The sequence below is a fragment of the Paenibacillus sp. EB106-06-01-XG199 genome (assembly GCF_058791575.1).
This window is the reverse complement of sequence record NZ_JBYTDQ010000011.1, coordinates 1-115,343: the sequence shown is the minus strand read 5'-3', so window position 1 is coordinate 115,343 and position 115,343 is coordinate 1. Positions and strand designations below refer to the sequence as shown.

At 50.4% G+C, this 115,343-nt stretch carries 102 protein-coding genes, 4 pseudogenes, 1 riboswitch and 1 other annotated feature (1 of these 108 running past the window's edge); of the genes and pseudogenes, 78 read left to right on the top strand and 28 right to left on the bottom strand.

From position 1 onward, the window contains the following. Window positions 1-545: the 5' portion of an LLM class flavin-dependent oxidoreductase gene (locus AC3WT9_RS29260; protein ID WP_341096506.1), read on the bottom strand. Its footprint begins 517 nt before the window's first position; only the first 545 of its 1,062 coding nucleotides appear in the window; its start codon is at window positions 543-545; the stop codon falls past the left edge of the window. Between the two features lie 239 nt (window positions 546-784). Then, the gene (locus AC3WT9_RS29255) at window positions 785-937 is read right to left on the bottom strand and encodes a hypothetical protein (protein ID WP_341096505.1); all 153 of its coding nucleotides are present in this window, start codon (window positions 935-937) and stop codon (window positions 785-787) included. Between the two features lie 178 nt (window positions 938-1,115). Between AC3WT9_RS29255 and AC3WT9_RS29250 the strand changes: the two genes are divergently transcribed. Beyond that, on the top strand, window positions 1,116-2,228 hold the full coding sequence (locus AC3WT9_RS29250) for a WG repeat-containing protein (RefSeq protein ID WP_341379869.1): 1,113 nt from the start codon (window positions 1,116-1,118) through the stop codon (window positions 2,226-2,228). Between the two features lie 65 nt (window positions 2,229-2,293). Here AC3WT9_RS29250 and AC3WT9_RS29245 read toward each other — a convergent pair whose 3' ends face one another. Continuing rightward, window positions 2,294-3,493, bottom strand: coding sequence for an oxalate decarboxylase family bicupin (locus AC3WT9_RS29245; protein WP_341379867.1), 1,200 nt, complete (start codon window positions 3,491-3,493; stop codon window positions 2,294-2,296). 157 nt (window positions 3,494-3,650) lie between these two features. Here AC3WT9_RS29245 and AC3WT9_RS29240 point away from each other — a divergent pair, with 157 nt between their 5' ends. The 3 genes from AC3WT9_RS29240 to AC3WT9_RS29230 all read left to right on the top strand — a co-directional run bounded on the left by AC3WT9_RS29240 (window position 3,651) and on the right by AC3WT9_RS29230 (window position 8,988). Next, window positions 3,651-5,207, top strand: coding sequence for an SAM-dependent methyltransferase (locus AC3WT9_RS29240; protein ID WP_341379865.1), 1,557 nt, complete (start codon window positions 3,651-3,653; stop codon window positions 5,205-5,207). Window positions 5,208-5,256: 49 nt separating this feature from the next. After that, window positions 5,257-5,516, top strand: a binding site (T-box leader). A gap of 88 nt (window positions 5,517-5,604) precedes the next feature. Further along, the gene (locus AC3WT9_RS29235; RefSeq protein ID WP_341379864.1) at window positions 5,605-7,308 is read left to right on the top strand and encodes a glutamine--tRNA ligase/YqeY domain fusion protein; all 1,704 of its coding nucleotides are present in this window, start codon (window positions 5,605-5,607) and stop codon (window positions 7,306-7,308) included. A 411-nt stretch (window positions 7,309-7,719) separates the two neighbouring features. Continuing rightward, window positions 7,720-8,988: an Nramp family divalent metal transporter gene (locus AC3WT9_RS29230; protein ID WP_445935399.1), complete on the top strand. Its 1,269-nt coding sequence runs from the start codon at window positions 7,720-7,722 to the stop codon at window positions 8,986-8,988. A gap of 110 nt (window positions 8,989-9,098) precedes the next feature. Here AC3WT9_RS29230 and AC3WT9_RS29225 read toward each other — a convergent pair whose 3' ends face one another. From AC3WT9_RS29225 to AC3WT9_RS29215, 3 genes are all read right to left on the bottom strand, one after another. Further along, the gene (locus AC3WT9_RS29225; RefSeq protein ID WP_341096495.1) at window positions 9,099-10,406 is read right to left on the bottom strand and encodes an ABC transporter substrate-binding protein; all 1,308 of its coding nucleotides are present in this window, start codon (window positions 10,404-10,406) and stop codon (window positions 9,099-9,101) included. A 107-nt stretch (window positions 10,407-10,513) separates the two neighbouring features. After that, window positions 10,514-11,350 (bottom strand): carbohydrate ABC transporter permease, encoded by an 837-nt coding sequence (locus AC3WT9_RS29220; RefSeq protein ID WP_341096492.1) that lies wholly within the window; start codon window positions 11,348-11,350, stop codon window positions 10,514-10,516. Next, on the bottom strand, window positions 11,350-12,240 hold the full coding sequence (locus tag AC3WT9_RS29215; RefSeq protein ID WP_341096491.1) for a carbohydrate ABC transporter permease: 891 nt from the start codon (window positions 12,238-12,240) through the stop codon (window positions 11,350-11,352). Before AC3WT9_RS29215 ends, AC3WT9_RS29220 begins: the two co-directional genes overlap by 1 nt. Window positions 12,241-12,361: 121 nt before the next feature. Between AC3WT9_RS29215 and AC3WT9_RS29210 the strand changes: the two genes are divergently transcribed. The 3 genes from AC3WT9_RS29210 (at window position 12,362) to AC3WT9_RS29200 (ending at window position 16,944) form a co-directional block, all read left to right on the top strand. Beyond that, a complete protein-coding gene (locus tag AC3WT9_RS29210) occupies window positions 12,362-14,191 on the top strand; it encodes a cache domain-containing sensor histidine kinase (RefSeq protein WP_341096489.1) in 1,830 nt (609 codons plus the stop codon). A 35-nt stretch (window positions 14,192-14,226) separates the two neighbouring features. Next, window positions 14,227-15,807: a response regulator gene (locus tag AC3WT9_RS29205; RefSeq protein WP_341096487.1), complete on the top strand. Its 1,581-nt coding sequence runs from the start codon at window positions 14,227-14,229 to the stop codon at window positions 15,805-15,807. Window positions 15,808-15,939: 132 nt separating this feature from the next. Further along, the gene (locus AC3WT9_RS29200) at window positions 15,940-16,944 is read left to right on the top strand and encodes an HD-GYP domain-containing protein (RefSeq protein ID WP_038596726.1); all 1,005 of its coding nucleotides are present in this window, start codon (window positions 15,940-15,942) and stop codon (window positions 16,942-16,944) included. Window positions 16,945-16,955: 11 nt separating this feature from the next. Here AC3WT9_RS29200 and AC3WT9_RS29195 read toward each other — a convergent pair whose 3' ends face one another. Continuing rightward, window positions 16,956-18,086, bottom strand: coding sequence for an N-acetylmuramoyl-L-alanine amidase family protein (locus AC3WT9_RS29195; RefSeq protein ID WP_341379861.1), 1,131 nt, complete (start codon window positions 18,084-18,086; stop codon window positions 16,956-16,958). A gap of 160 nt (window positions 18,087-18,246) precedes the next feature. Between AC3WT9_RS29195 and AC3WT9_RS29190 the strand changes: the two genes are divergently transcribed. Beyond that, a complete protein-coding gene (locus AC3WT9_RS29190; protein ID WP_341379859.1) occupies window positions 18,247-19,248 on the top strand; it encodes a TIR domain-containing protein in 1,002 nt (333 codons plus the stop codon). A gap of 4 nt (window positions 19,249-19,252) precedes the next feature. Continuing rightward, window positions 19,253-19,492 carry a hypothetical protein gene (locus AC3WT9_RS29185; protein WP_038596719.1) on the top strand — a complete coding sequence of 80 codons (240 nt, stop codon included), beginning with the start codon at window positions 19,253-19,255 and terminating at the stop codon, window positions 19,490-19,492. A 73-nt stretch (window positions 19,493-19,565) separates the two neighbouring features. On the opposite strand, the gene AC3WT9_RS29180 is transcribed toward AC3WT9_RS29185, so the two are convergent. Next, a complete protein-coding gene (locus tag AC3WT9_RS29180) occupies window positions 19,566-20,672 on the bottom strand; it encodes an LLM class flavin-dependent oxidoreductase (protein ID WP_341096483.1) in 1,107 nt (368 codons plus the stop codon). Window positions 20,673-21,042: 370 nt separating this feature from the next. Continuing rightward, complete coding sequence (locus tag AC3WT9_RS29175) at window positions 21,043-21,585, bottom strand: glutathione peroxidase (protein ID WP_341096482.1); 543 nt, start codon at window positions 21,583-21,585, stop codon at window positions 21,043-21,045. A gap of 217 nt (window positions 21,586-21,802) precedes the next feature. Here AC3WT9_RS29175 and AC3WT9_RS29170 point away from each other — a divergent pair, with 217 nt between their 5' ends. The 7 genes from AC3WT9_RS29170 to AC3WT9_RS29140 all read left to right on the top strand — a co-directional run bounded on the left by AC3WT9_RS29170 (window position 21,803) and on the right by AC3WT9_RS29140 (window position 30,926). Beyond that, window positions 21,803-22,477, top strand: coding sequence for a Na-translocating system protein MpsC family protein (locus tag AC3WT9_RS29170; RefSeq protein ID WP_341096480.1), 675 nt, complete (start codon window positions 21,803-21,805; stop codon window positions 22,475-22,477). 144 nt (window positions 22,478-22,621) lie between these two features. Beyond that, window positions 22,622-23,011, top strand: a complete 390-nt coding sequence (locus AC3WT9_RS29165) for a response regulator (protein WP_341096479.1) — start codon at window positions 22,622-22,624, stop codon at window positions 23,009-23,011. 216 nt (window positions 23,012-23,227) lie between these two features. After that, the gene (locus tag AC3WT9_RS29160) at window positions 23,228-24,220 is read left to right on the top strand and encodes a phosphotransferase enzyme family protein (protein ID WP_341379858.1); all 993 of its coding nucleotides are present in this window, start codon (window positions 23,228-23,230) and stop codon (window positions 24,218-24,220) included. Between the two features lie 153 nt (window positions 24,221-24,373). Continuing rightward, complete coding sequence (locus AC3WT9_RS29155) at window positions 24,374-26,635, top strand: PAS domain S-box protein (protein WP_341379857.1); 2,262 nt, start codon at window positions 24,374-24,376, stop codon at window positions 26,633-26,635. 491 nt (window positions 26,636-27,126) lie between these two features. Next, on the top strand, window positions 27,127-28,203 hold the full coding sequence (locus AC3WT9_RS29150) for a bifunctional 3-deoxy-7-phosphoheptulonate synthase/chorismate mutase (protein WP_076114024.1): 1,077 nt from the start codon (window positions 27,127-27,129) through the stop codon (window positions 28,201-28,203). Window positions 28,204-28,397: 194 nt separating this feature from the next. Then, window positions 28,398-29,852, top strand: coding sequence for a SulP family inorganic anion transporter (locus AC3WT9_RS29145; RefSeq protein ID WP_341379856.1), 1,455 nt, complete (start codon window positions 28,398-28,400; stop codon window positions 29,850-29,852). A 243-nt stretch (window positions 29,853-30,095) separates the two neighbouring features. After that, on the top strand, window positions 30,096-30,926 hold the full coding sequence (locus tag AC3WT9_RS29140) for a prohibitin family protein (RefSeq protein ID WP_341096471.1): 831 nt from the start codon (window positions 30,096-30,098) through the stop codon (window positions 30,924-30,926). 94 nt (window positions 30,927-31,020) lie between these two features. Here the strand turns inward: AC3WT9_RS29140 and AC3WT9_RS29135 are convergent, their stop codons facing one another. After that, complete coding sequence (locus tag AC3WT9_RS29135; protein WP_038596683.1) at window positions 31,021-32,025, bottom strand: ketoacyl-ACP synthase III; 1,005 nt, start codon at window positions 32,023-32,025, stop codon at window positions 31,021-31,023. A 9-nt stretch (window positions 32,026-32,034) separates the two neighbouring features. Continuing rightward, window positions 32,035-32,376, bottom strand: coding sequence for a hypothetical protein (locus AC3WT9_RS29130; protein WP_038596681.1), 342 nt, complete (start codon window positions 32,374-32,376; stop codon window positions 32,035-32,037). 284 nt (window positions 32,377-32,660) lie between these two features. On the opposite strand from AC3WT9_RS29130, the gene deoC reads away from it, so the two are divergent. Next, on the top strand, window positions 32,661-33,338 hold the full coding sequence (deoC, locus tag AC3WT9_RS29125; RefSeq protein ID WP_340896456.1) for a deoxyribose-phosphate aldolase: 678 nt from the start codon (window positions 32,661-32,663) through the stop codon (window positions 33,336-33,338). A 177-nt stretch (window positions 33,339-33,515) separates the two neighbouring features. On the opposite strand, the pseudogene AC3WT9_RS29120 reads toward deoC, so the two are convergent. Next, window positions 33,516-33,662: pseudogene (locus AC3WT9_RS29120) on the bottom strand (glycoside hydrolase family 125 protein); the annotation flags it as partial. Here AC3WT9_RS29120 and AC3WT9_RS29115 point away from each other — a divergent pair. Then, window positions 33,661-34,309 (top strand): annotated as a pseudogene (locus tag AC3WT9_RS29115) (glycoside hydrolase family 130 protein); the annotation flags it as partial. The pseudogenes AC3WT9_RS29120 and AC3WT9_RS29115 overlap by 2 nt on opposite strands. 199 nt (window positions 34,310-34,508) lie before the next feature. On the opposite strand, the pseudogene AC3WT9_RS29110 reads toward AC3WT9_RS29115, so the two are convergent. Then, window positions 34,509-34,748 (bottom strand): annotated as a pseudogene (locus tag AC3WT9_RS29110) (helix-turn-helix domain-containing protein); the annotation flags it as partial. On the opposite strand from AC3WT9_RS29110, the pseudogene AC3WT9_RS29105 reads away from it, so the two are divergent. From AC3WT9_RS29105 to AC3WT9_RS29055, 11 genes and pseudogenes are all read left to right on the top strand, one after another. After that, a pseudogene (locus tag AC3WT9_RS29105) lies at window positions 34,743-35,039 on the top strand (SelA-like pyridoxal phosphate-dependent enzyme); the annotation flags it as partial. The pseudogenes AC3WT9_RS29110 and AC3WT9_RS29105 overlap by 6 nt on opposite strands. After that, a complete protein-coding gene (gene dagF, locus AC3WT9_RS29100; protein WP_341379854.1) occupies window positions 35,032-35,787 on the top strand; it encodes a 2-dehydro-3-deoxy-phosphogluconate aldolase in 756 nt (251 codons plus the stop codon). The pseudogene AC3WT9_RS29105 and the gene dagF, both read left to right, overlap by 8 nt. Then, window positions 35,780-36,793 carry a sugar kinase gene (locus AC3WT9_RS29095; protein WP_341379852.1) on the top strand — a complete coding sequence of 338 codons (1,014 nt, stop codon included), beginning with the start codon at window positions 35,780-35,782 and terminating at the stop codon, window positions 36,791-36,793. Before dagF ends, AC3WT9_RS29095 begins: the two co-directional genes overlap by 8 nt. Window positions 36,794-36,803: 10 nt before the next feature. Beyond that, on the top strand, window positions 36,804-37,526 hold the full coding sequence (locus AC3WT9_RS29090; protein ID WP_341380422.1) for a GntR family transcriptional regulator: 723 nt from the start codon (window positions 36,804-36,806) through the stop codon (window positions 37,524-37,526). A gap of 181 nt (window positions 37,527-37,707) precedes the next feature. After that, window positions 37,708-38,214, top strand: coding sequence for a GNAT family N-acetyltransferase (locus tag AC3WT9_RS29085; RefSeq protein WP_341380421.1), 507 nt, complete (start codon window positions 37,708-37,710; stop codon window positions 38,212-38,214). 240 nt (window positions 38,215-38,454) lie between these two features. Further along, complete coding sequence (locus AC3WT9_RS29080) at window positions 38,455-39,747, top strand: homocysteine synthase (protein WP_341096463.1); 1,293 nt, start codon at window positions 38,455-38,457, stop codon at window positions 39,745-39,747. Between the two features lie 426 nt (window positions 39,748-40,173). Then, window positions 40,174-41,232 (top strand): hypothetical protein, encoded by a 1,059-nt coding sequence (locus tag AC3WT9_RS29075; protein ID WP_341096461.1) that lies wholly within the window; start codon window positions 40,174-40,176, stop codon window positions 41,230-41,232. A 1,425-nt stretch (window positions 41,233-42,657) separates the two neighbouring features. Continuing rightward, on the top strand, window positions 42,658-44,625 hold the full coding sequence (locus tag AC3WT9_RS29070; protein WP_492408448.1) for a heavy metal translocating P-type ATPase: 1,968 nt from the start codon (window positions 42,658-42,660) through the stop codon (window positions 44,623-44,625). 198 nt (window positions 44,626-44,823) lie between these two features. Then, on the top strand, window positions 44,824-45,765 hold the full coding sequence (trxB, locus tag AC3WT9_RS29065; protein ID WP_341379849.1) for a thioredoxin-disulfide reductase: 942 nt from the start codon (window positions 44,824-44,826) through the stop codon (window positions 45,763-45,765). 90 nt (window positions 45,766-45,855) lie between these two features. Next, window positions 45,856-46,089 (top strand): glutaredoxin family protein, encoded by a 234-nt coding sequence (locus tag AC3WT9_RS29060; RefSeq protein WP_038596638.1) that lies wholly within the window; start codon window positions 45,856-45,858, stop codon window positions 46,087-46,089. 399 nt (window positions 46,090-46,488) lie between these two features. Then, window positions 46,489-46,887 (top strand): GNAT family N-acetyltransferase, encoded by a 399-nt coding sequence (locus AC3WT9_RS29055; protein WP_492408445.1) that lies wholly within the window; start codon window positions 46,489-46,491, stop codon window positions 46,885-46,887. A gap of 98 nt (window positions 46,888-46,985) precedes the next feature. On the opposite strand, the gene AC3WT9_RS29050 is transcribed toward AC3WT9_RS29055, so the two are convergent. Together AC3WT9_RS29050 and AC3WT9_RS29045 are read right to left on the bottom strand one after the other, a co-directional pair. Beyond that, a complete protein-coding gene (locus AC3WT9_RS29050) occupies window positions 46,986-47,186 on the bottom strand; it encodes a hypothetical protein (RefSeq protein ID WP_341096454.1) in 201 nt (66 codons plus the stop codon). Between the two features lie 134 nt (window positions 47,187-47,320). Next, on the bottom strand, window positions 47,321-48,481 hold the full coding sequence (locus AC3WT9_RS29045) for an ROK family transcriptional regulator (RefSeq protein WP_038596631.1): 1,161 nt from the start codon (window positions 48,479-48,481) through the stop codon (window positions 47,321-47,323). 416 nt (window positions 48,482-48,897) lie between these two features. Between AC3WT9_RS29045 and xylA the strand changes: the two genes are divergently transcribed. The 9 genes from xylA to AC3WT9_RS29000 all read left to right on the top strand — a co-directional run bounded on the left by xylA (window position 48,898) and on the right by AC3WT9_RS29000 (window position 63,370). Beyond that, window positions 48,898-50,214, top strand: a complete 1,317-nt coding sequence (gene xylA, locus AC3WT9_RS29040) for a xylose isomerase (RefSeq protein WP_341096452.1) — start codon at window positions 48,898-48,900, stop codon at window positions 50,212-50,214. 205 nt (window positions 50,215-50,419) lie between these two features. After that, on the top strand, window positions 50,420-51,916 hold the full coding sequence (gene xylB / locus AC3WT9_RS29035; RefSeq protein ID WP_341379846.1) for a xylulokinase: 1,497 nt from the start codon (window positions 50,420-50,422) through the stop codon (window positions 51,914-51,916). A 101-nt stretch (window positions 51,917-52,017) separates the two neighbouring features. Beyond that, window positions 52,018-53,559, top strand: coding sequence for a response regulator transcription factor (locus AC3WT9_RS29030; protein WP_341379845.1), 1,542 nt, complete (start codon window positions 52,018-52,020; stop codon window positions 53,557-53,559). Between the two features lie 150 nt (window positions 53,560-53,709). Beyond that, window positions 53,710-55,497, top strand: a complete 1,788-nt coding sequence (locus tag AC3WT9_RS29025) for a sensor histidine kinase (protein WP_341097789.1) — start codon at window positions 53,710-53,712, stop codon at window positions 55,495-55,497. A gap of 103 nt (window positions 55,498-55,600) precedes the next feature. Continuing rightward, window positions 55,601-56,587 (top strand): ABC transporter permease, encoded by a 987-nt coding sequence (locus AC3WT9_RS29020; protein ID WP_341096446.1) that lies wholly within the window; start codon window positions 55,601-55,603, stop codon window positions 56,585-56,587. Between the two features lie 14 nt (window positions 56,588-56,601). Continuing rightward, window positions 56,602-57,501, top strand: a complete 900-nt coding sequence (locus tag AC3WT9_RS29015) for a carbohydrate ABC transporter permease (RefSeq protein WP_341379844.1) — start codon at window positions 56,602-56,604, stop codon at window positions 57,499-57,501. Between the two features lie 206 nt (window positions 57,502-57,707). After that, window positions 57,708-59,453 (top strand): ABC transporter substrate-binding protein, encoded by a 1,746-nt coding sequence (locus tag AC3WT9_RS29010; protein WP_341096443.1) that lies wholly within the window; start codon window positions 57,708-57,710, stop codon window positions 59,451-59,453. 100 nt (window positions 59,454-59,553) lie between these two features. Then, window positions 59,554-61,938 (top strand): glycoside hydrolase family 95 protein, encoded by a 2,385-nt coding sequence (locus AC3WT9_RS29005; RefSeq protein WP_341379843.1) that lies wholly within the window; start codon window positions 59,554-59,556, stop codon window positions 61,936-61,938. Window positions 61,939-62,227: 289 nt separating this feature from the next. Beyond that, complete coding sequence (locus tag AC3WT9_RS29000) at window positions 62,228-63,370, top strand: transglutaminase domain-containing protein (RefSeq protein ID WP_341096441.1); 1,143 nt, start codon at window positions 62,228-62,230, stop codon at window positions 63,368-63,370. A 100-nt stretch (window positions 63,371-63,470) separates the two neighbouring features. On the opposite strand, the gene AC3WT9_RS28995 is transcribed toward AC3WT9_RS29000, so the two are convergent. Further along, window positions 63,471-64,961 carry an amino acid permease gene (locus tag AC3WT9_RS28995; RefSeq protein ID WP_445745000.1) on the bottom strand — a complete coding sequence of 497 codons (1,491 nt, stop codon included), beginning with the start codon at window positions 64,959-64,961 and terminating at the stop codon, window positions 63,471-63,473. A 158-nt stretch (window positions 64,962-65,119) separates the two neighbouring features. Further along, window positions 65,120-65,330, bottom strand: a riboswitch (Lysine riboswitch). 97 nt (window positions 65,331-65,427) lie between these two features. Continuing rightward, the gene (locus AC3WT9_RS28990) at window positions 65,428-66,561 is read right to left on the bottom strand and encodes a virulence factor (protein WP_341379841.1); all 1,134 of its coding nucleotides are present in this window, start codon (window positions 66,559-66,561) and stop codon (window positions 65,428-65,430) included. A gap of 304 nt (window positions 66,562-66,865) precedes the next feature. Between AC3WT9_RS28990 and AC3WT9_RS28985 the strand changes: the two genes are divergently transcribed. Continuing rightward, window positions 66,866-67,861, top strand: a complete 996-nt coding sequence (locus tag AC3WT9_RS28985; RefSeq protein ID WP_341379840.1) for an MBL fold metallo-hydrolase — start codon at window positions 66,866-66,868, stop codon at window positions 67,859-67,861. Window positions 67,862-68,059: 198 nt separating this feature from the next. Continuing rightward, the gene (locus AC3WT9_RS28980) at window positions 68,060-69,685 is read left to right on the top strand and encodes an ABC-F family ATP-binding cassette domain-containing protein (RefSeq protein WP_341096437.1); all 1,626 of its coding nucleotides are present in this window, start codon (window positions 68,060-68,062) and stop codon (window positions 69,683-69,685) included. 124 nt (window positions 69,686-69,809) lie between these two features. Here the strand turns inward: AC3WT9_RS28980 and AC3WT9_RS28975 are convergent, their stop codons facing one another. Next, window positions 69,810-69,995: a hypothetical protein gene (locus AC3WT9_RS28975; RefSeq protein WP_038596607.1), complete on the bottom strand. Its 186-nt coding sequence runs from the start codon at window positions 69,993-69,995 to the stop codon at window positions 69,810-69,812. A gap of 135 nt (window positions 69,996-70,130) precedes the next feature. Between AC3WT9_RS28975 and AC3WT9_RS28970 the strand changes: the two genes are divergently transcribed. Together AC3WT9_RS28970 and AC3WT9_RS28965 are read left to right on the top strand one after the other, a co-directional pair. Then, a complete protein-coding gene (locus tag AC3WT9_RS28970) occupies window positions 70,131-71,000 on the top strand; it encodes a cation diffusion facilitator family transporter (protein WP_341096435.1) in 870 nt (289 codons plus the stop codon). 212 nt (window positions 71,001-71,212) lie between these two features. Then, complete coding sequence (locus AC3WT9_RS28965) at window positions 71,213-72,295, top strand: C40 family peptidase (RefSeq protein WP_341379838.1); 1,083 nt, start codon at window positions 71,213-71,215, stop codon at window positions 72,293-72,295. Window positions 72,296-72,568: 273 nt separating this feature from the next. On the opposite strand, the gene AC3WT9_RS28960 is transcribed toward AC3WT9_RS28965, so the two are convergent. After that, entirely contained in the window at window positions 72,569-72,934 is a 366-nt protein-coding gene (locus AC3WT9_RS28960; RefSeq protein ID WP_341096431.1) for a hypothetical protein, read from the bottom strand. A 340-nt stretch (window positions 72,935-73,274) separates the two neighbouring features. After that, entirely contained in the window at window positions 73,275-73,442 is a 168-nt protein-coding gene (locus tag AC3WT9_RS28955; RefSeq protein WP_038596600.1) for a DUF1328 domain-containing protein, read from the bottom strand. A gap of 183 nt (window positions 73,443-73,625) precedes the next feature. Between AC3WT9_RS28955 and AC3WT9_RS28950 the strand changes: the two genes are divergently transcribed. From AC3WT9_RS28950 to AC3WT9_RS28905, 10 genes are all read left to right on the top strand, one after another. Continuing rightward, window positions 73,626-74,132 carry a DUF948 domain-containing protein gene (locus AC3WT9_RS28950; RefSeq protein ID WP_341096429.1) on the top strand — a complete coding sequence of 169 codons (507 nt, stop codon included), beginning with the start codon at window positions 73,626-73,628 and terminating at the stop codon, window positions 74,130-74,132. Between the two features lie 36 nt (window positions 74,133-74,168). Continuing rightward, window positions 74,169-74,702 carry a hypothetical protein gene (locus AC3WT9_RS28945; RefSeq protein ID WP_341096427.1) on the top strand — a complete coding sequence of 178 codons (534 nt, stop codon included), beginning with the start codon at window positions 74,169-74,171 and terminating at the stop codon, window positions 74,700-74,702. Window positions 74,703-74,793: 91 nt separating this feature from the next. After that, the gene (locus tag AC3WT9_RS28940) at window positions 74,794-75,141 is read left to right on the top strand and encodes a YflT domain-containing protein (protein WP_341096425.1); all 348 of its coding nucleotides are present in this window, start codon (window positions 74,794-74,796) and stop codon (window positions 75,139-75,141) included. A 220-nt stretch (window positions 75,142-75,361) separates the two neighbouring features. Further along, on the top strand, window positions 75,362-76,528 hold the full coding sequence (locus tag AC3WT9_RS28935; protein WP_341379835.1) for a SpoIIE family protein phosphatase: 1,167 nt from the start codon (window positions 75,362-75,364) through the stop codon (window positions 76,526-76,528). Next, entirely contained in the window at window positions 76,525-80,193 is a 3,669-nt protein-coding gene (locus AC3WT9_RS28930) for a response regulator (RefSeq protein WP_341379833.1), read from the top strand. The genes AC3WT9_RS28935 and AC3WT9_RS28930 overlap by 4 nt, the downstream gene beginning before the upstream one ends. 81 nt (window positions 80,194-80,274) lie before the next feature. Beyond that, window positions 80,275-81,144, top strand: a complete 870-nt coding sequence (locus AC3WT9_RS28925) for a CheR family methyltransferase (protein ID WP_038596589.1) — start codon at window positions 80,275-80,277, stop codon at window positions 81,142-81,144. A gap of 17 nt (window positions 81,145-81,161) precedes the next feature. Beyond that, window positions 81,162-82,832 (top strand): response regulator, encoded by a 1,671-nt coding sequence (locus tag AC3WT9_RS28920; protein WP_341096418.1) that lies wholly within the window; start codon window positions 81,162-81,164, stop codon window positions 82,830-82,832. Between the two features lie 97 nt (window positions 82,833-82,929). Continuing rightward, window positions 82,930-83,268, top strand: coding sequence for an STAS domain-containing protein (locus tag AC3WT9_RS28915; RefSeq protein WP_038596585.1), 339 nt, complete (start codon window positions 82,930-82,932; stop codon window positions 83,266-83,268). A gap of 18 nt (window positions 83,269-83,286) precedes the next feature. After that, window positions 83,287-83,739 carry an anti-sigma B factor RsbW gene (gene rsbW, locus AC3WT9_RS28910; protein ID WP_341096416.1) on the top strand — a complete coding sequence of 151 codons (453 nt, stop codon included), beginning with the start codon at window positions 83,287-83,289 and terminating at the stop codon, window positions 83,737-83,739. Beyond that, entirely contained in the window at window positions 83,736-84,506 is a 771-nt protein-coding gene (locus AC3WT9_RS28905) for a sigma-70 family RNA polymerase sigma factor (protein WP_076113333.1), read from the top strand. Before rsbW ends, AC3WT9_RS28905 begins: the two co-directional genes overlap by 4 nt. 270 nt (window positions 84,507-84,776) lie before the next feature. On the opposite strand, the gene AC3WT9_RS28900 is transcribed toward AC3WT9_RS28905, so the two are convergent. Continuing rightward, entirely contained in the window at window positions 84,777-85,109 is a 333-nt protein-coding gene (locus AC3WT9_RS28900) for a DUF5665 domain-containing protein (protein WP_038596579.1), read from the bottom strand. A 145-nt stretch (window positions 85,110-85,254) separates the two neighbouring features. Further along, complete coding sequence (locus tag AC3WT9_RS28895; protein ID WP_341096412.1) at window positions 85,255-85,779, bottom strand: YtxH domain-containing protein; 525 nt, start codon at window positions 85,777-85,779, stop codon at window positions 85,255-85,257. 432 nt (window positions 85,780-86,211) lie between these two features. Between AC3WT9_RS28895 and AC3WT9_RS28890 the strand changes: the two genes are divergently transcribed. Then, window positions 86,212-86,931, top strand: coding sequence for a pirin family protein (locus AC3WT9_RS28890; protein ID WP_341379830.1), 720 nt, complete (start codon window positions 86,212-86,214; stop codon window positions 86,929-86,931). A gap of 179 nt (window positions 86,932-87,110) precedes the next feature. Here AC3WT9_RS28890 and AC3WT9_RS28885 read toward each other — a convergent pair whose 3' ends face one another. Further along, on the bottom strand, window positions 87,111-87,335 hold the full coding sequence (locus AC3WT9_RS28885; RefSeq protein ID WP_341096408.1) for a DUF1128 domain-containing protein: 225 nt from the start codon (window positions 87,333-87,335) through the stop codon (window positions 87,111-87,113). A gap of 356 nt (window positions 87,336-87,691) precedes the next feature. Between AC3WT9_RS28885 and yyaC the strand changes: the two genes are divergently transcribed. Then, a complete protein-coding gene (gene yyaC, locus AC3WT9_RS28880; RefSeq protein ID WP_445935361.1) occupies window positions 87,692-88,216 on the top strand; it encodes a spore protease YyaC in 525 nt (174 codons plus the stop codon). Between the two features lie 125 nt (window positions 88,217-88,341). Next, entirely contained in the window at window positions 88,342-89,127 is a 786-nt protein-coding gene (locus tag AC3WT9_RS28875; RefSeq protein WP_341379829.1) for an alpha/beta fold hydrolase, read from the top strand. Between the two features lie 122 nt (window positions 89,128-89,249). On the opposite strand, the gene AC3WT9_RS28870 is transcribed toward AC3WT9_RS28875, so the two are convergent. Both AC3WT9_RS28870 and AC3WT9_RS28865 read right to left on the bottom strand, forming a co-directional pair. Continuing rightward, entirely contained in the window at window positions 89,250-90,566 is a 1,317-nt protein-coding gene (locus tag AC3WT9_RS28870) for an MFS transporter (protein WP_492408432.1), read from the bottom strand. Beyond that, a complete protein-coding gene (locus tag AC3WT9_RS28865; RefSeq protein ID WP_341096405.1) occupies window positions 90,567-91,157 on the bottom strand; it encodes an ArsR family transcriptional regulator in 591 nt (196 codons plus the stop codon). A gap of 272 nt (window positions 91,158-91,429) precedes the next feature. On the opposite strand from AC3WT9_RS28865, the gene AC3WT9_RS28860 reads away from it, so the two are divergent. The 4 genes from AC3WT9_RS28860 (at window position 91,430) to AC3WT9_RS28845 (ending at window position 97,559) form a co-directional block, all read left to right on the top strand. Further along, window positions 91,430-92,107, top strand: coding sequence for a DUF6483 family protein (locus tag AC3WT9_RS28860; protein WP_341096403.1), 678 nt, complete (start codon window positions 91,430-91,432; stop codon window positions 92,105-92,107). Then, window positions 92,104-92,931, top strand: coding sequence for a PhzF family phenazine biosynthesis protein (locus tag AC3WT9_RS28855; RefSeq protein WP_341096402.1), 828 nt, complete (start codon window positions 92,104-92,106; stop codon window positions 92,929-92,931). Before AC3WT9_RS28860 ends, AC3WT9_RS28855 begins: the two co-directional genes overlap by 4 nt. Before the next feature lie 75 nt (window positions 92,932-93,006). Beyond that, window positions 93,007-94,200: a class I SAM-dependent methyltransferase gene (locus tag AC3WT9_RS28850; protein ID WP_341379822.1), complete on the top strand. Its 1,194-nt coding sequence runs from the start codon at window positions 93,007-93,009 to the stop codon at window positions 94,198-94,200. Between the two features lie 560 nt (window positions 94,201-94,760). Further along, window positions 94,761-97,559, top strand: a complete 2,799-nt coding sequence (locus AC3WT9_RS28845) for an O-antigen ligase family protein (protein WP_341379820.1) — start codon at window positions 94,761-94,763, stop codon at window positions 97,557-97,559. A gap of 87 nt (window positions 97,560-97,646) precedes the next feature. Here the strand turns inward: AC3WT9_RS28845 and AC3WT9_RS28840 are convergent, their stop codons facing one another. Further along, on the bottom strand, window positions 97,647-98,300 hold the full coding sequence (locus tag AC3WT9_RS28840) for an SdpI family protein (protein ID WP_341379819.1): 654 nt from the start codon (window positions 98,298-98,300) through the stop codon (window positions 97,647-97,649). Between the two features lie 2 nt (window positions 98,301-98,302). After that, on the bottom strand, window positions 98,303-98,638 hold the full coding sequence (locus AC3WT9_RS28835) for an autorepressor SdpR family transcription factor (protein ID WP_341379817.1): 336 nt from the start codon (window positions 98,636-98,638) through the stop codon (window positions 98,303-98,305). A gap of 231 nt (window positions 98,639-98,869) precedes the next feature. On the opposite strand from AC3WT9_RS28835, the gene uptA reads away from it, so the two are divergent. The 18 genes from uptA (at window position 98,870) to AC3WT9_RS28745 (ending at window position 113,375) form a co-directional block, all read left to right on the top strand. Beyond that, window positions 98,870-99,484: an undecaprenyl phosphate transporter UptA gene (uptA, locus tag AC3WT9_RS28830; protein WP_076113346.1), complete on the top strand. Its 615-nt coding sequence runs from the start codon at window positions 98,870-98,872 to the stop codon at window positions 99,482-99,484. Then, complete coding sequence (locus AC3WT9_RS28825) at window positions 99,481-100,047, top strand: thioredoxin family protein (RefSeq protein ID WP_341096391.1); 567 nt, start codon at window positions 99,481-99,483, stop codon at window positions 100,045-100,047. The genes uptA and AC3WT9_RS28825 overlap by 4 nt, the downstream gene beginning before the upstream one ends. Further along, window positions 100,048-100,683 (top strand): MBL fold metallo-hydrolase, encoded by a 636-nt coding sequence (locus AC3WT9_RS28820; protein ID WP_341097787.1) that lies wholly within the window; start codon window positions 100,048-100,050, stop codon window positions 100,681-100,683. 183 nt (window positions 100,684-100,866) lie between these two features. Next, window positions 100,867-101,088: a hypothetical protein gene (locus tag AC3WT9_RS28815; RefSeq protein WP_341096389.1), complete on the top strand. Its 222-nt coding sequence runs from the start codon at window positions 100,867-100,869 to the stop codon at window positions 101,086-101,088. A 57-nt stretch (window positions 101,089-101,145) separates the two neighbouring features. Beyond that, the gene (sigY, locus tag AC3WT9_RS28810) at window positions 101,146-101,679 is read left to right on the top strand and encodes an RNA polymerase sigma factor SigY (RefSeq protein ID WP_341096387.1); all 534 of its coding nucleotides are present in this window, start codon (window positions 101,146-101,148) and stop codon (window positions 101,677-101,679) included. Beyond that, window positions 101,669-101,992 (top strand): DUF5345 family protein, encoded by a 324-nt coding sequence (locus tag AC3WT9_RS28805; protein ID WP_341096386.1) that lies wholly within the window; start codon window positions 101,669-101,671, stop codon window positions 101,990-101,992. Before sigY ends, AC3WT9_RS28805 begins: the two co-directional genes overlap by 11 nt. Beyond that, window positions 101,989-102,207, top strand: coding sequence for a hypothetical protein (locus AC3WT9_RS28800; RefSeq protein ID WP_341096385.1), 219 nt, complete (start codon window positions 101,989-101,991; stop codon window positions 102,205-102,207). Before AC3WT9_RS28805 ends, AC3WT9_RS28800 begins: the two co-directional genes overlap by 4 nt. Before the next feature lie 61 nt (window positions 102,208-102,268). After that, entirely contained in the window at window positions 102,269-102,460 is a 192-nt protein-coding gene (locus AC3WT9_RS28795) for a PLD nuclease N-terminal domain-containing protein (RefSeq protein WP_038596544.1), read from the top strand. Further along, window positions 102,460-103,374, top strand: a complete 915-nt coding sequence (locus tag AC3WT9_RS28790) for an ABC transporter ATP-binding protein (protein WP_341096378.1) — start codon at window positions 102,460-102,462, stop codon at window positions 103,372-103,374. Before AC3WT9_RS28795 ends, AC3WT9_RS28790 begins: the two co-directional genes overlap by 1 nt. Then, entirely contained in the window at window positions 103,371-104,141 is a 771-nt protein-coding gene (locus tag AC3WT9_RS28785; RefSeq protein WP_341096377.1) for an ABC transporter permease subunit, read from the top strand. Before AC3WT9_RS28790 ends, AC3WT9_RS28785 begins: the two co-directional genes overlap by 4 nt. Before the next feature lie 159 nt (window positions 104,142-104,300). Further along, entirely contained in the window at window positions 104,301-104,684 is a 384-nt protein-coding gene (locus AC3WT9_RS28780) for a hypothetical protein (protein ID WP_038596538.1), read from the top strand. A gap of 377 nt (window positions 104,685-105,061) precedes the next feature. Continuing rightward, the gene (gene gatC / locus AC3WT9_RS28775) at window positions 105,062-105,349 is read left to right on the top strand and encodes an Asp-tRNA(Asn)/Glu-tRNA(Gln) amidotransferase subunit GatC (RefSeq protein ID WP_038596536.1); all 288 of its coding nucleotides are present in this window, start codon (window positions 105,062-105,064) and stop codon (window positions 105,347-105,349) included. A 24-nt stretch (window positions 105,350-105,373) separates the two neighbouring features. Continuing rightward, on the top strand, window positions 105,374-106,831 hold the full coding sequence (gene gatA, locus AC3WT9_RS28770; RefSeq protein ID WP_341096376.1) for an Asp-tRNA(Asn)/Glu-tRNA(Gln) amidotransferase subunit GatA: 1,458 nt from the start codon (window positions 105,374-105,376) through the stop codon (window positions 106,829-106,831). A gap of 40 nt (window positions 106,832-106,871) precedes the next feature. Then, window positions 106,872-108,317, top strand: a complete 1,446-nt coding sequence (gatB, locus tag AC3WT9_RS28765; RefSeq protein WP_038596532.1) for an Asp-tRNA(Asn)/Glu-tRNA(Gln) amidotransferase subunit GatB — start codon at window positions 106,872-106,874, stop codon at window positions 108,315-108,317. Between the two features lie 94 nt (window positions 108,318-108,411). Further along, entirely contained in the window at window positions 108,412-108,882 is a 471-nt protein-coding gene (locus AC3WT9_RS28760) for a GNAT family N-acetyltransferase (protein ID WP_341096375.1), read from the top strand. Between the two features lie 36 nt (window positions 108,883-108,918). Further along, window positions 108,919-110,841: a DUF4097 family beta strand repeat-containing protein gene (locus AC3WT9_RS28755; protein ID WP_341379812.1), complete on the top strand. Its 1,923-nt coding sequence runs from the start codon at window positions 108,919-108,921 to the stop codon at window positions 110,839-110,841. Window positions 110,842-110,965: 124 nt separating this feature from the next. Beyond that, complete coding sequence (locus tag AC3WT9_RS28750) at window positions 110,966-111,397, top strand: Fur family transcriptional regulator (RefSeq protein ID WP_341379811.1); 432 nt, start codon at window positions 110,966-110,968, stop codon at window positions 111,395-111,397. 256 nt (window positions 111,398-111,653) lie between these two features. Beyond that, window positions 111,654-113,375 carry a glycosyl hydrolase family 18 protein gene (locus AC3WT9_RS28745; RefSeq protein ID WP_341096373.1) on the top strand — a complete coding sequence of 574 codons (1,722 nt, stop codon included), beginning with the start codon at window positions 111,654-111,656 and terminating at the stop codon, window positions 113,373-113,375. A gap of 77 nt (window positions 113,376-113,452) precedes the next feature. On the opposite strand, the gene AC3WT9_RS28740 is transcribed toward AC3WT9_RS28745, so the two are convergent. Continuing rightward, entirely contained in the window at window positions 113,453-113,818 is a 366-nt protein-coding gene (locus tag AC3WT9_RS28740; protein ID WP_038596523.1) for a DUF2614 family zinc ribbon-containing protein, read from the bottom strand. 129 nt (window positions 113,819-113,947) lie between these two features. Between AC3WT9_RS28740 and AC3WT9_RS28735 the strand changes: the two genes are divergently transcribed. Continuing rightward, on the top strand, window positions 113,948-114,823 hold the full coding sequence (locus AC3WT9_RS28735; protein ID WP_341096372.1) for a nucleotidyltransferase-like protein: 876 nt from the start codon (window positions 113,948-113,950) through the stop codon (window positions 114,821-114,823). The last annotated feature ends 520 nt before the right edge of the window (window positions 114,824-115,343 follow it).

The window sequence follows — 115,343 nt, the reverse complement described above, 5'->3', positions numbered from 1 at the left end:
ACCGGCAGCGGATCCTGAACGGAGCGGGGGTATACTGCAAGGTTATCGATGGCCGGACGATGGCCGCCGCGCCAGGTTACCTTCTCTGATGCCCGAATTGCCAGCAGCAGCTCCAGATTCTCTTCAAATAATTCGTCATAATCCTCCAGGCTGTAGCCGAACAAGGGGAAGGATTCAATAAACGACCCCCGGCCTGCCATAATCTCCGCTCTTCCGTTCGAAATGCCATCCAGGGTAGAAAAGGCTTGATATACGCGAACCGGATCATCTGAAGACAGAACGGTGACAGCACTGGTCAATCTGATCTGCTTCGTCATAGCCGCAGCAGCTGCGAGTACAACTGCGGGAGAGCTGCCCGCGTAGTCTGCACGGTGATGCTCGCCTATTCCATATACATCAAGGCCGACCTGATCGGCGAGAACAATTTCTTCGACTGCTTCGCGCAGTCTTTCCGCATGGCTCATCACCTTGCCGGTCACCGGGTCGGGCGTAGTTTCCAAAAAAGTGCTGATTCCTATCTCCATACTATTTTCCATTTGGGCCATTTCACTCCGCCTCCTTTGTCTCTTTATATTACTATACTTTTTAATGTTTCTCAACTTTAGTAAGTAGAAAGGAAAAGATGCGGATTTTTGTGGAAGTGCAGATTAAGCGAATGCGAGCTTGAGCTAACCGCTGTTCGAGAAGCTTGTCCGGTGTCCGGCAGGCATTTTATCAGAAAAAAAGCCTGCTGCCCAGTAATACCCCGGGCAGCAAGCGGATTCAGGAGTGCATTTCTTTAGAATTACCCCTTCTTAACGGCGAGCTTTACGATCATAATGACAAGAACGAGCAGTGCAATGAGCTGATCTGTACTCATGAGTCCGACCTCCATTCCTGTGAAAGAATGGCTCTTCGGACCGGCATCTCCTCTCCAAGATGCTGCTTCGCTCCCCATTATCAGAATATGAGATCCTACACGCTGTTAGTACTTCACAAGATAAATAATTCATACAGCAACTTTTGGCCAACAAACATTAAACGCAACAGAAGCCGCACAACAGTCAACGAAACTTTTTCTATACTCAACACGTCTACATACTAGGTAAAATAAGGAAAAGTGGAGGCTTTCAGACATGTTCAAAAGAATCGGAATGGCATTATTGACTTTGAGTCTTACCACCGCAATTGCGGGAACCGGATCGGCAGCTCCTTCTCCGGCACAGATTGATGTCTCCCAAACGTCGTTTGACTTTGATACCGCCAAGCCAAACAGTGACGCAGAGTTTCATCATGGGCTGCTGCTTGCAGTGCAGGCCGATGGAGATCTTGTTTATTATGACCGGACCGGCAAACAGGCTTTTGTCCTCCCGGAGGGTATAGTGCCTGTAACAGACTTTGCTGAGCAGCGGGCTGTTGTGAAGGATTCAGCAACCGGACGGTATGGCTATATCAACACGAAGGGAATTGTAGCCATTCCCTGCCAATATGCATCGGCCGGAAATCTGTCGGGTGGTGTAGCCCATGTGGTGCTGGCTGAGGGTGCGGGCGAAGCCCTTATTGACCGGGCAGGTAAGGTGGTTACTACACTAACGGAGAAATATAGCTCGGAATTTTATTTTTCGGACGGACTGGCATTAGCTTACGCGCCAAAGGGCGGGAAGATCGGATTTATTAATACTTCCGGCAAGCTGGTTATTCCCTATCAATACACCGAAGCGAGAGGATACTCCCAAGGTTTGGCTCTTGTGAAGAACGGTACGGGGCTGTACGGATATATCAATACGGCGGGAAAAACAGTGCTTCCGTTTAAGTACAAAGAGGGGAGCGACTTCTCAGAAGGACTGGCGTCCGTGAAGAATGCGAAGGGCAAATGGGGATTTATTAACAAGCAGGGCAAGCTCAGCCTTCCTTTTCAATATGAGAATACCGGTGATTTCAGTGAAGGCCTGGCCAGCGTATACAATTCTGCAGGTAAAGTTGGCTTCATTAATAAACAAGGCAAGCTGGTCATCGGCTACCAGAAATACAATAGAGCCTTTTCGTTCAAAGAAGGTATAGCTTTAGTTGGCATCAGCAACCCGGCCGACAATTCCAAAGACAAATATGGTTACATCAACACCAAAGGCGAACTGCTGACCAAGCTTATCTATACGGGAGAATCCTCATCGTTCAGTGGCGGCTATGCCGTGGGGATGACTGCTCAAGGAACAGGATATATTCTGACCAAACGCGGATTGGCCCAATAAAATCATCAATCTGCATAATAAGGAACGGCCTGGACAGCATTGTCCTAACCGTTCCTTATTTGTTGTTACTCCTCGCGTTTCGGGAATCCGTAGCCCGGATATTCCACCACAGGCCATTTCACCTTACGCAATGCATTCAGCAGCTCCGGCCCGGCATTCAGATTACTGCCCACCAGCTGATGGGGAGTCAGGGCCATCCACTGGTTCAAGGAAACGTCGGCGAAGCGGTCGCTTTTGAACATTTCCAGAAACCAGAGCGTGTCTGTGCCGGTATTCTGGATATAATGTCCATAAGCAAAAGGGACATAACCGACGTCTCCGGCTCTATAATTGAAGGTACGGGCTGCGCCGTTTCCCCCGAAGACGGTCATCCGTCCTTGCCCGGCAAGATAATATTGCCACTCATCATTATTCGGGTGCCAGTGCAGTTCCCGCATGGCCCCGGGTTCAATCTCCACCAGTGCCGCGGCAATGGTCCGGGAGATCGGGAAATTGGAGGAGTCGACGATTCTTACACTTCCTCCCGGGGTCTTCAGCGGAGGCTGGGCCAATAATTGATGTTTAAAGCTCAGTGGAATATCCCCATAAGGTGATTGCACCTTTTGACCCTGTATCGTACCAGGCACTTCATCCTGATAGATGTAGACCTGATCGTTCGGTATGCAGTCAAAGGCGGCAGCGGGTACGCCGAAATTCGCCGCCAGGACTTCCTTGGGCGTATGGGCGAACCAGTCGGAGATCGACAGTGTATTCAAATCGGAGAAGCTGCCATCGTCAAAGACTAGCAGGAATTCGCAGCCTTCGGCAAGTCCTTGAATGGAATGCGGAATACCCGGAGGGAAATACCATAGATCTCCGGGGCCGATGTCGGCAATGAAGTTGCGGCCGTTCTGATCCACGGAGGTGATCCGCGCGCTCCCGATCAGCATATAAGACCATTCCGCCTGCTGATGCCAGTGCAGCTCCCGCACTCCGCCGGGCGTCAGGCTCATATTAACTGCTGCCAGAGTCGTGGCGACAGGCAGTTCCCTTACTGTAACTTCCCGTGACCAGCCGCCGCAGTTCAGCTGCATATGGGCATCGGAGAAGGAAAACTTCAGATTCGGAATCAGTCCGTTGTCTGTGGGGGGAGGGACGAACATATCCGGATTCTCGCGGTCCCGCATAATATCGCGCGGCCCGCGGTCGATATTGCCTGCGCCGTCGCTTCTTATCGGCTGGGGAATTTTCATTGTTCCGGCTGAATCCTGTTCAGTGGAATCCATAGATTAAGCTCCTTTCCATATCCGAAAATACATCAATGGGAATATATATGCCGGAAGCCGATTTTTATGAATGGCAGCGGAATGTGGGACACTGGACATGATATTGGATATAATTATTAATATTCAACAAGAATTATAGAGAGCAGGTTTAGAGAACATGACGAATAGCGAACAACAACGTTACCGCTTTAGTGAAGCGCCGATTTGGGAGCTGCAGCGGTCATATTACGAAGAATTGGGCTTGCAAGCCTGGAAAAATGACCAGGTTCCGCAATATATTACGAGCAACCCGATGATCGGGACAGCCTATGCTGAGATGATCTTCGGCTTCCTGCAAGACCGCTATGCACTTGGCCAGACCGATGAGCCAGTTATTATTCTGGAAATGGGTGCGGGTGCAGGCAGACTAGCCTTCCAGGTGCTGCAGAAGCTGAGTGAATTGATCGACTATGCGGGGATTAAGCTGCCTCCATTCCAATATGTAATGAGCGATCTGCCTGTCAAAAATATTGCCGGCTGGCAGCAGCATCCCGGCCTGATCCCTTTTGTTCAGCAGGGAATCCTTGATTTCGCGCGCTTTGACGCGGTCCATGATACCGAGCTGCACCTGACGCACAGCGGCAACGTGATCCATGTGGGCGGACTGAAGCAGCCGCTGCTGGTAATCGCCAACTATTTCTTTGACAGCATTCAGCAAGAACTGCTCTATATCGACGAAGGCAAAATTTATGAATGCGAGGTTTCCCTAAAGTATCCGGAGGAAGCCGAATCGCTGGGAACTTCAGAGGTGCTGAAGGGGATCATTCCGGAATATCATTACAGCCGTGCAGCAGGGTATGAAGAGAAGTCGTATCCGTATCACGTGGTGGCGGACTACTACCGGGAGAAGCTGGAGGATACCCATATTCTGTTCCCGGCTACGGCGCTGGCTTGTATGGAACGGCTGGACAGTTTGTCCCAAGCGGGCTTTCTGCTGTTGACCGCCGACAAGGGCGATCAACGGCTGGAGAACTGGGAGTTTGCAGAGCCCCCTAAGCTGATGCATCACGGAAGTATCTCCTTAACGGCCAATTATCACGCGATGCAGTACTTTTTTGAGCAAAAGGGTGCACTTTCGCTGTTCACCCCGCATCATTATAAGAACCTGAACGTTGGCTGTATTCTGAAGCTTAAAGATCCGGCGAGCCATGTGCATACCCGGCTGGCTTACCGGCGGTTTGTCGACCGGTTCGGACCGGATGACTTCTTCAGCCTGAAGGTATGGGTGGATCAGAACTTCGATAGCATCGGGCTGCAGCAAATTCTCGCTTTCTGGCGTCTCGGCGGATATGATGCTGAGCTGTTCATCCAGAGCGCTGAGCGTATTTCCAGCCTGCTGGAGGATGCGAATGACGAAGAACTGCTGGATCTCCAGCATGGTATACAGCAGATGTGGGCAGGATATTACCCGATGCCCCAGAGGTATGATCTGGCGCTGGATAGCGGACTGCTGCTATTTGAAATGGATATGTACCGCGATGCCCGCATGTTCCTGGAACGCTCGCTTCATGAGAGTGAGGAAGAGCCGGTAATTACAGTGCTCTATTGCCTGGCGATTTGCAGCTATGAGCTGGAGGATCTGGAGGCGGCACTGGAATATACACGCAAAGCACTGGTCCTGGAGCCGGAACATGAGGAAGCCTTGGACCTGCTGGCCGCACTCAGTGAGGGGTAAACCGCCCCTTTACAGGAACAGGGATTGTTTGGTATTCTATACAAAATAATGACACGCGATGATGAGAAGAGTAGATAAATTCATTCCTTCACAGAGAGCCCCGGATGCTGAAAAGGGGTAGGGAATGTTTTGTTGAAACAAGCCTCTGAGCGGCGTATCGGAACCGGCAGCCGGGGATGGTACGACAGGTGCTCCTGTTACAGAGCTAGAGTATAAGCCTTGCCTTTTCAGCAATGCCGTACTTGATGAGTTTAATATGGCGACATATTAATAAACCTGGGGTGGTACCGCGAGAATCTCGTCCCCAAGACGCAAAGTCTTGGAGGTGAGGTTCTTTTTTGTTGCGCAGAATTACTGTTTAGGAGCGGTTATTGCACACACACAGGAGGGTTTAGCTATGAGTAATGTAAATGAGACGCCAGAAGAGAAGAATGAAGAGAACTATATGGAGAAACTGATCAGGGAAGATGTGGAAGGCGGCGTCTACAGCAGAGCGGTCTGCACAAGGTTTCCGCCGGAGCCGAACGGGTATCTTCATATCGGCAGCGCGTTTGCGATTCATACCAACTATGACATGGCCCGCAGATTCAATGGAGTATTTAATCTGCGCTTTGATGATACCAACCCGCTGAAAGAAGATATGGAATATGTGAAGGCCATCATAGAAGATATCGAGTGGCTGGGCTGCAGCCCGGGAGAGCATATTTATTACGGCTCCGACTATTCGGAGCAAATCTACAGCAGTGCGGTGGCCTTGATCCGCAAGGGCAAAGCCTATGTTTGTGATTTGTCTCCTGAGGAGGTCACCGCCTTCAGGGGGACTTTAACCGAACCGGGAACGAACAGCCCTTACCGGGAGCGCACGGTGGAAGAGAATCTGAGCCTGTTCAGCGGAATGAGAAACGGGGAGTATCCTTCCGGGTCCAGGGTGCTGCGGGCCAAAATAGATATGGGATCGCCCAACATCAATCTGAGGGACCCCATACTGTACAGAATCCTTCATGCCGAACATTACCGGACAGGGGAGGCGTGGTGCATTTATCCGCTGTATGATTTTGCCCATCCCATTCAAGACGCCATTGAAGGCGTAACACATTCCTTGTGCTCTCTGGAATTCAAGGATCACCGGCCATTATACGAATGGGTGCTGAATGAGCTGGAGACCGCCGAGGCGCCCAAGCAAAGGGAATTCGGCAGGGTTAACCTGACCGGTGTTGTTACCAGCAAACGTTACCTCCGGCAGCTGGTTGCCGGCAATTATGTGGAAGGCTGGGATGATCCAAGACTGCCCACACTTCGCGGACTGCGGAGAAGAGGGTTTACGCCGGAGAGCATCAAGAGCTTTGTGCTGGGGATTGGCATGGTCAGAAATCAGACAATGGTTGACTTCTCGATGCTGGAGCATAGCCTGAGACAGGACTTGAAAGCCAAAGCGCCTAGTGTAATGGCGGTGCTTGATCCTTTAAAGGTCGTGATCACCAATTATTCCGGGCAAGCCGGAGAGAATTTTGAGCTGCTGGAGATAGATAACAACAGTGAGAATCCAGAGCTAGGCACAAGAAAGGTCCCTTTCTCGGGAGTCGTATATATCGAGCGGGAGGATTTCATGGAAGAACCGTCTCCGGGCTTTCGCCGTCTGACGACGGGTGGAGAGGTGCGGCTGAAGGGGGCTTACATTATCAAATGCAATGAAGTGGTCAAGGACGCGGCAACGGGGGAGATCACTGAGCTGCGCTGTACCTATGACCTTGAAACGAAGAGCGGAAGCGGCTTTAACGGGCGGAAAGTGAAAGGAACGCTCCACTGGGTATCTGCTGGTCACGGCATTCGGGCAGATGTATATCTGTACGAGAAGCTACTCAAAGACAACGAGGGTCCTAAGGGCGATACCGGGACATGGGGAGATGTCATTAACCCGGATTCGGTGAAGCTTCTGAAGAATTGCCTGCTGGAGCCATTTGTGGAAGGGGCATTGCCGGAGGCAAAATTCCAATTTATGCGCCATGGATATTTCTGTGCCGACAGCAAGCGCAGCGGCGAAGACCGGCTGGTATTCAACAGAATTGTTCCACTGAAGGATAGCTGGAAGGGGAAGAAATAGCTCTTTGAGGAAGCGGGCAAGAACAGGGGATTTCATCCTGAATCTTGCCCGTTTTTTTAAAATTCAAGAATTTATATGCTTCACGCTATAAATTATCCGTTTCCACTTGTGGAATCTTATGTTGTGGAAGCTCCGCAAAATACCCAAAATCCGCTTTGCAGTGGAGGCTCACTTACTGGGCTTATGGTACATATGATTAATTATGATTGCCGGACAGTAATTTGAGTTAAGAATAGGTGATAGTTTTATTGGAAAATTCCATGAAAATTACATTTACATTTTTCAATAAGCAGATTATAATAAAAATAAGTTAAATGTTGCATCAGGGAAACTTTCATGTGTGAAGACAACTTTTTCCGGGCAAGAGGAGGGTTTGAAATGATCGAGCAAAACGTGGTGGAAACACCCAAAATGATAAATAATCCTAAGCACAAGAATACAATTTCAGCACAAGCAGTACTTAACGGGGACGTCAAAGGATTGAAGAGACTCCTTCCGTTTCTGGGCCCGGCCTTTATTGCCTCAGTAGCGTATCTGGACCCCGGGAATTTCGCCACGAACATTACGGCCGGATCGAAATACGGTTACCTGTTGTTATGGGTCATTGCCGCATCGAATTTAATGGCCGTGCTGATACAGTCCTTATCCGCCAAGCTTGGCATAGCTACCGGAAAGAATCTGCCGGAAGTGGCGCGCGAACGCTTCCCGAAGGGCGCTTCAATTTTTTTATGGATACAAAGCGAACTGGTCATTATTGCCACAGACCTGGCGGAGTTTATCGGGGCAGCCCTTGGACTATATCTGCTATTCGGGATACCCATGCTGCCTGCCGCAATCATTACCGCTGTCGGTTCATTCGCTATTCTTGAGCTGCAGCGGCGTGGTTACCGGACGCTTGAGGCCGGGATTGCTTCGATGGTGCTGATCGTCGTCTTAGCCTTTGCTTTCCAGGTCATTATGGCTAAGCCGGATGCCGGAGCAGTAATCGCCGGAATATTCACCCCTGCATTTGAGGGTGTGGACAGCATCCTGCTGGCAGCAGGGATTCTCGGGGCAACAGTCATGCCGCATGCGATTTATCTTCATTCTTCACTGACACAGAGCCGTGTGGTCGGGATTGACGAAAAAGAGAAAAAACAGATTTTCAAGCTGGAAATGATCGATATCGTTATTGCGATGGTTATTGCCGGTGCTGTGAATATGGCGATGGTAATCGTTGCCGCTGCCCTTTTCTTTAAGAACGGGCTTGTAGTTGAAGACTTGGATGTGGCCTTCCAGCTGTTCAGTCATTTGGCCGGTCCTGTAACGGCAGTTTCGTTCGGCCTTGGACTCTTGATCGCAGGGCTGTCGAGTTCTTCGGTTGGGACGATGGCCGGTGATGTGGTTATGCAGGGATTCATTAATAAGAGAATCAACCTGTATCTGCGGCGGGCGATTACGATTATTCCTCCGCTGGCGATTATCGCCTTTGGCATCAATCCGACCCGCGCACTGGTAATGAGCCAGGTGGTACTGTCCTTCGGGATAGCCTTTGCTTTGATCCCGCTTGTTATTTTCACCAGCAACCGCCAGATTATGAAGGGGCTGGTCAACCACCGGATTACTACGGTTTTGGGCTGGATCATCTCTGCGCTGGTCGTATCGCTCAACCTGTTCCTGATTGTTGAAATGTTCATCTAAAATGCAGAATCAGACAAAACCCCGCTCCCCCGGCGACTGTCAGGTATAACCTGACAGCACACCGGAAGGCGGGGCTTTTTGTACATAAGGATGTATAAGCTATACGCTGATTATTGCTTCACGATATCCTGTACGGATTTATCCAGCTTTTCCAGGAGCTGATCGTGGTCAATTTGTCCGCCGAGATATTCCTGCATCGCAGCGCCGAAGCCCTGAGTTACACCGTCAGGGAACATATCCCAGTTCCAGCCGAGTGCAGTTGCGGATTTTTCTTGGACAGCAACGGCAACCTGGCCGATATCTTCTGCAGCTGTTTCAATATCAGTCTCAGCCGGAATGAACTTGAATTCCTTCGTCAAATATTGTTTGCCGGTCTCCGAGGATACGAGCCAGTTCAGGAACGCTTTGGCTTCTTCCGGATGTGCGGATTTGCTGTTTACAACATAGTTATTAGGTACTCCTACCAGAATGGTGCCTTCTTCATCACTGATCGGGAGCGGGAGCAGGCCAAGGTTCAGTGCAGGGTCAATCTTGTCGATGTCACCCTGAGTCCAGTTGCCCTGCATCATCATTGCCGCTTTGCCGGAGGCGAAATCAGCAACCTGAGTCGCATAGTCGGTAGTCATTTTGTTATCTTGGGCGTTGTCGAAGATTACATCCACCAGATCAAGCCATTGCTCGAACACGGCATTGCCTTTAAAGGTTTGCGTACCTGCTTTGACATCATCGACAAATTTCTTCGGATCAGGCTGGTGGGCAAGACCAACATTCACAAGGTGCATCCCCATGGACCACCATTCGTTGGTTGCTTCAAATGGAGTGATGCCGGCAGCTTTCAGCTTCGCGGCAGCGTCCTTAAGCTGGGACAGTGTTTTTGGTTCTTCAGTAATACCAGCTTTGGTAAACAGATCCTTGTTATAAATAAGGCCATAGCCCTCGACATTCATCGGCATGCCGTACAGCTTGCCGTCTACAGTAGCAGGAGTTTTGGAGGTAGGGATCAGTTTTGCTGCCCAAGGCTGGTCTGACAAGTCGGTAGCGCGGTCCAAATAAGGAACCAGAGCGGTGTAGCCGCCGTTATTGAAAATTTCCGGTTCCGAGCCTGAAGCGATTTCCGCTTTGAGCAATGCGCCATAATCTTCGCCGCCGCCATGCGTTTCGACTTCAACCTTGACCCCGGTTTCTTTCTCATACAGTTCAGCCAATGTGTTCAGCTGTTCGGCAATTTCGACCTTGAACTGGAACATTTTGATCGTCACATCTTTGGCAGGAGCTTTGGTCGACTCAGTTGCTGCTGACTCTTTCGGGGCGTTGGTAGCGGTTCCATTGTTCCCGGAATTAGTATTGCCGCCATTGCCGCAACCTGCGATAATGAGTGTGCAAACGGTTGCGATAACAAACGTGAACTTTCTTTTCATAGAATAACCTCCCTGGTCTGTGGTTCCTACAACTTGATCGTAATGCATATGACCTTACACTTACACTTAATATTTTGCTCGAAAAAGTGGATATTGTTGCAACCCTTTTATCCCTTGACGGATCCTGAAGTAACTCCTTCAACAATATAACGCTGCAGCGTCAGGAAGAACAGGAGGATCGGTGTAATGGCCATGACCAGTCCCGCGAGCGCAAGATCCCACTTCTTAGTGTACTGCCCGAAGAATTTGGTTACAGCTACCGGCAGTGTAGTCAGATCCTTATTCCCGCCGATGACCAGCACAGGCAGCAGGTAGTCATTCCAGATCCAAAGGGTGTTCAGAATAATTACAGTAACAATAATTGGCATCAGCAGCGGGAAGACAATTTTGAAGAAAACACCGTAAGGATTGGAGCCGTCGACCCGGGCCGCTTCCTCCAGCTCAAAGGGCACAGTTTTGATAAAGCCGTGGAACAGGAAGACTGATAGAGGCATCCCGAACCCCAGATAGCAAGCGACAATACCGTAAAGTTCTCCGCGCAGTTCCAGGATACTGGTTACCCGGACCAATTGCAGCATCAGCGACTGGAAGGGAATAATCATCGCCGAGATGAGCAGCAGGAAAACAAAGGAATTGAAGCGCGACGGCTTTCTAACGATCTGATAAGCGGCCATGGAGCTGAACAGAACAATAAAGATAACGCTCAGGATGGTAATCTGCAGAGAGTTCCAGAAAGCCTGCGGGAATTCTATGGCGTCCCAGACTTTAGAATAATTGCTCCACACAAAAACCTGCGGAAACGATGCAGCATCAGTCAGAATTTCCTTAAGCCCTTTAACAGAGTTGCTAAGCACCAGGTAGAACGGAGACAGGAAGACAAGGGCCAGGAGTATGGCGGCAATTTCCAGAATGAAATTTCCGGGACGGTATCTGCTGCTATTCATTATGCCGACACCTCTTTTCTCTTAGTGATCCATACCTGAGTAACGGTGATCAGTGATACAGCAGCGAAGAAGAGCAGCGCTTTGGCTGTGCCGAGACCGTACCGGTTGTTGATCAGCGCTTCCGCATAAATGTTATAGGCGAGCGACTGGGTGGAGGTTCCCGGTCCGCCCTTAGTCAGCGACAGGTTGAGATCGAACATTTTAAAGGCATTGGATGTGGTAAGGAACAGGCAGATCGTGATGGCCGGCATGATCAAAGGCACATAGACGCTTTTGAACAGCTGTGGGGCTCGGGCGCCATCGATCTTGGCCGCTTCAATCAGATCCTTTGGAATCCCGGCGAGCGAGGCAATATAGATAACCATCATATACCCGGCAGTCTGCCACACAAATACGATGACAAGGCCCCAGAAGCCAGTGCTGGGCGTACCGAGCCAAGGCAGCTGGAAGAAGGAGATTCCGGTGATTTCGCCGATTGTCCCGAAGCCCTTGGTGAAGATAAACTGCCAGATGTATCCTAGCAGAATACCGCCGATTACATTGGGCATAAAGAAGATGGTACGCAGCAATTTCTTGGTCTTCAGTGTTGTCATCAGCAGGAAGGCCAGCAGCAGTGCCAGCACATTCGCGGCAACTACGGACACTATAGTGAAGCGAAGGGTAAAGAGCAGGGATTCCCAGAACTTATCATCATTCAGAAAAATCCGTTTCCAGTTGGCGGCGCCTGTCCAGACTGCTTTGTCCAGATCCAGCCCGTTCCAGTCGGTGGAAGAATAATAAAAGCCGAGAAAGAAGGGTGTGACCACAATGGTCAGGAAGAAGAGCAGGCAGGGTCCGAGGAAAACGATTTGCTGTCCCCAGCCTCTTTGCAAACGCAGAGCTTTTCTCATATGGAATCTCCTTTGTATAGTTTTTCAACGGGTTCATACCCTCATTATAGGAAGAGGCAGGAGTCATCAACACTCAATTTGGTGATTATAAAAGTGGATTATATTGCAGGAGGAAATGAGCATGTTCAGAAACAGTATCCGGACCCGGCTGATGGCGCTTGTGCTGTTGGCCTCGGTGATCCCGTCGGGGATATCCGTAACGTTCTCATATCTCTATACCAAGCAATCGGTAACCGAACAGTCGGTGAAGCAGAATACGAAGCTGCTGACGCTTGGGGAGGCCAATCTCAGCAGTTATTTCAGCGGCATGAATCAGCAGGCGATGTCCCTGTACAGCGGAATCAATGTCCCCAGCTCCTTCTATACTAGCCTGCTTACGGCCAAACATCCGGATAATGCTCCGGAAAACGCTGTGTTGCCGGATAACCGGGCGATCATCTCAACCCAGCTGTACAACCTTTTCCTCTCCGACCGCAACACCTTTCAGATTCACCTGTATGTCCGGGCGGCCAAGCAGTCGAATCTGGTGCTTGGCGGGCTGTTCCGCCGGGAGAACAAAGATGATTACGTCCCGTTGATCCATCCTGAGGAAACGTACCGGCCTTATATTGAGGTTACGCATATGGATCATCAATACGGGATGAAGTCCGGATTCCCCAATTTGAAATCGGGTACTGTGCCGGTTTTTACTGCTCATTTCCCCATTTACCGAACGCCGAGCGATGCTGTTCTGGCCGATCTGTCGATTGATTTCCGCTTGGGGGAGCTGGAGGGAATCGTCAAATCCATGTACAATTCGGATACAGAACGGCTTTATATCTTGAATGAACAGGGGGAGGCCTTGTTTGCATCTGATTCCGATTGGATCGGCAAACCGGTCACCGCGGGCTGGAGCCAGCTGCCGGGGAAGGATGACAATGGCCATTTCACCTGGAAGAAGGATGGTTTCGAGGGTATTGTGATGTATCGCCACATTGAGAATACGTTGTTCAAGGGCAGCATCATCAAGCTGGTTCCCTATGAAGATCTGTATGGCGATGCCAGAACGATCACCCGGTTCAACACCGGAATCGGTGTGCTGTTCCTGATCCTTGGCGGACTCAGCGCGGTATTAATCTCCGTCGGATTCACAAGGCCAATCAAGAAGCTGATCTCCTTCACCCAGAAAGTGCAGATTGGTCAGCTTGATGCGCATATGGATGCCGAACGGGAAGATGAATTCGGCCTCCTGACACGCAAAATCACCGGCATGACCCGGACGATCAACGATCTTATCTTAAAGGAATACAAACTTGAGCTGGCCAACAAGACCAATCAGCTGAAGGCGCTGCAGGCCCAGGTCAATCCTCATTTCCTGTATAATGCCCTGCAGTCCATTGCCAGTCTGTCCTTGCGCTACAATGCACCCAAGGTGTATGATCTCATCTATTCGCTTGGCAGTATGATGCGCTATTCCATGAACACGGAGCGGACGCAGGTCCCGCTTCGTGATGAACTGGAGCATGTGCAGAATTACGTGATCCTGCAGACGGAACGTTTCGGGGAAGAGAACTTAAGGCTGGATATTGATGCAGAGGAAGCTGCTCTGGAGATTGCCGTGCCCAAGATGATTCTGCAGCCCATTGTTGAGAATATATTCAAGCACGGGTTTACGGACGGGATCCGCGAGGCTGTAATCTCCATCACCTGTGCTCTGGATGCCAACGGCAGCCTGCGGCTTGCCGTCAAGGACAACGGCAAAGGAATCACTGCGGAACGGCTGGAGGAAATTACAGCCGGACTTCAGCAGAGCGGCCGGACAGAGCACGAAGAGATTGGGCTGCACAACGTACTGGCGCGTGTGCGGCTGCAGATGAGCAGCGGGGCAGAGCTATTGCTGCAGAGTGTTGAAGGCGGCGGGGTTAAGGTGACACTTATTATTCCGCTGGATAAGATGGACCCAACAAATTAAGGGAGTGCAATGGACCCAAAGGAGCGGCAAGTGAGATGAAGGTGCTGATTGTAGACGATGAGAAGCATGTGCGTGAGGCGATCCGCTATTTTGTACCGTGGGAGAAATATCGGATTTCAGAGATTTTTGAGGCGACCAACGGGCAGGAAGCTACGCTGATTATGCAGGAGCAGCAGCCGGCGATTGTCTTCACGGATATGCGGATGCCGCTGATGGACGGTGCGGAGCTGCTGGAATGGCTGCATCATCATTTCCCGAATACGAAGACAATCGTCATTAGCGGGTATCAGGACTTCAATTATGTAAAGCCGGCAATCGTCTACGGCGGGACAGATTATTTGCTGAAGCCCCTGAACAGCAAACAACTGATTGCCGCAGCTGAGCATGCCTTCAAGCTGTGGTTGGAGGAAGAGGAGGAGCGGCAGCAGAGTCACCGGCAGAATATGCAGCTTAATGTGCTGCGGCCGCTGTACTGGGACAAGATGCTCTCGGATCTGGTCTCCGGTCATGCCTCATTTCAGGAGCTGAAGCCTTCCTTGTGCGAAGAGCTGGGGTTGCCCGGGGATGCGGCAACCTGCAGAGTTGCCGTAATCTCGCTCCAGCGTGCAAACTGCCGCCTGCTGGAGCGGTTTCATGGCGATGTGCCGCTGACCTCCTTCGTGCTGGCGAACGTCTGCAATGAGGTGATCTCCCCCGGGAGAAGCGGCTTTGCCTTTCGCAGCTGGCAGGCCGGCACCGATATTGTCATTCTTTTCTGGACGGCGGCTCTGGATGCGGAAGTGTGGGTGCGGCTTATCAATGAATCGATCAAACAGACCTATGGGGTACAGGTGGATATAGGACTCAGCCGGCCCGTGGCTTTTCCCGAAGGGCTGCAAAACGCCTTCCGTCAGGCGCGTCAAGGCCTTAGTGAGCGCAATCTCCTGCAGCGGGAAGGGCGCATTTATCATTACAGGGAGCTGACGGAGGAGAGTGGGTCTGTGGAAGACCACGTGCTGGAATCGCTGCTGGACAAGCTCAGGGTGGCTGTATTATCGGGGGATCTGCAGAGAATGGAACGGGTGGTTGATGAATGGGCGGATCAGCTTTCAGGGCTGTCGCTGCTCACCGAGAATAACTTTCTGCACCAGCAGGAAGAGATCCGCGCCGTTCTGATGCGCTGGCGGCAGAATGAGGAGATTACCTTTGAGCTGTGTTATGACGAAGAGGGGCTTTTCTCCGTTGAGCACTGGCGGAATCAGTTAAAGACCATGCTGCAGCAATTGTGGAAAGGGAATTCTCAGACACCGGACAGCCGGCTTGTTCAGGAAATCCGGGATTACCTCAATCAGAACTACGCCAAGGACATGACGCTTCAGCATATCGCCGAGCGCTTTTTTATCAGCAGGGAGAATGTGTCACGCAAGTTCAAACAGATCAGCGGGGAGAACCTGTCCGATTATTTAACTGCACTGAGAATAGACAAGGCCAAGACGCTGCTGCAAAATACAAACCTGCGGCTATCGCAGATTTCGGAGCTGGTCGGCTATGAGGATGAGAAGTATTTCAGCCGGGTTTTTAAGAAATCGACCGGGCAGACTCCGCGTGAATACCGCAAGCAGGAGAACTCTCTGTAGCGAAATAACCACTCCACTATGGACAAAAAATGGAGCCGTCCTATAAATTTCAGAATTCCCCATCTTTTACCGATAATAGTCATACGGATATCGCACATCATTTTATCGGTTAAATGGGAGGGTTGGTATGGTATGGATAGTTATTTAGGCAGAATCCTCAAAAATGATCTGATCAATGCGTACGGTGTAACTGTAATACCGGCAAGAAGCGTATTGAACGCAGAGCACTTGGAACTCATCCGCAAGCAAAGAATCAATACATTGGATATCGTATTCACCGATGAACAACCACAGACGCCGGCCTGCCGCGAGATGGTTAACGGTGTGGTGGAAGTGTCGAAGGATTTGTTTAATTCTTTCAGATTAACCCGCAAAGTTCCATTGGCGGATATAAGAAAGGATGTCGTACCGGTTGTTCAGGAGATTTCACTCCTTCCCGATATTTTTGCGCTGTTCGAAGCGATTCAGGGGAAGGACGATTATACATACCAGCACAATATTGGCGTAGGTGTGTTATCCACATTGATTGGCAGATGGATGAATATGGGGCAGGCGGAGCTGTCGGTGCTTTCCCTAGCTGCAACCTTGCATGATATCGGCAAGCTCAAAATTCCTCCTGAGTTGCTGAATAAACCGGGCAAGCTGACTACCGAAGAATTCGCCCTCGTCAGAAAGCACACGATTTTCGGCTATGAGATGTTGAAGGAGACGACGGGGGCTAATTCACATATCACCTTGACCGCGCTCCAGCATCATGAAAGGAATGACGGTAAGGGGTATCCGCTGGGGCTGAAGGAAGAACAGATTGATTCCTACAGCAAAATCGTTGCCGTTGCCGACATCTTTCATGCGATGTCCTCCAAGCGGCCCTATCATGAAGCTATGCCGTTCCATCTCATTGTGGAGCAGATGAGGAGAGGCAGCTTTGGGGCGCTTGACCCGCATGTGGTCTCAGTGTTCCTGGAGAATATTGTGAAACGGACCGTCGGGCGTGATGTGATCTTAACCGACGGCCGTGTCGGTGAAATTGTCTACTTGAATCCCCATAACATCGAAACGCCCTTAATCAAGATAGATGGTGAATATATCGACCTTGGTAAAATGAGGGATCTCAAGATCAAAGAAATCAGTATATAGCCGTTTCGCCATTAACCTTTAAAATAGTCCGCGAGCCCCTCGGCAATTGCCTTGGCGGCTTTTTTCTGATAGGCAGATGTGCGGACGACCGCTTCATCGTTCCGGTTGCTTAGGAACCCGAGCTCCACCAGTGCTGCCGGAAGGTTGTTCTCCCGCAGAATATGGTAGTTGCCGAAGGATACTCCATTGCTCTTCAAGCCGATGCCCTGCCCGAGCCGGTTCTCAATGGAGCGTGCCAGGCGCAGATCATCCGATTCCGAGTAATAAAAAGTCAGCGTGCCGCTTACATTCTTCGGGGAGGAGTTGTAATGGATGCTGACAAAAGCGTCCGCCCCTACAGACTGCCCGATCTGCACCCTTCTGGCGAGGGAAGGGCGCTGGTCTTGAGCGCGTGTCAGCTCCACACGGGCTCCCTTGGCTGTCAGGTAGTCGCGGACATACAATGCTGTCTGCAGATTCAGATCCTTCTCCAACGTGTCAAAGGATGTGCCGAGCATGCCGGGGTCGCTGCCGCCATGACCCGGATCAATGACGATCCGCTTGCCATTGATCCCGCCAGTCTGCCTAAGGCTGCCAGTCGTTCGGCTCCCGCTTCCTGTACTCGCGGAGCTTCCGCTGGTAATATACTGTGCTGCGACCCAGCCGGTCTCCCCGCTGGCGGTGCGGATCCGCACCCAACCGTTCTGCCGCAGCAGAACAGTCACGGAGTCCTCTGCCTTTAACGCTCCGAGTATCTTATAACCGGTTCCCGGACCTCCCCGGATGCGCAGGGAATCGGCTGTAACCATTGCTGTGCTGCCGCCGCTTCCAGAGGCCTTGGCGGGTGTAGATACAGCAACTGCTGCAAGGGATTCACCGCCTGTCCCGTTTACTTTTATAAGATAATACCCCGCAACCCAGCCGGAGATTGAACCGGACCGTACTTTTGCCCAGCCATGCTGCTCATCGGTAACGGTCACCTGTGCGCCGCTCTTTAAGGATCCTGTAACTGCCGCATTGGCTGCCGGCTCGCTGCGTACATTGAGGGAGCTTGCACTCACTTTTGCTGTATAGGCTCCTGCAGCAGAGCTGGTTGCAGGCTGCAGCATGCTTCCTGTGAGCAAGGAGGCTGCCAGCACTGCGGTATGTATATATTTGTTCATAAATTTCCTCTCTTCCCGGATGGATAAATGTCTATTACCCGTTTCATCGGTCAAAGAAAAGGATTTGGTTAAAATTTAATAGAAATTAAACCTCTGTTCCAAAGCGGTAAAGCACTGTATAATTGTTGCATATTGGAAAAGTTTGTAAAGGAGTGCCGTCGTGACCAGACCCAAACTATTCATCGGATCATCCAGGGAATCCATCCGTTACGCCCGGGCGATCCACGAACAGCTAAAGCGAGAAGCCGAGGTTAATCCTTGGTATGCCAATGCCTTCCGTGCGAATGAATATACGATGGAGGCGCTGGAGAGACATCTGGATGAGAGCGATTTTGCCGTATTCATCTTTTCACCTGATGATGTGGCTCAAATCCGCGGCAAATATTATTATGTCACCCGTGATAATACACAGTTCGAAATGGGGCTGTTCTGGGCCAGGCTGCGGCGCAAACGTGTCTTTTGCCTGCTTCCGGACCGGGTAGCCCCGCGTACGGATTTGATTCCCGGCAAGAATATCGAAGAGTATCATCTCTTATCCGATCTGTCCGGACTCACCCCGCTGGAGTATGAATGGCAGCATGATAATCCGGTGGCAGCCGTTGATGTCAGCTGCGGGAAGATCCTGGACAGTATTCAGGAGCAGGGGAGCTACCGCGATCCCCTGAAGGAATTGGAACATTTGGGCTTGGAGCTTAGGCGCAAGGAAAGTATCCTTCATTTCTTCTGGCAATATAATAGTAATGTGGCCGGAGCTCAGGGTGGAGAGAAATACCAGGCGCTCAGCGAGGCTATCCGCAATTCCTTTCTGCTGCCCGGACAATGCCGGGTAATTGGCGCCGCGCTCTGGCGGGAAAGTGAGAAGGAAGGTCTGATCCAGGTAGGGGGAAATGTGGGCCGTGGGCATTGTTACCCTTTCTCATTAAGTGAAGACAAAGGGAAACGGCCCGGTGTTCTCGATGCTTATCTGAGCAAGGAATGGACCTTTTTTCAGCGTACTGAAGTTGCCGAGGTATATATCCTATGCTATCCTTTAGGTGAGCAGCATGTCCTTTCTGTCCATTTTTCGGGAGACGACGGGCTATCTGCGGAGGATCTTACCACAGTGGTTGCTTACAACCGCGATTTGTTCCGTACCGTCAATTATTTAGTGGGAGGGGACTAGGAGTATGAAGAATATGAAGGGTGTAGTCAGTTTGTCCAGTGCGGTCCGCCGATCCGCAGGCGGCAACGGCAGCAGTTCCGGAGGGACACGGCGCTCTAAGGGCAAGGCAAGTGCAGGCCGGGCAGCAAAGCCGGCTTCCTCGGCAGGCCACGTATATATTGCGCCATCGCTGGATGGCGGAGATGAGGAATACAAGAAGCTTATCAGCGGGAAGGTCGACAACAGCAAGCCTTCATTCGCCTAAATAGTTAAGGGGTCCCCGGCATCAGCCGGAGACCTCTTTTTGTAATTATAAGAATTTATTTGCTTTTCGCTTCTTAGATCTCATGGTGCGAAGACCGGCTGCTACGCTTCTTGGCAATTTCCCGCCGCACGACCGGTGCCACCTCCGTTGCGAGCAGCTCAATAGCCGTCGCTACCTTGTTGAAGGGGAGTCCGCCAATGTCCAGCTGGGCCATAAAGCGGTTATGGCCGAACAGCTCATGCTGGTACAGGATTTTCTCTATAATCTGTTGCGGACTGCCAACGGCAAGCGTGTTAACAGGAGAGACGAACCGTCCGAAATCGCTGCGGGATACTCCGTACTCCTGGCCCGGATGCGGGCTGATGGCATTGCGGTAGCTGTAATAGTAAGGGTAGTACTCGTCCAACGCCTGCTGTGACGTCTTCGCAATATATCCGTGGCTGGTGATGGCGATCTTTAAGTCCTCTGGAGCATGACCGGCTTTGGCTCCGCTTCTGCGGTAGGTTTCGGCAAGATTCTGAAAGGGTTCAGGACTGCCGCTGAGAATGGCGATAGCCATCCCAATACCAAGCGTGCCGGCTCTTTCGGCACTTTCGGCCGAACCGCCAATGCCGACCCAGAGCGGGAGCTTCCGCTGCAAAGGCCGCGGGGCGATCTCGGCATTCTTCAGCGGGGAGCGGAAGGTTCCCTTCCAGTTCATGACTTCATGCTGATTGAGCTCCAGCAGCAGATCAAGGTTCTCCGTGAACAGCTTCTTGTAATCTTCCAGCTCATATCCGAACAGGGGGAAGGATTCCAGAAAAGCACCTCGTCCGGAGATGATCTCCGCCCGGCCGTCCGACAGAAGATCAAGTGTGGCGAAGTCTTCGAAGACCCGTACCGGATCTATGGTGCTCAGCACCGTTGTGGCGCTTGTCAGCTTGATCCGTTTCGTGGCCTGCGAAATTGCCGCGAGTACAACCGGCACCGAGGAGATGACAAAATCAAGCCGGTGATGCTCACCGACGCCGAAGACGTCCAGCCCCGCCTCATCGGCCAGCTTGGCCGCTGCGATGACTTCATGGAGACGCTGCCGGGGGCTGATGGTCTGACCTGTATGACAATCGGCTACGATGTCACCGAGTGTGTAAATACCGAATTCAAACTCCGGCACGTTTTCTTGTGGAACGCTGTTATTCATAAATGCTGACCCCTTGTTCAATAGAATGTTAAATATAGTAAATGGTAGCCGGTCCGGTGTGTGAGGAATATTGATGATTATAACATAATAGCTTACAAAATGTAAGTATGTGAACAAATGATAAAGGTCTGTGAACCGCGGAGGTCTTTCAGTCGAGTATCTTCAGAAGAAGCCTATTCAATGCATCCGCTTGAATGAATGTACTTAAGTAAACAGCGTTTTTTCGCTATAAATGAAATGTGATGAAACAAGCCATTCGGTTCTTTTGTAAGCATAAAGAAGGTGTTCCAGAAGCCGTGAATGAATAAGGCTTCCGGGACACCCTCTTGTCGTATCCATGTATTAGCAGGCACTATGCAGCTGGACTGTTTTACAGCAGTTCCTGAATAGCCGGCTCAATGTCCAGCGGATCACTGTAGGATTCAAAACGCTTCACAACTTGGCCATCGCGGTCAATAAGGAACTTGGTGAAATTCCATTTCACTTCGTCGTCAGCCAGTGTTGCAGGCTCACGCTCCTGAAGCATGGCATGCAGCAGCTTCCCGCTGGCATTACTTTCATCGAAGCCTTCAAAGCCCGCCTGACCGGTCAGATAGTGAAACAGGGGATGTTTATTTTCGCCTTTCACATCAACCTTCTCAAATAGGGGGAAGCTAACTCCGTAGTTAATTTGACAGAAGACGTCTACTTCTTCGTTGGTTCCGGGTTCCTCCCCGAACTGATTGCTGGGAAATCCCAGAATTTGAAATCCGTCATCCTGATATTTCTCATAGAGCTTCTGAAGGTCGGAATATTGCGGAGTGAACCCGCATTTGCTGGCGGTATTTACAATCAGCAGGACTTTATCCTTGTATTGTTCAAGACTGGTTTCCTTGCCCCGAATGTTGCGTGCGGTATATTGATATATGCTCATTGCTGAATCATCCTTCCGCAATATGTAATGAAATATTCATATTAATTAAATTGTACACAATATAATTTTGTGTGTCAAATTGTGCAATGTATTTTTTTGTGTGTACGAAGCTGGCAGTTGAGATTATACTAAGGTGTACGAACCGTTCTTCAGCAGGCGGAGAGTCTCCCCATACAGTTAGACACTGACAAAAGAATATAATGCTGGAGGAAATTTGATGAGTACTACAGAACTTACTAGCCAACTTTCCAGCTACACAGGAAGACTGCTGAGAGAGCGCTTCGGGAAAGGGCCCGAATCCATACATGCATCTATCGGAGAGCAATGCATCGCCATGCATATCCGCAATTTTATCGGGCCTGTGGAGAAATTTTTGTTAAACAAGGAAGAGGAGCAAGCGTTCCGCTACACGCGGGAGCTCCTGATGAAATCACTGCTTCCCGAGCTTTCGGCTTACCTGAAGGATCAGATGGCTATTGAGATCAGCGAGATTTTTTATGATTGGGGCATACATAACGCGTCAGGAATGATCGTTGCACTCATCAAGCACAGCGGAGTGGCTGTTGACGATTATGCCGGGCGGGAAGAAGTCCATGCCCAGATTAATGAAGTAAGCAGGAAAGTGCAGAAGGAACCGGAATTTACTGACTCCTGGTGGCTTGGCCCACGCACTCTGATCATCAAGCGTGAGGGAATTCTGATTCCTCTGGAGAAGGAACTGATTGGCCTCGGCTATGAGAATACACTCAAAACAACGAAACGCAAAATGGAAAAACGTTATTTGGAGGATACCACCACAATTGCGCCGATGCTCGGCAAGGAGCTGTCTGACATTTATGTGGATTGGGATTTCGACAAGGATACCAGTGTGATAGCATATACTTTTCATTGAACATCATAAATGAGGTGGGAATGGGTCGGACATGCAAATGAGCCGAACATGAGCCGGAGAAGGGGGAGATGACCCTTTCTTCGGCTTTTTTATTTTTCCCTGACTAGGTATATTGCGCATCAAACATTTAGGGGGATTTGATGAATGGGGGAATACAAGCAGACGGTGCTCTATGTAGAAGATAATGAGCTCAACATGGATTTAATGCATCATATCTTCAAAAGAAATCTGCCCTCCGTATTACTGCTGAAAGCTGATACGGCGAAGCTTGGTCTGCAGATTGCCAGGCAGAAGCTGCCGGATCTGATTATTTTGGATATCGGCTTGCCCGACCTGAGCGGTTATGAGGCATTGGAGTCTTTGAAGTCGAAAGAGGAGACCCGGCATATTCCGGTTTTGGCGATCAGCGCCTTTGCCCAGAGCTTGGATATCGAGCGGGCCAAAGGTGCAGGTTTTGCCGGGTATATTACAAAGCCCTTTCAGGTCAAAGAAGTTACGGAAACTGTAGAGGCTCTGTTAACAGGGGGTTTCTGACACCGGACCGGGATTAGAGCAAGGGTGTGCAATCAAAGGTGGGGCACTGGGGAGAACTCCGCCGGAAGGCCGGTTTGCCGGCAAAAAGCCGTTCTATAAGGATTATTACGAAGCCGCTTTGTTAAGGGCTTCTTTGTATTTAACTGTTCTTGCCCGCGTATCCGGGATTAAACCTATGATAAACTAAAAGGAAAATGCAGGAACGGGGATTATATAATGGAATCTGAATTTGTGGACGACTTGATACATCATGCAGAAGAAGCGCTTGCGCTTTATTCTATCTCGGAACCAGCGATTGAATATATTAGACATAATGAAAATATGACGTTTAAGGTAACAGATACAAGCGACGGCAAACAATATTTGCTGCGCATACATAAACCTGCAACAGCAGGTCTGTTTGGTATACAGCATACACTTGAAGGCTTACAGTCAGAAATGTACTTACTTCAGGGATTATCCCAAAAGAACCTGCGGGTGCAGAAACCCTCTGTTAACCGTGCGGGCCAGTTTGTTTCAGAATACACAGCCAATGAATTTGGTTCTTGTTATGCAACCTTACTGGAGTGGATAGAGGGGTCAACGCTTACTTTGCAGGAAGACAACATAGGGCAGATTGTTTTTGCATTAGGGGAGAAGCTGGCGGATCTACATCATTTTTCACGGGAATCCGCACTGCCGGCGCTAACCAGACCTGTATATGACGCAGCAAGAATAGACCGTGCGATTGAGGAACTTAGATATGGAATTGAAGCCAGCCTGTACAGTCAAGAGCACTATGAGATCATTAAGGAGGTTCTGGAATATGTAAAGGGCCAACTGAGGGATTTGGATACTCAACAAGAGTGGGGGCTCATACATGCCGATGTTCAACTTGGGAATGTTATTATTACGAATGAGGGTCCCTGTTATATAGACTTTGGATTATTCGGTTATGGCTATTACCTATTTGACCTGGGCAGCGCATCTTCCATCCTTCCAAGCGAATTAAGGCAAACCCTATTGCTGGGTTATGCTTCAAGGTCCACTTTCACTTTTGATCAGGTACGGTATATTGAAGGATTGATTTTTATGGATATATTTATCAGCTATCTGTTTTTTATTCATGACCCTGACCGGAATGGCTGGATTAAAGAGGACGCAGCAAAAGTATGCGACACCCTGTGCAGGGATTTTCTTGCCGGAAAAGAAGTTTACTATTCATTCTAAGACCTGCAGAAAGTGAATATTTAATGCCTTGAATATTATAGCTGAAAAAGCGGGAATAACATTTGACTTTCGCCCGATTATACAAGATATTTATATTGAAGTTTTAAAATAAGTGAATTTCACTCAATACTCCACAAACGGGCGGTGGATCAGATGTTAAGACAGCATGCGGAGGTATATTCCCGCTTTGGACAGGCGTACAAAACGGGAAAGGTTGGAGTAGCTTTTCTTTCTATGGATGAGAAATGGACCCGTATAAATCCCGCGGTAGTTTTGATGCTGGGGTATTCGGAGGAACAGCTCCTGGAGCATGAATTCGGTGAGTTTCTGCATAATGATTCTTTGGCGGTATATAAAAAGATGATGGGGGCTCTGCAAGCAGGAGAGGCCCCCTTTTTTGAATGTGAAATTAAGCTGACCCGTGCCGCCGGCACACCGGTCCAGCTGCTTCTGCATGCTGTGCTTGTCAGCGATCCTTGTACGGGGGAGAAACTGCATTATTTAATTCATTTGGCTGAGATTCCGGAGGGGAATCCCGCCGAAATCATCCCTCCTCCGAGTGATGAACTCTACCGGCTGATCGCCGCGAACATAAGGGATATTGTGTATTATTCCACTCTGGACAACATATGCCTGTATTGTTCACCTTCGATTCGGGAGGTGCTTGGGTATGAGCCGGAGAAGCTGATTGGACGCGATATCCGCGGGCTGATTCACCATGAGGATCTTTCCGCTTTGGAGCTCTCTGAGCCTATGGAGTTTCAGAGCATTCAGCTGCGAATCCGCCATGCCGGCGGGCGATACCTCTGGATTGAATTCACCCTGCGTTTAATTGAGGACGGGGATAGCATGAGCGTGCTTGCGGTAGGCCGTGATGTAACAGAGCGCAAAGCCGTAGAGACGATGCTGCAGGAATCCATCGAGCGGTATACCTCCCTGAAAAAATATAATCATGATGCGATTATTTCCCTGGATCTGCAGGGCAATATCATAAACGGAAATGAACAAGCCTGCCAGTTGACAGGCTACACCATCCCTGAAATGGTCGGAATGAGTGTCAGTCTGATTATCGGCGCCCATCATCTGCATGATGTAATCGATTATTGCAATGGGAACAACAGCAAGGAGCGGAACATCAATCTGATCTGGCATAAAGACGGCCATACCGTCGAAGTGCTGACAACAATCGCCCCCATCATCATCAACGAGGAGCGGGTCGGATTCTATATTATCGTGAAGGATATTACCGAGCAGAAGAAGCTGCTCATTGCCAAGGAGATTGCTGAGAATACGAACAAGGCCAAAAGCGAGTTTCTGGCAATGATGAGCCATGAGATCCGCACGCCGATGAATGGGGTTCTGGGGATGACCGATCTGCTGTTGGACATGAGTGAACCGGGCTCAGTACAGCGAGAGTATCTTGATATTATCCGGCAGAGCGGTAATACGCTGCTGAATATCATCAACGATATTCTGGATTTCTCCAAGAATGAAGCGGGCAAAACAGCCCTGCATGAAGAGCCGTTTGTACTGAGGAACTGCATGGACTCCGCGCTCGAACTGCTGCTCCTTAAGGCGGAGGCGAAGGGGTTATACATTGAGGTTATGATGGGCGCAGAAGTGCCGGAGCATTTGATAGGCGACGCAGACCGGCTGAAGCAGATTCTGCTCAATTTAGTCGGCAATGCAGTGAAGTTCACCTATACCGGAGGTGTCACAATACAGGTCCGGACTGCGGCGAAAGCCGCAGATGGCATTACGCTGCAATTCACTGTTGCTGATACCGGGATTGGTATCCCGGAAGACTCCCGGGAACGGCTATTTGAGCCGTTTTATCAGCTTGAGCAATTTATGGGCCGGCGTCATGAAGGAACAGGCCTGGGCCTGGCCATTACCAAACAGCTTGTTGAACTGATGGGCGGTAGCATCGCACTGGATACGGGCACGAAGATTGGTGCGGCCTTTGTATTCACTGTGGTGCTTCGCGAGGAGGACAAAGGTTCAGACGGGGTACCGGGTACCGAGTTGCCGAGCCTGGGTCCGGTTGGCCGGGAGCTGCGTATATTAGTGGCCGAAGACAATGAAATTAACCGAATCGTGCTGCGCAAAATATTGGAGAAGCGGGGCTACGCTGTCGATGTTGCGGTAGACGGGCTGCAGGTAGTGGAGATGGCCGGCAGCAAGGACTATGACATTATTTTCATGGATGTGCAGATGCCCGGGATGAATGGGCTGGAAGCTACCAGGGTTATTAAACAGACGCTTCCTCAGGAGAAGCTTCCGGTAATTATTGCGGTTACGGCAAATGCGCTGAAGGGCGACCGTGAGCTTTGTCTCGAGGCCGGGATGGATGAATATATCAGTAAGCCGCTCAGAAGCGAAGCTATTTCGAATATCATCGGAAAATTTTTCTGAGGCGAAAAACAGGCTTGGGCGCTTAATCTTATCAAAGGTTATTTTAGTTGCTTAAAGCTGCGAAGCGGTACATTGATGTCTTGCATCAGAGGATCTTATTGATTAAGATAGCATCAACTGGCGCAGAAGAAGCACCGGCATATAACACAAATGACAATGACGAAGAGAGTAAGCGCTAGAAGCGGATCTTAACAGGGAAGGTGTGCCGGAGACTGAGAGCACCCTCATGAGACGATTAGCGCCGAAGTTCACTTCCGAGTCGGCCCCTGAAGTATTTGCTGCAGCAACTATGGGTAGGGAGGCCCGCGCCCCGCGTTATCGGGTGTAAGACAGGGTTAATCCCGGGCAGGAAATGAGCTTTCATTTTTTGTGCCGGCGGTTGTTTTTGATTAATCCTAAATAAGGGTGGTACCACGGCTCCTCGTCCCTTGCGACGGGGGGCCTTTTTGCGTTCATAGGTTGAATTAATCGAGAAGAGGGAGTGGAAGGTAATGAGCAACGTGGAATTGGATGGGCTGAGAGCCCGCCTGGATGAAATTAATGAGCAGCTGCTGGAGCTGATCTCCGAGCGTGCCCAGGTAGTTCAGGAAATTGGTGTAGTTAAAGAAAAGCAAGGCGTGCCGAAGTTCGATCCGGAACGGGAAAAACAGATGCTGGAGAAGCTGGTAGCGGGCAACAAAGGACCTTTCACAAGCGGAACGATCCGCAGCCTCTTCAAGCAAATCTTCTCCGCTTCTCTGGATTTGCAGTCTGCCGAGCATAAGAAAAGCATGCTTGTCAGCCGTAAGAGCCACAAAGAGGACACCGTTATTGTCCTGCCGGGCGATGTGACCGTCGGCGGCCTGTCGTCGCTGATGGTAGCAGGCCCTTGCTCCGTAGAAAGCGAACTGCAGACCCGTACGGTGGCCGCGGCGCTGCAAAAGGCCGGTATCCGCGTAATGCGCGGTGGAGCGTTCAAGCCCCGGACTTCGCCGTATGATTTCCAGGGCCTTGGCATGGATGGGCTGCGGATTCTCCGTGAGGCGGCTGATGAATACGGCCTGCTGACGATCAGTGAAATCGTCGATCCGGCACATCTGGAGCCGGCGCTGGATTATGTGGATATTATACAGATCGGCGCACGCAATATGCAGAACTTTGAACTTCTCAAGGCAGCTGGAGAACTGAACAAACCGGTTCTGCTGAAACGCGGGCTTGCTGCAACGATGGAAGAATTCCTCCATGCGGCTGAGTACATCATGTCACGCGGAAATACCCAGGTCATGCTGATCGAACGCGGTATCCGCACTTACGAGAAATGGACGCGTAATACACTGGACATCTCGGCCGTGCCAATTCTGAAGCAGGAGAGCCATTTACCGGTGCTGGTGGATGTGACTCACTCCACCGGACGTAAGGATATCCTGATCCCTTGCGCCAAAGCGGCACTCGCCGCCGGAGCCGACGGCATCATGGTGGAGGTTCATCCCGATCCGGCGACTGCATTGTCGGATGCTGCGCAGCAGCTTAATATCGAGGAATTCAATACCTTCTTCAATGAGGTTAAGGCTTCAGGACTGTACCGGTAATTTAAAACTATTGAATGGACTTGATTTTCGCAGCATATGCGAGAAAAAGACCGAAATAAACGCTTACAAGTACAGGCTGCACTTTTGTGGAGGTTATGGCGGGTCAGGTACAATAGGAAACATTGGCGTTGCACCGGACCGGACTGTTTGGAACAGTCCAATCAACCATAACAGAAACAGGAGGAAACAGAAGCTTGAAGCAGCTAAAATTAAATAACGGGTGGTTTTCCAATACACGGAGCGATGTTCTTTCCGGAATGACGGTGGCAATTGCACTCATTCCCGAAGCGATTGCATTCTCGATTCTTGCCGGAGTAAGCCCGATGGTCGGTCTGTATGCCTCCTTTTGCATCGCAATTGTAACATCGTTTGCCGGAGGCAGACCGGGCATGATCTCGGCAGCCACCGGCGCAATGGCACTGCTGGTCGGCAGTCTGGTAATCCAGCACGGAATTGAGTATCTGTTCGCAGCTACCGTATTAGCCGGAGTTTTCCAAATCGTGATGGGGATGCTCAAGCTGGGGAGATTTATTACCTTTCTTCCGCAGCCCGTCATGACCGGCTTTGTCAATGCGCTGGCTATTCTGATCTTTATGGCACAGCTTACGCATTTCAAAGGCCAAAGCTGGGTGATGTACGCCCTTGTAGCCTTGACTCTGCTCATCATCTATACGGTTCCGCTGTTCACCAAGGCGGTGCCTTCGGCGCTTGTGGCAATTATTATCGTTTCAGTGCTCAGCATCGTGCTTGATCTGGATGTGAAGACCGTGGGGGATATGGGAGAGATAACATCGGCTTTGCCGCTGTTCCATCTGCCGCAGCTGCCATTTACAATGGATACGCTGCTCATTATATTGCCATATTCACTGTCACTCGCTGTGGTGGGGCTGCTGGAATCGCTGATGACGGCAACTTTAATTGACGATATAACCGGAACCGGAAGCGACAAGAACCGTGAAGCGAAGGGTCAGGGATTGGCGAACATCGTTACGGGCTTTTTCGGAGGCATGGCAGGCTGTGCGATGATCGGCCAATCGATGGTCAACATGAAATCGGGGGGACGCACCCGGCTCTCCACCTTTGTGTCGGGGATATTCCTCTTGTTCCTCATCCTCGTTCTCGGTGATATCGTTAAGCAAATTCCAATGGGAGCGCTGGTAGGCGTCATGATCATGGTGTGCATCAGCACCTTTGAATGGGGTTCGCTGAAGACGCTGGCCCGCGTACCGCTAAGTGATGCACTGGTAATGATTGTAACGGTTGTTACGGTCGTGCTAACGGATAATCTGTCCATCGGGGTGTTGTTCGGTGTTCTGCTCAGTGCCCTGACATTTGCCTGGAAAATAGCCTCGATTTCCCTGAGCGTCCAGACATCCGCCGATATGGTTACGTATGTGGTTTCCGGCCAGTTGTTTTTCGGTACGACAAGCCACTTTATTCATGAGTTTAACTATGAGGGTGATCCGGAGAACATCAGGATCGACTTCACACATTCGCATGTATGGGACCAGTCAGCGGCTGGCGCCATTGCCAAGACGATCAGCAAGTATGCGGCGTATGGCAAAACGGTTACGATTACCGGGTTAAACGAGGAAAGCACACAGCTGGTAAAACGGGTTGGCTTGTCCTTATCCGGTGGACATTCGTAATTCATATGATTAATAATTCATCTTTTGAGCAGCTTTCTCTATGGAGAAGGCTGCTATTTATATATTATAGAAGAACGGTGATATTCCCGGCAGAAGGATTGGCAGAGGGTGGAAGGGACTCCCGTGCTTGAGACCTTAGAATACTTCCCTGCAAAAAAAATTCCTTGCGACCGCTGGTGCTGCACCACCGTATAGAAGGTTAACAATACCAAGCAGAGCATAATTAGGGAGGTTTCAACAATCATGGAGATTAATCCGAAATTGAAGCAGACTAGGCCAGGCAAACTCATAGGCATCGCGGCGGCGGTATTGGTTCTGGGGCTAATCGCCGCCAACTCATTTGCTACCGTAGAGTACGGGCATGTAGGTTTGTACAAAACCTTCGGCAAACTGAACAACAATATGCTGACGCCGGGCATTCATTTGAAAATCCCCTTCTTCCAGAGTGTAATTCAGGTCAACACGCAGGTAACCAAAGCGGAGACGGACACTACGGCATCGTCTAAAGACCTTCAGCCCGTATCTACCCATGTAGCTGTTAACTATTCCGTCAGTAAAGACTCTGCCTATAATCTGATGAATAATATTGGAGGCAATTTTGATGCCGTGATCATCAACCCGGCGATTCAGGAGATTGTGAAGGAGGTCACGGCTAAATACCCCGCAGAAGATTTGATTACTCGGCGTGATGCCGTGGCGGGAGAAATCAGTGGCCTGCTCACTGCACGGCTGGCCAAATATGATCTAGTCGTTAATGACATCAACATTGTCAATTTCAAATTCTCCGATGCCTTCAACCAATCGATTGAAGCCAAGCAGGTTGCCCAGCAGCAGGCGCTGAAGGCGGAGAATGATCTCCGGCGGGTCGAGATAGAAGCCAAACAGAAGATTGCCCAGGCACAGGCGGAGGCCGAATCCTTAAGACTGAAGAAGCAGGAGGTTACACCTGAGCTGGTGCAGCTGAAGCAAATTGAAGTCCAGGAGAAAGCGCTGGAGAAATGGAACGGTGTACTGCCGTCGGTAACGGGCGGGGCCACGCCATTTGTGGACATTGATTCGCTGACGCAAAAGTAACCATTGGCTACGGCATAAAGAAGAGCCTTGCTCCTGAATGAGAGCAAGGCTTTTTGCATGATTTTAAGAAGATAGCTTGTCCGGTTTCCCGTTATCAGTATTGGAAGAGCATCGTCGGAATTTGCCAGCCGGCGCCTACGGACCAGAAGAAGACATAGTCGCCGCGTTTGATCCGTCCATCCTCGACTCCACGCTGAAAGGCGATAAATGGACTGCTTGTGGCGGTATAGCCAAATTCGTCGCCAACATAGATGAATTTCTCTTCACTAAGGCCGAGTCCCTCTTGAATCAGCTCAATATTTTTGAGTGAGAATTGGGACAGGCAGAAGGCGGAGATATCATCGGTAGTCAGGCCGTTGCGGCTCAGCAGCTCTTTAATATCAGCTATGGCCGCATCCACGCATACTGTACCGTCAAACGGCGTCCAGCGGATTCGAATCTGCTCTGCTGTTATATCTTCGCGATAGATATTGGACAATCCGCATGCTGGAAACATGATGTTCTCGCAGCCTTCGGAATCTGTGTAGTACAAGGAATCTGTAAATCCCCCAGCTTCACTGCTCCGCTCCAGAATAACGGCGGCCGCCGCATCTCCAAAGTTAGGATAGGTAATTTCATCATCCGTATTGCAGTTGACCGAGCTGTAGTCACTCCCTGTGATCAGTGCATAACGGATGCTTGGGTTCGACTGCATGTAACGGCTCGCCTGTTCAACAGCCGCTACCATACCGGCGCAATTGGCATTGGAATCCAGAGTGATGGTGCGATGCTTGCATTGCAGTTTGTTGTGCAGCAGCAGGGCATTGGTAGGATAAGTATACTCCGGTGTCTGTGAAGCGAACACAATCATATCTAGATCTTCACTTTGCAGACCGGCATCCTCAAGCACCTTCTGTGCCGCCTTTAATCCCATCGTCAGCGAATTTTCATTTTCGTCCTTGATAATGTATCTATTCTTTCGGCCCATCACTTCGAGGAACCGCTTGATGTCTTTCCCCATCTGCGCGAAATGATCAAGGTAATAATCATTGCCAACAATGTGCTGTGGATGGTAGTACGCGGCATTGCGGATTCTAATGTTTTCTCCGGTATGTTTCATCAGGTTCACCTACACTTCGATAATTTCATAGTTTGCCAGTTTTGTGGAGCGAGCCACCCGGCTAAGCTGCATTTTCAGCACCGGACTTTTAGCGATTGTGAAGACTACTTTTTTGAACCCGGATTGTTGGTACAGAATATAGCATTGCTCCAGCATAGGCAGCACATCCGGAGAAGAAACATTCAGCGTAGTGCAGTCCAGGACAATCTCATATTCAGTCGGGTCAAACTTGCTTACGGTTTGATTGTATTCCTGAATAAACCGTCCTGCGTCCTCCTCTGACATGGTTCCTTCGACTTGTACATCCAGTTTGTGCTCTTTGGTGTTTGTTGCGAATTTAAAACTACCCATCTGTCCAAACATCTCCTTCTACAAAATAGTTGTGAAATCAATCCAGGAAAATATGGAAACCAATAATTCCATATAATTATTATCGTTGTTTTGAAAAGGTTTATTTAGCATAATTAAACTTTTTATTTTTTTGTATTTATAAAATAGGGTTTAATTCCATTCCGTGAAGAGGTACATAAAGCATATTGAAAGGTGTGGATCGTTCTCCCTCGCCTTTCCAAAGCGTTCTTCTATTGGTATGATTACAGGGTATGAGAATATCTACTGCTATGGAGGAATTAACAATGAGTGAGATTACATTATCCGGGATCATTGATCATACGCTGCTGAAGGCGGATGCACGGAAAGAAGATATCATCAAGTTGGCGGAAGAGGCCAAAGCCTATAAGTTCGCCTCAGTCTGCGTAAATCCAGCATGGGTATCTGTTGCCCATGAAGTCTTGAAAGATACACCGGAGGTAAAAGTATGCACGGTTATCGGCTTCCCGTTAGGCTCTTCAACACCGGAAACAAAGGCCTTTGAAACAACTGATGCAATAGCAAAAGGTGCAGGTGAAGTCGATATGGTGATCAACATCGGCGCTTTGAAGGATGGCAATGATGAATTGGTGAAGCGTGATATCTCTGCTGTTGTTGATGCAGCCCGCGGCAAAGCATTAACCAAAGTCATTATCGAGGCTTGCCTGCTGAGCGATGAGGAGAAAGTTCGTGCCTGCAAGCTTGCTGTTGAAGCGGGAGCGGATTATGTGAAGACTTCAACCGGATTTTCCACCGGAGGAGCCACCAAGGAAGATATCGCACTGATGCGTGCGGCAGTCGGTCCGGACATCGGCGTCAAAGCATCCGGCGGTGTGCGCAGCGCAGAGGATGCCCTTGTTATGGTTGGAGCCGGAGCGACAAGAATCGGCACCAGTGGCGGCGTGGCTATTGCCAAAGGCGAACAGAGCCAAAGCAGCTATTAAAGTTCATGCAGTCCAGCTACTCCAGCTACAAAAAACCGGCTGCGCCATCCTTGTATAAAGGACGGCGCAGCCGGTTTTTTTCTATAGGCAGGGCTTGATTCTATAATTCACATCATTAACTAGAGTAGTGTTTTCCGCTGCAATGTCCATTGAAGAGTACAACTGGTGCAGCTCAGATTAGACCAGTCCTTTGTCCATCGCTTTGCTGATCAGGGTGGCGAACAGGCTGTTAGACCAGGCGAACCACTCGCGTGAGAAATCGGCGGGATTGTCAGGGTGGAAGCCCTCGTGCATATATCCGGTATCCGCATCGGTCCGTATAAGCTCCATTCCGGAATACCCGGATGGCTGGGGGGAAGAGGAGGGACATTGGCTGACCCGGTCATCCATTCTGAAATTGGATAATCTGCTGGACTGGGAGTTTGTTGCGGACACGACACCACTGGATATCAATGACCGGGATAATATTCTGTTCCCTGAGAAAATAGGCGGCAAATTCGTGCTGCTGCACCGTCCCGAGGAATACGTGGGTGAAGCCTACGGAACCGAGAAGGCGGCCATGTGGATTACCTACTCCGAGGATCTTATCCATTGGGAAGAACCCAAGCTGCTTGCCACAGCCGGGAATCTATCCTGGGAATCGCGGAAGACCGGAGGCTCTACACCTCCGGTACGTACGGACAAGGGCTGGCTGGTGCTCTATCACGGCGTCGATGAGGACATTGTCTACCGTGTAGGAGCCATGCTGCTGGATTTGGAGCAGCCGGAGAAGATCATTGCCCGGACACAAAATTTCATTATGGTGCCGGAGATGTATTATGAGAAATTCGGTTTTCAGATCCCCAATGTCATCTTCCCGACTGGAAATGTAGTCAAAGACGGGCTGCTACGGGGTAACGGACACGGCGATTGCGCTCGCAACTGTTCCGCTGGATGAGCTGGTAGAGCATATCCTGAAGGAAGCACAGTAGCAAAATAACCGCACAAAGTGGGGCCTTAGCTTCAAATATAAGTATTTTTATGCTTCGCATTGTAAATTATCCTTCTATTTCTCGCTGAAACGATACCGTCCTACAAAAAGGACGGCAAAGCAGTTTCTACTTGGATGTTTACTCAGGTACTTTGCGGGGGCCCCAAAACATATAAAGAAAGGGCGTAAGCTTCGCCAATTTAAACCGGTCTTTTCGCAGCAGTTCCCTTCAAGGCATGGTCCTTGCGGTACTGTCCCGGCGTCAGACCGGTTTCTTTTTTGAACTTGCGGATGAAATTCGGCGCATCCAGATAACCCACCTGCTCAATGATTTCCTTAAGCGGTGCACTCGTATTCTCCAGTAGCCGGATCACCTCATCCACCCGCCGCTGCCAGATGTACTGTGAGAAATTGCTGCCCGTCTTCTCTTTGAAGCTCTGGAGAGCCTTCAGCCGTTGGCCGAGATGCCCGGAGTTTCGGTCCGCATCGTGCAGGATGAAGCGGGCAGAGCTATATTCCGTGGACGCATCCAGATTGAGTCCTCCGCTGCGGGGGTGGATGCCAAGACTGTCAATGACGGGCTGCGTGAGGGTGAGATTGCGGTGTATACCCGGGACTATGGCGTGAAGCAGGGCTATTTCGATATCGATCCAAGGTCTCTGCAAGGGGATGATCTTCAGGTCATCGTAAGCAGAATAAGCGAAATCGTGGGGGGGAAACCGAATGAATAATATTCAGCAGCGCTTCTATAAGAACAGAGCCGCACTTAATGTCTTGGCAGGCGGCATTGAGAACGCCAAGGAGATTTATGCGGCAGCGGAGGGGCATGTCCTGGTAGGCGTGCTCTCCAAAAATTACGCCACGGCGGAGGAAGCGGCAGCCGCCGTGACGGAATATGGTCGAGCTATTCAAGATGCCGTATCCATCGGCCTGGGAGCAGGAGACAACCGGCAGGCGGCAGTTGTGGCGGAGATTGCCAAAAGCTATCCGGGAAGCCATATCAATCAGGTATTTCCGGCAGTGGGGGCGACCCGCGCCAATCTGGGAGCCCAAGGCAGCTGGATCAACAGCCTGGTCTCTCCCTGCGGAAAGCCGGGCTATGTAAATATATCGACCGGTCCCATCAGCTCGGGGAACGAGCCGCAAGCCATTGTGCCGGTTCATGCGGCCATTGCACTGGTTCGTGACATGGGCGGCAATGCGCTCAAATATTATCCGATGCAGGGGTTGAAGCTGGAAGAGGAGTACCGTGCGGTTGCCAAGGCCTGTGGGGAAGCCGGCTTTGCTCTGGAGCCTACGGGTGGAATCGACATGGGCAACTTTGGCCCCATCCTGGAGATTGCGCTGCAGGCAGGCGTTCCGCAGGTCATACCACATATCTATTCCTCAATTATTGATCCGCAGACCGGGAATACGAACGTAGAGGATGTCCGCAGACTGCTCGAAACTATGAAATCGTTGGTGGATCAGTATGCCTAGGATTGCTGCTTTTGGCGAAGTGATGATGCGGCTGCAGGTTCCTGGCTATGAAACGCTGGTCCAGAGCAGCAGGCTGGAGTACTCTTTTTCAGGAAGCGGGGTTAATGTAACGGCAGCGCTGGCCAGATATGGCCATAACGGTGCTATCATAACCACCTTGCCGGAAACTCCGGTGGGTGAAGCGGCGATCGCTTATCTGCGCAAGCTTGGGGTGGATACGTCACTGATCAGCCGGGGCGGCAAGCAGCTGGGGATGTACTTTCTGGAAAATGGCTTTGGAGCCCGCCCCGGCAGAGTCACTTACACAGACCGGCCGGGCAGCAGCTTCAATACCGCCGAGGCGGGCAATTATGATATGGCAGCTCTTGCCTCCCGTGTAGACGTCCTTCATTTGTGCGGCATTACGCTGGCTATGAATGAAGGAGTGCGCAAGCAGATGAAGCAGCTTGCTGCGGAGGTGAAAAGCGCCGGAGGCAAGGTTGTCTTTGACTGCAATTACCGCCCCGGGCTATGGGGTATGGATGGCTGTGCCAAGGCCCGCCCGCATTATGAAGATCTGCTGGAGCTGGCGGATACGGTGATGATGAATGAGAAGGACGCGCAGTTTATTCTTGGCATCGGAACTGGAGAATATGATAGAATAACACAGTTGAAGCAAGCAATTCCTGAGGTGGCGAAGCGCTTCGGAATCGGAACGGCAGCGGGAACCCACCGTGAGATTAATGCTGACAATACGCATTCCTTAACGGGATATATCTATCATCAAGGTACATTCGAGTTTTCCCGTAAGCTGACCTTCCCTGTATTTGACCGGATTGGCGCCGGTGATGCTTTTGCCAGCGCCATCATCCATGGGGAATTGCAGCAGTACCCGTGGCAGCAAACAGTTAATATGGCAGCAGCGGCGGCAATGCTGGCCCACACCACCCAAGGCGACACCGCGCTTTTTACCGAGGGTGAGGTGCTCCGGGCGTTGTCAGACCATACCTTAGATGTTGAAAGGTAGTGAACGGCGCGTGTCACTGAAACGCAAGCAAGGTCCTTTATATCAGCAAATTCAAAAAATCCTCAGAGACCGGATTCTGCACGGTGTATATCCTCTGGGGAGCATCATTCCCTCCGAGCCGCAGCTGGAAAACGAATTTGGTGTCAGTAAAATGACGGTCCGCGGCGCGGTCCAGGAGCTGTCCCAGGAAGGTTATGTACAAAAGAAAAGCGGCGTCGGGACCATTGTGATGCGCAATACCTCCTATCAGAAACTCTCCAAGGGCAAAAAATTTACAGAGCTGCTCGTAGAAGAGGGACATAAGCTGGAAAAAAGACTGCTGGTGTCTGAACTCATTACGAATGATGCCGGTACGGAGGAATACCATCGCCACGGTCCCTATTGCCAGCGGATCGAACGTCTCTACATTCTGAACGGACAGCCTTATATTCATCTGATACACTTCCTGACAACAGAAGCGCTGCCCGGCGGAGGTGCCAAAGAAATGGGTGCGGATATCCAGTCGCTGTATGACTCTTTGGAGGAGAACGACATTGTGCTGGAGAACTTCAAGGACCGTTTTTTTGTGGAGCCGGCACCTCCTGAGGTCTGTCTGCTGCTGAAGCTTCCACCGGGGACGCATGTGCTCAAGCGCCTGCGCAACTCCTACGATGGGGAAGGCAGGCTGATCGAACACAGCGTAGGCTGCTATAACACAGAGCTTCATCCTTATCTGGTCAGTTATGACACTTGATTAGTTCCTCCCGGACTTTCGTTGCTTGCAGCGGGAGTCCTTTTTTCGATGCTGGAAATACTTCATAACAAAAACCTGATGGTCCGTAAGTGCTGAGTAATATGATAGAATGATAGGCAAAGTGCCAGCGGATTTGGTGCAACAAGTAAGTGCAAAGGAAGGAGAGAGAGCATTGACGAAGATGAATTACCCGGTCATTGAAACAGACAGGTTGAATTTAAGATTGTTGACGCTTGAAGATCGTGAGGCGGTATTCCGCCATTTCTCGGAGGAAGAAGTAACGCGTTACATGGATATTCCGCCTTGCAGGGACATTAGCGAAGCGGATGAAATTATACAGTTTCACATCGACGATTCGGGCTGCCGCTGGGGAGTATTCGATAAGCAGCAGGATCAATTGGCAGGGACCTGCGGCTATCATTGCTGGACAACCGGACCTGAGGGTAAAGCAGAAATCGGTTTTGATCTGTCCAGAGACTTCTGGGGCAGGGGACTGATGACCGAAGCACTCCTTCCGGTGATCACCTTTGGTTATGAAGAGATGGGGCTTGAGGTCATTGAAGCTACAGTTGATCCGGGGAACGATAGATCCCTTCGCCTGCTGACAGCGTTGGGGTTTTGTAGAGATGAGGAGCTAGTAAACAATCTGGTATACTTCTATATGCGGCGAAATCAATTTGCCGGCTAGACACTCTTGCCGTTTACGATTAAAGTCCGATACATAGCGATGAAGCCTGATATATAGTGAAAAATGAAAGCGTTATCCACGGGAGGAAGTGCGATCAAATCAATAGTTCCTCTAAACAAAATAAAACACAGTGGAATAATGAGATATTTTTCTTTTCAAATGACAGGGTTTGTGAGAGAATAGTTTCAATTCTAAATTAAATTGTTAACGGTTGCCAATTATGAATGGGAGGAAATACCAATGTCAGAAGACCGCAAGCTGTCGTTTGAAACTTTAGCCGTTCATGCAGGACAAGAGATCGATCCAACTACTTTATCGCGTGCCGTACCGTTGTATCAGACCACTTCCTACGGGTTCCGTGATGCGGAACATGCAGCCAATTTGTTCGCGCTCAAGGAATTCGGCAATATCTATACCCGTTTGATGAACCCGACCACCGATGTGTTCGAGCAGCGGATTGCTGCGCTTGAGGGCGGGGCAGGGGCGCTTGCCACAGCTTCAGGGGCAGCGGCAATTTCCTTCTCTATTCTGAATATCGCCGGTGCAGGGGATGAAATTGTGTCCTCCGCAAGTCTCTATGGCGGAACATACAACCTGTTCTCTACCACACTGCCCAAGCTGGGCATCAAGGTTCATTTTGTGGATTCGGATAATCCTGAGAACTTCCGCAGTGCGATTACAGATAAGACGAAGGCACTCTACGCCGAAACGATCGGCAATCCGCAGGGAAATGTACTGGATATTGAAGCCGTGGCGGCCATTGCCCATGAGCATGGCATTCCGCTGATTGTGGATAATACCTTCCCGAGCCCGTATTTGCTTCGCCCGATTGAGTATGGAGCCGACATCGTAGTGCACTCAGCTACCAAATTCATCGGCGGGCACGGTACCTCCATCGGCGGAATCATTGTGGACGGCGGCAAATTCGACTGGAAAGCCAGCGGCAAATTCCCGGGGCTGACCGAACCGGACCCTAGTTATCATGGCGTAGTTTACACGGAAGCTGTAGGACCGATTGCCTATATTATTAAAGCCCGCGTGCAGTTGCTGCGTGATTTGGGTGCTGCGATTTCACCGTTTAACTCCTGGCTGCTGCTGCAAGGGCTAGAGACTTTACATTTGCGTCTTGAGCGTCACAGCCAGAATGCGCTGAAGGTTGCACAGTATCTGGAAGCCCATGAGAATGTGGAATGGGTCAGCTATGCCGGATTGCCGAGCCATCCTTCCTATACACTTGCCCAGAAGTATTTGCCAAAGGGGCAAGGCGCAATCCTTACCTTCGGAATTAAAGGCGGAGCCGCAGCGGGTGTCAAGCTGATAGAGAATGTGAAGCTGTTCTCCCATTTGGCCAATGTCGGTGATTCCAAGTCACTGATTATTCATCCGGCGAGCACTACACATCAGCAGCTTTCTGCCGAAGAGCAGACAACAGCAGGTGTAACCCCTGAATTGCTGCGTTTGTCGATTGGTACGGAATCCATTGACGATATTCTGTATGATCTGGAGCAGGCGATTGCCGCCAGCCAGCAATAAAGACAGCACAGCAACTGCAATTAAATAGTTACGGCCTGCAGCGCTTCGCTGCAGGCTATCAAGGCCTTTGCCATTATGCGGAGCCGTTTCCTTCATAATTATGAATCAGATTAATTCTAGGTGATTGTTCACCTGCATGATCCTGTTCATACTGTGACAGGACGGCGCATGGGGCAGATGGCCTTTTTGCATAGCTGAAGGAATGCAGAATATCGTTTCCCCTCAAAGCATATGCCTTACACAAGGGAGCGCCGGGTGATTTCATGCTTCTGCAAACTCCGTTAAGAACTTACTCATTTGACAACGCTTGCATATTTCATGGCCCATTCCCGTATTTATAAAAAGAAGCAGCGTAACATGCCGGTGTTAACACGTCCCTAAAACGGATGCCGGCAGCAATCCAATGCCAAAAAGGTGGGTGCGGTGATGAAGGGTGAACAACAGCAGGATCATGTTCGGAGTAATGAGGAGCGCCCGTTCAAGTATAACGCCGGTGATCGGGCTATAGGAGTGGAGATGAGCCAGGCTGCATCTGTGGCTTCCGCTGCTGCGGAATTTATCGACGAAGGGGAGCGGCAAAAGGGAATGGGCCCATTAAACCGTGCTTATTTCAAGCGTCCGGGAGAACGTCCGGCCTTTCTGGTGCTGCGTGACGGCTGTGAGGATCGCCCGCTCTTCCGGGAGGATGCCGGAACGGCTCCAGTGGGCCCTTGTCTGATCCGGAGCGAAGAGTGGCTCAATACTCCCGAGCTAGCCGAGCTGTATGACAGCTGGTTGACGAGTGAAGATGAAGTCCAGACGGAACGGACCTTGCAGCGGATCTATTACCGGCTGCGGGCCGCATCCTTGGCGCTGCTGGAATCAGCAGACGGGGCCTGGACCGCAGTCACCCTGCTATATACGCCGGAGCTTGCCGCGTTGCCTGCAAGGCTGGCCGTGCTTCAGGATGCGCAGCTCGAAGCGCTGTTCTCCGCCGTGGCGGAGAGCCAGCGGCTGGGCAGCGACTGCCGCGTGGATCTGCTGGCGCCATACCCCGCCAGCGCGCCCGAATTCGCGGTGATGCGCGAATTCATCGAGGGCGTGGCCGAACAGACACTCGGCCACGCTTATGCGGCGGCTTGCCGCACCGGGGCGCTGATCGCGCCCGGTGCGCATCACGCCGCCGGGGAAATCGCGCGTATCGCCGATTTCCTTGTGCTGGACGGCGCGGCCTGCGGGGACGCGCCGGAAGCCAGCTCCGCCGAGGGCTTTGCCCGTGCGGCGGGAGAGATGCTGGCCGCCGTGCGGCGCGTGAAGCCGGCGGCGGTGGTGCTCGCCGCGGGGGCACCGGCGGCGGCCGCGCTTGCCGATCTGTATGCGATCGGCATGAGCGGGATCTTTTGCAGCGCTGGCCAGCGGACCGAAGCGCTGCTCAGGGCAGCCTGCCTGACCTGGATGGCCCGGCAGGACCATCACGAAGATCCAGCCGCCGGCGGTTGGCTGTAGGATTTCCTGGCGCCCTCCTGCTCTGGCAATAGCCGGCGAACGGGCGCCTGTCCAGTGAATATCCGCCATTTCATGCGGCGGCTCGCATATCCGTTATCATTGGTGTGCCTGTTCAAATGATTTCTGGTATTCCGGGCATCTGTACAACGAATAGCCCGCATCCGGGCATTAGACTAACTTCCCCGGAAGCTATTTAGCTTGATACTGGCTGGGGTAGAAGTCGCTGCAATTTAACCGAATGATGAGGTCTCGGGGGATAGTTGCACTTTGTACATTTATTTCATTACTTTTTAAGCTTTATTGAGCTATAGTTGCATTCAATACAGCTATAAAAGCAAAATCAGCCTGCAGAGGAGCAATCGGCTATTTTTAGTTGCATGAACTACAACTATTTCACTGAAACGTTTGTTTTTGCGGTGAATAGTTGCAGTAAATACACCTAGCCGGGCAGATAGCAGACAAAGCACTCGATCCATTTGGTTCAGCCAAGTGTTCCTTTTCTTGATTCTTAAAGCAATTAAAAACGTGGTAACCGATGCATCCCCTTGTTCCGCATTGCTGCGGTAAACAAGGGGATGTTTGCGTTCGAAGGGAGGGGGGCAGCACCAGCAGGACAAACCGTGTACGTTGTTGCTCCCATCCCCGCGATGTTGAGGTTACTTCAATCCCGCGAATTGATATCCCCGTGACCGATTAGTCCACGTACACCTTTGCTCCTAATGCCCGCGATGTTAAGGTTACCTCAATCCCACGAATTGATATCCCCGTGACCGATTAGCCCACGTACACCTTTGCTCCCAATGCCCGCGATGTTGAGGTTACTTCAATCCCACGATTTGATTTCCCCGTGACCCATTAGCCCACGTACACTGTTGCTCCCAATGCTTGCGATGTTAAGGTTACCGTCAAGCCTTGATATCCACGATCCTCCAGTTACCCATGTACACTGTGCTCATGATCCCCGCGTTGCTGATCCTACCTTTGTTCTCTTGATTCTTGCGTTACCCAATGTCCAAGTTAAGCCGTTGCTTACAATACCCAGTTTCCCCAAGCACGCACCCACACTCGTCATTCATTCATTCATTCATTCACACACACACACTCACTCACTCACTCACTCACACTCACTCTCTCTCCCATATTGCAATCGTCATCCCCGTACCCCCCTCAAAAAAAAGGCTAGTCTCCGGGTTTACATTCGAACGGAAAGTGGTATAGTATTACTATAAGTTGCACTGAGGAAATATATTTGCGCTATTGCAACAATGATTATCATTCTCATTTACCATGCTGTCCCGGCTGAGCCGGGGCAGCATGTGTCATTTTAAGGGCTTTAATAATGGCTCTCATTCTCAGTTGGCTGCTCTTCATCTTGTCAGGGACAGAATGCCAATGCTCCTAAACCAATCAGGAAGGTGATTTTACATGCATGCAACATCCAAACAAATGCCAAAACCAATAGCGCGCCAAGGCAACGCGCAGCAGCCCCGTACACCGGAGCCGCGACGTTTCGATCCGAAGGCTATACTGGGCAATTCTGAAATGCAGGCTGCCCTGGGCAGCGGATTACTTATGCTGATTGCTTGGGCAACCAGCGGCTGGTCGGAAATCCTCTCAGTGCTGCTCTATGTGATCTCTTACACGGTAGGCGGCTGGATTAAAGCGAAGGAAGGCGTGGAGACACTGGTCAAGGAACGCGACCTCGATGTCAACCTGCTGATGATTGCTGCCGCTTTGGGCGCCGCTTCAATCGGCTACTGGAACGAAGGTGCGATGCTGATCTTCATCTTTGCACTGAGCGGCGCTCTGGAGAGTTATACCATGGAGCGCAGCAAAAAGGACATCTCCTCCCTGATGGCCCTAAAGCCAGCCACGGCAGTGCGCATTGAGCAGGGGGCAATGAACGAGGTTGCAATTGATCTTTTGGCCATCGGAGATTTGCTGCTGGTGCGGCCCGGTGAACTGATTCCCGCTGACGGTAAAGTGTGCCGGGGCGAATCGGCCGTCAATCAGGCTTCGATCACAGGCGAATCATTGCCGGTAGAGAAAACAGCCGGAAGTGAAGTATTCGCCGGGACGGTGAACGGGGAAGGCCCGCTTTATATCGAAGTTACCAAGGCTGCAGAGAACACCCTTTTTGCCAAGATTATTAAGATGGTGGAAGAGGCGGAGAGCGAAGTGCCGGATTCACAGCGGTTTATTAAACGGCTGGAGTCGATTTATGCCCGGGTGGTTGTGGCTGCAACGGTTGCATTGATTGCATTGCCGCCATATCTGCTGGACTGGAGCTGGAGCGATACTTTTTATAAAGCGATGGTCTTTCTGGTGGTGGCTTCACCGTGTGCGCTGGTCTCATCCATCATGCCTGCCATGCTGTCGGCCATTTCCAAAAGTGCGCGCAAAGGCATCCTGTTCAAAGGTGGCGTGCACCTGGAGAATATGGCGCGGACGTCCGTGGTTGCTTTTGACAAGACCGGAACGTTGACTGAGGGAATCCCGCAGGTAACGGATTTTATCGCCGGAGAGGGGTATGACCGGAGGGAGCTGCTGGCGGTCAGCGCATCCATTGAGAAATTGTCACGCCATCCGCTGGCGGAGGCGGTTGTCCGCATGGCTGAGGAGGAGCAGGTGGAGCTGTACAATATCCAGGAGAGCAAATCTTTAACCGGCTGGGGGATTGAAGGCACGGTTCAAGGCCAACAATGGAGAATCGGCAAATCGAATCTTTTGGATGAGCCGGAAGTTCAGAGAGATGACGAACCAGTACAACACTGGAAAACCTTGCGGCAGCAGTTCGAGATGGATGGAAAGACCGTGTCGCTAATTCTGGCCGGTGACAAAATCGCCGGGATGATTGCGCTGCAGGATACGGTGCGTCCTCAGGCGGAAGTTGCTGTACGCAAGCTGCAGAAGCTGGGAATTAAGGTGGCTATGCTGACCGGGGACCGGGCAGAGGCGGCGCAGGCGATGGCAGCAAGAACGGGAGTGGACATGGTATTTGCCGATCTTTTGCCGGAAGATAAAGTAAGTCATATTAAAGCGCTTCGTGAGCAATATGGCCATGTGATTATGGTTGGTGATGGGGTCAATGATGCTCCGGCTCTGGCAACGGCCACCGTTGGCATGGGGATGGGCATGAAGGGCAGCGGCGCGGCACTTGAGATTGCCGATGTGGTCCTGATGAACGATAATATTGAAGAGATTTCTTCGACCATTGCGCTGGCCCGCCGGTCGCAGCGTATTGTGAAGCAGAATATGATCTTTGCTGTTACCGTGATCGTCAGCCTGATGCTGGGCAACTTTTTGCAGGGGATCGCACTCCCCTTCGGTGTTGTTGGTCATGAAGGCAGCACAATTCTCGTGATCCTGAACGGATTAAGACTTTTACGCTAATTAAAGCTGAAATTGACAAACCTACAGGGTATTCCGGAAATTTAATTGCTTAAAATTGAATTGTTCACAAAATGGGTACGATTACAGCGTGTCTGGCATATTGACAACTCCTCCTTGGGTGATCATAATAAGTACTACATTATAATAATTTTAATTAAGGATTGACGCTTAACCGTCCATCTCAAGGAGGATATAGTCATGTACAAATCCATTATCGTTGGTACCGGACCGGCCGGACTGACTGCTGCTATCTATTTGGCCCGCGCCAACCTGAATCCGCTGGTGATTGAAGGCCCGCAACCGGGTGGTCAGCTTACCACTACAACGGAAATTGAGAATTTCCCCGGATTCCCTGAAGGTATTATGGGTCCTGAACTCATGGACAATATGCGTAAGCAGGCTGAGCGTTTCGGTGCAAAGTTTATTACAGGCTGGGTGAACAGTGTAGAGCTGGGAGATCGTCCGTTCAAGCTGAACGTTGAAGGTATGGGCACATTGACTACAGATACACTGATCCTATCGACAGGTGCTACGGCAAAATATCTCGGCATTCCCGGTGAGCAGGACAATATCGGACGCGGTGTCAGCACTTGTGCGACTTGTGACGGATTCTTTTTCCGCGGCAAAGAGATCGTCGTTGTCGGCGGTGGTGATTCCGCCCTTGAGGAAGCTGGCTTCCTGACCCGTTTTGCTTCGAAAGTTACCCTTGTGCACCGCCGTGAAGAGCTGCGTGCTTCCAAAATTATGCAGGAGCGTGTCCGCGATAATGCCAAGGTGACCTGGGGGCTGAACCGTACTCCACTGGAAGTGACTTCCGGGGACAAAGGCGTGAACGGTCTGAAGGTGCTTAATAATGAAACCGGCGAAGAGGAATTCATTGCAGCCAGCGGTGTATTTGTAGCTGTCGGCCATCATCCGAATACTTCCTTCCTGGGTGGTCAAATTACAACGGATGCGAGCGGGTATATCGTGACCAATCCGGGCACCTCCGAAACCAATATTCCCGGCGTATTTGCTTGCGGCGACGTTCAGGATACCCGTTACAGACAAGCCATTACGGCAGCGGGCAGTGGTTGCATGGCAGCAATGGATGCTGAGAAATACATTGAAAGCCTGGAGCACAGTGCGGTTATTTTGTAACCCTCTATTTGGAATAAAAGGCACTCCGGTGCTACAATAGATACTACCCTGATCTATACTGTTCATATAAAATTAAGGAGGAAATCAACTATGGAGAATGTAATTGTATACACTTCTACCAATTGCCCGCATTGCCGTCAGGTGAAGAGCTTCCTGAGCGAGAAAGGTGTATCCTACGAGGAACGCAACATCGAGCAGAATGATGATTACGCGCAGCAGGTTTGGGATATGGGTATGAGAGCTGTACCTGTAACCGTCATCGGCGATTTCAAAATCGTAGGCATGAACAAAACGCAATTCGACAAGGCTTTGGCAACTGTATAATACAGCCTTTGCTCTTGAATAAGAGGATACCGGCCGCTTCCGAGATGGGGGCGGTCTTTGCGTTGCCGGACTTAATTCCGCCCGAATAGTTTAATGTACATATGGATCTCCAACCGATGAAAGGATGCTGCGAACCTTGTTAATGAATTTAAAGGACTATATAGATTGAACTTAAAAACTTGAGATAAGGAAAAGGAGGAACGGAGGGGGATTTTGGAACTGGAGGAGCGGTAGCGTCCGCCTTTGTCTTCGGATTTCTACCGCTAAGAGCGGTTAAAATCAAGAAATCTGAAGACAACAGCGGCCGGAAGTCCAAATATTCTCCGTAGTTGCGACTGATCCTGTACTCTAAAACCTTAAGTTCAATCTATATATAAGTATTCCGGGGCAGTAAAACGTTTGCTGGCCGAGTGCATGTGGGCTGCCGATGAGGAGCTTGATGAGAAAATCGAGCAGGTGCTTGCGGGATATATTACAAATGATTGTACAGAATTGCTGGGCTGCTTAGAGAATGGACGGTTGGCAGGGATCATCGGAATCATGCGGCATTCCAGGAAAGCGGCGGAGATCAGGCATCTTGCAGTTCAGGAGCAGTGGCGCGGGAAAGGGATCGGCAGAAAGATGATAGAGGAACTCGGCAGAACTGCTGAATATGACACGATAACCGCGGAGACAGACCATGATGCTGTTGGGTTCTACAGGAGTAGCGGATTTGCAGTTAAGAGTCTGGGGGAAAAATATCCCGGAGTCGAGCGCTTCATCTGCAGTCTTTCTCTAAATGACGCAGAACGTAGCTAAGGCAGTCCGGGGAGCAAGTTTCCGTACAAAAAATAGTCTGCTTTTGTGATGCCGGCTAGTTTTTGTACGGGCAGGAGCAAAGGAGTGGAAGCTCTCGCTTAAGCTTGGGTAAAGGACATGATTACTTGAAAAATAGCGTATACAACAACACCGCTGATAATAAGCATGAATCCCGATTTCTTCCTCGATTGGAACAGACGCAGTACACCGAGACTGACTAAAGGAGCAATGATGAGCAGCAGCAGCAGCACAGTGATGAACATCTGCACTGAAAGATCAGACGTATCAACATAGGTCATAGACTCACTCTCGCTTTCAGAAAAAGGGGTGATGGTGACATATGTCACACAGTTATGACCTAATTATAAAGGATTGCCCTGCTTATTGCTGCACTTTGGGCTGCTTTAAATGCGGCAAATTTACGTCAATTTGTCTACAGGGTTACCCTGATATTGCCGAGAAAATGCATCACGGCGGAAAAGCCCGCGCCGATCATGGTCCCGCGGCTGCCCAGCTTGGAAAAAGTGATCTCCAGCTGCTGCTTATGGTAGGGCAGCGTACGCTTAGCCACTACGCTGCGCAGCGGTTCGCCGAGCCAAGGCTCGGCCTCGGAGAGGGCTCCTCCGATAACTATCAGCTCCGGATTGAAGCTGTTGATCAGATTCGTGACGCCAATGCCCAGATATTCGCCCATGGTTGAGAAGTGGCGCAGCGTATCCTCCTGCCCGTCCAGCGCATGGCGGACCAGTTCTGTAGTAGTGCGGGCAGGTAATGACAAGTTTGAGTTGTCATAGGTCTTCTCGGAGGCATATAGCTCCCAGCAGCCCCGGCTTCCGCAGCTGCAGGGTTTGCCTTCCGCTTCAATGGTCATATGCCCGGTTTCTCCGGCATATCCGCGGGCGCCCTTGTACAGTTCTCCCCCGATGATAATTCCCGATCCGATCCCTGAACCTGCACTGATATACAGCAGGTGGCGCACGCCCCGGGCCGCTCCGAAATTAAGCTCTCCCTGTGCACCCGCATTGGCTTCATTGTCTATCGTGACGGGAACAGCGAAGGTACTCTCCAGAATGGAACGTAAATCCACCATCTCCCAGCCAAGGTTGGGGGCGAACAGCACCACGCCGTTCTCATCGACCATCCCCGGGACACCTACTCCGATTCCTACGATACCGTAAGGCGACGCGGGGGATTTGGTAATCAGTTCCGCAATGATAGCCTTCATCTGATTCACAACATAAGGGAAATCATGGGCATCCAACCGGCAATCCCGCTCGTGAAGTACGCCGCCGTCCAGATCGCAGAGCACCGCCGTGAGCTGCTTTACGCGCAGCTCAATGCCGATGACGCTTCCCGCCATCTTGTTAAAATGCAGCATGAGCGGTTTGCGTCCGCCGCTGGATTCCCCGGGGCCGGCTTCAGTCACAAGCTCCTGTCCGCAAAGCTCGGCGACAAGGTTGGACACGGTTGCTTTATTAAGGCCGGTCATCTCGGAGACTTTGGCCCGGGAGACCGGAGAATGCGTGCGGATCATATGTAAAATAATCGACTTATTGATTTTTTTGACCAGCGCCTGGTCACCGGTAACTTTCACGAAGTACACTTCCTTTTTTGACAACGTTCTCATTAGAGTAGTATGCCACTTAGTCTAGAGTGATGTGCGGAAAAATGCAACAGGAAGCGACGGAAGAAAGCGCGGGAAAGAGGACTGCTCTTTCAATACATCAGAGGGAATTCAGACTTTTTCACAGGCTGTTCTGAGGCTTAGCAGCATTGTGTTCAAACGAATGGCAACGCATAGGCGGTGCTGTCAAAGGGTACTTTATGGTCATGTTAAACGATAGAACGGGCAGGGTACGGGTATTTGGCCCTGCTTGCGGATGACAAGAAATAGACAAATAAAAAGTTGTTCAAAACTTTGTTTAACCAATATACAAAGTTCTGAAGATGTGTTAAGATGATGCTGTAAACGCTTGCGGGCGAAGCAAAATATCGAGGAGGATTTTACAAATGGCTTATTTTGAAACAGTGAGCAAGATCTCTTACGAGGGAAGCCGTTCCACCAACCCTTTCGCATTCAAATTCTACAATCCTAAAGAAATCGTAGCCGGCAAAACCATGGAAGAGCACCTGAAGTTTGCAATGGCATATTGGCATACATTAACTGCTGGCGGTTCCGATCCGTTCGGCGCAGAAACTGCAATCCGCAGCTGGAATCACCTGAGTGGCCTGGACAAGGCTAAAGCCCGCGCTGAAGCGGCTTTTGAATTCATGGAGAAGATGGACCTGCCTTACTACTGCTTCCATGATGTGGACATCGCTCCTGAAGGCGCATCCTTGCGTGAGTTCTACAGCAACATTGATACCATCGTAGATATCCTTGAACAAGGCATGAAGACTTCTGGCAAGAAATTGCTGTGGAACACAGCCAACATGTTCACTAACCCGCGTTATATGCACGGTGCAGGCTCCACTCCTAATGCTGATGTCTTTGCACATGCAGCTGCACAAGTGAAGAAGGGGCTGGAAGTTGGTAAACGTCTGGGCGCACAAAACTATGTATTCTGGGGTGGCCGTGAAGGCTACGAAGAATTGCTTAACACAGATATGGGCCTTGAGCAGGATAACATTGCACGTCTGTTCAGCCTGGCTGTAGATTACGCAAGGGAAATCGGCTTCGACGGTCAATTCCTGATCGAGCCTAAACCAAAAGAGCCTACCAAACATCAATATGACTTCGATGCAGCAACAACAATTGCGTTCCTGCAGAAGTACAACCTCGACAAGCACTTCAAGCTGAACCTTGAAGCTAACCATGCAACACTTGCCGGTCATACTTTTGAGCATGAACTGCGTGTAGCACGCATTAACGGCATGCTTGGATCGCTTGACGCAAACCAAGGCGATACATTGCTGGGCTGGGATACCGATGAATTCCCGGTTAACATTTATGATGCAACTCTTACGCTTTATGAAGTACTCAAGAATGACGGACTAGGCAAAGGCGGAATCAACTTTGACTCCAAAGTACGCCGTCCTTCCTTCGAAGCTGAGGATCTGTTCCTGGCGCACATCGCCGGTATGGACACTTATGCCAAAGGCCTTAAAGTTGCCGCTAAATTGCTTGAAGACCGCGTGTTTGAAGACTTCATCGCGAAACGTTACAGCAGCTTTAATGAAGGCGTAGGGGCAGACATCGTTTCCGGCAAAGCAACATTGGCTTCGCTTGCCGAATACGCGCTGAACAACGAAAATCCGCGCCGCAATGAGTCCGGACGTCAAGAACTGCTCAGAGCTACTTTGAACCAATACATCCTGGCTGAGTAGGATTAGGGCTTGAGCATACGGCTCAGACTTTAGTTCAGCCGATATTAACGCAACGGGGGTTGCTGAAGAGAGCATTCTTCGGCAGCCCCTTTTCTTGTAAATGGTGTTTCTTCATATAACTTTTAGCGGATGCTTACGAAGTGAGTTATATTGCGAAGTGGAGTCAAATGTAGTAATGCTTCATATAACTTTTAGGAGGATCAATATGAAATATGTAATCGGTGTAGACCTGGGGACCAGTGCGGTAAAGACTGTATTGGTTGATCCGCAGGGAAAGGTGGCCTTCGAGCATTCCGAAGCCTACCCGCTTAGCAGACCCCAGCCGAACTGGAGTGAACAGAATCCCGAGGACTGGGTGAAAGGAACGCTGGTCAGCCTCCGCCGTCTGATCGAGGTGTCTGGTGTAGATCCTTCGCAAGTGGACGGCATCAGCTTTTCAGGGCAAATGCATGGTCTGGTGCTGGTGGACAGCGAAGGCAATGTGCTGCGTCCGGCAATTCTCTGGAATGACACCCGCACTACGGCACAGTGCCGTGCAATCGAGAAGAAACTGGGAACAAAGCTGATCAACATTGCGAGAAACCGTGCCTTGGAAGGGTTCACACTGCCCAAAATCCTGTGGGTTCAGGAGAATGAGCCAGAGGTGCTGGCGCAGGCGCACCAGTTCCTTCTGCCGAAGGATTACGTGCGTTTCCGTCTAACCGGTGATTATGCGATGGATTATTCCGACGCGGCGGGTACATTGCTGCTGGACGTAGGTGCAAAGCAGTGGAGTGCGGAAATTGCCGAAGCTTTCTCACTGCCGGTCTCGCTGTGCCCTAGACTGGTAGAGTCCTTCGATCTGACGGGAACGCTGCTGCCTGAGATTGCTGAAGCTTCCGGCCTTCTGACTTCCACAAAGGTATTTGCCGGCGGTGCGGATAACGCCTGCGGCGCGCTCGGCGCCGGTATTCTGGGTGAAGGCCGGACGATGTGCAGCATCGGCACCTCCGGTGTGGTCCTCTCCTATGAGAGCAACAAGGATCTTAATCTGGAAGGTAAGGTCCATTTCTTTAATCACGGGGAGAAGGATGCCTATTATATTATGGGCGTTACTCTTGCTGCAGGCCATAGTCTTACCTGGTTCAAAGAAACCTTTGCACCGGAGAAGAGCTTTGACGAATTGCTGCAAGGTGTAAACGATGTGCCGGTCGGAAGCGGCGGGCTGTTATTCACACCGTACATCGTTGGTGAACGCACGCCGCATCCGGACGCAAATATCCGCGGCAGCTTCATCGGCATGGATTCCGGCCATACCTTGTCCCACTTCACCCGTTCGGTCTTGGAAGGAATCACGTTCTCCCTGCGCGAGTCGATTGAAATTGTGCGTGAATCGGGTAAGGAAATTACAGAGATTGTGGCGATCGGCGGCGGTGCGAAGAATGAGGCTTGGCTGCAAATGCAGGCTGATATTTTCAATGCATCGATTATCAAGCTGGAGAGTGAGCAGGGCCCGGCTATGGGTGCGGCAATGCTGGCTGCCTACGGCAGCGGCTGGTTCCCTTCCCTTGGTGCATGTGCAGAAGCTTTCATCCGTCCTGCAGAAGTATTTAAGCCGAATGCCGGGCAAGTGGCGGTCTATGATGGATTATTCAGTATTTACCAGGACGTATACGGCCAGACCCGCGAATTGAATGATAAGCTGGCTGCATACCGGAAATAACTGGGCTTGCAAGAATGGGGCTGACGATCTGCCCGCGATACCCGTTAGGGCAGCGCTTGAGCTGTCCTTGCGGAATTACGCTTCTTAGGGGCTGAAGACTAATGATAAAAGTGCTGATTGTAGATGACGAGCCCAAGCTGAGGGAAGGGATGCGTACCCTGATCCCTTGGGAAGAGCTGGGTTACACCGTAGTGGCGACGGCGGCAAACGGATTCGAGGCGCTTGATAAGTTCTATAGCTTTGCTCCCAAGCTGATTGTCGCAGATATTCGCATGCCGGGAATGGACGGCCTGGAGCTGATTAATGAGCTGCGCAAAGAAAACGCTAACTGTCATGTGCTTATTCTTAGCGGTCATGCTGACTTCGAATATGCCAAACGGGCGATCTCCTATCATATTGACGGATATTTGCTGAAGCCGGTCGACGAAGAGGAATTGATCTCCTATCTTCATGATCTGCGTGTCACGATAAGCCAGGAGGAGCAATTGAGCCAGCTTCAGACGGATTTCCCGGTACGCGGCAATGAAGCGCTGCTGCGCGAGCTGCTTCAGCCGCGCGAGAATGGTTTTGACACGGCAGAATCAGCAGCCGGGCTAGGGCTTACGGGGTGGAGCTGTGAAATTGTACTGCTGGAGCTGAAGCGGGCGCAGAAAGGAGAAGACGGAAGTGAAGATCGTGTCCGCAGCTTGCTGGAGCAGCATTGGCCGGCAGAGGAAGCATTGTTCTTCACCTTGCCTCCATATATGGGGATCCTGTTAAAGGAACCGCTCAAGGACGGGGTTGCCCGCACAGCATTGTGGAATGACCTCAATAGAGTTATTTCCAAAGAGGGATTGGATTTTTATGCCGCTTCCGGAGGCGGAGTTGCCGATCCTCAGCTGGCAAGCCAGTCTTTTTCTGCAGCCCGCGAGCTGCTGGAGGCAGCTTTTTTCGGACGGAGGGAAATTCTCCTGAGCGGACAGCCAGATGAATGGCTGGTTCGGATCGAAGAGACTGAAGACATTGAGGAATTGGAACGCGATGAAGAGATGGAACTGCTGCTTGCGATTGAAACCGGGAGTAATGAAGCCATTCAGGCGCTGGTCGGGCAGATCATCCGCAAACTTGTTGCTATAAAACGCAATGAGACGTATATCAAAGATAATCTGATCCGGATCATGAGCAGTACGATTGCCCGCCTGGAGGCAGCTACCCCAGACATCCGTTCCTTTATTGCGGGCAATCCTTCTCCCACTGGGGAAGTATACAGCAGTTATTATCTGAGCGATATTGAGAATATGGCCGGGAACTACCTGGAGCAAATTTCGAAGCAGATGAACAGCGGCGGAAAGGGCGATGAGATTAAACGGATCACAGATTTGATCCAGCGCCGTTACAATGAGAACTTAAAGCTGGGGATGCTTGCGCAAATTTTCAATTATAACAGCGCCTATCTGGGCAAAATGTTCAAGAACCAGATGGGCGAACATTTTAATACCTATCTGGACAAGGTGAGAATTGAGAAAGCGAAGCAGTTTCTGACACAGGGCATGAAGGTGTATGAAGTGGCTGAAAGAGTCGGGTATATGAATTCCGATTATTTCAACGCCAAGTTCCGCAAATACGTCGGGGTATCCCCAACCGCCTACCGTAAGGAAAATTAATCCTGGGCGACGCACTTGCCGAACGATCAACGTGGGCATTATGATAGACAGGCTGTTCCCTATCTGCGGCAGATGAGGGAGCGGCCTGTTTGCCATGATTCGGGTGAACAGATTAGGAGAGGAGGGAACGTTGTGAAAAATCTGGTGCGGATGATCAATAATATGAAGCTGAAATATAAGTTCATTCTGTTCTACATTGTAGTTGTTATGATTCCTGTACTGATTATAGGCATTGCCCTAACCGGGTATTTTCGCGGGGCTGCCTTGGACAGAGCCATTGACCAGGCAACCAATAATTTGGAGAAAATCAAAAGTCAAATGGCAAGCAAGCTGCGGGTTCCCATGGATATTTCGAATCTGCTCTATTTCGACAGCGATTTCAAGACCCTTGTCACTACGAAGTATCCCAGCATCCTGGAGCTGACGAAGGCTTATATAAATTTTACAGATTTCAAGGATTATATATTGCAGTACCGCGAACTCTCCAACATCCGTTTCTTCATTGATAACCAGACGCTGGTTGATAATATGTCTATCGCTCCCCTGACGCCGGAGATTGAATCCAGATCATGGTATCAGAAGGTTGTGGGGACCAAAGGAATACACTGGCTGTACATCCCCGACAAAGAGGAGTACAAAACCAGTGAGAAAGGGACCATTAATAAGTTAAGCCTTATCCGTCAGGTCCCTTATTCAGAGTATAAGAAACCCGGTGTATTAATGGTGCAGGTAAATCCCGATGAGCTGAACGGAATGCTGTACCAGGAGCCCTTTGAAACGATTATCACAGATGAGCAGGGGTACATTACTGCCGCCAAGAACCGGGAGCTCGTAGGGACTACGCTGGATGCCTTTGATATCGGTATAGACTTGAGTACGAAAACTAAAGGCGTGTTTAGAACCATGGTGAAGGGCGAAGATTCCTATGTTATTGTCGATGAGATGACTCCTTCATTTAGCATCAGTCAGTTGAAGGTCATTACCGTATTTGAGCGAAGCAGCATTCTTAGCAGTGCGAATAAAGTGAGCGTTCTGGGGCTGCTGATCATCGTCGGGGTGCTGCTTGTTGCGCTGGTGCTTGTCTATACCATCTCTTTATTGACGACCAACCGCCTGCTCCGGCTCAGCCGCCAACTGAATCAGGTAGCCTTAGGCAATCTGAACGTAGTCTCCCATGTAGACGGGACGGACGAAATCGGACAGCTGTCGCGGCAGTTTAACTATATGGTGGGAAGCATAAACCAGCTGATCGCCCAAGTGATAGAGAGCAATGAGAAGAATAATAAACTGGAAATCGCTCAGAGAGAAATTAAGTTGAAAATGATGGCCAGCCAGATTCACCCGCATTTCCTGTTTAATGCCCTGGAATCCATACGGATGAATGCGCATCTTAAAGGAGAGAAAGAGATCGCCAATATCGTCAGACTTCTCGGAAAGCTTATGCGCAAAAATCTGGAGGTAGGCAGAGAACGGGCGCCGATGAAGGAAGAGATTGAAATGATCCGCTCCTATCTGGAGATTCAGAAATTCCGGTATGAGGACAGGCTGATGTTTGAAATAGATTTCGATGCCAAAGCCTCCGATATCCTGATTCCGCCGCTGATCATCCAGCCGCTGGTGGAGAATTCTGTTGTACACGGACTGGAGAATAAAGAAGGAACGGTTAACGTGCGGGCAAGTGTCGTTTTGTCTGACGATGAGATACAAGTGGTTGTGGCAGACGACGGTGCCGGGATGACAGAAAAGCGGCTATCCGAAATCTTGGCGGTAATTGACCAAGCCGAGGAAGAGCAGCGAAGCCGGATCGGTCTGCGAAATGTGCACCAGAGACTCGTCTTGTATTATGGGGAGAAGCATGGACTGAATATCGAAAGCGAAGAAGGGAAGGGCACAAAAATTTCCTTTTCCATCCCGCATGATAGCGATTTCAGACAGTAGGCTGTTGAATGTCTAATTTACACAGGATTTTACGTGAAATCTGTCGGGTATTCGCTTACATTTGGGTGCGGTATGATATGAATATAAAAACAAAGGGGGAATAATGGACGTGAAAGCGCTCACTGAAAACGGTGTTACAGCAAATGAAAGCGTAACCCCCCACCCACCTGCGAAGCGGAAAAACGGATTTTGGAGTAGCGTACTGCAGCAAAAGTACTTGTATCTGATGTCTCTTCCTTTCGTGATCTGGGTATTCATTTTCAGCTATGTGCCCTTATGGGGATGGTTGATGGCATTTCAGAAATATAAACCAGCCAAGTCGTTTGGGGATCAGAAGTGGGTTGGATTGGATAACTTCAAAGAGCTTTTCCATGATGAACGCTTCTACCTTGTGCTAAGAAACACGCTTGCAATGAGCGGTCTGGGCTTGATATTTGGCTTCGTTGTTCCGATCTTGTTCGCTGTACTATTGAATGAGCTGCGGGGCAATGTCTTCAAAAGAACGGTTCAGACCGTATCTTACCTGCCTCACTTTGTATCTTGGGTTGTTGTAGGCGGGATTGTCTACAAGACACTCGCAATCGACGGAGGGATCGTGAACGATTTGCTGATCTGGCTTAATGTCATTGATGAGCCGATCCAGTTCATGGCTAAAGGTAAATATTTCTGGGGAATTTTAACTGCAGCTGATATATGGAAAGAAACTGGCTGGAATGCGATCATCTATTTGGCAGCGATTACAGGGATCGATAAAGAGCTGTATGAAGCAGCAAAGGTGGACGGGGCCGGAAGAATCAAGCAAATGTTCAACATTACATTGCCGGGTATCCGCACGACAATCACGGTTCTCCTGATTATGTCCATCGGCCACTTGGTCGGTATCGGCTTCGAGAAACAGTTCCAGCTGCAGAACAACCTTGTTACCGATTATTCGGAAGTGCTGGATTTGTATGCGCTTAAATATGGTATTCAAATAGGACGTTTCTCCTATGGTACCGCAATCAGTATGTTCACCTCAGTAGTCAGTGTAATCTTGCTGCTTGTCGCTAACGGTGTAATGAAGAAAATTACTAAAGAAAGCATCATGTAAGGAGGGGATCTTAAGTGAGCAGCAAAGCTTTTCAAATGTCAAAGTCTGAACGTATATTCGACATCTTCTTGTATATCTTACTAGGGTTGGTCATGATTGTGACTCTATATCCCTTCCTGAATGTGCTGGCGATTTCCTTCAATGAATCTACAGACACCGTTCGAGGCGGCATATATATTTTCCCGAGAGCCTGGACGCTTGAGAACTACGAACGGATCTTCAGTTATACAGGTCTGATTCAGGGTTTCAAAATCTCGATATTGCGGACCGTTTCCGGTACAATTCTCGGACTTGCAAGCTCCGCCATGCTGGCGTTTACGCTCAGCCGTCCGGATTTCCGGGCAAGAAAATTTGTTTCGGTATTCCTGGCACTGACCATGTACTTCTCCGGCGGTATGGTGCCTATGTACATTCTGATGAAAGATTTAAATCTGATCGGAACGTTCTGGATCTACATTTTGCCGGGTGCGGTTTCCGCGTTCAACGTATTCGTCATCCGTTCCTTTATGGATGGTCTGCCATACGCCCTGCAAGAGTCCGCTAAGCTGGACGGAGCCAATGACTTCCTGATTTTCTACAAAATCATCTTGCCGCTCTGTAAGCCGGTGCTTGCAACAATCGCACTTTTCCTGTCGGTAGGACAATGGAATGAGTGGTTCACAACCTATCTGTATAATGGTAACAAGCCACATCTAACGACACTCCAGTATGAGCTGATGAAGGTTCTGTCGAGTACGAACCAGGGCAGCGGCATGGCAAATGCCAACGATTTGGCCCAGCAAATGGCGCAAATTTCACCAGAGTCCATCAAGATGGCTATCACCATTGTAGTAACGGTACCTATTCTTGTAGTGTATCCTTTCCTGCAGAAGTATTTCGTAAATGGTATGACACTGGGAGCTGTAAAAGCCTAATCCCTGCTAGACAGGGCTAGGATAAGAGGGACGTATTTCTGGCAGGAAAATTGCCAAGCAGAATTACGTCCTGGCTTATCCGTTAAATGAAAGCGCTGGATTGGATTTATTATTATATCGTATTTGCAAGCGCTAACAATGGTATATACAGGTTTAACCTGATATGCATAGATGAACTAATACAAATTATCAAGGGGGATACACAAATGAAAAGCAAGAGCATTAAGACTGCTTTTACGCTCATGCTCATGAGCTCTATGCTGATCGCAGGCTGTGGCGGCGGCAACAACAACAACAAAAATGTTATCGACACTCCTGCCGACAATGGGGCGAAAAACACCGGCAACAATGCTGCTGACGATACTGCTATGGATACAAGCCCTTTTACTATCTCTTTCTTTGGTGGGGATGCCAGTCCAAACTGGAACAAAATGCAGGATGAAGTGGGTAAAGTAATTACTGAGAAAACTGGTGTAACGATTGATGCAGAGTTTGATGTAGGCAGCGGCGGCGGCGATCAAAAAATCCCAATGATGGCTGCCAGCGAAGATGTTCCTGATTTGATCTTCGCCAAAGGAAATCTTAGTATCCTGGTGGATGCTGGTCTGGTTATTGATCTGACCGAACTAATTGATAAATATGCTCCGAACCTGAAAAAAGTATATGGCGATAACATGAACCGTCTGAAATACAGCCTGGATGACCAGAGTATCTATCAAATTCCTACGAACATGGGGGTCGGCCAGCAATCCTTCGACGCAACAGGCGGATTCGAAATTCAACACCGCGTACTGAAGGAACTGGGTTATCCTAAAGTGAGGACCCTAGCCGACTATGAAAAAGTGCTGAAGGATTATGTGGCGCTGCATCCGGAAACCGATGGACAGCCTACGATTCCGCTTACGCTGAATGCCGATGACTGGAAGATCATGATCACGGTTACAAACCCTGCCTTCACTACAACAGGGGCACCGGATGATGGTGAATATTATGTCGATCCGGAAACTTACGAAGCAAAACTTCACTACAAACGCCCTGAAGAAAAAGAATATTTCCGTTGGTTAAACGGCATGTACGCTCAAGGTCTGCTTGATAAAGATTCCTTCGTACAAAAAGACGACCAATATAAAGCCAAAGTGGCCAGCGGCCGTGTGCTTGGTCTGATTTCCCAGGAATGGGAATATTCCGATGGTGAAAATGCTCTGAAAGCAGCCGGTAAAGATGAGTACACTTATGCTCACTTCCCTGTAACCCTGTCTGAAGAGTATAAAGATCATTCTTTCATGTCAACAGGTATCGACGGCTATGGTCTTGCGATTACAACTGCAGCTAAAGATCCTGTCCGGATCATCAAATGGCTGGACTGGATGTCTTCCGATGAAGGTCAGGTTTTGAGAAGCTGGGGTATTGAAGGCAAACACTACACTGTAAATGCAGATGGCAAACGTGAAGTTCCAGCTGAAATTTCAGACAGAAAAGCCAATGATGCCGCTAACTTTGCTAAAGAAACAGGTATCGGACAATATCTGATCTTCGGTGCACGTTATGGCGATGGTGTGAAGGATTCTACTGACAACTATTACACTGCAACCTTCCCGGATGAAATCGTAGCTGCTTACTCTAAAGCTGAGAAGGAATCACTCGCAGGATACAAAGCTACAACATGGAAAGATCTGTTCCCTAAAGAAGATGAATTCCCTGTCAAAGAAACAGGCGCTCTGTACAACATGCCAGTTCCAACTGATGGTCAATATCAAGTAATCTTCAAAAAGACTCAGGATATTGTCCGCAAACGTATTCCTGAAGCCATCCTGTCCAAACCTGCTGATTTCGACAAAGTGTATGACGCATTCATTGCTGAGCTGGACAAAGCCGGCGCTCAGGATATGGAAAAAGAGTTTACAGAACTCGTGAAAAAGAGAGTATCTCTGTGGACTGGAAAAGATTTGTAAGCAGCAATTCTCCTTGTTAAACAAAACTAATGCAACAGCAAGGACCCGACATTTGTCAGGGTCTTTTGCTGTATTTTGAACTCATGTGGAGGGCAAGTATATGAAGGAAGAGATCAAGGAGCATCCTTGGAAATTAATATACAACCAGCCTGCGGCTATCTGGGAAGAAGCGCTGCCGCTTGGCAACGGGCACATGGGGGCCATGGTATTCGGCGGCACAGCCAGGGAACGAATTCAGTTAAATGAAGATACATTATGGTCCGGATTTCCCCGGGATACCAACAATTATGAAGCGCTCCGGTATTTGAAAAAAGCGCGGGGTCTGGTAACGGAAGGCCGTTATGCGGAAGCTGAAGCAACTATTAACGCCCGCATGCTAGGCGTAAATACGCAGGCCTATCTGCCGCTGGGAGATCTTTACCTGGAGCATGGCGGTGCGGAGAATTTCAGCCATTATCAGCGTGAGCTGGACCTGGACAGCGGGATTGCCAAGGTGGCCTATCATACGGAGACGGGGGGATTTACCCGCGAAGCCTGGATCAGTGCACCCGACGGTGTATGTGTCATTCAGGCCAATAGCAGTGTTAAGGGGGGCCTTCGGCTTGCACTCTCTTTGGACAGCCTGCTGAAGCACTCCGTGGAACCAAAGGGAGAAAACGGGCTTGTCCTCAAGGGTAGCTGTCCTACACATATGGCGGATAATTATCATAAGGATCATCCGGGTGCCATTCTGTATGAGGATGGGCTGGGTCTAACGTTTGAGCTTCACCTGCAGGTAATTCTCACAGGAGGAAGCGTAGAGTACACAGACGGCAAACTTGTTATATCGGGGGCGGATAGTGTGCAGCTGCTGCTTGCCGCTGGCACTGATTATGAAGCGCTGAGAAGCCGAGCATCGCATCTCAAGAAGCGCAGCACCACAACGTATGGAAACATTCTCAGCCCGGCAGAGAGCTGCGAAGCAAGACTGGCGGCAGCGGCTTCCAAGTCCTATGAAGAGCTGCTGGATCGTCATACAGAGGATCACAAACGAATCTTCCGCCGGGTCGACATGGATCTCGGCGGGCGGGAGAGAGACGGATTACCGACTGATGAGAGACTCATGAAGTATAAAGCGGGACAGGAAGATCCTGCACTTGAAGCGCTGCTGTTTCAATATGGCCGCTACCTGCTGATGGGAAGCTCCCGTACCGGCACGCAGGCTGCCAATTTACAGGGGATTTGGAACCATCATCTGACACCGCCATGGAACAGCAATTATACAACCAATATCAATACCCAAATGAATTATTGGCTGGCCGAGGTTGGCAATCTAAGCGAACTCCATGAACCTCTGATCGATATGATCCGAGAGGTCAGTGAAACGGGAGCCCGGACGGCAGCAGTTCATTACGGAGCCCGCGGCTGGGTAGCCCACCATAATGTTGATCTGTGGCGCAGTTCTTCTCCTTCAGGCGGAGATGCCAGCTGGGCATTCTGGCCGATGGGCGGCGTGTGGCTGTGCCGCCATTTGTGGGAGCATTACAGCTTTAATCCTGACGCTGCTTATCTGGAGGAGACTGCTTACCCGCTCATAAAAGGGGCAGCATTGTTCTGCCTTGACTGGCTGGTGGAAGGTCCGGACGGTCTTCTGGTTACGAACCCGTCCACTTCGCCGGAAAACCGGTTTATGACGAAAGATGGCCAGCCGTGCAGTGTCTCGATGGGCTCCGCGATGGATATCAGCTTAATCCGCGAACTGTTTGAGCATTGCCTCCATGCTGTGCGGATTCTGGGCCTGGATTCCGAGTTTCAGCAGCAGCTGGAAGAGGCGCTCTCCCGGCTGTCTCCGCTCAAGATCAGCAATGACGGACGCCTGCAGGAGTGGAACGAGGATTTCGCCGAACCGGAACCGGGACACCGTCATGTATCGCATTTGTATGGACTATATCCGGGAGAGTTCATCAATGGGCGGGAGACTCCAGAGCTGTTGGAGGCAAGCCGCTTATCACTGCAGAAACGGATCGCCTCGGGAGGCGGACATACCGGCTGGAGCTGCGCTTGGCTAATTAACCTTTATGCACGGTTGAAGGATGGGGAGGCCGCTTACGGCTTTGTCCGTACGCTTCTGTCCCGCTCGGCTTACCCTAACCTGTTTGATGCCCATCCGCCTTTTCAAATTGACGGGAATTTCGGCGCGGCTGCCGGCATCGCAGAAATGCTGCTGCAGAGTCATTTGGGTGAAATCAACTTGCTTCCCGCACTGCCGGACGCTTGGAAGAACGGAAGCGTCAAAGGGCTTAGGGCCCGGGGCGGCTATGAGCTGGAGATCGAATGGCGGAACCATAAGCTGGTTTCTGCAGTCATTGCTGCCAGCCGGGATGGGATTTGCCGCTTGAATTATCAGCAGCAGGAACTTCAGGTACAGCGCTCTGACGGCACCCTATTGCCGGCAGGGAATGCCCTGGATATGAATGCGGGAGAAGTGTACCTGGTAACGGTTTGACGATCCATGATCCAATGATGCATAATAATAGATTGAATCGAAGAGACAACTGCCCCCTGGCAGAGATTATCTGCGGGGGCAGTTTTTTGCGTGCATCTAGGAGCTTTCACTCAAAAAAGCCTTATCCTCCGGGTGTGCCGGGCCGATAATAGTGAATATGAAGCTTTTGGGTGGAATAAATTAAGCTAACGTGGGGTTTAAGGTTGTGCGGAGTAAATGTTCAGCATCTACTATAAAAGTACAAACCAATAAGTGGGCTATTACTTACAGCAGGGGGCACAGAAGCGAAATGGGAAAGAAGAAACAACTGCCGTTGATGAAGGCTGTTCTTGGAGGAATGCTGGTTTTTGCTGCGTTGCCGCCTGGTCTCTATTGGAGCTGGGGGCAGGCTTATGCTGCCGCTGATTCAGCATCGCTGCGCTCGGTAACTGAAATGACGCAGAAGCTGACCGCTGCAATGAATAACCGCAGAGAGACGATAACCTTTGCTTATCAGGGGAAGACGTCCAAGCTGAAGGCCCAGGTACAAAGCGCGATAGATCAGGCGATGGGCAGCGACCCTTATTTGTACTACACCATTGACAGTTACGCATTTTCCTACCGGGGGAGCAGCAGCTCGGCTAATGTGACGGTACAGGTGGAATACCGCGAGACACTGCAGCAGACAGCTTTTGTAAATAAACAGGTAAAAGAGATCTTGAAGCAGATCATACTGCCGGGAATGAATAATCACCAGAAGATAAAGGCTATTCATGATTGGGTTGTGCTGCATCTGAAGTATGATAACTCCTACAGCAAATACACCGCTTATGAAGGACTTCAGAGCGGCAGTGCTGTATGCCAAGGTTATTCGCTTCTGACGTATAAACTATTGCTGGGCGCGGGGATACCCAATAAAATCGTTGAAGGAACGGCGAAGGCGGAAGGGAAAGCTGCCCAGTCGCATGCCTGGAATCTGGTGCAGCTGGAAGGGCGCTGGTACCACCTGGATACCACCTGGGATGATCCGACGCCAAATAAGGAAGATGCTCTCAGCACGGCTTACTATATGAGAACCGATGCCCAGATGCGCCTTGACCACAAGTGGACCAAGTCATACCCTGCTTCATCTGTCGGCTATGCTCAAACGTTGTCTGAACTGATCAGCCGCGGCGGTCCAAGCGTGGCTGTATATCAGGAGCTTGAGCGGAAGCTTGACTACAGTCTGTATCAGGAGGATTTGATTGTCAGCTCCGGCTCAGAGCTAATGCTGCTTGCCAAACAGGCCGTTGCCTCCGGCCAGGCATCCTTGTTGTTCCGCTATGACGGCAGCGAGAAATCGCTGAAGACTGATCTTCAGGAGCTGTATGCGCTTGGAATGGACCATCTTTCTTACAACAGCTCACCCTTCGATAACACGGGCGATCTGAAGGTATATGTGACTTGGGAATAATAATTACAGAAAAGGGATGCTTCGCTAAAATGGCGAAAGCATCCCTTTGTTGCGTGAATAGGCGGTAACAGGTAGAATCCGCATAAATCGAGGAAGGATTCTACTCTGCGTGTGTGCTGAGATCGCATTTGTCGAGAGGGATGAGGCTGCTCTTTCTAAACCAGCCATAGCCCAGCCAAATCAAGAGGAATAGCGGCAGGCTGATATAAGAGACCAGAATACCGTACCAGTCGATCGAATCGCCTGTGAAGGCGCCCATATTCTGTCCGAATACGGCAATCAGACATAACGCGAAAGCAAACAGCGGGCCAAACGGGAACCATCTGGCCCGGTAAGGCAGCTCATCGAGTGAATGTCCCTGCTTCACAAAGGCGCGGCGGAAGCGGTAATGGCAGACGGCAATCCCCAGCCAGTTGATAAATCCGCACATCCCTGAGGCGTTAAGCAGCCAGTTGTACACAGCGCCGTCGCCGAAGAATGAGGCAAGGAAAGCCAGCATACCGACAGCGGTGGTTACGAGAAGCGCACCTACAGGCACGCCGCGGCGGTTCAGCTTGCCGAGGGCGCGCGGAGCCATGCCGTCCTTGGCCATCGCGTACAGGACGCGGGTGGAGGCGTACATCCCGGAATTTCCGGCAGACAACACGGAGCTTAAGATGACAGCGTTCATGACGGAAGCGGCAATGGCCAGACCTGCTTTATTGAAGACGATGGTAAAGGGGCTGACACCGATATCATCAATGCCGCCACGCAGCAGATCGGGATTCGTGTAAGGAATCAGCAGGCCGATCACGAGAATGGCGAAGATGTAGAAAATCAGAATGCGCCAGAATACCTGACGGATGGCGAGCGGAACATTGCGGCGCGGATTCTCGCTCTCACCCGCGGCAACACCGACCAGCTCTGTGCCCTGGAAGGAGAATCCAGCGGCCATAAACACACCGACAAAGGCGAAGAAGCCGCCGTGGAACGAGCTGCCTCCAAGCTGGAAGTTGCTGAAGCCTACAGCTTCACCGCCCATGATGCCGAAGATCATGAGTACACCGACTCCCAGGAAGACAATGACCGTGATGATTTTGATAATCGCGAACCAATATTCCGATTCACCGTAGCCCCGCGAAGACAGGAAGTTCAGGCCGAACATCAGCAGCAGGAACAGGAGGCTCCAGAGCATCGAGGAACTCTCGGGGAACCAGTATTTAATGATGACGGTTGCTGCAGACAGCTCGGCGGCAATCGTAACCGCCCAGTTATACCAAAAGTTCCAGCCAATGGCGAAGCCGAAGGCGGGGCTGACGAACCGGGTGCCGTAGGTGCTGAAAGAACCGGAATCCGGCAGATAGGTGGCCAGCTCTCCAAGGCTGGTCATCAGGAAATAAACCATAATACCAACCGCTGTATAGGCCAGAAGTGCTCCGCCCGGGCCGGATGAGGCGATGGCACCGCCGCTGGCCAGGAACAGACCTGTACCGATCGAGCCGCCTAAGGCGATCATTGTTAAATGTCTTGCCTTGAATGTTTTGCGCAGTGCCGTGGGGGCAGGGGAGCTGCCGTGACCCGCAGTCTGCTGCTTATCTCGCTTAGCTTGCATGAATAGGACACTCCTTCAGAAGATCATGTTTCTGTTCATGAATAGGGAGTGCTGAGTCGCCGCCTTCCCTTTATAAGGGAAAGGGCATCCTGAAAGCGCAAAAAAAACCGCAGACGGATTCTGCGGTTTCCTGTATTACAGCTCCGCATCATACTCCCTGTTAAGATAGCGCAACACAGTTGCAGCCCGCGGTTTCTGACCGGCGGTGCACTGTGACAGTTCCGTGCCTTTCGGCGACGGCCCCAGTCTTGCAGCTGACAAGAGCGGCTGCAGAGACTTCGGCGGATATTCCTTTCGGCGGCGTTTCACAGACGGCTCTTTAACGTCTCCACGCGCGTACTCTTAATATTCGCGACCTCTACCTCATCTTAGGTATGATGAGGCTATCTTTATACTATGAACACAACAGGAATTAGTATAATGCAACTTGGCATAGCAAGCAATGACAAATATAGGGATGTTGGCGTCAGTTGCGGCGGCGCTCCGACATCTGCTGCCAGACGGTTCCGGCAGCTTCTTCACCGGAGGAGATGCGTTCCAGCGCCATTCTGGCCTGGAGGCCCACCTCGAACTCCGGATCGTCTGCTGCCGCCTTCAGTGCCTCTTCGGCTTCAGCTGTGCCGACCTCATAGAGGAAACGTGCAGCCCGCCAGCGCACAAGCTTGCTGGCGTCTGTCAGCGACGCCGTCATCACCGGCGTCGCTGCCGGATCGCCGATGTCGGAGAGCGTATCGCCGGCTGTGCGCCGCACCGCCGGGGCGCTGTCTCTAATCGCCTCGTAGAGCAGCTCCATCGCCTCGGGCGTGCGAAGGTCGCCCAGGTACACGACCGCAAGCCTGCGGAGCTGCAGCTTGGGGTCATGCAGCGCCGTGCGCAGCTCCGGCAGGAGTTCTGCCGTAGGCAGAAGGTCCTCCAGCGCGGCGTAGCGCACGCGCCAATCCTCATGCTTCAGGTCTCGCAGCAGCTCGGCCTGATCCTTCTTCTGCCGCTGCTCGATGAACTCGCCGGCGGTCCCGTGCGCGATGGCCTGCTGCACGAGCGAGTCGAGGCGTTCCTGCGGATACGCCGCTTCCAGCTCCTGCTCCACCTCCCGCGCAATATCGGCCGGCTCGCCGTAACGCACGCCGTAATCGGTGAGCTTGCGCTCTTTGATCATCACGGCGCTGGCCACATCCGTCACCGCCTGCGTGAAACGGGCGGCAAGGGCGATGCGCTCCTCACCCGCGCCCGTCTTGACGCGGATCTGAATCGGGATGCCGCGGAACATCTGCACGAATACCTGTGATTCTCCGAAGTGGGCACCTGCATTCTCATCGGCGAGGTCGAAATCCGCGCTTAGGCCGTCAGCGCCGAATCGGCTCTGCACCTCGCGGAGGATCGCTGCCCAATCGGCGCTGCCCTTGCGTTCAAGCGCGGCGAAATCGGCAGCATGATAAATGCTCGTGACGCCTGGAATGCTCAGCATATCCCGTGCCCAGGAGGGCGCGGTGCGCTGGCTTTCCGGTGTATAGGTCCGGCGTATTCCGGGCTCCAGGCTTTCATCCAGATGAAGCTTCATCGTATTTGGACTTGGAGTCGGTTCAATAAATGTGATCTTCATACGTTAGGCTTCCCCCTTGAACGGCATTCGTGCCGTGTTCTTTACCCGCATTTTACATCATTTCATGCCTCAAATCCAAAAGGGTTACCGGGGTAGCCGCTTAAGTCCAGTCGGAAGTGGGTAAAATTTGTACTAAATGTAGGGTGCGTCTGGCCGGGACGCAGAGCTTCATCGTTCCTTTCGGGTTGACTGGAGCCTTGCTTTGCCCTTGGAATTTTGCAAATGACTATGCGGAACCATATAGTTAAGCTATTGAGCTTGCCCTGTAGTTCTTCCGGCAAGCCTTTTAAGGAGAGGTGCTGGAATGGCTAAAATCCGATACAATAACGTCGATAATGTCAGTACAGACAAAACACTCAAGGAATTCCGCCAGTGGCGCGAGGAACGCCGCCGCAAGAAGAAGGATTATACCTATAAAGTGCCAAACCATCCGCCGCAGGTATCTTATCTGGCCGGGAACCGGCTGGAGACCACAATCACCTGGATCGGGCACTCGACTTTTTTTCTGCAATATGAAGGGATGAACATTATTACCGACCCGATATGGGCGCGGCGGCTCGGCTTTGAGAAACGGATCGGCCAGCCGGGCATCCCGCTGGGTGAGGTTCCGCCGGTTGATCTGATTCTGATCTCCCACTCTCACTACGACCACCTCCATATTGCCTCCATCCGCAAGTTATACCGGACAGGTACAACGCTCGTTGTACCTGTGGGCCTGAAGCGGAAGATGCTGCGCAAAGGGTTCGCCAACTGCCTGGAGATGCAGTGGTGGGAGGAGCTCACGCTGGGGGCGGTTAAGCTTACATTTGTGCCAACCCAGCACTGGACCCGGCGGACGCCGTTCGATACGAATTCGTCTCATTGGGGCGGCTATGTGCTGGAGCCTGCCGACCCCGGCAAACACCCGAAAGGGGAGGGGGACAGAGCAAAGCCGAAGCTTCCGCCGAATCTATATTTTGCCGGAGACAGCGGCTTCTTTCCGGGCTTTAAGGAGATCGGCAGCCGGTTTAAGCTCCATGTCGCCCTGATGCCGATCGGGGCTTACGAGCCGGAGTGGTTTATGAATTCGCAGCATGTGAATCCCGAAGAGGCGGTTCAGGCCTTTATAGATGTAGGAGCAGAATTGATGATCCCGATGCATTTCGGCACCTTCCGGCTGGCTGACGATACGGCGCGGGAAGCGCTGGACCGGATGGAGCTGGCCCGTGAGGCTCATGGAATCCGTGCAGAACGTATCCGCAGACTGGGTTACGGTGAAACATTGGTGGTGCATCCCGAAGAGCGTGATTCCCGCCAATAGCCCGGCCGGGCAAGCGGCGAACGCGGATTTTCCGCAATTCGGCCTATTTGATGTTGGATGCTACGGATCTCTGTATTTTGCCAAGAAACGGCCAGTTTGCTTGAAAAAGACGGCAAAGCAGTTCCTTCTTGGGCCTCTTTTGCTTGATTTTATGCTATAATGAGCCGAAACCCTAAGTGAAAAGGATGGTAATGCTTAATGATTAGCACAAGCGGCGTAACACTCCGCTACGGAAAACGCGCACTATTTGAGGATGTAAACATAAAATTCACACCCGGCAACTGCTACGGCTTGATCGGAGCGAACGGGGCCGGCAAATCGACGTTCCTGAAAATTTTGTCCGGTGAAATTGAAGCAAATGTCGGGGACGTGCATATCACCCCCGGTGAACGGCTGGCGATACTGAAGCAGAACCATTTCGAGTACGATGAATTTTTGGTGCTGGAAACGGTAATTATGGGGCATACCCGTCTTTATGAGATCATGAAGGAGAAGGATGCGCTGTACGCCAAAAGTGATTTCACAGAGGCTGACGGACTGCGCGCCGGCGAGCTGGAAGGCGAATTCGCTGAACTGAACGGCTGGGATGCAGAGCCTGATGCTGCCGCCATGCTGATCGGACTTGGTATTATGCGTGAAATGCATGACAAGAAAATGGCCGAACTCAGCGGTAACGAAAAGGTACGGGTGCTGCTTGCGCAAGCCCTGTTCGGACGTCCGAACAACCTGCTGCTCGATGAGCCTACCAACCATTTGGATCTTGAATCCATCGGCTGGCTGGAGAACTTCCTTATGGACTACGAAGGCACCGTTATCGTCGTATCCCATGACCGTCACTTCCTGAACAAGGTATGTACACATATTGCGGACATCGACTTTGGCAAAATTCAAATGTATGTCGGCAACTACGACTTCTGGTATGAGTCCAGCCAATTGGCCCAGGCCCTGCAGCGCGACTCGAACAAGAAGAAGGAAGACAAGATGAAGGAGCTGCAGGCATTTATCCAGCGTTTCTCGGCCAATGCCTCCAAGTCCAAACAAGCGACTTCGCGTAAGAAGCAGCTGGAGAAAATTACTTTGGACGACATCCGTCCCTCCAACCGGAAATATCCGTTCCTCAACTTCAAGCCGGAACGTGAAGCAGGCAAGCAGCTGCTTACCATCAGCGGGCTGAGCAAATCCGTTGAAGGCGAGAAGCTGCTCGATGAAATCAGCTTTGTGGTGAACAAAGGGGATAAGATCGCTTTTGTAGGTCCATATTCACAGCCTAAATCATTGCTGTTTGATGTCATCATGGGTGAGAAGGAAGCGGATGCAGGTGAATATGCATGGGGAGTAACAACAACCCAGGCCTATTTCCCGAAAGACAACTCCAGCTATTTCGACGGGGTAAACATGAACCTGGTAGAATGGCTGCGCCAATATTCCAAGGATCAGGATGAAACCTTCCTCCGCGGATTCCTCGGCCGGATGCTGTTTGCCGGTGAAGAAGCGCTGAAGAAAGCAAGCGTCCTGTCCGGAGGCGAGAAGGTCCGTTGTATGCTGGCTAAAATGATGCTGAACGGTGCGAATGTGCTAGTGTTTGATGAGCCTACCAACCACTTGGATCTGGAGTCTATCACGGCGCTGAATAACGGGCTGATTGATTTCGACGGAACCATTTTGTTCACTTCGCATGACCATCAGTTCATCCAGACGATTGCCAACCGTATCATCGAGATTACCCCTACCGGAGTTATCGACCGTTCGATGAGCTATGATGAATATTTGGAGAACCCGGAAATTAAGGAAATGCGCCAGCGCATGTATCCTGTGGAAGCTTAAGAGATAACTGAAAGAATGAACAGTAATTCGTTCATAGCAAAACGGCTGCGTTACCCCTATGAGGGATAACGCAGCCGTTTATGTTCAAATACAGTGTGAAATGCGACTTGCACATGCCATAATCCTAAGAACCACCTGTACGGCGGCGCTGATTGTTTGGCTTCTTGTTATTTTGACTCTTTAAAGGCTTCGCTGAACCGGCTTGAAAGGAAGAACCCGGTTTAGCGGATGACTGCTGTTTCTTCTGTTCCAGCTTCTGGCGGATGGCATCAGCCAAGTTGATCTTTGGTTTATCATTACTTTCGCTCATTATGTTAACCCCCTTATAAAGCAAGTCCTTTACTTTATTCTAATTGTTTTTAAATGCAGTCACAAGGGCAAGAATAAATCAAAGCATGATTTACCGGAGGGGTAGTAAAGAAACCGGGTATAGGGGGGACAGGAATTGGCCGATATTTATGAAGATATACGCAAAGGTGAACGGGGGGCCTTGATCAGCATTATTGCTTATCTTATTCTCTCCTCCTTAAAGCTGGTCAGCGGATACTTGTTCGCTTCCAGCGCGCTGCTTGCAGACGGATTCAATAATCTGACGGACATTGTTGCTTCACTAGCTGTACTAATCGGACTGCGCATCTCGCGGAAGCCGCCTGACTCGGATCATACGTACGGGCATTTCCGCGCCGAGACCGTAGCTGCATTGCTGGCATCCTTTATTATGGCTATGGTCGGAATTCAGGTTATTGTAGAAGCGGTCCGGTCTTTATTCGAAGGAGCCAAGGAGGTGCCGCAGCTTTGGTCAGCAGGTGTGGCGGTATTGTGTGCGGTTGCCATGATGGGAGTATATATCTATAACAAGCGGCTGGCGAAGCAGATTAACAATAGCGCACTCATGGCTGCGGCTAAGGACAATTTTTCCGATGCAATGGTAAGTATCGGTGCTGCTGTAGGGATCGTTGGCGCACAGTTCGGACTGCCGTGGATCGATTCCGCTGCTGCGGTTGCTGTCGGTCTGCTGATTTCCAAGACAGCTTGGGATATTTTTCGTGATTCGACATACCGGTTGACTGACGGCTTTGATGAAGATAAGCTGCTGGATTTGCGCAGCACGATTGCCCGGACGCCGGGTGTGGAAGGGATCAAGGACCTCAAGGCCCGTGTTCATGGAAATCATGTGCTGGTGGATGTTGTCGTGGAAGTGGATGCCGGAATCACCGTATTGGAAGGTCATGAGATCAGCGATTCCATTGAAGATAGAATGAGCAAATTGCATAATATAATGAATGTGCAGGTCCATGTAGAACCTAAAGGTTAAAAATTCTTAATTTCTTCTAGTTATCTGTAATTTCCACCAAATCCAAGGAGAATTCAAGACTATAGACCTGGTACTTACCATAAAGTGGCAAGCTTTTTTGTGAAATTTGGAGCATGTTCCAATTCCCGGCTAAGCCTATAATGAGGGCAGAAAGCAACAAACGTAGCGCGCGCCGTTGTTGATTTTCTCATTTTGCTAAGCGGGGGAACGCTATGATCACATCACATAAGCAGATTGCAGCAACGTTACTGGTCTCAGCATCACTTGCAGTATCATTGGGAGTTTTCAGCCCGCAAAAAGTGCAAGCAGCTTCGGTTTCTTCAGATTTCGCAGTGACAGCAACGTCTGGATTAACCGGTACTATACAATCTTCAGTTCGTCTGCGCACGAACGCTTCCACAAGCGGTAGTGTGCTTCGTTATTTAAACGAAGGTGAACAGGTAACAATTTTGGAACAACCGAATAGCTACTGGTACAAAGTCAGAACTTCGGATGGAACGGTTGGTTATACCAGCGCGGGAGAGCAGTATATTCGAGTGGTTTCGGGATCTGGAAATATAACTTCCGGACAGACAGGGGTTATACAAGCTTCGGTCCGTCTTCGGGAACTGCCTTCTACAAGCGGGAAAATACTGGGGTATTTAAATAGAGGCGATCAAGTAGCTATTCTGGAAGAAACGAACAGTTACTGGTACAAAGTAAAAACTGCAGACGGAACGGTAGGCTATACAAGTGCTGCAGACCAATATATCTCGGTAGGTGGCGGAACGTCTACTCCAGCTCCAACGCCAATACCGACACCAACACCAACACCGAATCCAACACCAGCGCCAGATCCAACGGCTCCGTCACAATCAGCAGTGATTGAACGGGTCATTGCTGCGGGCATGGGTTATCTTGGAACTCCCTATGAGTTCGGATCAAGCAGAAGCGACACGAGCACTTTCGATTGCTCCGACTTTATCCGGCAGATCTTCATAGATGCAGCTAATTTGAAACTGCCTGCTGATTCACGTCAACAGGGAGCCTGGGTACAGCAGAACAGCAACACTGTCACAGATATTTCCGCCCTGAAACGCGGGGATCTGATGTTCTTCATGGATTACAAAGGTAGTTCAGTTTCTGCTTATGCAGGCATCGACAAATCTGCGGCAAGAATTTCACATGTAGCCATGTATCTGGGTGACGGACAAATGCTGCAAACGTATTCCGTAACTTCAGGCGGGGTACGGGTAGATAAATTAAGCGCTTCTTGGGTGAACCGTTTCCTTTACGGAGGTTCGGTCATCCGCTAAATATAAATGCATACAGGAAGCGACAGCATCGCAAGTTTGTGACGGGTGAACTAGGGCGGATGTTTTGTAGGGCTATCCCATCAGTAGAATTTTCTGCTGAGGGATAGCCTTTCCTGTGTTTAGGGCATGCAAGAAAAAAAGCCCGTCAGGACTTTTGGATGTCCGCAGGCTGTTTCACTATACACCCTCATAAGGGTGTATCTATACTAAAAAGGCAAGTCCCCGCATGGCTATGTATGAGTTTGGGAGCGGGGCGCTGACCGTAAAACTGATTTATGGAGTGATTACATAAGCGGAGGCGGGAACCTTCATCCAGCGCATGCCCAACCAGGTGTATATCTCTCTCCATTCATTGCCGTTCGAATCAACCAGGATATTTCCTGTAGTGTCAAGGGTTTGAGCGCCGAGAAAACCCGTAGCAACGGGGCTGTTCATGGAAGCGTAGAAAGGTGTTGCTTTTGTCAAAATAATCTGAGGAGTTGCTGGTCTAAGGTCTGATTGTGTGATTACTGTCTCAAACCGGGGGCTGTAAGTCGTTTCCGTTACAGTTGTTGTGTTGGTTACTTCTGCAGCTGAAGCCGTTGCGGCTATGGAAGCCATAAGACCCATTGCTACTGTTAAGCTGGCTAATTTTTTCATTGTGATTCCTCCCAGAGTTGGTTTTGCGTATATTTACCATGTTTGCGATGTGTTAATAAGCTTGTAAACAAAAAGTGGATACAATGAACCAACCCCTTCGTTTTTTATGAAAACTATCGTGAACAGAGGAATGAAGGCGACTTACGGGTGACAATCCGTATGGAAAGGCCTATACTTTCTGCATGGTGAATATGATGTATGGAGGGAAAAGGGGGGAGGGAGCTCTGGCATAATCAGACAGCGGCAATCGCTGCTATACATAAATCAGACCCGAACTCCTTTTCGGAGTCCGGGTCCTTAGCACCTGTAATGTGATGTCGTTTTTAATGTTCTTTTACAGTTACAATGATCTTCCTCTGCGTCCTGTAAAGAGCGAAACTATGAACAGCACGAGGAAGATAAAGAACAATACTTTAGCGATTCCTACTGCCGCCCCTACGATATTAAAGAAACCGAATACACCGGCAATCAATGCAATTACCAGCAGAATTACTGACCATTTCAACATGTGATGTCATCCTTTCTGTGTGGTGATGTAGTCAATTTAAACGGGCCGCTCCCCTTTGAAACAAAATAGGAGAGGTAGTCTTTAAGTCGCTTGACAAGCTGTTTCGGCCTAAGTAAGTAAGGGTAACTATGCAGTATCAAGGCAGAGCAAGCCGACATTTATGATTTGGAAGGGGTTTTCGTAATGATCATTGAACTTAGCGTTGCACTTGTTGCGATTGCATTCACCGTACTCGTTTTCTTTTTAATTAAAACCTTAAAATCAGCGAAAGAATCCCTCGACAAGGTCAGCCAGACTCTGCAGGAAGTCCAAAAGACGGTGGATGAGCTTACTTATGAAGTAAAAACAACCGTCAGACATGCCAATGATATTACGGCCGACGTCCAAGGCAAGATCCAAAAGATCGATCCTATTATGGATTCAGTGAAAAATCTTGGCGATGTAATGAACGAATTGACGCTTACCGTGAAGCAGGTATCAGTGACTGTGATTGAGAAGTACCGGAAATCACGCGAGCTTAAGGAGAAAGCCAAAGCCGTCTCCATTGAAGATGCTCCGCTGACACCTGCCGAAGAACGGACAGTGAAATCCTATGATGCCGCATATGCCAAAAAAGGTTCGGGGAAAATAGGAATGGCGCTTAAAGGCGTTGACGCTGCAGCTACTATATGGCAAAAATTCCGGCATTAACTAAGTAGGCGGCAGTGAGAAAGGCGGGATGATTCCATGAACATTGTCATTCTTTTGCTAAGTCTTCTCTCTCCATATTTAACACCGTCTCCGCAGAAGGACCATGTCCCTGCCGCCCTTTTTACCATGCAGCCGCCAGTGGTGTTGGCCATTGAACGCAGTATGGGTGTAAGCCCTTATATCAGCAGCTTTAATTCTTTGGCAGGGGCATCCCTATATATGTCGGAGGAAGAACTGCTGCTGGCTAAAGGTTCGCCGCTTAGCATTGCTCCTGATCCCTGGCAGGAATGCCTGGAGTATCAGTACGCCGATATGTCGGCAGGAGTTTGTGGAGGGGTCGTGCTGTATGTTCACGTAACGCCGGCACAGGCCGGGCAATACGGATTGCAGTTGAATGAAGAAAAACTGGATCCGGCGCGAAACAATTTTCAAGAGCTGCTGGGAACTCCGGATTTTGTAGCTGAAGACGGCGATGTCTATTTAAGAGGAAGCGCTGCGCTGAAGATTTACCGCAATCCGCAGACAGGAGAATGGGAAGGTATCGATTTATTTGATGGAAATTCCTCCTGATCTGTTTCACGGTCCGTAAATAAGGTTAATGAAGGAACAGTTGTCTCATTTGGCATTATCCTCATTAATCTAACCATAGGAGCGTGATTTCATGGATTCAATCGGTACACAGGCGTATGCCAAGCTACTGGAAAATGGTGTTCAGGCGATCGAAGAAGTGAATCGGCTGCGCAGCAGCGGCTATTCCAGAGATGACATTTATGTCATTAGCCACGATCAGGTCCGTGAGGGCCGTATCGTTGATGCTGCAGATACTAATGAGGTCAGTCTCAGTGAAGAAGGGTTATTTGGCGCGATTGCCAATCTTTTCCGTTCGCGGGGGGATGCGCTCCGTTTCAAAATTACTTCACTGGGTTTTAGCAGTGCAGAAGCAGGCTTCTACGAGAAAGAGCTTGATTTAGGCAAGGTTCTCGTCATCGCCAAAAGAAACCCGCAATAAACGCCGGTTTGTTTATGAGAACCTATAGCCCAATAGCGTAACCTCCAGCTCCACTATAATTAGTGGGGCTGGAGGTTACTTTGTTGAATGCTGATACAATATATTACTCTACTAGTAGATTGTTGGCAATTGGAAAGACGGCGTTCAAATATCGTATGATAGAATTATAGATGTAAGGGATTTGTACGGCTCTAATACTAATCGTGCGAGGTGAAGATGCTTGAGAATTTTAATCGTAGATGACAATCCGACTAACGTAATCATTATCCGTGAAATCCTGAAAAAAGAAGACTATCGAAATTTCATAACAGCATCATCCGCCAAAGAAATGCTGAAACTGCTTGGCATTGGAGGCGAAAAGAAAGGACCGCTGCAGTCGGATATCGATTTAATTCTGCTGGATATGATGATGCCAGAGATGGATGGAATCGAGGCTTGCCGTGTGGTTCAACAATATGAGCATCTAAAGGATATTCCGATTATTATGGTTACCGCTGTGGGGGATTCCAAGAAATTGGCCGAGGCACTGGATGCCGGAGCTGTGGATTATGTTACGAAACCGATTAACAAGGTTGAACTTATGGCGCGTATCCGGCTGGCGCTCCGTCTCAAGCGGGAGAAGGATTGGCATAAAGAGCGGGATCAGCGGATGCAAGATGAATTGAAGCTTGCAGCACTTGTGCAGAATGCTGTACTCAGTTTGCCAATTACGGATGAGGTTTTGGAGGCGCATGCCATCTATCAGCCTTCCGCTGAACTGGCTGGGGACCTGTATGCCTGGTATCCGCTGGGAGACGGCAGGTATGCCGTGATCCTGCTGGATATGATGGGACACGGGATCTCTTCGTCGCTTTTCTGTATGTTCCTGGCCTCTGTGCTTAAGGATACTGTGACTACGTACGTGGAGCCGGAGAAGGTAATTCAAGAGCTGAACCGGCGGTTTAACCAGCTCTATATCGAGAAACAGCTGGTTCAGTATTACTTTACCGCGATTTATCTTGTGATTGATACGCGAATGAAACGAATTGACTATGTAAATGCCGGACATCCGCCGGCGCTGCTCTTTGAAGGCAACGCCAAGAAACCAGTGCTGCTGGAGAGCAACTGCCATCCGGTCGGGTTGTTCGACCGAATTGATATTCAACCGCAGAGTTTGAGTTTCGAAGAGGAAGGGCATCTGGTAATGTACACTGACGGTCTACTGGAAATGGCCCCAGGTGAACAGGAAGAGCAACTGGACTTTATGATCGGGAATCTGAACGGGGACCACGAATGGCGTGAAGAGGTTATGCAGGAGGCTTTTTTCACAGATGAAGCGGATCAGGAACGAGATGACGACAAATGCCTGGTGTGGATCACGCTGAAGAAAGGAACGGATAAGGAATGAAGATAAAGGCCAAGCTGCTGATCGGCTTCAGCGCGATGCTGGCAATTATGTTGGCACTTACGCTGATTGGATACGATCGGCTTAATTATATGAGCAACCAGCTAGACGGCTTTCAGGACAGGTACAGCAAGGGACGTGCTATTTCCGGACTTCGGGGCGAAGTCAATGATATGGCGCGAATCCTGACCACATCGATGCTGAATGCCGATACGCTGTCTGTGGGAGCCCAGAAAACTGAGATAGACGGCAAAGTCATTAAGGCGGAAGGGTATTTGAAGACCATAGAAGCTTCGATGAGTGCTGCGGAGGAAATGGAGTTTTTGAGCCGGATTAAGAAAGCTAATTCCGCTTACCTGAACTATCAGAATAAAGCGTTGGAGATGCTTACAGCCGGTTATTTTCAGAATGCCAACACCTACCGCAATACAGAGGGACAGGCCATTCAGAACGAGGTGCTGGACAGTCTGAATGCCCTCGCTGATTACAATGCCTATCAGATGACCGAAGAAAATGCCATCGCGCAGAAAGCTTATGAAAGATCCATTCAAATGGTAACGCTGATTATGATTGTGGGGCTGCTGCTTGGACTTGGTGTCGTCCTTTGGGTGATTCCAAGCATTACGCGCGGTCTTAATGTCGTTTCCATGATGATTACTAGCTTCGGAAACGGCAAGATGCGGGCGATCCGCAGGCTCAAGGTAGTCTCTAAGGATGAAATCGGTGATGTAGCCCGAGTATTCCAGGAGATGGCAGAGGACATCGAACAAAAGCAGCAGCTGGAAAAAGCTTATGCGCAGGCTCAGAGCGATCAGGCCTGGCTGAATGCGAATATCGCACAGGTAACAGAATTGCTGCGCGGCGTCAGTTCACTTGATCAGGTGTCGCAGACCTTTATCAACGAGTTCACTCCTGTGCTGGGAGCCCAATACGGAGCGGTTTATTTGAAGGATAGCAACAATCCTAATCTGCTCACTGCAAGCGGCTATTATGCCGGTGAAGGGGGCGACAAGCCGAAAGAAGGGTTTGAAATCGGCCAAGGGCTTATCGGACAAAGCGCGCTGGATAAGAAGCCGATCAAACTCACAGAGGCTCCGGACGATTATATTTCCATTTCCTCAGGTTTTGGCGATTCCCATCCTCAACATATATCTATTTATCCGTTGTTGTTTGAGGATGAACTGCTTGGCGTTGTTGAATTTGCCTCCTTTACGCCATTCACAGCGCTGCAGAATGAATTGCTGCATCAACTGACGAATAATCTCGGTGTCATCCTGAACAATATCAGCCGCAGACTCGTGGTGGAGGAGCTGCTGCGCGAATCACAGGCACTCACGGAAGAACTGCAGTGCCAGTCGGAGGAGCTCCAGACCCAGCAGGAAGAACTTCGCCGCTCCAACGAGAATTTGGAGGAGCAGACCGATGCGCTTAAACGTTCGGAGGAGCTGCTGCAGCGGCAGCAGGGGGAACTGGAGCACTACAATAGTGAACTGGTATCCAAAACCCGCGCGCTGGAGGATCAGGTCCAGGAGGTTGAAGAGAAAAAGGATGAGATTGAGCACGCCCGTGTCCAGTTGGAGAAGCAGGCGATGCAGCTTGCTGTAACGAGCAAATACAAATCGGAGTTCCTGGCCAACATGTCCCATGAGCTGCGGACTCCGCTGAACAGTCTGCTCATCCTTTCGCAGCTGCTTACCGAGAATAAAGAAGGCAACCTGTCGGAAAAGCAGGTTGAATTCGCGCACACGATTTATATGTCCGGTGCGGATCTCCTGAAGATGATTGATGAAATCCTTGATCTTTCCAAGGTCGATGCAGGTAAGATGGAGCTGAATTATGAAGAAGTTCCGCTGACGGAGCTCAAAACCTTTGTGAAACAGAATTTTGCTCCTCAAGCCCTTAAGAAAGGGCTGTCTCTGCGTCTTTCCTTTAATGAGCCGCTGCCGGACAGTTTATTTATAGACAGTCATCGCCTGAAGCAAATTCTGCGAAATCTGCTGTCCAATGCCTTTAAATTTACCAGCGAGGGTTATGTAGGATTTGAGGTAAGCCGTGCAGTGCCTGCTCAATTGCCGTCCTTCCTTCCGCCGGAGTATGACTATGTTTCCATAGCCGTGAAAGACAGCGGTATCGGGATTCCTGCAGACAAGACAGATATCGTATTTGAGGCGTTCCAGCAAGTGGATGGTACGACCAGCCGCAAATATGGCGGCACCGGTCTTGGCTTGTCGATCAGCCGTGAATTAGCACGGTTGATGGGCGGTGCCATCGGGCTGGAGTCGCGTGAGGGACAAGGTAGCACGTTTACGCTGTATCTGCCGGTCCAAGGGAATTACAGACTGCTTCCTGGGGCGGTTGAGGCGGCAGCGGCCCAAGAGGCGGCGACACTGGTAGAATACGTGGAGGAACTACAACCTGCTAAATCCGGAGATATCATACCTGCCCCGCTTCATCCAGTGATAGTGGAGGATGACCGTGAGAATTTGACGGCAAATGATAAGGTTCTGCTCATTGTTGAGGATGATGAAAGTTTTGCTAAAATATTGCTCGATATGGCCCGCGGACGCGGCTTTAAGGGATTGGTGGCGCTGCAGGGGGATATCGGGCTGCAAATGGCCAAATCCCACCTGCCGGATGCGATTATTCTGGACATCCAGCTGCCGGTTATGGATGGCTGGGCGATACTCAGAGAGCTTAAAAGCGCATCACAGACGCGGCATATTCCTGTTCATGTCATCTCTGTGAATGATGAGATGAAGCAGGGCCTAATGATGGGTGCGATGGCTTACTTGAGAAAACCTTCGACCCGGCAGGCGCTGGAGCGGGCATTCTCACAAATTGAGAGCTACACAGCCAGTACCCTGAAGCATCTGCTGATTGTCGAGGATGACGAAATTCAGCGCCGTTCCATTATGGAGCTTATCGGCCATGATGATGTCGCCATTACGGCGGTTTCAACCGGACAAGAAGCTCTCGGTGAACTGCGTAAGCAGAAATACGACTGCATGGTTCTCGACCTGATGCTTGACGATATGAACGGCTTCGAACTGCTTGATCAGATCCGCGATGATGAGGAACTGAATGATCTGCCGATCATTATCTACACAGGCAAGGATCTGGACAGCAAGGAAGAGACGCAGCTGCGGAAATATGCTGAGTCGATCATTATCAAGGATGTGCGCTCGCCGGAGAGACTGCTGGATGAGACTACCCTGTTCCTCCACCGGGTAGAAGCCAATCTTCCGGAGGATAAGCGTAAAATTCTGCAAAAGCTGCACAATAAAGAAGAGCTGTTTGAGGGGAAAAAGATTTTACTCGTGGATGATGATATCCGCAACGTATTTGCCCTCTCCAGCGTACTGGAAGAATACCACATGGAAGTGAAGTTCGCAGAGAATGGCCGTGAAGCACTCGATATGCTGGTTGAACAGGAAGATTTTGATCTCGTGCTCATGGATATGATGATGCCGGAAATGGACGGATATGAGGCGATGCGCCGGATCCGCCAGATGCCGCAGTATCATAAATTGCCAATAATCGCGCTTACGGCCAAGGCAATGAAGGAAGACCGGGCCAAGTGTATTGAAGCAGGAGCCTCGGATTATATGAAGAAACCGATCGGTACCGATCAGTTACTTTCCTTAATGCGCGTTTGGTTGTATTCGTAAGCGTAAATTTGGGGTAATAGCATTACAGCACCAACAAACAACAGACCGGAAATACGGCAAATGCAAGGGAGCCTTGATAACATGACAGCTATGGAACGGGGATATGATGAGGAGCTCACCCAATCGGGAAGCAAGCAGGAGCTAGAGCAGATTGAAATTGAGCTGCTTCTGAGCGGCGTGCATCGCTTGTATGGATATGATTTCAGAAATTACGCCATGCCTTCTTTGAAACGGCGTATCTGGCATCACGTCCATGCCGAGAATGTGCCGAGCATATCTGCGCTGCAGGAGAAGGTGCTGCATGACCGCGCCTGCTTTGAACGGTTCGTCTACAGCCTTTCCATCCCCGTGACGGAAATGTTTCGGGATCCAGGCCTCTTTTTAACTTTCCGCCAAAAGGTGATCCCGTTGCTGAGAACTTATCCTTATATCAGGATCTGGCATGCAGGCTGCTCCACTGGCGAAGAGGTATACTCCATGGCGATTCTGCTGCACGAAGAAGGGCTCTACGACAAGGCGCGCATCTATGCCACTGATATGAACGAACGCTCGCTGCAGCAGGCTAAGGAAGGTGTATATGAGATCGGTAAGATGAAGCAGTATACCAAGAATTATATGGAGGCGGGCGGGACCCGCGCATTCTCTGAATATTATACAGCGAAATACAATTCAGTCATTCTACAGCCGTACTTGCGTAAAAATATTATCTTTGCAGAGCATAATCTGGCAACAGACACCTCATTCAACGAATTTAATGTCATTTTTTGCCGGAATGTCATGATCTATTTCAATGATGAACTTCGCGACCATGTGCACGGCTTGTTCTATGAGAGCCTCAGCCGGTTCGGAGTACTGGTGCTCGGTTCCAAAGAATCTATTCACTTCACCAGATATAGCGACAGCTACGAGCCACTGGATAGAGTAGAAAAAATCTATCGTAAGAACAAATAGCGGGATAGGAGGGGCCTATGGGGGTTCAAGAACCAATTCATATATTGCTGGTTGACGACCGTCCTGAAAATCTGCTGGCGCTTGAAGCTGTGCTTGAGAGTCAACACTATAAGCTTGTCAAAGCCAATTCCGGCGAAGAAGCGCTGAGATGTCTGTTAAGATATGAGTTTGCGGTGATTGTGCTGGACGTACAAATGCCGGGTATGGATGGTATTGAAACCGCCAAATTAATCAAAGCCAGAGAAAAGACGAAGGATATTCCGATTATTTTTATCTCTGCCAACAGCAAAGAGGCAGAGCATCTGTTCGCGGGATATTCTGCCGGGGCTATTGATTATATGGTCAAACCCTTCATTCCGCAAATCTTGAAGTCCAAGATTGAGGGCTTCGTTAACATGCACTTAACTAACAAGAAACATCAGATGCAGTCTATGCTCCTGCAGCAAAAGACGCAGGAGCTGGAGAAAATCAACGGAGAGCTGGTTAAAGCTAAGGAAGCGGCGGAGATTGCCGCTAATGCCAAAACCGAGTTCCTGGCTATGATGAGCCATGAGATTCGCACGCCGATGAACGGTGTGGTGGGAATGATTGACCTGCTGATGGAAACTGAGCTGGCTCCGGAGCAGAAGGAGTATACAGAGATTATCCGCAAAAGTGCCGATAACCTGATTACGGTCATTAATGATATCCTTGATTTCACGAAGATGGAATCCGGCAAGATGGAAATGGAGGAGCAGTTATTTGAGCTACAGACCACTGTTCAGGAGGTATTTAGCTTATTTTCTGCCGAAGCAGGAAAGAAAAACCTGGAATTAGCCTATTTCATTGATCAGAATCTTCCAAAGCTGATCTACGGAGATATGGCCCGTTTGCGTCAAGTCTTAATCAATTTAGTCGCCAATGCGGTGAAGTTTACCAATCAAGGTGGAGTTTACCTTGTTGCATCCAGCGTGCCAACAGCAGATAATAAACTGGTAGTTGAGTTTACCGTGAAGGATACGGGCATCGGGATTTCTCCGGAAAAATGTGACCGTCTGTTCAAACCTTTTTCCCAGCTTGATTCTTCTATGACACGCAAGTACGGTGGAACCGGTCTCGGGCTGGCAATCTGTAAATCCCTTGTCGGGATGATGGGCGGCGACATACGCGTAGAATCGATGGAGGAGAAAGGGGCGACCTTTGTATTCACCATTCAGGCAGCGTTGCCTGAGGACGAGCTGGCAAGGGGATTTCAAGAGGTGGAGCCATATGAAGACGTGGATAACCAGAGATGGCGGAGAAAAGTCCTGGTTGTAGATGATCACCCGATCAATCAGCGGCTTATGGTCAGCATGCTGGATAAGCTGGGTTATGACGCCGACATCGCCGAGGACGGCAGCCAGGCGGTGGAGCTGGCAATGAAATATGCTTATGATTTTATTTTTATGGATCTGCAGATGCCGGTTATGGACGGTCTGACGGCGACCTCCAAAATCCGGATCAGCCATGGGCCATCCTCCGAGAAGGCGGTCATCATCGCGATGACGGCCAATGTCATGGAGGGTATCCAGAACCGTTGCATGGCTTCAGGCATGGACGGTTATATCAGCAAGCCGCTGAAGCTTAGCAGTATTAAACAAATTATTGCCCGTTATTCAAGACAGGATAGTCACGTCAATGGACGAAATAAGACCCTTTTCAAAACATGAACCAGTATTTGTCAATGATGCAGAATTAGTTTTTTTGTTTCAAACCTAGGTCTTTAGGGTTATTGGTAAAGAAAACATTTAATCAGGAGAGTTGTCTATGAATACACATAAAAGCGAAAAGTTCCATGCAAAAACCGAAACTGAAGGCAGCGTTTGTACCGTTTCCCTGATTGGAGAACTAGATTTGTCTGTTGCTCCCGATTTCCGTTTGGTCATGGAGCCGCTTGTGGGAGATACGGGGCTTGACCTTGTTATTAATCTGAAAGACTTGAGATATATTGACAGCACCGGTATTGGAATCCTGCTCTCGATCCTCAAAGCAAGACACGGGATGGACGTTAAGTTTACCGTTGAAGAAGTTCCGCCGCAAATCCAGAAGCTGTTTGATATGACCGGTATTTCTAAGTTTTTTGCCCCCCAAGAGAATTCCCACTAGGAAAGGACCGAACTAAGGATGAGTGATGACGTGCAAAAAGTAGTTCTTCAGTTACCTGCGAGTGCAGAATATGTCGATATCGTTAGACTGAATTTATATGGCATTGCCTCAAAAATGGGTTTTACCTATGAAGATATTGAGGATATGAAGGTAGCGGTTTCGGAAGCCTGTAATAACTCTGTATTATATGCGTACGGCCAAGAGGATGGTTTGGTCGATGTAATCTTTGAAGTAGGAACAAGTGCCTTGTCCATCACCGTCAAAGATGAAGGGGAGAGCTTTGACGGATTGGATTCGCCCGACGGACGCATTACGCTGCATGATAAAGAGCTGAATGATGTTCAGGTTGGCGGACTGGGATTTTATTTAATGCAAGCGCTCATGGATGACGTAAGCGTCGTGAGTGAAGCAGGGAGAGGGACAGTCGTTACCCTGACTAAGCGGCTTAATTTCAGCGAGGAGAAAGTATGAGTGATAAAGTGACTCCCCCAGAGTCCATGAACGAAGCAGTAAGTTTGATCTGGGAATATCAGCAGACCAAGGATAATGAAATTGCCACCGTGCTGATCAAGAAATATGAGCCGATGGTGAAGATGGCTGCCGGGAAAATTGCCCGCAACCGTCCGGATCTTTACGAAGATCTGTATCAGGTTGGGCAGATGGCGCTTATCCGGTTGCTGCAGCAGTACGATATCAGCTTGGGCATCCCGTTTGAGCCGTATGCGATGAAGAGCATGATCGGGCATATGAAAAATTTCCTGCGGGATAAATCCTGGTACATACAGGTCCCAAGACGGATTAAAGAGAAAGGCGCCCTTGTGCAGCAGGCCATTGATGAACTTACCATCAGGCTGGAACGTTCTCCTGCTGTGGAAGAGATTGCCCATTATCTTGATCTTACTGTGGAAGAAACTGTGGAAGTACTGGCCGGCAGGGAATGTTATCATTACGTATCACTGGATTCACCCCTCTCACAAGAGGAGACGGGCGCTACGCTCGGCGAGCTGATCAGCTCCGAAGCCAACGATTACGAGACTGTGGAGAAACGTATGGATCTCCAGCAGGCGCTGGGCCAGCTTAAGGAGCAAGAGCAGCAGGTGCTGCTGCTGGCGTTCCAGGACGGCCAGTCGCAGCGTGCCATCGCGCAGAAGCTCGGCGTATCACAAATGAGCGTCTCACGGATCCAGAAGCGGGCCACCGAGAAGCTCAAACAGATCATGGCGAACTCTTCCTATTGATTTTTATCGCTAGTCCCCAAGATTAGGACATACCTTATCCCCGCCGGGGAAGGGTATGTCTTTTTTAAATGATAAGAATTTATAGGCTTCACGCCATAAATTATCCTTCTATTTCTCGCTGAAACGAATACCGTCCTTTTGAGGACGGCGAGGCTGTTTCTGCTTGTTTGTTGTATTCAGCCTGAAGCGGACATACACATCCACCCCGCTAAGCAGTCTGTTCAGCAGACTGCTTAGCGGGGTGGATAACGATGCTATCAGTTATTGGCATCAGCTGTTGGCATCAATATACTTTTTGATTTCTCCAAGATATTCACCGATAACGGGTACATCAAGAAACAGGCTAAGAATGTAACCCAGTAAGCCGAGTATCACGAATGTACCGAGTGAAAGCCCGAGACCCCGGGATATCCCGGCCATAAGATTCGTAATAATCCGCTTTTTGGGATCCGTATAATTCTCAAGGATATCCTTGAATTCGGATTTTTCCAGTGAATCGGCAATTTTGTCGAGCCTTGCGTTCAGCCGTTTGACTTCATGCCGCAATTCAAAGGGATGCTCTTCGACTTCGTAGGTTTTGGTCTTGCTGCCTGCATCTCCCATAAGGCGTCCCTCTTTCTTTAGTCGTATAAGGGCTTTGATAAAAATGCAGCTTCTTTCGAAGAAGAAGCTGCATTCCTCATAACAACAGCCAGCTGCGGTGAGCTGGCTGTTCTCAAATTTAGATCAAGCCGTGAATCACCGTAGTTTAATAAGAGGACTTGTAAGACGCTTTTACTTCCTCTTTGGCATCTTTGGCTTCATCAGCTACCTCTTTAGAGGATGCTTTGGCCTCATCGGCTACATTCTTAGCTTCCTCTGCTACCTCTTTAGATGCATCTTTTACGTCAGAAGCAACATTTTCGGAGACTTCACTGATGGAATGGCCCAGTTTTTTACCTGTTTCCGCCAAGGTGGCAGCAATTTGCTGTTTGCTGTCGCTTACGGTAGTGAAGATGTCGGAGGCTTTGGCCGATACAGTGCTTGCTAGATCGGTCGCTTTTTCTCCAACAGTAGTCGCAATTGTTTTGGTCTTGTCCGTTACGACACCTGCAACCTCTTTGGTTTTGTCTGTAGCCAGCGTAAGCTTATCAGACAAGTCACTGCGCATTTCACGGCCGGGCTTAGGGGCGAACAACAGAGCAGCGGCAGCACCGAGCAAACCACCAATAAAGATTCCTTTGAAAAAAGTGCTTCCGCTTTCTACCGGATGTTCCGTTTCTGCTTTATTCATGATTAATCACTCCTCATTAGATTATGGTATTCCGAAATTAGGCGGCTGCCGTCATTCGAATTCAGGATAGCCTGAAGTATCTTACTTCGTATATAAACGTTGGCGTATAGGCTGAAACAGCAGACAAGCATGGAGAAGAATGGGAGAGACTAGAGCAGGATACGTAAACAAAGGAGAATTTTCCTATAAAAAACAACGAAATATGAAGCTTTACAAATATCCGCATGCGGAAATACGAAAGTTCACACGTGATAGTAAATTGTGAGGTCTTTCCTATAGTCCTGATTCTTTCGGTGTAATCATAAATGATTGACCGGGAAAGGAACAGGGTAAGAAATACTTAATTAAAGCGCCTATAACAATTTAAATCGAGGAGCGGTTTCGACCCGTTAAGCACGGAGAAGGTTCCAACATCTTTGGAGGTGCATGGTTATGATAAAAGTAGTTACGTCAGCAGAAAGACATACTTCGAATAGAGAATGGATTCACAGTGAGTTCAGTTTTTCCTTTGCCGATTATGATGATCCCAGCAATGCGCACTTTGGTGCGATGCTTGCACACAATGACAATGAGCTGAAACCGGGACAAGGGATGCATGAGCATCCGCATCATGATCTGGAGATTATCACTTATGTTGTTTCCGGAGTACTGAAGCATCAGGATAACCTCGGCAATCACGCGGATATTCAGTCAGGCACGGTTCAGGTCATGAGTGCGGGGACCGGGGTTAATCATTCGGAGACCAATCCTTCGGAGAGCGACAATGTGCGTTTTCTACAAATCTGGTTGCTTCCTAGCACACCGGGGCTTGCACCGAAATGGGATGCAAAGTTTTTCCCGCGTGAATTTAAGAGCAACACGCTGTTGCCGGTCGTTTCGGGGAGTGGTGAGGAAGGTACATTGAAGGTGAACGAGGATGCAACTTTCTATCTATCGGTGCTGGACACGAACAGGGAGCTTCATTATGCGCAAAAAGAAGACAGGCGGACGCACATCTTCCTTATCTCCGGGGATGTAGAAATCTCTTGCTCAGATGGCACTTTTCAGCTGAAACCAGGCGATGCCGCACGTATCCGCAAGGGTTGTGACTTGACGATCAAAAGCATTGGCAGTGAGGGCGAAGCGGAACTCATACTGATTGATTTGCCGTAAGCGTTAAATCGTGCCCGTTGCATTGTACTTGTAAGCATAATAATCCTAAAGGAGCTCCTTGCCTGACGGCCATCCGCACGGATGGAATCGTAGGCAAGGAGCTCCTGTGCATGACAGGTCTATTTCTCGCTGAAACGGATACCGCCCTTTTGAGGACGGGAAGCCGTTTCCACTTGTTTCTATTTCTTACGCAGGCGTCCAAGCTCGGAGACAAGCGCTTCCACCTGCGAGATGCTGAGCCGGTCACTGCTCATGGCAACTTCATAAATATCAAGAATATCATCATAGTTGTTCACTGAGAAAGCAGAAGCCTGCATGGCTGCGGCGCTGGCCATCTTCAGCTTGCTCTTGATGCCCTCAATCATATATTCCACATTTTCCTGGCTGGGCTGCGATAAATCCATGGGGTTAAACAGTCCTCTCTGTGTTTGGATTCAAATATTCTATCATGATTGGGGAAGGAAACACCATTTTTTTGTTGGCTTCATCTAAATCATGTTAAATTAAAAGAAATAAACGAAGGTTTCTATATAAGATGAACTAAAGAACTACCTAGAGGCAAAAGCAGCGGAGGGGAAGTTTGGAACTGTAGGAGCGATAGCGACCGCCTTTGTCTACAGATTTCAACCGCAAATAGCGGTATAAATCAAGAAATCTGTGGACAACAGCGGCCGGAAGTCCAAACATTCACCGCAGTTGCGTTCTATGCCGGCCCGGTAAATCTAAAGTTCAACTTATATAGACAGGAGGGAGTCAGGAATTGGCGATCAGGGAGCAGGACAGCAGAAAACGGGTTAAAAAAGACGCGGCCGGGCTGATTACCTTCTTCCAAAGCATTGCGGATCATCACTCGGCAGAGCAGGTCACATTCTTGTGTATCGGTACCGACCGTTCCACAGGGGATGCCCTTGGACCGCTGACCGGAAGCAGGCTGGTGGAGCATGGCTTCCCGAATGTTGTAGGCACGCTTCCATCGCCTTGCGATGCGGATACTCTCGTCAACAGGATATCAGGGATTCCCGCGGGGCAGATAATTATTGCCATTGATGCTTGTCTTGGACCGCCGGCGGCTCTGGGCTGTTATTTTGCAGCCAGTGAGCCGCTGCGGCCAGCGCAGTCGGTCGGTGTGAGTCTGCCGGCAGTCGGGCATTATAGTCTTGCGGCAATTGTCGATATTAACGGACCCCGCCCTTACCGGACCCTGCAGACGACGCCGCTGCACAGGGTAATGGTTATGGCCGGAGAGATTGCCGCAGCTGCGGCAGAAGGCTTTGGGTTGAAATAGAGGAGACAAGTTTCAAGATGGGCAGTTCTGCTTAAATAATTAAGACAAGCAAATGGCATTCCATTTAATTGCAGACTCATCGGTATACCTTGTGTAGCTACTACATAGAAAGAAGGAATCAGCCCATGGAAAATGTTCGATGCGATGGAACCAATATTTGTTACAGTGATCAAGGCGAAGGAGACGTTATCGTACTTCTGCACGGCTTTTGCGGAAGCTCCGGATATTGGGAGCAGGTCATCCCTTATCTTAGCGGAAGCTACCGGGTGATCGCACCGGATTTGCGCGGCCACGGAGTTTCGGATGCTCCGCTCGGAGCTTACAGCATCGATCAGATGGCCGATGATGTTCTTTCCCTGTTGAATGCGCTGGAAATCCCTGAATGTTACTTGCTGGGTCATTCGCTTGGCGGCTACATAACGCTGTCCTTCGCCCAGCGGCATGCCTCTCGTTTGAAGGGCTTCGGACTGATTCACTCCACGGGTTATCCTGACAGTGAAGAAGCCAGGGAGAAGCGCCTGAAAAGTGTCAGTACGATCCAGAATGATGGAATTACTACGTTTGTGGACGGACTGGTGCCTGGACTCTTCGCTCCTGCTGCAGCACCGCAGCTGTTGCAGCGGGCGAAGGAGATCGGCTATAGAACACCTCCGCAAGGCGCGGCCGGTGCCGCATTGGCCATGCGCGAGCGACCTGACCGCCGTGATGTCATTTCGGCTACGGCACTGCCGGTGTTGCTCGTTGCCGGCGCGGAAGATGGTCTGATTCCTGCCGAGCGGACCTTCACGTCCGATAAGCCCAATGTAACCAAGGCGACGATTTCGGGAGCAGGCCACATGAGTATGTATGAAGCGCCGGAACGTTTATCGGAAATTATTAAAGACTTCGTGCTTGCGCAAGTTAAGAAATAACCGATACTTGAGATCTCATAAATAACGGGTGAAGAAAACACTTCACTTGTATAAAAAAGGCAGCATCCGTCTATTGACGCGGTGCTGCCTTTTTATAAAACTCTCTTTCACGCTGGAAATGTTTAATTGAACTTGCGGATTGCAGGAACACATAGAACAAGAGCGATACAGGCCATGCCAAGTCCGGAGAAAATGGCAATCGTAGCTACACCGCCTATAAGATCGGCGAGCCAGCCTACAAGGATGTAGCCGACGGGCAGCAAGGCGAAGGAGCCGAATAGATCAAGACTGGCTACACGTCCGAAGGCTTCTTGCGGAACGAGTTCCTGCAGGCTGATCTCCCAGATGAGGATGAAGACCATGAGGCCGAATCCCTCCAGGGCGAACAAGGCAATAGCTGCCGCAGGGCTAGTAACAAACGGCAGGATAAGCAACGCGAGGCCGCCTAGAAATGCTCCTCCGTAGGCGATAATGCCGCGGTGGTTCCATCTCTGCTTCATGCCGATGATCAGTCCGCCCAGAATGGCTCCGACACCGGAGAATGTACCGGCAAGCCCGTATACATATGGCTCCCAGCCATGATGAACTTTGAAAAGCCACGGCACAAGGATGCTGGTGACGCCGGCGTAACAAATATTGATGAAGCAGAAGGCGAGGATGGTAATCCATAACCAGGGATTGCTGCGCAATACAGCAATCCCTTCTTTGAAATCCTCTTTCCAGTCGTTATGAGGAGAGGCTGCCGCAGCTGCGGCGGTTTCAAGTGCCTGAGGTGACGAGGCTGCGGACACTGCAGCCTTTGTTCTAGGCATCAGCGCTTTGCGCAAATAGACGAGACAGACCAGGGAGAACAGGTAAGTAAAGGCGTCGAGCCCAAAACCAACCCCAGCCGAGAGATAGGTGATAAGCAGTCCTCCGAGTGAAGGGCCGATTAAACGAACCATCTGTATAGTCATTTGCGACAGTGAGTTGGCGGCAACCCTGATTTCCGGAGTGAACACCGAGGCCTGGACTCCAGCGTAGGCGGGACGGAACAGACCGTCAAACAGACCGTAAGCCCCTACAAATATACAGAGCAGCGGAACGGTCAATAGACCGGTCAAAGCCAGCAGGGCTGTTATGATCATGACGCCAAAACGGGCGATATCGGCAATCATCATAATCCTGACCCGGTCGTAGCGGTCTACAATATGCCCGGAAATCGGCAGCATAATCACATTGGGCAGCATATAAACCGCCATTACGAAGCCCATGGTTGTTGTTGATCCAGTCAAGGAGTAGACCATAACCGGGAGAATGATCATGGTCACCGAGCTGCCCAGGACGGAAACCAAATTTCCCAGCCATAAAAAGGGGAAAGTCCGTGATTTGGCAAAGGGTTCGGCGAATCGGCGCAGCGGATTGTTTTTGGTATGTTCGGGTGCAGCAGTAGGGATCATCTAGGGACCATCCTCCGGTTCTATAAGGGAATCTGTATGCAGGCGGCCGATAATGACATCGATACCGTATTCCTCTCCATGGGTGACTTTCGATTCCCAGCTGGAAATGAACTTCATCATCTCCTGCTGGAAAGCCTTCAGCTCAGCGGGTGATAAGGATAGTCTTGTAACGAAATGCTCCACTGTATCCTCTTTGCGGAATTGGAAGCCGCTGAAGTTCCCGGAGCGGAAGAAGGTAGCTTTGGAGCGGTAAAATTTCTGGATAATACCTCCGGCTGTTTCCGTACGGACAAGCTCCAGTAGACCGCCATCGAACAGCTTGATGATATGGTAGTGGATATTGCCGGGTGTCTTGTGCAGCTTCTCGGCAACCTGCTTGGAGGTTAGCGGTTTATCTGCCAGCGCATGCATAATCTTGATTCGCAGCGCACTTTCCAGCAGCTTGTTCTGCTCTGGTGTAACCTGCAGAGGTTGGATAGAGTCTGCTTCCTGCTGCTGTTCCTGATCTTTGTTCCGGTCTTGACGAACCGGCAGTTGTTCCAGGCAGTTCTCCGTTTCCGGCTGACTATGCCAGGTATTGTCTTCATTCATGTCTATTCCTCCTGCCCGTGCTATCTCAATTTCGCTGCATTCAATGTTCTTCATTCTGTACTTTAGATTGATCTGGAATTCAGATCGTTAAGGCCAGTGAGGTTATTATAGGGTAGCCTTTGTTTTTTTGTCAAGGAATTCCAAGGCGTGGGTACGGTGAGGTGGCACGGAGCGGTGGAATGGTTTAAGATTGTTTTAAAACAACTGTAATCATCATTGGTTTAGTTTGCTGAGGAATCGTGGCAGGATAGTATTGGAGAGGGGTGTGCAGGATGTTCCGAAGAGATTATATCGTCCGGATGATCGAGGATATGTCGGCAATGGTTGCCAAGGTGCTTACATTGAAGCAGGAGAAGAAGACCACAGAGGCATTATGGGAAGTGGATGAGCTGCTGAACCGGCATTTTCGCCTGAACTCCCGCCTTTTAAACTCATTGTCCGTAGAGGATATTATAGATATGTTTCGCCTGGGCGGCGTAATCGAGTCCGACAAGCTTCAAGGCGTGGCGCGGCTATTAAAAGAAGAAGGCGGCATCTACAGTGCCGGCGGCAATAAGGATGCGGCATTGTTCAGGTTTATACGGTCGCTGCATCTGTTTTTGTACGCTGATCAATACGGTGCTGACCGGGAGCTGCTGCAGATGACGAAGGAAATAGATGAACTTTTACAGGAAACCGAAGGTTATCTTCTTCCGGTGAAGACAGAACGGCTGCTCCTGCCCTATATGGAATCAATCGAACGCTACGGCAAGGCTGAGGACAGTCTGTACAGATTGTGGGAACAGGGAATAGATGTTGCAGCTGAGGGAAGGGAGCTGTACAGCCGGCTGCTGCTGCTGCCTCCTGAAGCTTTGGAGCTTGGTGATCTTCCGCTGGCAGAGGTTAGGCAAGGGCAGGAGGAGTGGAATAAACTTACCGCTGAAGCGGCAAAGGAGATGAAACCTTCTTGAATACCCCTCTATTTATTGTAGACGCTTTTGCGGACAAGGCGTTCACTGGAAACCCTGCAGCCGTCTGCCTGCTGGAAAATCCCGCAGATGAGGCCTTTATGGCCAAAACGGCTGCGGAAATGAATCTGTCCGAAACGGCGTTTCTGTGGCCGGAGCAGGATGGCTACCGTCTGCGCTGGTTTACGCCTGCGGTGGAGGTGAATCTGTGCGGTCATGCCACTTTGGCCAGTGCGCATGTCCTGTGGGAAACCGGGCGGCTGGGTTCTCACGAAGAAGCGAGATTCCACACACGCAGCGGGTTGCTGCGGGCAACAAAATCAGAAGAGATGATTTCACTCTATTTTCCTCCATATGAAATTACAGCTTCACCTCCGATAGCCGGGCTCGCGGCAGCGCTGGGGCTTGAGGAGGCACATGTGCTGGAAACCGTGCGGTATGCCGACAATGTGCTGGTGCGTCTGGATCATGAGACAAGGGTGCGGGGGCTCTGCCCGGATTTTGTCCAGGTGGCCAAGCTCCAGCCAAGGGCTGTCGCGGTTACGGCAGAATGCGCTGCGGATCGCATTGATTTTGTATCGCGTTTTTTTGCCCCGGGCATTGGTGTCAATGAAGATCCCGTTACCGGCTCGCTGCATACTGCCCTGGCTCCCTATTGGGCCGGCCGGTTAAACCGCACACAATTGACTGCATATCAGGCTTCAGTTCGTGGGGGGATGCTGCAGCTTGAAGTGAGTCAGGATCTCGTTACTTTATCGGGCCGGGCCGTGACCGTGGTTAGCGGACAGTTTCATGTACCTCCCGGAGCAGTTGGCGAGCTACTATGATATCGTATAGCAGGACATGCTATAATGTAGTGATATTCAGGAGAGCCTGCTCTCCATTTTGATTGCGAAAGTGAGATGTACCCTGTGGAATCTTTGAAAACTCTGATTGATCAAGTGGTAAATGACCGTACCCTGATTACGGCAACCTTAAGCCAACTGCGCAGCAAAGGCGAAGTTGCTTACAGCAAGGTGCAGATTAAACCAGTTGAGCTAAAAGGCAAGCTGCATTATCAGTTTGCCTATACCATCGGCCCCAAAGTGGAACACCGTAATATTCCGGCAGACACTGCTGCGGAAGAAATGATGTCACTCTTGAGAGCTACCTTCCGGCAAGCGCTGATCTGCACTGTAGAAGCTGATTACCAGGTGCTGATCAGTAAAAAATACAAGGTTTCTATTCTTACCAAATCGGCCAGCAAGCAGGAGGCGCCAGACTTGGCCCACAACCGCCGCAAACGTTATGTGCTGGACGAGGGAGAACCAGTCCCGTTCCTGGTGGAGCTTGGAATTATGAACAGCGAAGGCAAGGTGCTGGCCAAAAAATACGACAAGTTCCGCCAGATCAACCGTTTCCTGGAGATGGTTGAGGATGTGCTGGGGGATCTACCAACCGGCCGGCCGCTGACGATTGTTGATTTTGGCTGCGGCAAATCCTATTTGACGTTTGCGCTGTATCATTATTTGGCTGTCCGCGAGCGGCGGGAGCTGAATATTGTCGGACTTGACCTGAAAGCAGATGTCATTGAACATTGTGGAGCGCTGGCGTCGAGGCTGGGTTACGATAAACTGCGTTTCCTGGTCGGTGATATAGCCGATTACAACGAGCTGGACCAGGTGGACATGGTTGTGACACTGCATGCCTGCGATACGGCAACGGATGCTGCATTGGAAAAAGCGGTGCGCTGGGGTGCATCGGTTATTCTCTCGGTGCCTTGCTGCCAGCATGAGCTATTTGGGCAGGTGGAGAACGAGGTACTCAGCCCGCTGCTCTCGCACGGAATTCTGAAGGAACGTTTCTCTGCACTCGCCACTGACGCCATCCGGGCGAAGCTGCTTGATTTGATGGGTTACCGCAGCCAGCTGCTGGAATTCATCGACATGGAGCATACGCCGAAGAACATCCTGATCCGGGCCGTCAAAAGCACAAGCGGCGACAATGCCGTCAAATGGCGCGAATACAGCGCTTTCCGTGATTTCCTTGGTGCTAAGCCGTACCTTGAACGCGTCTGCGCCGACCTGCTGCCTGCGGAAACTCTTACGCAGGGATAAACCGGGCATTATGAGCTGTATTCAGCTAAAGCCTGCCAATAGGCAAAGCGGAAGAATCTGAGCTCTGACCGAATGGCATATGTCCGAAATCAATACACTGCGGTGATGCCAAATGATATCACCGTATTGCTATCATTGCAGAATCTGCAATAGAATGAGCTGAAATTGCCCCGAAATGGCAATCTGTTGCACTTTCTACACTGGAATCCGGTAAATGTTCCGGAAGTGAGATCCTGCTCTTTTGACTGCAGAAACTGCAATAGAATCTGATTCCGTTCACGCAATTTCAAATACTAAGGCAAAGAAATACAATTACCAAGGAATTTGGTGAATTTTTGCTGAACATACATCGCATATGTTCTGAACGTCATTAACGGCATTAATATCATCATGGGATTAACGCCATTAACGTCATAACGGCATTAACAATACAAACGCGATAAATAAGCAGGACGGTGAGTCTCCATGTGGAGTCAGCCGTCCTGTTTTGTGTTTTCCTTTTGGTTCAGGACAAATCTGGAAAGACTAAAGAGAACTTGAATTCTACGGAGGAAGTTGAAATGCATAGTGGCTTGGCTGAGCGGCGTTTGCAGGTGGCAATGGTATTTGTTGGTACAGGTTTGGTGCTTGCTGCTGTTACGGCAGGTGTATTGCTGCGCGGGTTATTCTTTGCGGGGGAAATGTATCTGTTGCTGACGGCATGGTATCACCTGTGTGCTGTATTCCCCGGGTTATGGCTGGTTGCAGCGGGTCTGCACGGGCCTTCAGCCAGCCTGCTTAGCATTGACGGGAACCGCAGAGCCAATAGAAGGGCTGCGGCGCTGCTGTTGATCTGTCCGCTTGCCATCCTTGCGCTCTACGGTATTCACTGGCACCGCGGACCTTTATCAGCCCAGGGGAATCTGAATGAGCTGCTGCGCTGGGGCCTGTACGCCAGCTTTGCTTATTGCGCTTATTATTGTGCAGGCCATCGTTGGGGAGCCCGTTTTCTTAGCGCAGTGTGGAGCTTGCTGGGCATGCTTATTAGTATAAGTGCCTTGTTAGCCGTCTGTGGAGGGCTGAAGCTTCCCTTTGCGATAGCTTACAGCACATCACCGGAGGTCAGTGCTACAGGTGCCCGGCTAGGGGGATTACTTGAGTATCCTAATGCTTTCGGTGCAGTAATGGCTGTTTTTTTGCTGGAGCGTCTGTTTGCACTCGCTGTCTGCCGTGATGCAGGGGAATCGGACAAGAGGTGCGGGAAAGTGCAAGGGCGGGATGACGGCAGTGCCGTAAGGGGAGCGCCAGCGCTGCCTAAGGAAGCCTATTCGGGCTTGGGAAATACGGAAGGGGGGCGGGAGAAGCGGCGTGAAGCAGAGGTTGGGAGAATCAGTTTCAGTGGCGGCAGGGCCTACGGAGATGAGGAGCGGGAGGAGAGAGGTGAAGCAGAGGAGGGGAGAACCAGATCCAGTCGTGGCAGAGCCTACGGAGAAGTGGAGCAGGAGAAGTGGCGTGAAGCAGAGAAGCAGACGCTGGCTCGTACAGTAGCTTTTGCAGAGCAAGAACACGGTGAGCCCGCTGCAATAATAAGCAACGAACTCAACGAATCAATCGGGCACGTATCCAAGGCAATCTCCAGCAGAACCACGATCAAGCTGCTGCTGCGGATGCTGCCGCTGTTTCCGTACGCCGCCGCGCTGCTGCTCAGCGAGTCGCGCGGCGCATGGCTTGCTGCGGCTGGCGCCAGCGCCGCCGTCCTGCTCTGGAAGCGGCGGCTCCTCGCGGCGCTGCTTGCCGCTGGCGCCGCGCCTCTGGCTGCCGCGGCGCTGCTCTACCGCCAGCTGGCCCGTGCCGGGCTGGCGGTAGAGCCTTTACCCGGCCTGCTGCTGCTGGCCGGACTCTGGGCCGGCGCGCTGCTGGCCGGCCTGTGGCTGTACCGCCGCAGCTCCAGCGCGGCGGGTGGGGTCCGCGCCGCCATGCTGGTGCTGGCGGCGGCAGGCTGGACGGCGGCGGGCAGCGCCGTCCTTGTCCAGGTAAGCGAGCGGATCACCGGACCGTCTATGACGGTCGCCGCTCGCGGACTTTATTACCGCGATGCCTGGAAGCTCGCGGCGGAAGCGCCCTGGCTGGGGCGCGGGGGCGAGACTTGGCGGTACTCGTACCTCGCCGCCCAGTCCCGCCCCTATGTAGGCAGCCAGGTGCATAGCGGTTATCTCGACTTCCTGCTGAATCTGGGAATTGTCGGCCTGGCAGCAGTCCTGCTTCTGCTGCTGGCGGCAGGATGGGTGGTAGGAGCAGCCGCTCCAAGGCTGCTCCCGTCACTGCTGGTCATCGCCTTGCATGGGGCGGTTGATTTCGACTGGAGTTACGGGCTTACTTGGCTGCTGTTGTTTCTGCTGCCGGCGCTCGCGTTTGCCGAGGTCCGGCAGGAGGCGGATAACTCGTCCGGCACTACTGCAGTCAAGGCCGCTCCAGGAATAGCTGTTATCCCTTCGGCAGACCGCATTCCGTCAAATGCCGCAGTCAATGAGTGTTTAACGTTACCCGAATCTGGAACAAAGGCATCTTTCTGTGCGGTCACCACCAGACCGGATACATCCATTCAGGCACGAGACCTTCTTCCTGCTGCCGCCCATGCCAACAGTCCCGGTACTAAGCGTTTTCCCCGCTTGTTGAGCAGAGCTCAGCGGCTCGGCCACTTCGTTTTGAAGCGAAGGGTAAGGGCTGCTACTGCTGCGGTCTGCACCGGGTGCCTTTGCTTGGCGCTCAGCCTGCTATCCTTTCAGCTAATGAAGGGGGCGGAACTACATAGGGTGGCTGCCCGTGAACCAGACCCTGCAGGGAAAATTGCGCTGCTCCGGCAATCGCTGGAATGGAACCCCCGTGAGCCCCGGGCAGTGGTTAGTCTATCAAGGCTGCTCCCGGACCGGGAGGCAAAGGATCTGCTGACCGGGAGCTTGGCCTACGCGCCAGAAGATGCTACGGTGCAATGGGAGATAGCGGTGAGGTCGATGAACGGGAGTAATCCGGGAGAGTCACTGCACTGGATACGAAGAAGTTTGAAGGCGGATGTCTATAATACCGCTAAAAGGGTAAAAGCGATTGATGGAATGCTGGACATGAGTCAGCGCAGGCTGAAGGCGGGGGATAGAGCGGGAGGGACAGCCAGTGCGTCTGCGGGACTTAATCTGCTGCATCAGTTCCGCCTGCAGGCGGACAGCGAGTGCCGCAAAGGACAACAGCACAATGACCGGCGGTTTGGATTCACAGCCGAAGCCGAAGCATTGGAGCTTCGGCTCAGAAAGGTTTTGGCTGCAGCACACAGCCCGGATGCAGAAGAACGCCGCGTCAGCGTCCAGACGCCAACAGCGGCGTATTGATCAGCAGATATATCAGAAAAGTCCGTCTCTCGCTCCAAATTACTGCAAGCAGCTACACTATATGGAATGCAGCCGGCAGGCCTACTCTCATGCCTTCATCCGCTGAGAGGTGAACCAGGAGTAGATGTACGGGATGATGGTCGCGATCAGCAAGGCCGCGATAATCATACTGATGGACATGGTTTTTGGCATAAATGCGCCAAGTGCAATCAGCAGCCCGCCCAGCATCCACATGAACCCTGAGAAACGGTGGGTTTTCCGCCATACCTCCGGACTGGCCAGCGTCCATGGGGTGCGGATGCCGGTGAAATAGTTATCTTTAACTTGCGGCATGTAATTTCCAATAACAATGAACAGCAGGCCAACTGCTACCATAGTTAATTTGCTGACCGGAATATTTTGGTCAAGACTACTGGCTACGGTTAGGAAAAGTATAGTATCGGCGAGCACCGCGATAGCCAGGCGGGTCATTTTAAAAGCACCTTCGAATTTCCGGTAATTCTCTTTCTTAGGATCGATATTCCGTATGAACTGCATTCCAATGGGAAATGCCAGGCCCATGAATGCCAGCAGTGCAATCGCTGACCCTTTGCTCCCGTACCGGTTAACCTCTCCAGTAATGCTGAACTGGACAGGGAGCTGATCAGGCAGTTTGCCATAATTAATAAGCGCATAACCAAGAGAAAGAAGCCACAAAATGACTATTAGTGTGTCCTGCCACTTCCATTTGAAATTTTTCATCTTTACTCAACCTCCAAGTTAGAATGGTGGTGTTGCCTTTTGCCGTCTTCTGCAGGTAAATGATCTGATGCACTTCCTTTTCCCGTGCCGGTCAATTCCAGGAACCATCCAAGCACCTCTTCAAGCACAGTGGTATCCAGTGAATAAAGAATGAACTGTCCCTTCCGTTCATCCTGCACCAGACCGGCATGCTTCAGGGCGCTGAGATGATGCGAAATGCTTGGTTTTGACATCTGAAAATAATCGGCGATTTCTCCGGCAGTACGGTCTTTTTCCCGCAACAGCTGGATGATTTGCCGCCGGGTAGGATCGGCCAGCGCTTTGAAGGATTCATTCATTTTCGATCCGACCTTTCGATATTTAAATAATTATCTAAATATAGAATTGCACTGACTTCATAAATTGTCAATCTGTTGAATGCCATAGATTCCATCTTCGTAAGTAGAAGTCGTAAGGCCGCATATGCTAGAATAGGCTAGAAGAAGCTGGATACATAGAGCGGAAGCGTTGTTCGTCTGAGCCTGAAGGGCGCTAAGCCTAATTCCGCAAATACGGGAGGAGGAGCTGCATTGCATTTTTTTTCTGATCTGGTCTCGCAGTTGTTTGAGTGGATTCAGAGTCTTGGGTATTTCGGGATTATGATCGGACTCATGATTGAAGTAATACCGAGTGAGATTGTGCTTGCTTTTGGCGGATACTTGGTTTCGCAAGGGCAGATTAACTTTTTTGGCGCAGTTCTTTTTGGAACGGTGGGTGGGGTCATTGCCCAGATCTTTGTGTATTGGATCGGTCGTTATGGCGGCAGACCTGTACTGGAGAAATACGGAAAGTATATTTTTATCAAGAAGAAGCATATTGATCATTCCGAAGAATGGTTCAACAAGTACGGTACCGGTGTTATTTTTACGGCCCGCTTCATTCCGATTGTCCGCCATGCCATTTCCGTGCCGGCAGGGATATCACGTATGCCGTTAGGCAAATTCACTCTGTTAACCACACTCGCGGTTATTCCGTGGAGCGCACTATTTGTTTACCTGGGCTACACTCTGGGTGACAAATGGGAGACGATTGACGAGGTTGCGGCCAAGTACACCCATGAGCTGATTCTCGTTGCAATAGCCATTATCGTTATATATTTTCTGTTCAAGTGGTACAAATCCAAGAAGAAAGGTAGTGCAGTATGAAGCAGAATGTAGCCCATAAGTTTGGTCAAGGTGTTACTCCGCGCCAGTTCGTGGAAGGGATGACGAAGAATCAGCAGGCATTTGAGTCCTGGTATGAGAAGTTTGCCTGGGATAACGAAAGCGACCGGGAATACTTTGAGAGCCTGAACCATCGCGATGATCTGCGGGTGCTGATCCTGGCTGCCGATTGGTGCGGTGACGTAGTGCGTAATGTGCCGGTTGTATTCCGCATTCTTGAGACAGCGGGGATTAAGACTGAAGTGCTGATTCTGGAAGAGCATCAGGATGTCATGGATGATTTCCTGACGATGGGTGGCAGATCGGTGCCGATTGTCATCTTTGCCGATACTGGAGGTTATGTGCTCGGTCATTGGGGTCCACGTCCGGAGCATGTGCAGTCTCTGATGGCTGCATTCAAACAGGAGAATCCTGACCGCGAAGCTGCGGATTACGAGAGCAAGATTGCCGAAGTACGCAAGGCGATGGGACAAGCCTACGGGGAAGGAACGGAATCGCACGCAGTTATCGCGGGAGAACTGCGCAGCCTGATCTCCGGCTTTTAAATTATGCTTAATATACGTTCCTATAATCTAGGGCCGCTCCAGACCAATGCGTATTTGTTGACAGGGGCAGACCCCGGGCGTGGCATCATCATCGACCCCGGTATGAACCCCGCCGGTCTTGTGCGGGCTATAGAAGGCATGGAGATTGAAGCGATTTTGCTGACACATGCCCATTTCGATCATATCGGCGGCGTAGATGAAATACGCAAAGCCAAGAAATGTCCTGTCTATGTTCATCCTCTGGAGAGTGAATGGCTGAGCAGTCCCAAGCTGAACGGCTCACTGATGTGGCCGGAAGCCTCGCCTCCGGTAAGCACAGATCCTGCAGAGTATGATCTGGCAGAAGGACAGATTCTGCAGCTGCTGGGCCTCACCTTCCGGGTGATGCATACCCCCGGGCATTCTCCGGGAAGTGTCAGCTTCCTGTGTGGAAATGATCTGTTTTCCGGGGATGTGCTGTTTAAGCTGGGGGTCGGACGTACCGATCTGCCCGGCGGCAGAGAGCGGGATTTAATTGACTCCATCCGCGGGAAGCTGTACCGGCTGGATGAAGAAGTGAAGGTATATCCGGGACATGGTCCGCGGACAACCATCGGCTTTGAACGTCTCCGCAATCCTTACGTTCCCATGCAGTGACCTTATTCCCCTGGATGCGACATGAACCGGGAAAATAGAGATGGACATTAAGGTACAAAGTTGCTACAATAATGTTAATTAAATGTAACATTTACCTCGCGAAGCACGCAGACTGTGGAATAATCCCGGTTTGCGTTCTTTTTTTTGTCTACATAATAGGTCGAATGCATGGGAGGAAGCGCCTTGAAGAACGATATACATTACCAGATGGATGATGGAAAGCCAGATACAGCTAGTGAAATCTTCGCAGTCGGTATTGGGAAAGAAACGGAGTATACTGCTCTTGGCAGAGCTCCAGACCGTTTGGAGCGGACTTTATTCTGGCATTTCCCTGGAGGGAAAGGTGCAGTGCAGCCTTGGCGGCGGAGACTTTGGGAGCTGCAAAATAATATGGATCACGAATGAACGAATTGATATAGCTATTCGTATTACGGTGTGAATGAAGGAAGCATGGAGGGATCAATGAGCGACGTGACGCTGGAGAGAATCAAGCTGGCACAGCAGGGCGATGCTTCGGCGCTTGCGTTACTGCTGCGGGAGCATTACAGCTTTTTGTACAAATACCTAATCAAGGTCACCATGGACCCATTGCTCGCCGAGGAGCTTGCCCAGGATACTATGGTCAGATGCATGGAGAAGATTAGAAGCTACGATGGTTCCTCTTCTTTTTCCTCATGGCTGATCACGATCGCTACCCGTCTTTATATCGACCGGAAGCGGAGATGGAAACGTGAAGCGGAGTGGCGGCGCCAGGAGCAGGGCGTGTTGACCATCCGCTGGCGGTTTGAGAGCCGGAATATAGAATGGAGCGATCTGCTTGATGCGCTCTCCCGGATTCCCTCACCTCAGCGGATAGCCGTACTGCTGAAGCATTATTACGGTTACAGCTATGAAGAAATCGGTGTGATTCTGCAAGTCCCATCGGGCACAGTCAAATCACGTGTGTCTGCCGGCCTTAACCACCTGCGAAAGGAGCTGAATGAGGATGAAACCTGATGATGAGGAACTGCTGGTCCAGTTGAACGCAGAATTGAATATTTTGGATGCGCAATTTGATGACATTTCACCGCCATCTATGGTGGTTATGAAAGAACTCATTGCCGCCGAGACCCTCCGCAGGCGCCGTAAGAGCCGCAATGAGCTGCTGCTGTTCTTGTGCTTGGCTCTGATTGTGCTCAGTATCATTCTGACTGCATTGGGATCAGCCCCTGTATTTTATTGGGTACTACAGGCGATGTTCCCCCTCGCGGCACTTGGCAGTCTGGGGATTTCGCGGATCAGACTGCGGCGGGAGGATACGGAAGAGTGAGTGAACTGAAGGATGTGCCTTTATGGTTGTGGATTTGCTTAGCTGCCGTGCTGATGCTGCAGGGGACATGGATATTCCGGGATGCGCAGAAGAGAGGCAAAGGTGGCATGGCATGGTTCTGGGGAGTCTGGGGTCTTACCGGAATACCCACGCCGGCAGTTTGTTATCTGTTGTTTGTGATTCTGCCAGATAGACGAAGAAGAAAGCGGGATTAATCAATACAGGATGTCAGGAAAGATTCTTCTGTATGCGAAGAATAGAACGGGGGATGCTGGGATGGACAAAGTGAATTGGGGTTTGGTTTGGCCGCTGCTTGCACTTCAGATCCTGCTGGCCATTGTCGGATTGATATCTTTGGCCAGAGCGGAGAAAGTGCGGGGGCCGAAATGGATGTGGATTATTATAATAGTATTTGGCAATCTGCTCGGCAGTATTGCTTATTTTACGGCAGGAAGGAATGAGAACTGATGCCGCTGCTTAAGGTTGCCGATCTGCATAAACGGTATGGCAGACATATCTCCGTAGATGGTATAAGCTTTGAGATCGAATCCGGGCGCTGTGTCGCCTTGCTGGGACCAAACGGAGCAGGCAAGACCACAACGCTGCGCATGCTTGCGGGTCTGCTGCCGCCTACGTCGGGGGAGATATCCTTTGCCGGCAATCGTCCGGGAACGGATTACCGCAAAGCGCTGGGATATTTGCCGCAATCCCCGGCTTTTTACAACTGGATGAGCGGACAGGAATATGTTGTCTTTGCTGCGAAGCTGAGCGGCATGCGCTCCAGAGAAGCAGCCGAGAGGTCGGCCGCCGCACTGGAGCGGGTAGGTCTCAGCGAGTCGGCGCGCCGCCGGATTTCCGGGTATTCAGGCGGAATGAAGCAGCGGCTCGGCCTGGCGCAGGCACTGGTGCACCGCCCCCGGCTGCTGCTGCTTGACGAGCCGGTCTCAGCGCTTGATCCGATTGGACGGCGGGAAGTGATGGAACTGCTGCGGGAGATCCGTGAAGAGACGACGGTCATCTTTTCTACACATGTGCTGCATGATGCCGAAGAGATATGCGATGACATCATATTAATGAACCGCGGTGTGATAGCTGAGCAGGGGACATTATCCTATCTCCGTTCACAGTACAGTCTTCCTATTATCAGATTATATACAGAGAAAGAGGATAAGGCATTCCGGTGGCTGGAGGATCTTGTGAATAAACCTTTTATTGTTCAGTCGCAGATTATTGCAGGTAAAGCCATCTTTAATGTGAGCGATGTAGAACTGGCACGGCGGGAGATTCTGCAGGAAGCTGGCAAATTGGACATTCCGCTGCTACAATTCGAAGCAGGCTCTTCCACGCTGGAAGACTTGTTCATGAAAGTGGTGGGCTCATGAGAAGTTTCTGGACTTTATACTCGAAAGAAATGCTCGAGACGCTGCGAAGCTACAAACTGGTCTGGATACCGATTGTATTTATCATCTTGGGCATTATGCAGCCGCTTGTGACCTATTACATGCGCGATATTCTGGAAGCTTCCGCAAATGTGCCGGCAGGGATGCTGGAGAGCTTTGAAATGCCGGAGGCAGCTGCGGTAATGGCGCAAGCGCTTGGCCAATATGGGACGATTGGCATACTGGTTCTGGCGCTTGGGAGCATGAATGCACTGGCGGGAGAACGGAGCAGCGGAACGGCTGAGCTGCTGATGGCCAAGCCGGTTACTCCGATAGTCATTATCATCGCCAAATGGGCTGCACAGCTGACCCTGCTTGTGATTGCACTTGGATTGGGCGCGGCAGGGGCCGGGTATTACACGGAAGAGCTGATGGGTCCGCTTGCCTGGGGTGAGGTTGCAGCTGCAACCGGAATCTATGGGCTATGGCTGCTCTGCGGCGTCTCACTCACACTGCTGTTCAGCTCCTTTCTTCGTGGGCCTGCCGCCGTGTTTCTTGCACTGGCGCTCGTTGCGGGGGTATCGCTTGCCTATGGTCTGCTGCCAACCCGGCTTGCATGGACGCTGGCTGCATTGCCCGGATTGTCCGCTGGAGTTCTTGTAGACAGCGGCACGGTTGGAGTAGGCCCTTTTCTCTCAGCAGCCGTGCTGATTGTGCTGTGTATTGCCGGGTCTGCTCTGTTAACGTCCAGGAATAAACTCCCAGTTTGACGGAAAAATAAGAAAAATGTTGCTTTTTCTCGACATTTCTGAAAATTTCAAAGGAAATTTCATTGAACTCTCCTCCTGCAGCTGGACAGCTCTATCTTTTTTTAGTAGACTGTTGAAACAAGTAGAACCATGATAGATTTTGGCTCAGGAGGTAGGACGATGCTGCGTTTAGGAGAGAAAATTGTCATTGTTGCAGACGCTTTTGAGCAGAGTCTTCCTATTGGAGACTACGGCTACCTGATTGCTTACGACCGCAATCCTGACAATGCGTTTGATTATGTGATTCGTGTCCCTCAGGCTAACAGGAATTTTTATGTTACGGCAGAGGATATTGAGGCGGAAGAACAATTGCTGGTGGTAGAGGCTGAGAGAGCAACGCATGAAGCATTGATCGACTATGCTTTGTCGACATACAATGAGAAGCTGTTTCATCATTTGATGAACGGCGAAGACATGGAAGCAGAAGAGGCGGAAACGACGTCTACGGAAAGTATGTCCCAGGCGGAATTCATCAAACAGGTGAATCTTCGCGCTTGGATTTAGGTAAGGCCGGCGCAAGCCGGCTTTTTTGAAATAGAAGAATTTATATGTTCCACGCCATAAATGATCCTTCTATTTTTCGCAGAAGCGGCTGCCAGTCCTAAGAGGACTGCAAGTCTGTTTCTTCTTAAAATGTAGGAATCTATAGGGTGCACGCAATGCTTTATCCTTATATTTCTGCTGAAACGGCTGCCGTCCCTATTAGGACGCCATAGCCGTTTTTTCTTGTTTCATGTACCCACAACCTGTAGCGCCACCAGCTGTTGTTCGAATTGCAGCTTTATGAACATGACAAGCTCATTGAATTGTCCAGGCTTCTACAATATAATTAAAAACGTTATCCGGGCGCTTTAGCCCTTTAAACAGGAGGGATATTTCTTATGAGCATTACCGTCAAAGATGTGCAGCATGTGGCCAAGCTGGCCCGCCTGCAGTTAAGCCCGGAAGAAGAGGCTACTTTTACTGAACAAATGAATGCTATTTTACAATATGCGGAGAAATTGAACGAACTCGACACGGAGCATGTGAAGCCGACAACGCATGTGCTGCAGGTCAGCAATGTGATGCGGGATGATGTCGTGAAGGAGAGCCTTTCCCAAGAAGAAGCTCTGCTTAACGCACCTGAACATGAAGACGGACATTTCAAAGTGCCGGCAGTTCTGGAATAACGACAATAGAGAGGAGGAAGAAAGTTGAGCCTGTTTCAATATCGACTACCCGAAGTACATAACATGCTGCACAGCAAAGAGATTTCGGTCAGCGAACTGACGGAAGAATCACTGGCTGCCATTACCGGGCGTGACGGGAAGGTGCATGCATTTTTAACTTTAAATGAGGAGGGCGCGCGGCTGTCCGCACGTGCTCTGGATGACAAGCTGGCTTCCGGTGCAGCGCGCGGTTTGCTGTTTGGTCTTCCTGCAGGAATTAAAGATAACATTGTGACCAAAGGACTGCGCACGACCTGTGCCAGCCAGTTTCTGGACAATTTCCAGCCGATATATGATGCAACAGTTGTTTCCAAACTGCGTCAGGCTGATGCTGTAACCATCGGCAAGCTGAACATGGACGAGTTCGCCATGGGCGGCTCCAATGAGAATTCTAGCTACGGGGCTGTGCGTAATCCTTGGGATCTGGAACGTGTTCCCGGGGGCTCCAGCGGCGGCTCGGCAGCTGCAGTAGCTGCCGGCGAAGTCTTTTTTGCCCTTGGCTCCGATACCGGCGGGTCCATCCGCCAGCCCGCTTCGTATTGCGGTGTGGTAGGACTTAAACCGACTTATGGTCTGGTTTCGCGTTACGGCCTGGTGGCATTTGCTTCGTCGCTCGATCAGATTGGTCCGCTTACCCGCACAGTGGAGGATTCCGCTTATGTGCTGCAGGCGATTGCCGGATATGACGCCCAGGATTCCACCTCGGCCAAAGTGAATATCCCTGATTACTTAAGCGCGCTTACCGGTGATATTTCCGGGCTTCGCATCGCTGTGCCGAAGGAGTATATCGGAGAAGGTGTAGATGCCTCCGTCCGTGAGAGTGTGCTGTCTGCACTTAAGGTGCTGGAAGATCTGGGTGCGGTCTGGGAAGAGGTTTCTCTTCCGCATACTGAATATGCTGTGGCGGCGTATTATTTGCTCTCCTCTTCGGAGGCGTCTTCCAACCTGGCCCGGTTTGACGGGGTGCGTTACGGTGCGCGTATAGATAACGGCGGCGGACTGCTTGATTTGTACCATAATTCCCGCAGCCACGGATTTGGGCCGGAAGTTAAACGCCGGATTATGCTCGGCACTTATGCGCTCAGCTCCGGTTATTATGATGCTTATTACTTGAAGGCGCAGAAAGTGCGCACCTTGATCAAGCAGGATTTCGACGAAGTATTTAAAAAATATGATGTCGTCATCGGACCGACTGCGCCAACTACAGCTTTCAAGCTGGGCTCACAGACGGAAGATCCGCTCACGATGTATTTGAATGATATTTTGACCATTCCGGTTAGTCTCGCCGGTATTCCTGCCGTCAGCATCCCTTGCGGTTTTGCCGAAGGCCTGCCTGTAGGTCTGCAAATTATCGGCAAGGAATTTGATGAGAGCACGGTACTGCGTGTTGCACACGCTTTTGAACAACATACAGATCATCATAAAGTACAGCCACAACTATAATTGCAGTCTTCGAAGCTTAGGCTCACAAAACTTTTAAGGGATGAGATCATTTATGTCTAAATACGAAACGGTCATCGGGCTGGAAGTTCATGTGGAGCTTCATACCAAGTCCAAAATCTTCTGCGGCTGCTCCACAGAATTTGGTGCTCCGCCCAATACGCACACCTGTCCCGTCTGTCTTGGTCATCCCGGCGTGCTGCCGGTGTTGAACCGCCAGGCGGTGGAATACGCGATGAAAGCAGCCATGGCGCTGAACTGCACCATCGGCGATGTCAGCAAGTTCGACCGCAAGAACTATTTTTACCCCGATTCGCCCAAAGCGTATCAGATCTCGCAATATGACCAGCCGATCGGCCTGAACGGCTGGATTGATATCGAAGTGAACGGTGAAACCAAACGGATCGGAATCACCCGCCTGCACCTGGAGGAAGACGCGGGCAAGCTGACTCATGTAGACGGCGGATTTGCTTCCCTCGTCGATTTCAACCGGGTAGGCACACCGCTGATCGAAATTGTCTCCGAACCGGATCTGCGCTCTCCTGAAGAGGCGCGCGCTTATCTGGAGAAGATACGGGCCATTATGCAATATTGCGACGTATCCGATGTGAAGATGGAAGAAGGCTCCATGCGCTGCGATGCGAACATAAGCCTGCGGCCGGCAGGTCAGGAAGAGTTCGGCATCCGGGCGGAGCTTAAGAACATGAACTCCTTCCGGGGTGTGCTGCGCGGTCTGGAGTACGAGCAATTCCGCCAAGGGGAAATCCTTGATGATGGCGGTATCGTCGTGCAGGAGACCCGCCGCTGGGATGAAGCGCAGGGCAAGACGTTATCCATGCGCGGCAAGGAAGAAGCTCACGATTACCGCTACTTTCCAGATCCGGATCTCATTGTCCTGCATATTGATGATGCTTGGAAAGAGTCCATCCGCGCTACGATTCCGGAGCTGCCGGATGCCCTCCAGCTGCGGTACAGTGAGGAGTATGGCCTTACCGCTTATGATGCGGGTGTGCTGACCTCTTCCAAGCCGCTGGCCGATTTCTTTGAAGGCTGCCTTGCTTATACAAAGGATGCCAAAGCTGTGGCCAACTGGATGATGGGCGATTTGCTGGGTTATCTGAACGGCAGCAATCTGGAATTGTCCCAGGTGAAGATTACACCGCAGGGTCTGGGCGAAATGATCGGCCTGATTTCAGGTGGTACGATCAGCAGCAAGATTGCCAAGACTGTCTTCAAGGAAATGCTGGAAAGTGGAAAGCTGCCGGGTGCAATCGTTGAAGAGAAGGGACTTGTTCAGATCAGCGACGAGGGCGCAATCAAAAAAATCGTTGAGGATGTAGTGGCTGCCAATCCGCAATCGGTGGAGGATTACAAGGCTGGCAAGCAAAAGGCAATCGGATTCCTGGTAGGTCAGGTTATGAAAGAAAGCAAAGGCAAAGCTAACCCGGGTCTGGTAAATACATTGCTGGCTGAAGTTTTGAACAGCTAGATTCCGCTTTTGGGTAATAGTAGACTATAGGATTATTAGCTCAGGGCTTGTCGGCAACGGCAGGCCCTGAGCGGCATATAAGGGGACTGTGCGGATGAACACAATTATCAAGCTTGATCTGCAGGATGAGATCATTCTTAGTGAGCTATGGAGCCTTCAGCATAAAGCTTACCGGCTGGAAGCGGAGATGATCGGATTCCATGAAATTCCGCCATTGCTGGAGACCAGAGATATGCTGAGCCAGTCTCAGGAGGATTTCTACGGCCGTTTCGACAGCAGCGGCGATCTGATGGGGGCTGTTGCCGTGCTGGAAGAGTCACCGGGCAAGCTGACTGTGACCCGAATGATGGTGAGTCCTGAGTATTTCCGCCAAGGGGTGGCAGGAAGCCTGCTGGAATTTATCTTTGCCCATTATCCGGGAATGGAGCAGTTTATTGTATCTACAGGGAAGCTCAATATTCCTGCAGTTACACTGTATACCAAACATGGGTTTATTCCAGCCGGAGTAGAGGAAGTAGCACCGGGTGTGGAACTGATTGAATTTTACCGGAGTGGTATGCTTTGAAAGTAATACAATTCTTTATGGAAGGAGGAGCCCGAAATGAGTTCTGAAAAGAAAGATGATTCCGCCAAGCTCCCGACAGAGGAAGGGATATATGATACAACTGCACAGGAGCAAGATGACGGGATAGAGCAGAAGAAGCCCTCAATCCCGCCTCGTCCAAAACGCCGTCCCCATCGTAAACGCAAATTTATTGCCGGACTGCTATCCGCATTAATTCCGGGGACGGGACATCTATATTTCGGGCTTCTCCGCAAAGGGATTTCTTTCATCTTTCTTATCCTGCTTGATATTGCGGCGCTGCTTTATTTTTCGTCCATCGGTATGCAGATCAACGTTCCGCTGCTGATATTGCTGGCCCTGATGATTCCGGTGCTGTATTTCTACAATGTATTTGATGCCCTGCAGTCTGCTGACCGGATTTTGCGCTTTCCCGGGGAACAGGACACTGAAACGCCAGCCCCTTCAAAATATGCCAAACGCCGTACCCTGGTGAGTGAGCCGGGAATCTCGTTTGGCCTGATGCTGCTCTTTGGAGGAGTGCTGCTGTTCCTGTTCCGGCAGAAGCCGGCCTGGCTGCAAATGTTCATTCAGGATTATGCGGGAACGGTAATTGCCGCGGTGCTGATCGTCGGTGGTTTTTTACTGGGAGTCCGTGAGGTTGCGAAGGGATTATCCAGGAGCAGAGGCAATGAGCGGCGCACCCGCCGTGTCGGCCGATATACGGCCGCAGTCCTGCTTGCCAGTGTCGGCGTTCTTTTGCTGATGGATGCAAGAGATGGAACACATAATATGCTGCTGCTGCTAAAATGGTGGCCTGTTATACCGGTGCTGTGGGGTGCGGAATACCTGCTCATTTACTTTTTCTCGGGCCGCAGAGGTCAGACTGATTATGGTTCAAAAGCCCGGATGGATTTGCGCGGTCTGTTCTCATCTCTTATTTTGGCCGCCAGTGTATTTATCGTGGCAGAGCAGGAGCATTATTTGCATTTATGGAACCGGGTCAGCCTTAACCTTACCGCTGCCGCAGTGGATTACGGCGAAGCCAAGGGTAGCCATTTTCAAAAGCCCCCATTAATCGTACCGGTTGAGCTGGGCACCTCTAAACTAACTGTTGATGCCATCAACGGCGACATCATGATTCACCGAGCCCCGGTAGAGGATATTGAAATCACGGCTACAGTATGGGTGGATCAGCTTGATGGTGCAGTGGCAGAGGCGATATCGGAACAGTCCTTTGTGGAGGTCATTGAGGGTTCTAACATCAAAGTAACCCCAAAAACCAAGACTTATGGAGACTCCGGCAAACGCCAGCCGCGTATGGATCTTGACATTTCGCTTCCGGAGGACCGCCGCTTTAATCTGGAGGTGCGGACGATGAATGGCGGAATTACGCTGCAGAACGTGGAAGCCATTGAGGATATCTCTCTGGAGACCGGCAACGGCGCGATTGTTCTATACCGCATATACGGAAATGTAAAAGGAAAGACACTAAACGGGGAAGCCCGTGCCAGAACAGTTCAAGGGGACGTTGAGATGTCAACGAGCGGCGGGAATATGGCAGCTTGGGATGTTACAGGGGCATTGAAGCTGTCGACCGCTGTAGGCAATATAACGGCATCCGGCAACGGTGGTGAAGTGGATTTGTCCAGCAAGAATGGCAATCTGGCAATTGACGGTGCAATGGCTAAACTGCATGCTGAATCCCTAAATGGCAAAATTAATGCCCGATCAGAGTCCGTCGGAGGAGACTGGGATATTTACAGCGCAGTTGGCGACATTGATCTTTACGTGCCTTTATTTGGCGATTATAAGGTGGATGGATCCAGCGGTTATGGAGATATCGACACCGACCTGCCAGAGCTGACTATCGACAAAAAGACAATTTCCGGCAAAATCGGCAATGGCGAGTTCAAACTGCGAGTAGAAGGAAACAGCAACCTAAATGTGAGGAAATATTGAAATAAGTAATTTTTATTATATAATAATGAATATAATGTATCGACTCCGTTGACAACATCGAAAGTCCGGTCTTACAATTACTTTATAGCTTTATTATGTTTTTATTTTAAAGGCGGTGGAATTGATGGGTAGTGGCGTACAGCATGCATTGGAACAACTGAAGACTACCGGTGTCCGTATTACGCCTCAGCGTCATGCGATTCTTACGTATCTGATGGAAGCGTTGAATCATCCTACGGCAGACGATATTTACCGTGCGCTTGAGCCGCAGTTTCCGAGCATGAGTGTGGCAACTGTATATAACAATCTAAAGATGTTCATGGAAGCCGGTATGGTTCGCGAGTTGACTTATGGTGACAATTCAAGCCGTTTTGATGCAAATGTATCCGATCATTATCATGTCATCTGCCAGGTGTGCGGGAAGATCGAAGATTTCAGCTACGCCTCGCTGCATGAAGTGGAGCAGGCTGCCGAACGGGCTACAGAGTTTAAGATCCATGGTTTGCGGATGGAATTGTACGGTGTGTGCAAATGCTGCAGTGACAAGAAGCATTGAGATAACAGATTGAATAACATTATAGGTATAATCGACTGCTATGTTTCGGACTGCAGGAGATTTGCCGGTTTTTCCAAAACGTGCGGAATCCGGAAGCGGAGGCTGCACGTTTTTTTGATAATTCTGCTATGACTTACTTAATCTATGAATAACTTCCAGTAGATTTTCGCAACCAAAGAGACTCACATAGCGTATACTTAAGATTGGATTGGTTATACGCGCACGCAAAATTAACTAAATATGTGGAGGATACATTTTGGACAGAAGACAGAGACAAAGACGCACCAAGAAGCGTGGAGGTCTTTTTCGCCGTTTATTAGGGCTTGTCATAATAGCCGCCGCTGCTTACTGGATTGTATTTTATGTACTGCCGAATCGGCAGCATATTGATCCTGACTGGAAAGAGATGGAACACCCTATTTTTGTCAAAGGAGAGTTTACAGGTTTTAACGCTAACGGTACAGGAGAGAGTCTGCTGCTGCCTCTGCCGCTTTTGCAGAAGTATGTTGATTCTTCCATTCGTTATGAAGAGGAGAGCAAATCAGCCATTCTTTCGACTGAGAGCGAGCTTCTATATATGCAAGAGAATTCAACCTCCGCCAGCCTGAACAACCAGCCGATTCAGCTTCGGCTTGCTCCTGAAGAAAAGGATGGAGTGACCTATCTTCCGGCCGATACCCTCGAAGATCTATATGGTTTTGAGGTAGAAGAGGATAGTGATACCGGAGCTGTACTGCTGATGACTGCCGGGGAGACAGTTCCGCTGGGCAAAGTGAAGGGGGAGGAAGACGACAGAACGAAGGCACTGCGCAGCGAGGCGTCAATTCATGCCCCCATTATCGCGGATATGCCTCGGGGAGCCGTGGTGAGGATCTGGAAGGCTGACAACCCGGACTGGTTGTATGTGCAGCTGAGCAGTGGGTATACGGGATATGCCAAAGCCGGTGACATTCTGTCAGACGGGCAAAAAACTGTAGAAGAAAAAACTTCCACACCGTCGAGAGCGGAACGTAACTGGAAGGGCAAGCCGGTAAATCTGTTCTGGGAAGCAGTATACGAGCGTAAACCGGATCCGGCTAAGTTCGGTGATTTGCCTGGAGTCAATGTGGTTAGCCCTACGTGGTTTGAGATTGTAGACGTGCAGGGCAATGTGCGCAGTAAAGCGGACAAGGCTTACGTGCAGTGGGCGCACAAGCAGGACATGGAAGTCTGGGCTCTGCTCAGCAACAGCTTTGATGCCGATCTGACGACTGAGGCTTTAGCGAGCTATGAGAAGCGGATGAATACGATCGTACAAATGCTGGAATTTGCTGATTTATATGATTTGGATGGTATCAATATCGACTTTGAGAATGTATACACCAAAGACGGTGAGAATGTTACGCAGTTTATGCGGGAGCTGAAGCCAATGGCCCAAGCCAAAAATCTCATTGTCTCCATTGATGTGACGCCTAAATCGAAGAGTGAAATGTGGTCTTTGTTTCTGGACCGGCGCGCACTCGGTACAGTTGTTGATTTCATGATGGTCATGGCGTACGATGAGCACTGGGCATCCAGTCCAAAGTCGGGCTCTGTTTCCTCGCTGCCTTGGGTGGAGAGCTCCATCAGCCGCATTATCGAGGAAGACGAGGTGCCTGCCGAGAAATTGATTCTCGGTGTCCCGCTGTATACCCGCATCTGGTCGGAAACAACAGAAAAGGGTAAAACCAAGGTGAGCTCCAAGGCTGTGAGCATGAATGCGGTTCAGGAGATTCTTACTGAGAAGAAGCTGACACCGAAGCTTGATAAGGATGCGGGCCAGAATTACGTTGAGTACAAGGAAGACGGGATTCTCCGTAAAATATGGATAGAGGATAAGCTCTCACTACAAGGGAGAGTTAAACTAGCCAAATCGTTTGGACTTGGCGGAGTGGCCTCCTGGACACGCAGCCTGGGCAATCAGGAAGCCTGGGAGACCCTGCAAACAATTCATCAATAATATAATCTGTCAGTAAGATAACAAGGGGCTCCCAGTCTGGGAGCCCCTTGTTTGTATGATTCATTCATTGGCTGTCGTTATTGCTTGAGCTGCTGAGTTTCGAGCTGCTCTGCAGTTATCGTAGCCTGCGCCGGATCCCTTGTCAGAAGGGTATGGCAGAACATGCAGCGGTCTGTTTTCCCGAGCATCTTGGTCAGTTTGTGGCATTCCGGACATTCCAGCTGGACTGCGCTGGTGGACAGCATGCCTGCCCAGAAATAAATGGCGAGACTTGCCATCATGGAGATCAGGCCGATGACCAGACCGATAGCCGCGAATACTTTGCCTGCTGATCCCCAGAATACGATGCCTGCCGTTCCCAGAATCATGAGTCCCATTCCAAGCATGGTAAGCAGTAGTCCCCAGGTGCGAAAAGCATTGATTTTAGCCGATTTTAGCTTCATGAGTATTTACTCCTAACTAAAATATAGTTCGGTCGTCCAGGAGGAACTGATATGAATATGTAGAATATTATTATTTAAGAGGATTATAACTGACTGGACGCAAAATCGCCAAATTTGATGGAGGGAAGTATGGAACTATCCAATTTGACCCTGTTGAGTGGAGAAACGTTTGATGAGAATGTTCTGGGAGCTGTCACTTTGAGGCAGAAGGGTAATGCTCCGTTTCAGAGTGCGCTTCTTCATGACTTCGATATGGTAGTGCTGATGCTGCATGAAGATGAAGAGAAAGAACGGACTATAACCCATAGCATTGCCGGTGACCGTCGCACGCAGTCTGTGCATGTAGGCTTATCTGCCCTGGAGCGGGCTGTAATGGCGGGTGATAACAATGAACTTCTTACCAGCTTAATAGCTGGAGATGTGATTTGGGACCCTAAGGGAATATTAGGGGATATGCGCAGGGAGATCATGCAATTCCAGGGCCCGCTAAGAGAGCGGGTGCTGTTTATGGAATTTGCACGCTTTCAGCATATGTATGTTAAATCCAAACGGTATCTGGAAGCAAACTGTACCATGGATGCCTACAACTGTGTTTTGATTGCTTTGTATCATTGGGCGCGGATTGAAGTTAGTGAAGCGGGATTTTTCCCCGACCCTGCAGTATGGGAACAAGTCAAGAGTCTAAACACCCCTGTTCACAAGCTGTATGAAGAGCTTACGGTGAGTACCGAAACTCTAGATCAACGAGTCGAACTGATTCTGCTTGCCTGTGAATTTGCCCTAATGTCGAAGATGTCTGATTGTTGCAGATTGCTTTTGAATATCCTGGGCAGCCGAAAGGAATCATGGAGTATCAAAGAATTACTGCAGCATTCGGGCCTCAGCCAATTGGAAGCTGAACTGCCGCTTGTATTGCGCAAGCTTGTTTCCCGTTCACTAATAAGAGAGATTACTTCCTGGGCGGATGATGCCGGTGACGGTCATGCGGTACGTTACACCCGGTAAAGATAAAGAGCAGGATAGAGTGGCTATCCATAACGGGATGTTCCACCTGACAAAAGAGCATATGCTGTAGGATAGGGAGAGGCCGGGCGCTCTCTTTTTTTATTTGTACAGTTTCTGAATGAGATGATAAACGCAGGGAATATTTATAGTTGACTCTTTTGTTAATGGTGTGTTAAATTATAACTCGGCCCTCAGACACAATGACAAGCTGCAAAGCAAGCGTAAATCAACCGAAAAAAGAAATTAAAAAAAAGGTTGACTAAAACGAGGTCGCCGTGATATATTATAAAGGTCGCTGCTGACAAGCGCCGACGACGAAAAACAAGAACTTGATCTTTGAAAACTGAACAACGAGTGAGTATGGAAATCACGTAAGTGAGATCCAAAACTGATGAGTTTCACAGCGTATTTATACGCTTTAGAAATTTCATTGAGAGAATGTAAAATTCTCGTCAGATGTTTCAAATTGAGCAATCGCTCTTTCTAAATACCAATTTGGAGAGTTTGATCCTGGCTCAGG

Bases quoted from the DNA above. Each gene is read 5' to 3' on its own strand.
- AC3WT9_RS28795 (WP_038596544.1), top strand. From the start codon at position 102,269: ATGGACAAAGTGAATTGGGGTTTGGTTTGGCCGCTGCTTGCACTTCAG.
- AC3WT9_RS28890 (WP_341379830.1), top strand. From the start codon at position 86,212: ATGATAAAAGTAGTTACGTCAGCAGAAAGACATACTTCGAATAGAGAA.
- AC3WT9_RS28860 (WP_341096403.1), top strand. From the start codon at position 91,430: ATGTTCCGAAGAGATTATATCGTCCGGATGATCGAGGATATGTCGGCA.
- AC3WT9_RS28895 (WP_341096412.1), bottom strand. From the start codon at position 85,779: ATGAATAAAGCAGAAACGGAACATCCGGTAGAAAGCGGAAGCACTTTT.
- AC3WT9_RS29155 (WP_341379857.1), top strand. From the start codon at position 24,374: ATGTTAAGACAGCATGCGGAGGTATATTCCCGCTTTGGACAGGCGTAC.
- AC3WT9_RS29010 (WP_341096443.1), top strand. From the start codon at position 57,708: ATGAAAAGCAAGAGCATTAAGACTGCTTTTACGCTCATGCTCATGAGC.
- AC3WT9_RS29255 (WP_341096505.1), bottom strand. From the start codon at position 937: ATGGGGAGCGAAGCAGCATCTTGGAGAGGAGATGCCGGTCCGAAGAGC.
- AC3WT9_RS29135 (WP_038596683.1), bottom strand. From the start codon at position 32,025: ATGAAACATACCGGAGAAAACATTAGAATCCGCAATGCCGCGTACTAC.
- AC3WT9_RS29220 (WP_341096492.1), bottom strand. From the start codon at position 11,350: ATGAATAGCAGCAGATACCGTCCCGGAAATTTCATTCTGGAAATTGCC.
- AC3WT9_RS28925 (WP_038596589.1), top strand. From the start codon at position 80,275: ATGACAGCTATGGAACGGGGATATGATGAGGAGCTCACCCAATCGGGA.
- AC3WT9_RS28785 (WP_341096377.1), top strand. From the start codon at position 103,371: ATGAGAAGTTTCTGGACTTTATACTCGAAAGAAATGCTCGAGACGCTG.
- rsbW (WP_341096416.1), top strand. From the start codon at position 83,287: ATGAGTGATGACGTGCAAAAAGTAGTTCTTCAGTTACCTGCGAGTGCA.
- AC3WT9_RS28975 (WP_038596607.1), bottom strand. From the start codon at position 69,995: ATGAGCGAAAGTAATGATAAACCAAAGATCAACTTGGCTGATGCCATC.
- AC3WT9_RS29020 (WP_341096446.1), top strand. From the start codon at position 55,601: ATGGACGTGAAAGCGCTCACTGAAAACGGTGTTACAGCAAATGAAAGC.
- AC3WT9_RS28865 (WP_341096405.1), bottom strand. From the start codon at position 91,157: ATGAATGAAGACAATACCTGGCATAGTCAGCCGGAAACGGAGAACTGC.
- AC3WT9_RS29250 (WP_341379869.1), top strand. From the start codon at position 1,116: ATGTTCAAAAGAATCGGAATGGCATTATTGACTTTGAGTCTTACCACC.
- AC3WT9_RS28870 (WP_492408432.1), bottom strand. From the start codon at position 90,566: ATGATCCCTACTGCTGCACCCGAACATACCAAAAACAATCCGCTGCGC.
- AC3WT9_RS28945 (WP_341096427.1), top strand. From the start codon at position 74,169: ATGAACATTGTCATTCTTTTGCTAAGTCTTCTCTCTCCATATTTAACA.
- AC3WT9_RS29080 (WP_341096463.1), top strand. From the start codon at position 38,455: ATGTCAGAAGACCGCAAGCTGTCGTTTGAAACTTTAGCCGTTCATGCA.
- AC3WT9_RS28740 (WP_038596523.1), bottom strand. From the start codon at position 113,818: ATGAAGCTAAAATCGGCTAAAATCAATGCTTTTCGCACCTGGGGACTA.
- AC3WT9_RS28755 (WP_341379812.1), top strand. From the start codon at position 108,919: ATGAGTTCTGAAAAGAAAGATGATTCCGCCAAGCTCCCGACAGAGGAA.
- AC3WT9_RS29150 (WP_076114024.1), top strand. From the start codon at position 27,127: ATGAGCAACGTGGAATTGGATGGGCTGAGAGCCCGCCTGGATGAAATT.
- AC3WT9_RS28960 (WP_341096431.1), bottom strand. From the start codon at position 72,934: ATGAAAAAATTAGCCAGCTTAACAGTAGCAATGGGTCTTATGGCTTCC.
- AC3WT9_RS28995 (WP_445745000.1), bottom strand. From the start codon at position 64,961: ATGCAAGCTAAGCGAGATAAGCAGCAGACTGCGGGTCACGGCAGCTCC.
- AC3WT9_RS28805 (WP_341096386.1), top strand. From the start codon at position 101,669: ATGAAACCTGATGATGAGGAACTGCTGGTCCAGTTGAACGCAGAATTG.
- AC3WT9_RS29195 (WP_341379861.1), bottom strand. From the start codon at position 18,086: ATGAACAAATATATACATACCGCAGTGCTGGCAGCCTCCTTGCTCACA.
- AC3WT9_RS28780 (WP_038596538.1), top strand. From the start codon at position 104,301: ATGCTGCGTTTAGGAGAGAAAATTGTCATTGTTGCAGACGCTTTTGAG.
- AC3WT9_RS28750 (WP_341379811.1), top strand. From the start codon at position 110,966: ATGGGTAGTGGCGTACAGCATGCATTGGAACAACTGAAGACTACCGGT.
- AC3WT9_RS29170 (WP_341096480.1), top strand. From the start codon at position 21,803: ATGAGTACTACAGAACTTACTAGCCAACTTTCCAGCTACACAGGAAGA.
- gatC (WP_038596536.1), top strand. From the start codon at position 105,062: ATGAGCATTACCGTCAAAGATGTGCAGCATGTGGCCAAGCTGGCCCGC.
- AC3WT9_RS28760 (WP_341096375.1), top strand. From the start codon at position 108,412: ATGAACACAATTATCAAGCTTGATCTGCAGGATGAGATCATTCTTAGT.
- AC3WT9_RS29000 (WP_341096441.1), top strand. From the start codon at position 62,228: ATGGGAAAGAAGAAACAACTGCCGTTGATGAAGGCTGTTCTTGGAGGA.
- AC3WT9_RS29215 (WP_341096491.1), bottom strand. From the start codon at position 12,240: ATGAGAAAAGCTCTGCGTTTGCAAAGAGGCTGGGGACAGCAAATCGTT.
- AC3WT9_RS28940 (WP_341096425.1), top strand. From the start codon at position 74,794: ATGGATTCAATCGGTACACAGGCGTATGCCAAGCTACTGGAAAATGGT.
- AC3WT9_RS29200 (WP_038596726.1), top strand. From the start codon at position 15,940: ATGGATAGTTATTTAGGCAGAATCCTCAAAAATGATCTGATCAATGCG.
- AC3WT9_RS28835 (WP_341379817.1), bottom strand. From the start codon at position 98,638: ATGAATGAATCCTTCAAAGCGCTGGCCGATCCTACCCGGCGGCAAATC.
- AC3WT9_RS29210 (WP_341096489.1), top strand. From the start codon at position 12,362: ATGTTCAGAAACAGTATCCGGACCCGGCTGATGGCGCTTGTGCTGTTG.
- AC3WT9_RS29085 (WP_341380421.1), top strand. From the start codon at position 37,708: ATGAATTACCCGGTCATTGAAACAGACAGGTTGAATTTAAGATTGTTG.
- AC3WT9_RS28790 (WP_341096378.1), top strand. From the start codon at position 102,460: ATGCCGCTGCTTAAGGTTGCCGATCTGCATAAACGGTATGGCAGACAT.
- AC3WT9_RS29050 (WP_341096454.1), bottom strand. From the start codon at position 47,186: ATGACCTATGTTGATACGTCTGATCTTTCAGTGCAGATGTTCATCACT.
- AC3WT9_RS29185 (WP_038596719.1), top strand. From the start codon at position 19,253: ATGAAGAATATGAAGGGTGTAGTCAGTTTGTCCAGTGCGGTCCGCCGA.
- AC3WT9_RS29095 (WP_341379852.1), top strand. From the start codon at position 35,780: ATGCCTAGGATTGCTGCTTTTGGCGAAGTGATGATGCGGCTGCAGGTT.
- AC3WT9_RS29005 (WP_341379843.1), top strand. From the start codon at position 59,554: ATGAAGGAAGAGATCAAGGAGCATCCTTGGAAATTAATATACAACCAG.
- AC3WT9_RS28955 (WP_038596600.1), bottom strand. From the start codon at position 73,442: ATGTTGAAATGGTCAGTAATTCTGCTGGTAATTGCATTGATTGCCGGT.
- sigY (WP_341096387.1), top strand. From the start codon at position 101,146: ATGAGCGACGTGACGCTGGAGAGAATCAAGCTGGCACAGCAGGGCGAT.
- AC3WT9_RS29225 (WP_341096495.1), bottom strand. From the start codon at position 10,406: ATGAAAAGAAAGTTCACGTTTGTTATCGCAACCGTTTGCACACTCATT.
- AC3WT9_RS28920 (WP_341096418.1), top strand. From the start codon at position 81,162: ATGGGGGTTCAAGAACCAATTCATATATTGCTGGTTGACGACCGTCCT.
- xylA (WP_341096452.1), top strand. From the start codon at position 48,898: ATGGCTTATTTTGAAACAGTGAGCAAGATCTCTTACGAGGGAAGCCGT.
- AC3WT9_RS28965 (WP_341379838.1), top strand. From the start codon at position 71,213: ATGATCACATCACATAAGCAGATTGCAGCAACGTTACTGGTCTCAGCA.
- AC3WT9_RS28950 (WP_341096429.1), top strand. From the start codon at position 73,626: ATGATCATTGAACTTAGCGTTGCACTTGTTGCGATTGCATTCACCGTA.
- AC3WT9_RS28905 (WP_076113333.1), top strand. From the start codon at position 83,736: ATGAGTGATAAAGTGACTCCCCCAGAGTCCATGAACGAAGCAGTAAGT.
- AC3WT9_RS28900 (WP_038596579.1), bottom strand. From the start codon at position 85,109: ATGGGAGATGCAGGCAGCAAGACCAAAACCTACGAAGTCGAAGAGCAT.
- AC3WT9_RS29060 (WP_038596638.1), top strand. From the start codon at position 45,856: ATGGAGAATGTAATTGTATACACTTCTACCAATTGCCCGCATTGCCGT.
- AC3WT9_RS29075 (WP_341096461.1), top strand. From the start codon at position 40,174: ATGAAGGGTGAACAACAGCAGGATCATGTTCGGAGTAATGAGGAGCGC.
- dagF (WP_341379854.1), top strand. From the start codon at position 35,032: ATGAATAATATTCAGCAGCGCTTCTATAAGAACAGAGCCGCACTTAAT.
- AC3WT9_RS29235 (WP_341379864.1), top strand. From the start codon at position 5,605: ATGAGTAATGTAAATGAGACGCCAGAAGAGAAGAATGAAGAGAACTAT.
- deoC (WP_340896456.1), top strand. From the start codon at position 32,661: ATGAGTGAGATTACATTATCCGGGATCATTGATCATACGCTGCTGAAG.
- AC3WT9_RS28845 (WP_341379820.1), top strand. From the start codon at position 94,761: ATGCATAGTGGCTTGGCTGAGCGGCGTTTGCAGGTGGCAATGGTATTT.
- AC3WT9_RS28875 (WP_341379829.1), top strand. From the start codon at position 88,342: ATGGAAAATGTTCGATGCGATGGAACCAATATTTGTTACAGTGATCAA.
- AC3WT9_RS29140 (WP_341096471.1), top strand. From the start codon at position 30,096: ATGGAGATTAATCCGAAATTGAAGCAGACTAGGCCAGGCAAACTCATA.
- AC3WT9_RS29130 (WP_038596681.1), bottom strand. From the start codon at position 32,376: ATGGGTAGTTTTAAATTCGCAACAAACACCAAAGAGCACAAACTGGAT.
- AC3WT9_RS28990 (WP_341379841.1), bottom strand. From the start codon at position 66,561: ATGAAGATCACATTTATTGAACCGACTCCAAGTCCAAATACGATGAAG.
- AC3WT9_RS28985 (WP_341379840.1), top strand. From the start codon at position 66,866: ATGGCTAAAATCCGATACAATAACGTCGATAATGTCAGTACAGACAAA.
- AC3WT9_RS28980 (WP_341096437.1), top strand. From the start codon at position 68,060: ATGATTAGCACAAGCGGCGTAACACTCCGCTACGGAAAACGCGCACTA.
- AC3WT9_RS28840 (WP_341379819.1), bottom strand. From the start codon at position 98,300: ATGAAAAATTTCAAATGGAAGTGGCAGGACACACTAATAGTCATTTTG.
- AC3WT9_RS28885 (WP_341096408.1), bottom strand. From the start codon at position 87,335: ATGGATTTATCGCAGCCCAGCCAGGAAAATGTGGAATATATGATTGAG.
- AC3WT9_RS29175 (WP_341096482.1), bottom strand. From the start codon at position 21,585: ATGAGCATATATCAATATACCGCACGCAACATTCGGGGCAAGGAAACC.
- AC3WT9_RS28850 (WP_341379822.1), top strand. From the start codon at position 93,007: ATGTACCCTGTGGAATCTTTGAAAACTCTGATTGATCAAGTGGTAAAT.
- AC3WT9_RS29230 (WP_445935399.1), top strand. From the start codon at position 7,720: ATGATAAATAATCCTAAGCACAAGAATACAATTTCAGCACAAGCAGTA.
- AC3WT9_RS29025 (WP_341097789.1), top strand. From the start codon at position 53,710: ATGATCAATAATATGAAGCTGAAATATAAGTTCATTCTGTTCTACATT.
- trxB (WP_341379849.1), top strand. From the start codon at position 44,824: ATGTACAAATCCATTATCGTTGGTACCGGACCGGCCGGACTGACTGCT.
- gatB (WP_038596532.1), top strand. From the start codon at position 106,872: ATGAGATCATTTATGTCTAAATACGAAACGGTCATCGGGCTGGAAGTT.
- AC3WT9_RS29205 (WP_341096487.1), top strand. From the start codon at position 14,227: ATGAAGGTGCTGATTGTAGACGATGAGAAGCATGTGCGTGAGGCGATC.
- AC3WT9_RS28930 (WP_341379833.1), top strand. From the start codon at position 76,525: ATGAAGATAAAGGCCAAGCTGCTGATCGGCTTCAGCGCGATGCTGGCA.
- AC3WT9_RS29240 (WP_341379865.1), top strand. From the start codon at position 3,651: ATGACGAATAGCGAACAACAACGTTACCGCTTTAGTGAAGCGCCGATT.
- AC3WT9_RS28735 (WP_341096372.1), top strand. From the start codon at position 113,948: ATGGAACTATCCAATTTGACCCTGTTGAGTGGAGAAACGTTTGATGAG.
- AC3WT9_RS29160 (WP_341379858.1), top strand. From the start codon at position 23,228: ATGGAATCTGAATTTGTGGACGACTTGATACATCATGCAGAAGAAGCG.
- AC3WT9_RS29245 (WP_341379867.1), bottom strand. From the start codon at position 3,493: ATGGATTCCACTGAACAGGATTCAGCCGGAACAATGAAAATTCCCCAG.
- AC3WT9_RS28825 (WP_341096391.1), top strand. From the start codon at position 99,481: ATGAAGCAGAATGTAGCCCATAAGTTTGGTCAAGGTGTTACTCCGCGC.
- AC3WT9_RS29030 (WP_341379845.1), top strand. From the start codon at position 52,018: ATGATAAAAGTGCTGATTGTAGATGACGAGCCCAAGCTGAGGGAAGGG.
- AC3WT9_RS29180 (WP_341096483.1), bottom strand. From the start codon at position 20,672: ATGAATAACAGCGTTCCACAAGAAAACGTGCCGGAGTTTGAATTCGGT.
- AC3WT9_RS29165 (WP_341096479.1), top strand. From the start codon at position 22,622: ATGGGGGAATACAAGCAGACGGTGCTCTATGTAGAAGATAATGAGCTC.
- xylB (WP_341379846.1), top strand. From the start codon at position 50,420: ATGAAATATGTAATCGGTGTAGACCTGGGGACCAGTGCGGTAAAGACT.
- AC3WT9_RS28915 (WP_038596585.1), top strand. From the start codon at position 82,930: ATGAATACACATAAAAGCGAAAAGTTCCATGCAAAAACCGAAACTGAA.
- AC3WT9_RS29070 (WP_492408448.1), top strand. From the start codon at position 42,658: ATGCATGCAACATCCAAACAAATGCCAAAACCAATAGCGCGCCAAGGC.